Origin of the sequence: Kribbella sp. NPDC048915, from assembly GCF_040649595.1 — a bacterium.
Lineage (GTDB): Bacteria > Actinomycetota > Actinomycetes > Propionibacteriales > Kribbellaceae > Kribbella.
In genome coordinates, this window is sequence record NZ_JBEZFT010000016.1 from 1 (window position 1) to 103,991 (window position 103,991).

Here is a 103,991-nt window from a genome sequence, read left to right on the forward strand (position 1 = left end):
CGATTCGAACATGTGTTCTAGTGTAGGTCACGGGATGGTCACGCGCAAATCGGTTTCGGGGTTGATTTGCCTTGTATAGAAGGGGTTTCACGCTTTCGGGAGGTGCGGCTGCGGGTCGAGGGTGGTGGGTGCGCTCGGGGTGGGCACGGTGGACGATCGTCGGGCCAGGGCCAGGGCCAGGCCAGGGCCAGGGCCAGGGCCAGGGCCAGGGCCAGGGGGTATCCCTAAGGGTTTCGTCAAGCGGTGGCTGGTGTGGGGTGTTGGTAGAGGGGTGCCGGTGCGGAGCATGGCGTGGAGGACGTCGACTCGGCGGCGGGCGAGGCAGATGGGGGCGGCGTTGTGTTCCTTGCCTTGGGCTCGTTTGCGGTCGTAGTAGGCCCTGGAGGTTGGGTCGGACAGGGCGGCGAACGCGGCGGGGAAGAACGCTCGTTTAAGTTGTTTGTTGCCGCTGCGGCTGGGGTGTTCGCCGCGGATGGAGGTGCCGGAGCGTCGGGTGACGGGAGCGACGCCTGCGTAGGCGGCGAGGTGTCCGGGGGGAGGCGGTGCCGTCGCCGACTTCGAGCAGGATACGGGCTCCGGTCCTGACGCCGATGCCGGGGATCGAGGTCAGGACCTTGGCAAGAGGGTGTGCATCGAGCATCTCCTCGATCTGCCGTGCGGCGTCGGCTCGCTGGGTCAGCAGGCCGCTCAGTGTCGTTGCCAGCTGAGGCAAGACGAGTTCGGCTGCACGGGTGCCGGGCACTGTGACGGTCTGCTCGGTCAGGGCCTGCTGGATGGCCTCGACGAGCTTGTCGTAGGAGCGTGGGGCGCGGGTCTTGGTGGCGGTGACGAGCTGGCGCCGGGTTGCGCCGGCCAGTCCCTGGGGTCCACCGAACCGGGCGAGGAGCTCGAGGACGGCGGGGTGCTGGATCTTGGGGCCCAGGACACGCTCCAGGGCCGGGTGGACTTGGGTGAGCAGGCCCTGTGGATGGCGGCGATGCGGTTGCTGCCCCGGGTGACCTCACCGGCCAGATCGTCGTCGAATCCGACAATGACGTGCAGATCGGCCAGCGCCTCGTCGCCGGTGTCGACCCGGCGTAGCGTGTGCGGCATCGACCGCGCGGCCTCCGCGATCACGTAGGCGTCGCGCGCGTCGGTCTTGGCGTTGCCCGGGTGCAGGTCCGCAATGCGCCGCATCGCCAGCCCGGGCAGATAAGCCACATCGATGTCCAGGTCGCGCGCGACGGTGACCGCGAGTGCGCCGATCGAAGCCAGCTGGTCGACCACCACCAACACACGGCCGTGCGCCGTCAGCCGTTGCAGGAGGTCGCGGATCCTGGCCTCTGCCTGCGGGAGCGGCTTGTCACGCAGCCGCATCCCGTCAGGTGCGAGACCGCACGCGTGGTGCTCTTCCTTGCCGACTCCAGACCGAGGAACACGCCGTACTCCGGGCGACTCACATCCATCCCTTCCCCTCACCGCGACTGGCCGACAAGTCAGGCGAAGGATGCCGGCACCCACGTTACGAAGAGACCTGCCCGACCGGGCGGCCCTGTCCCTATCAGCGGTCAACCAACGCCACCAGACCCCGGCGACAACACCCCCGGATCATGCACACGACAGGGGCAGTCAGTCATACCGAGTCCGGCGACCAGGAGCCATGCTTCAAGGCCCACGAAAGAAGGTAACGGGGAAGGGCCAGTGCCAGGCGGTCAGGGAGCGCGGCCAGGGCCAGGGCGAGGCGCGGATGCGGTTCGGAGATGGCGCGAGTTCGGTGGCACCCCGGTCGTAGGACGGCGCCGCTGCGCGGCGGACGCCGCGGTGCGAGTTGAGTGGTGGGAGTTGAGTGGTGCGAGTTGAGGAGTGCGAGCGTGCCAGCTCGGCCGGTCAGGCCGGTGGCTCACCGCAGGTGCTCCCCGCCCTACAACCATCTCGCCCAGCCGCCGAAACCGTGGCTAGCTAGCCGCGGGCGTCGTACAGGACGGGGTTGAGCGGGGACTGCGGGACCTCGCCGGGTTGGGTGCCGGGCATCCAGCCGGCCAGGTCGGCCTGCTGGGGCTTGTTGACGGGTTCGGCCGCGCGGATGTCGGCGTCGAGGTAGATGATCGTCATCACGCGACGGGGTTCGGCTGCGTGGTTCGGACCCGCGTGGTGGAAGGTCCAACCGCGGTGGAACGACGCGTCGCCGAGCGCGAACGGTTCGACGACTTCTTCGAAGTTCTGCCGCGCCACGGCCTTCTTCAGTTCCTCCTCGGACTCGTCGGAGATCGGGAGGTCGCGACCGAAGGCGAAGTTGTGGCTGCCGCGGGCGAAGGCGAGCGGGCCCATCTCCCGCGGGGTCTCCTGCAACGGCAGCCAGACCGTCACGCAGCGATCCGAGGACAGCGGCCAGTAGTACTGGTCTGCGTGCCACGGGGTGATGCCGCCACCGGGCTCCTTGTAGAGCGCCTGGTCGTGATAGAGCCGTACGGCGTGTACGCCGAGCAGCTGCGCCGCGATACCGGCCAGGCGGCGCGAGAACACGAGCTCCTTCACCAGGTCGTTCTGCTGCCACAGGTTGGTGACCTGGAGGAACGCCTTGCCGTACGTGTCGCGCTTCTCGAGCGGGAGGTGCTGGGTGTTCAGCCGGATCACTTCGGAGGTGATGGTCGGCTCGTACTTCGCGATGGTCTCGGGGCTGAGTACGCCGGACAGGTGCGCAAACCCGTCGCGGTTGAAATCGGCGGTGGCGGTCGGCGGCAGGCCGTCGTACGGCTGATCCAGCTCGGCGGGCGTGAGGTCGGTCGTCGTCATGCGTTCACGATTCCAACTCTGCGAGGCCGCGTGCTACGCCAGTGATGTCCAGTTCTGGTACTCAGTTGTCTGTTACAACGTCCGCTTAGGATGGCCGGATGAAGCCGCGCTACGAACGGCCCGGTGTCCCGGGTGGGACGACGTTCACCTGTTTCACGCGGCGGGACAAGGCGTTCGGCTTCGCGTGGCATTTCCATCAGGAGTACGAGCTGACACTGATCACCGTTGGCTCCGGGACGAGGTACGTGGGTACCAGTGTGGAGGGGTACCTGCCGGGAGATCTCGTGCTGCTCGGACCTGAGTTGCCGCATACGTACGCTTCTGGCGAGCGGTCCGAGGCCGCGGTGACGCAGTTCCGGCACGACTTTCTCGGTGCGGGATTCTTCGATCTGCCGCAGTTCGCCGCGATCCGGAGCATGCTGAACGAGTCGGCGCGCGGGCTTTACTTCGGCGGTGCCCGGCAGGAACTGCGCGCGGAGATCGCGTCACTACCTCGCCTCGCGCCCGCTGTGCAGACCGTGCGGTTGCTCGGCGTACTGCAATGTCTCGCCGCCGACGGTGTGGCGTCCCCGATCACCGGTGCCGGGTACGCCGCCGCGCCGAGCAGCGCCGTACGCGATCGGGTCGACGTAGTGTGCCGGTACCTCCAGGAGGCGCACACCGAACCTGTTGTGCTCGACGAGGTCGCGGCGCTCGTGCACATGGCGCCGACGTCGTTCAGCCGGTTCTTCCGCCGGGCCATCGGCTGCACCCTCACCGACTACGTGAACCAGTTGCGCGTCGAGACCGCGTGCCGGCTGCTGACCACCACCGCGCTCCCGGTGACCGAGGTCGCGGCGCGTAGCGGCTACCGCAACCTGGCCAACTTCAACCGCCGGTTCCGCGAACTGAAGGCGATGCAGCCCAGTCAGTACCGCGCCGCCCACCAGGTCCAGCCGGTGAAGCCGGCGGGCCTGCGCTGAAAGCGTTTCGGCGTCTTCGGCGTGTACCCGAAACTCTTTGGCGTGGCCTCAGCGCATCTTGGCCGTGCTACCCGTCGACGACGACTTCACCGCGTCGTACTGTGCTCCTCCGGTACTGCCTCGGACCGGAAGGGGTACGGCGTGCGTCGGGTACTGGGTGTGGTCGCGGTGCTGTTGTTCGTCGGCACCGCGGTGCTGTTGTTCAGAGGTCCTCGGTTCGGCATCGAGGACGACGGTGAGGGCGCTGTCCGGGTTCGCTGCGGCTCGGCGATCGCGATCGGATGGCCGAGCGATCGGGCGTACCTGGACGACGAGTAGTACTCCTCGGGGTGGAGCGACGACGTGACCACCGATCGGGCCCTCGACGTCGAAGCGCGCCGCGGAATCGCGGCCGAATGCGCGGAGCGGCGCGATACCTACCTCGCCCTGGCCATCGGCGCCGCGACCGCCGCCAACCTGGCAGCCGTCGCGGCCGTCACCCGGCGCCGCCCGGACCGCACCAGTCGCCCGAGCGGCCCAATCAGCACCCCGGCCTAGGTACACCGGCCCTGTAGGCGGATGGCGCACTCGGCGGCGACGGCGATGGCGAGGGTTTCCGCGGTGTCGGTGTCGAGTTCGGGGACCAGGTGGTGGATGGTGCCCCCGGCGTGCAGGTCGGGGGCGGTGATGCGCTGCGCCGTGGCGAGTTGTGGTGCGTGCTCGGTGTCGCGGTACACGATCGCGCTGGCGCCTTCCGGTGGCAGCGGCGCCAGCCAGGCGTGTTCGGCCGCGATCACGGTCGTTGCCGGGAGCAACGCCAGCGCGCCGCCACCGGTGCCCTGACCGAGCAGGACCGACAGCGTCGGCACGGTCAGCGTCGTCATCGTCGAGATGCACAACGCGATCTCCCCGGCCAGGCCGCCTTCCTCGGCCGCGACGGAGAGTTCGGCGCCCGGCGTGTCGATGACGGTGACCAGCGGAAGCCCGATGCTCTGCGCGAGATTCATCCCGCGGCGCGCTTGGCGCAGCGCGGCAGGTCCGAGTGGCTTGGTCTGCGAGCGGTCCTGGCCGACCAGCACACACGGCTGCCCGTCCAGCCGGGTGAGCGCGACGAGCACGGCGGCATCGGGCTCGGTGAGCCGGACGGTTCCGGTGGCGCCGTAGCGCAGCAGGTCGCGCACGCCGGCGCGCTCCGGTCGGCGGGTACGCAGCACTGACGTCCAGGCGTCGGTCGGACCGGCAGCGCCCGTACGACGAGGCAGTGTTGCGGGCACCGGCGGATCGACGAGCACACCGAGCGCGCGGTCGAGGAGGAACGGGAGATCGCCTGTCTCGACGACGCCGTCGATCACCCCGTGCGCCGCAAGATTCTCGGCGGTTTGTACGCCGGTCGGGAACGGCTCGCCGTACAACGCCTCGTACACCTTCGGCCCGAGGAATCCGACCAGCGCACCGGGCTCGGCGACCGTGACATGGCCGAGCGAACCCCACGACGCGAACACACCGCCGGTGGTCGGATGCCGCAGATGCACCAGGTAGGGGAGTCCGGCCGCGCGGTGGTCCATCAGCGCCTTCGAGATCGTGATCATCTCGACGAACGCCGGCGCACCTTCCTGCATCCGGGTACCGCCGGACGCGGTCGAGGCGACGATCGGCAGTCGCTCGGCCGTGGCCCGGCGTACTGCCGACGTGATGCGTTGCGCGGCGACCCGCCCGATCGACCCGGCCAGAAAGGCGAACTCGCTGACCAGTACGGCGACCTGCCGTCCGCGAACCGTACCGCGGCCGGTGATCACCGACTCGTCCGTGCCCGCACGCTCCGCGGCCCGGCGCAACTGCTCCTGATAGCTGCCGTCCGCAGACTGCGTACCCGGCAGGTCCCACGACTCGAAGGACCCGTTGTCGAGGACGGCGTCGATCAGTCCGTGCGCGCTCATGCGTTCAGCCAGGCCCGGATCGCGGCGCCGTGCTCGTCGAGCGTCGGCGGCGGGCGATGGTCACCGCGCGTCGTTTCGCGGCTCCCGTCGAAGAACCGCAGCGGCGGCCCGGGCAGCCGCAGCGGTCCGAGCGTGGAGTGGTCGACGTCGATCAGCAGGCCCTGACTCGCGGTCTGGTCCCAGGTGTAGACCTCGTCGAGACTCCGCACCCGCCCGGCCGGAATCCCGGCGCCGTCGAGTTTCGCGAGCAGGTCCGCACTGGTCAGATCGGCGAACGCGGTCTCGATCACCTCGATCAGCCGCTGCCGATGCGCCACCCGATCCGCGTTCGTCGTCAGGCCGTCGGTGTCGATCCCGAAGGCCGCCGTGAACCGCTCCCAGAGCCCTTGGCTGCCAACCGCGATCTGCACCGCACCGTCGGCACAGTGGAACAGCCCGTACGGCGCGATCGACGGATGATGGTTGCCCTGGGCCACTCCGACCTCACCGGCCACCGTGTACCGCGTGCCCTGGAACGCATGCACGCCGACGATGGCCGCGAGCAACGACGTACGGACGATGGACCCGGCGCCCGTCCTGGACCGTTCGTGCAGGGCCGCCACGACGCCGTACGCGCCGTACATCCCGGCCAGTAGGTCGCCGATCGGTACGCCGACCCGCTGCGGATCGTCGGGTCCGGACCCGGTCAGTGACATCAGTCCTGCCTCGCCCTGGGCGATCTGGTCGTAGCCGGCCCGGCCGCCTTCCGGACCGTCGTGGCCGAACCCGGTGATCGACAGCACGACCAGGCGGGGATTGCGTTCCCGCAACAACTCGAGGCCGAGACCGAGCCGGTCGAGCACACCGGTACGGAAGTTCTCCACCAGCACGTCGGCGCGGTCGATCAGCCGCAGCACCACGTCCCGGTCGGCGTCGTCCTTCAGGTCGAGCGTGATCGATTCCTTGTTCCGGTTGGCGGACAGGAAGTACGTCGACTCGTCGCCGGCAAACGGCGGGCCCCAGCCACGGGTGTCGTCGCCCCGGCCGGGAGCCTCCACCTTGATCACGCGCGCCCCGAGGTCGCCGAGCATCATCGTCGCGTGCGGCCCGGCGAGAGCCCTCGACAGGTCGACGACGAGCACGCCGTCCAGCGGTCCGGTCATCGGGTCACCATCCCGGCAGGACCAGCGCGGCCCACACCAGCAGCGGTCCGACGACCACCACGACCACGCTGTAGGTGAGGATCTGCTGGTAGTACACGGGTTCGGTGATGGTGTCCGGCCGGTTCGCCAGCATCAGCGCGCCGTTCGTGGAGAACGGGCTGACGTCGACGATGGTCGACGCGACCGCGAGCGCCGCGACGAACAGGCCGGCACTGATCCCGCCGTTGGCGATCAGCGGTACGGCGATCGGGATGATCACCGGCAGCAATGCGGTGGACGACGCGAACGCGGACACCACACCACCGACGTAGCACAGCACCAGGGCACCGATCACCGCCGCGCCCAGGCCGGCGGCCCAGTTCCCGACGAACGTCGGCGCACCCGACTCGGTCAGGATCGCGGCGTACGTGCTCACCCCGGCGACCAGCAGGACGGTCGGCCAGGCCACCTGCTTGACCGCGTCCTTGTGCTCGCTCGGCGACAGCATCGCGAGGATGACGGCGGCGGTGATCGCGACGAACCCGATGTTCTTGTCGAACACCAGCGCCACCACGGCTACGCCGACGAAGGCGACCAGCGTGAGCATCTGGTCCCGGCGGACGCCGCGGGCCAACGTGCCGGTCGGCGCCGACGCACCGGTGCCGCGGGCCGTGACGGTCGCGCCGCCGTGGTGCAACTCCTCGGACAGGGAGCCGCCGGAGTCGAGGTCGTCGGCGCGCCGGCTGATCAACTTCCGGCCGCCGAACAGCACGAACAGGATCGTCGCCATCACCAGGTTGACGACGAGGCTGGACAGGAACACGGTCATCTCGCTGGAGGGCAGGTTCGCGTCCTCCATCACCGAGTTGGTGATCGTGCCGTAGATGCTGATCGGGGAGAACCCGCCGCCCTGGGCGCCGTGCACGACGAACATGCCCATCATCAGCGGGTTGATCTTGTACCGCGCGGCGAAGCCGAGCGCGATCGGGCCGATGATCGCGCAGGCGGCCGGGCTGGCGGCGCCGATCGCGGTCAGCAGCGCGGTGACCGCGAACATCACCCACGGGATCAGCGCGACCCGGCCGCCGACGGCCCGGACCGCGCTCTGGACTATCAGGTCCACGGTGCCGTTGTTCTTGGCGATCGCGAACAGATAGGTGACGCCGATGAGCGTGAGGATGAGATCGCCGCTGACGCCGGCCAGGATCTCCTTCTCGCTCAGGTCCAACGCGTACATGCCGACCAGCCACGCCGCGACGTACGCGAGCGCACCCATGTTGATCGGCAGGACCGTACCGATGACGAACAGCGCGACGAGCGCCAGGATCGCGACCCATTCTGGTCCCATGACGACCTGCTTCCGGGCGGGGGAACGGAGAAGACCACCGGGGCCGGTGGCTCAGTGGCCTAGCCAATAGCCCAATGGGCCAGTTGTCAATAAGCTGGGCCCCATGGAGTCGCCGCCAGCTCGTCCCACGCCACCCCGACCGGTCCTGCGCTCCCGCCTCTACGAGCAGGTCGCCGACCAGATCAGCACCTGGATCGCCGAGAACGGGCTCGCTCCCGGTGATCGGCTGCCGCCCGAGCGCGAGCTCGCGCAGCGGCTGGGGGTCAGCCGCGCGACGCTGAGCCAGGCGCTGGTCGCGCTCGAGGTGATCGGCGCGGTCGTGGTCCGGCACGGGGACGGCACCGTGCTCACCGAGCGCGCCCGGACCGCCCCGGTGATCGAGGCGATCCGCGCGCACGCCGATCGGCTGCCCGAGATCATCGAGGCCCGCGACGCGCTCGAGACGAAGCTGGCCGCGCTGGCCGCGTCCCGCCGTACCGAGGAGGACGTGGCCGCGATCCGATCGGCGCTCGACGCGATGGAGCGCGACATCGAGGCCGGCGGCCGCGGTGTCGAGGGTGACGAGGCGTTCCACGGCGCGGTCACCGCGGCGGCCCGATCGGAGCTGCTGGCGCAGATGATGACCGCCATCCACGACCTGATCCGGGAGACCCGGCTGGAGTCACTGTCCCAGCCCGGCCGGCCGCGGGAGTCGCTCGCTGGGCACCGGAAGGTCGCCGACGCGATCGCCGACGGTGATCCGGAAGGCGCCGCCCAGGCCATGCACGAACACGTGATGCTGGTTTCGGACGTCGCGCTGCTGCGAGACAGGACGTGACCGGAGCGGAGCACCTGGCGATCATCGCGGCGGGACTCGGTGCCGGTGTGCTCACCTCCACCGTCGGGGTCGCGTCGCTGGTGAGCTTTCCGGCGCTGATCGCGCTCGGGATCCCGCCGGTGGTGGCGAACGCGTCGAACACGATCGGTCTGCTGCCCGGCGCGCTGAGCGGCTCGTTCGGGTACCGGCGCGAGCTGCGCGAGGTGTCCCGGCCGACGACGATCGCGGTGGTGCTGACGTGTGCGATCGGCGCGATCGGTGGCGCCGCACTGCTGCTCGCGTTGCCGCCCGGGGTGTTCGCGGCCGCCGCGCCGTGGCTGATCCTGTTCACCTGCCTGATCGTCGGCGTCCAGCCGTGGATCTCCCGCTGGCTGCGGTCCCGGCAGACCACACCGCAGGGGCTACGGACGACGATGACCCCGACGACGACGTTCTTCGCGGCGCTCACCGGCGTGTACGGCGGGTACTTCGGCGCTGGTGCCGGCGTGATGATGATGGCGGTGCTCGGCCTCGGCCTGGACCTCGAGCTGCGGGTCGTGAACGCGCTCAAGACCCTGTCGCTGCTGGCCGCGAACCTCGTCGCGAGCGTCATCTTCGTCTTCATCGCCGACCTGAACCCGACCGCGATCGTGCTGCTCGCGATCGGCTCGGTGGCCGGCGGGTACGTCGGGTCGCACATCGGCCGCCGGCTCCCGAGCACCCTGCTCCGCATCTTCATCGTGATCGCCGGTGTGACGGCCGCGGTCCTGATGATGCGCTAGCGCGACCCTGGTACGAATGGTCGTCATGGTCCAGGGGAGCGAGTGTGGGTGACGTGCTGGTGGCTCTTCGCGGTCGGCTGGTGGTTTCGTGCCAGGCGTACGCGGGCGAGCCGATGAACTCACCGGAGACCTTGCGAGCGGTGGCGGAGGCGGTTGCCGCGGGCGGCGCCGCAGGGCTCCGTGCACAGGGGATCCGCGAGCTCGCCGCCATCCGTACGGCGGTCGCGCTGCCGCTGATCGGTTTGTGGAAGGACGGCCACGACGACGTGTTCATCACGCCGACACTCGATCATGCGCTCGCGGTCGCCGAGGCCGGCGCGGACATCGTCGCGATCGACGGTACGCGCCGCCCGCGCCCGGACCGCCGTACTCTCGCCGCCACGATCGCGGCGATCCACGATCGCACCGGGAAACTCGTGATGGCCGACTGCTCCACCTTCGCCGAAGGTGTCGCGGCCGCGGAGGCAGGCGCCGACCTGATCGGTACGACGCTCGCGGGCTACACGCCGTACACGACGAAAGGCGACGGTCCCGACCTCGACCTGGTCGCGCGCCTGGCTGCCGCCGTGGACACCCCGATCGCGGCCGAAGGCCGGATCCACACACCCGCGCAAGCAGCCGAAGCCCTCCAGGCCGGCGCCTGGACCGTCGTGGTCGGCACCGCGATCACCCACCCGACAACGATCACCAGCTGGTTCGTCAACGCCTTGAAATAAGGGGTTTCGTCAGCGCGTGACCCGATCGACGCGATGGCCGGTCTGGTCGAAGATGTGGATGCGGGACGTGTCGACGGCGAGGTGGACACGGGAGCCGCGGGCGAGTTCGGTGTCGACCGGGAGTTCGACGACGAGATCAGCGCGGCGGTGCGACGCGACCAGTGGCTCGAGCGGGGGAGTGGCCGAGGCGCGGCCGAGGCGGCGGCGGATCCGCGCGACGAGTCTGCGGTCGCCCGCGTAGTTGACCGGCGTCGCGACCGGGCGGCCGATCCGGTCCGGGTCGACGACCTCGATACCGCATTGGATGAACGCGATCGACTGCTGCCCGTGGAACTCGAACGCGTGGATCGTGCCGGCCACCTGATTGGGCGCGTCCTCGGTGGTGATCAGCCGGAAAGCGTTCGACCGGGCGCCGACGACCACCCGCACTCCGTCGTGGTGCCGCAGGATGAGCGAGCGGCGGTCGGTCGGATCGAGTCCGATCGCCTGCCCGCCGAAGTCGAGACAGACCCGATGATGGGCGCTGACCCGCACCGTGGCGGCGAGCAGATTGATCCGCGGCGTCCCGAGGAAGCCGGCCACGAACGCGGTCGCCGGATCGTTGTAGACCTGCGTCGGCGTGCCGACGTCCTCGATCCGGCCGTCCCGCATCACCGCGATCCGGTCGGCGAGCGTCAGCGCCTCGACCTGATCGTGGGTCACGTAGAGCGTGGTGACGTTCAGGTCGCGGGTCATCGCGCCGATCTCCTGCCGGAGTTCGGTGCGCATCGTCGCGTCGAGGTTCGACAGCGGCTCGTCGAGCAGGAAGACCTCCGGCTGACGGACCAGCGCGCGGCCGATCGCGACCCGTTGGCGCTGACCGCCCGACAACGTCCGCGGCATCCGGTCCAGGACGGATTCGATACTCAGCACCCGGGCAAGGCCGACCGCAGTCGATCCGGCCCGTACGTCGTCCTCACCGGCAACCTGGAGCGGGAACATGATGTTGCCCTGCACCGTCCGGTTCGGATACAAGGCCCCGGTCTGGAAGACCATCGCGACGCCGCGTTCGCGCGGCGCGAGGTTGGTGCCGTCGGTGCGGCCGAACCACACCGTTCCCGAGGTCACCGGCTCCAGGCCCGCAATCATCCGCAGCAGCGTGGTTTTCCCGCACCCCGACGGGCCGAGCAGGACCATGAACTCTCCGTCGGCGATCTCCAGTGAGAGGTCGTCGACGGCGAGGTGCTCACCGTCGTACACCTTCGACACCGCGTCGAGCCGGATCGCCGTCATGTACGCCTTATACGGGACCTACCGGCCCACCGGCAAGAACTGGACGCCGGGCAAAGTGATTGCACGCGGCAAGATCCAATACTTGACTGTTGCGTTAAGCAACCAGTTTGCCGTTGACGACGACGGCGACGGGCTCGCCGAGGCCGCCGGCGGTGTCGCGGCGCAGCTGCAGGAGGTCGGCGCGGGCACCGATTTCCAGACGGCCGCGGTCGGTCAGTCCGAGCAGCTTCGCGGGCGTGCTGGTCGCCATCGCGACGGCCGTTTCGAGCGGCAGGCCGCCGGGGCCGGTCGCCCACCGTAGGCAGTCGAGGAGCGAGGCGCCGCTGCCCGCCAGGTACGGCGTTCCCTGCAGGCGCAGGCTTCCGTCGGTACCCACGGTCACCGCGCCGCCGACCGCCGTCCGGTAGTCGCCGGGCGCGCAACCGGCCAGTGCCGCGGCATCGCTGGTGAGCACGCAGCGCTCCGGTCCCTTGGCGCGAACGAGGGCGCCGAACGTGTCCGGGGGCAGGTGCTGACCGTCCGCGATCAGGCACGCGGTCAGGTTGTCCTCGGTCAACTGCGGCCAGATCGGGTTGTGGTGTCGGTCGATCTGCGCCGGCAGACCGTTGCCGAGGTGAGTGCACAGCCGACCGCCCGCCGCGGCGAACGCGTGCACGTCGGCCGCGGTCGCCAGCGAATGCCCGACCGAGGGAATGACCCCGTGGGCCGCGAGACGGCGGGTGAACTCGGTCGCCCCGGTGCGTTCCGGTGCGAGTGTCATGATCTTGATCAGGCCGTCCGCCGCGGTCTGCCAACGGTCGAACTCGTCGGCGTCCGAATCCCGAATCACCGCCGGGTCGTGCGCGCCACGAGCACCTTCCGCGGACGAGATGTACGGACCTTCCAGATGCAGACCCGGTACGCCGTACGCCACCACCGGATCGGCCGCGCGCGCACCCGCGGCCCGCTGCACCAGGGTGGTCGTGGTCGCGTCGTCCGCGGAGATGATCGTTGGGCAGACCGTCGTCACGCCCTGCCGCCACAGCAACCGCACCAGGTCGGACAGCACGTCCGGCGCCGCGGCCGGGTCGTTCACGTCCAACCCGCCGTACCCGTTCAGCTGAATGTCCACCAGCCCTGGGATCAGCAGCACGTCCGGCGCCGACGGATGATCGACAACCTCCTCGATCCCCGCCGCCGAGAACCGCACCCGAACCCCACGCCCGTCCGCGGTCCGCCCTTCCAGGACCTCACTCATGACGTCAGCCTCTCAGGCCTCGAGCAGGTTGAGCGCCTGCGTGATCGAGGTGGCCACCGGCGCGCCCGTCGTCTGCAAGGAGTCTGGGGTCATGGCGCCGGTGGTGACGAGAACGCAGTGGGTGCCGGCGGAGCGAGCAGCCTCCGCGTCGTCGACGACGTCGCCGATCAGGACGACGTCAGCCGGGTCGAGTTGCTGGGCGTCCAGATGGCGGATCAAGCTGTCGGCCTTCGAACCGCCGCCGACCTCGCCGGGCAGGCCGTCGATCCGGGTGAAGTACGACGTCAGACCGTACTGCTCGACGGTCGGCGTCAGGCGGGCGTGGAACCACATCGACAGCAGCGACTGGGTCCGTCCGGACGCGGCGCAGGCCCGGAGCGCGTCGAGGGCGTCCGCGGCGAGCTCACACGTGTGCAGGATCTCGTCGTACCGGTCGTGGTAGAGCTTGTCGACCTGCGCCCACTCCGTGTCGTCGAGCCGCCGCCCGAGGATCTGCTCGTACGACAGCCGCATCGGGCGCGCGTACGCCGCCTGCCACTCGGCCCAGGTCAGCTCGCCCCGGCCGAATCCGGCACAAACTCCGTTGACGGCGGCCAGGACGGCGTGATTGTCATTGAGCAGCGTCCCGTTCCAGTCCCACACCACATGCTTCACCGGGCCACTGTAAACACAATCGTCCGACCGAAAGGCCACCAGTGCAGGAATTCCGCCATGCGGCCGACGTCGCCGAAAGTTTCCACGCCGACGTGGTCGCGCCCCTGCTCGGCGACATCGGCTACGCGGCCGGACTGCTCGGCTGGGGCTCCGACGTACTCGGGTACGACACCGCGCGGTCGATGGACCACGGCTGGGGTCCGCGTCTCGTCGTCCTGGTGGACGCCGATCAGGTGGAGCGAGTACGCAAGGCTGTCGACGACGGCTTGCCGGACGAGTACGCCGGCTACCCGGTGCGCTTCGGCTGGGACGCATACGCGCCGCGGCACCACGTCACGGTCGCGACATTGGGGGAGTGGCTGCGCGACCACCTCGGCTTCGACGCGTCGCAGGGCATCACCACCGCCGACTGGCTGGTCACCCCGCAGCAGCTGATCCTCGGCGTCGTCGCCGGCCGGGTGTACGCCGACGACGGCCGCCTGGCACCGGTCCGCGACGCCTTCGCCTGGTACCCGGACCAGCTCTGGCGCTGGATGCTGGCCTGCCAGTGGTCGCGCATCGCGCAGGAGGAGCCGTTCGTGCAGCGCACCCACGAGGTGGGCGACGAGCTCGGCTCACGGATCCTGACCGCTCGGCTGGTCCGCGACGTGATGCGGCTGGCGCTGCTCCAGGCGCGGACCTACGCGCCGTACAGCAAGTGGCTCGGTACCGCGTTCGCGCGGCTCGGTCATCCGGACGGGCTCGACGTCGCACTCGCCGACGCGATCGCCGCCGACACCTACGCCGAACGAGAGCGCGCACTCGTCACGGCGTACGAACTGATTGCCCGGCGCCACAATGCGCTCGGCATCACTCCCGAGGTGGAACCGACGCCGCGAGAGTTCCACGAGCGGCCCGCGCAGGTGCTCGGCGCGGAGCGATTCGCCGAGGCCTGCTTGGCCACGGTGACCGATGAAGGCCTGACGAAACTGAGTCTGATCGGCGCGATTGACCAGTCCGTGGACAATACCGACGTGCTGAGCAGTACGGCGGCGTTCCGGCGGCTGATTTCTGTCTATGGTTGAGCGATGACCCTCGCCAGGCATGTCATCAGCTCTGTCACCACCCAACAGATCCGCTACGACTACCTGCGGACGATCGGCCGGAACTCGTTCCTCGGCAGCCACGGCAACGGCGGCATCGACACGGTGTACGTCGTTGAGACCGACCGCGGCGCGCGCGGTTGGGGCCTCGCGCTGTCCGACGGAAATCCCGGTCAACTCGTCGGCCGCAAGGTCGAGGAACTGATCGACCCCGAGCGCGGCATCATCGACCCGGCTACCGAGTTCCTCGACTACCCGCTGCACGATCTGGCGGCGCGGATCCTCGACGTCCCGGTGTACGCGATGCTCGGCGGTGCCGGCTCGCCGAAGGTGCGCGCCTACAGCGGCGCGATCTACTTCGATGACGTCGACGGCGGCCTGGACGCGATCCGCGCGAACCTGGCCCAGGACCACGCGTTCGGGTTCCGCGACTTCAAGCTGAAGATCGGCCGCGGCCACCGCTGGATGGGCGCGCAGGAGGGCCTGCGGCGCGACATCGAGGTCACCCGGCTGACCCGCGAGCTGTACCCGGACGCGGGGATCCTTGTCGACGGCAACGACGGCTTCAGCGTGAACGGCGTGGTCGAGTACCTGGACGCCGTCGCGGACTGTGACCTGTACTGGATCGAGGAGATGTTCTCCGAGCGCCGCCCGGACCTGGAGGCGCTCCGCGACCACCTGGAAACCCTGGCGAACCGCCCGAAGGTGGCCGACGGTGAGTACGACCCGAACGTCGGCCACGTGCTCCAACTCGCCCGCGACGGCCTGATCGACGTGGCCCTGATGGACGTCATCGGCCACGGCCTCACCGCCTGGCGCCGGACCATGCCCGAACTGGCCGCCGAGGCCTCACCGCACGCGTGGGGCCAGCCGCTCAAGACCTTGTACGCCGCGCACCTCGCGGCCGGCCTGGGTAAAACCCCGATCGTCGAAGGCGTGCCCGGCCCCGGCTACTACCCGCTCGAGGACGGCCACATCATCCTGTCCGATCGCCCCGGCTTCGGCCTCGAACTCGAGGACCTGCCGCGCGCCTGACTCAGGCGTCGTCGCGGGTCAGGCGTTTCGTGTACTCCGCGACCTGCCGCAACGACTCCTCGTCGGCCCACGACCACTGCGGTGCCGGGGTCGACGGGCCGTCGTACGGCAGGTCCGCGTAGTGCGCCTGCAGCTCGGCCAGCTGCGCGGTTAGCGCCGCGCGGGTCTCGGCGTACGCCGGGTCGTCGGCCACGTTGACGAGCTCCTCGGGATCCTTGCGCAGGTCGTACAGCTCCCACTCGGACTCGAACAGCCGGTCCGACGACCCCGGTACGCCGAGGCCGGCGCCGTAGTAATGGATGAGCTTGTAGTCCTTGGTGCGGATGCCGTAGTGCGCCGGAGCGTGGTGGATCGGGTCGTCGTGCTCCCAGTACCGGTAGTAGATCGCCGTCGGCCAGTCCGGCACGTCCTCACCACGCAGGACCGGCAGGAAGCTGCGGCCCTGGGACGTCGGCAGCACCGTCGACGCGTCCAGCCCGGCCATGTCCAGGAAGGTCGCGGCGAAGTCCACGTTGGTCACCATCGCGTCGCAGGTGCCGCCGGCCGGGATCACCGACGGCCAGCGGATCAGCATCGGCATCTGCAGCGACTCGTCGAACATCAGCCGCTTGTCGAACCAGCCGTGGTCGCCGAGGAAGAAGCCCTGGTCGGAGGTGTAGACGACGATCGTGTCGTCGCCGATCCCTTCCTCGTCGATGGCGTCGAGCAGCCGCCCGACGTTGTCGTCGATCGACTGCACGGTCTGCAGATAGTCCCGTAGGTACCGCTGGTACTTCCAGCGCATCCGCTCCACGCGGTTCTGCGGACCGCGGAGCTCCTCCGGAAGCTCCTCGCCGAGCTCGTCGGCGCCCAGGTCGTCCGCGACGGACATCCGGACGCCGCGGACCGCCTGGCTCCGGGTGCTGTGGTCGTCGAACAGCGTGCTGGGCTCCGGGATCGAACCGACCGGGTAGAGGTGTTTGTGCTTCTCGTCCGGCACCCACGGGCGGTGCGGCGCCTTGTGATGCACCAGCAGCAGGAACGGCCGGTCCCCGTCGCGCTGCCGGATCCAGTCGATGCTCTGGTCGGTGACGATGTCGGTCGCGTACCCGGACACCCGCTCCGGGCCGTCCGGGCCGAGCATCAGCGGGTCGACGTACTCGCCCTGGCCGGGGAAGACCCGCCAGGCGTCGAAGTGCCGCGGCGCCGACTCCGGCCGCTCACCGAGGTGCCACTTGCCGAACAGCGCGGTCTGGTAGCCGGCGTCCTTCAGCACCTCCGCGAACGTCGGCACCCGGTAGTCGATCTCGGTGAAGATCGAGGCGACGCCGTTCACGTGGCTGTACGTGCCGGTGAGGATCGAGGCGCGCGACGGCGAGCAGATCGAGTTCGTGCAGTACGTCGCGTCCATCCGGACCCCGTCGCGCGCCAGCCGGTCCAGGTGCGGCGTGCTGTTCAACCGGTGGCCGCTGCGGTCGCTGTACGCCGAGATGGCGTGTGCGGCGTGGTCGTCGGACATCACGAAAACGATGTTCGGGGTCGGCATTCCTCCACCCTAGTCACCCGGCGTCCGAATCTGGACAACGGTTACCACCCGCTGGTCCGTGGGCGTAGGTTCTGCGGTTATGGCAATGTTCGACCTTTCCCTCGACAAGCTCCGCGAGTACCGGCCCGAGGTGGCCGCGCCCGCCGACCTGGTCGACTTCTGGCGCCGCTCGATCGAGAAGGCGCGCACCGACGAGTTGTCCGCCACGTTCACCGAGATCGACAACAAGCTCGCGGTGATCGACACCTACGACGTGACGTACGCCGGGTTCGGCGGCAGCCCGGTCAAGGGCTGGCTGCATGTCCCGGCCGGCGCCGACGGTCCGTTGCCGACGGTCGTCCAGTACCACGGCTACAGCGGCGGCCGCGGGCTGCCGCACGCGAACACGCTCTGGGCGCAGGCCGGGTACGCGCAGTTCGTGATGGACACCCGCGGCCAGGGCTACAGCGCGGGCGGTTTCGAGAGCACGGCGGACGACACGCCGTACGCCGGTCTCAACCACACGCCGGGGTTCATGACGCTGGGAATCACCGACCCCGAGACCTACTACTACCGCCGCGTCTACATCGACGCCGTGCGGGCTCTCGAGGCGGCGCGGGTCTCGCCGTTCGTTGATCCGGGCAAGCTGATCGTCACCGGCGGCAGCCAGGGCGGCGGCATCTCGATCGCCGCGGCCGGTCTCGCGCCGCTGGCCGGTATCGACCTGCTGGGCTGCGCTCCCGACGTACCGTTCCTGTGCCATTTCCAGCGGGCGCTGCAGATCACCGACAAAGAGCCGTACCAGGAGATCACCCGGTACCTGAAGGGTTTCCGCCAGGACGTCGACGCCGCGCTCAGCACGCTGAGCTACTTCGACGGCGTGAACCTGGGCCGGCTCGCCACGGTTCCGGCGCTGTTCTCGGTGGCGTTGATGGACGCGACCTGCCCGCCGTCGACGGTGTTCGCGGCGTACAACCACTGGGGCAGCGACGAGAAGGAGATCGAGGTCTACCAGTACAACGAGCACGAGGGCGGTCAGACGTACCAGCAGCTCGCGCAGCTGGAGTGGTTCGCGAAGGTGTTCGAGGCCGCGGGCAAGTAGTCGCCCGGTAATCGTCTCCTCCGCGGAGTGTGTGTCGCGGGCGGCTACTGTGGTGAGCATGCTGGGACTACGCGCGGGCATCCGGGCCTGCCTGTTCGATCTGGATGGCGTGCTCACCGACACCGCCGCGGTGCACGCGGCCGCGTGGAAGGAGATGTTCGACGAGTTCCTGCGCGACTATGCGGCGCAGCACGGGATCCCGTTCGTACCCTTCGACGCGCGGGCGGAGTACGACGCGTACGTCGACGGCAAGCCGCGGCCCGACGGCGTCCGGGACTTCCTCGCCGCGCGCGGCATCACGCTTCCGGACGGGACGCCCGAGGATCCGCCGTCCGCGCTGACGGTGAACGGCCTCGGCAACCGCAAGAACGAGGCGGTCCAGCGCCGGATCCGGACCGACGGCGTGGAGGTGTTCGAGGGCTCCCGGCAGTACCTGAAGGCCGCCGAGGCGGCCGGTCTGCGGCGGGCCGTGGTGTCGTCGAGCGCGAACACCCGGGAGGTGCTCGACGTCACGGGTCTGGCGCAGTATGTCGAGCTGATCGTCGACGGGGTGACGATCCGGACCGAGGGCCTGAAGGGGAAGCCGGCACCGGACACGTTCCTGGCCGCGGCCAAGGGCTTCGGTGTCGACCCGTCCGAGGCCGCCGTCTTCGAAGACGCGCTGGCAGGTGTGGCGGCCGGCCGTTCGGGGCACTTCGGGCAGGTGATCGGTGTGGACCGCGTCGGTCAGGCGGCCGAACTGAAGGCGCACGGCGCCGATGTCGTCGTGCAGGATCTGGCCGAGCTGCTGTCGGCGGAGGTGACGGGCGAATGATCGATCGAGGTCACCACCCGATCGAGCCGTGGCGGCTCCGGGAGACGCGGCTGGCGCTCGACAAGCTCGGCCAGGCGGAGTCGCTGTTCGCGCTGTCGAACGGACACATCGGCCTGCGCGGCAACCTCGACGAAGGCGAGCCGTACGCGATCCCCGGTACGTACCTGAACTCGTTCTACGAGCAGCGTCCGCTGCCGTACGCCGAGGCCGGCTACGGCTACCCGGAGTCCGGGCAGACGCTCGTCGACGTCACCAACGGCAAGCTGATCCGGCTGCTGGTCGACGACTCGCCGTTCGACATCCGCTACGGCTACCTGACCAAGCACGAGCGCTCGCTGGACTTCCGGACCGGCATCCTCGAGCGGGACGTGGACTGGACGTCACCGGGCGGCAAGCGGATCAGGGTCCGCAGCCGGCGGCTGGTGTCGCTGACCCAGCGGGCGGTGGCGGCGATCGAGTATGTCGTCGAGGCCGTCGACCAGCCGGCCCGCTTCGTCGTGCAGTCCGAGCTCGTCGCGAACGAGGCCCAGCCGAAGCTCTCCGAGGACCCGCGCGTCGCGGCCGTCCTGGAGAACCCATTGCGGGCGGTCAGCCACGACGGCGGCGAACACGGGACGGTCCTGCTGCACCGCACGACGCGGAGCCAGTTGCTGATGGCCGCCGCGATGTCGCACGAGGTGGAGACCTCGGTCCGGTACGCGATGGACCAGGACGTCCGCGACGACTGGGCGCGGACCACGGTGATCTGCCAGCTGCAGCCGGGGGAGAGCCTGCGGGTGGTGAAGTATCTGGCCTACGGGTGGTCGAGTCTGCGCTCGGAGACCGCGATCCGCGACCAGGTTGCGGCCGCGCTCGCGAGCGCCCGGTTCTCCGGGTGGGACGGGCTGACCAAGCAGCAGGCCGAGTTCCTCGACGACTTCTGGGACGGCGCCGACGTCGAGGTGCACGGTCATCCGGAGCTGCAGCAGGCGGTCCGGTTCGCGTTGTTCCACATCCTGCAGGCGGGTGCCCGCGCCGAGCGCCGCGCGATCCCGTCGAAGGGCCTGACCGGCGCCGGGTACGACGGGCACACGTTCTGGGACACCGAGGGCTTCGTGCTGCCGGTGCTGACATACACGATGCCGGGCGCTGCCGCGGACGCGTTGCGCTGGCGGCATTCGACGCTCGAGCTGGCCAAGCAACGCGCTGCGGAGCTCGGCTTCCGCGGCGCGGCCTTCCCCTGGCGGACCATCCGTGGTCAGGAGTGTTCCGGGTACTGGCCGGCTGGTACGGCGGCGTTCCACATCAACGCGGACATCGCCGAGGCCGTGATGCGCTACTACCGCGCGACCGCCGACGACGACTTCCTCGACGAGGTCGGTCTCGAGCTGCTGGTCGAAACCGCGCGGCTGTGGATGTCACTCGGCCACCACGACCGGCAGGGCCGCTGGCATCTGCCCGGCGTCACCGGCCCGGACGAGTACAGCGCCGTTGCCGACGACAACGTTTTCACCAACCTGATGGCGGCCCGCAACCTGAAGTACGCCGCCGAGGTCGCCGCGCAGCTTCCGGTCCGAGCACGCGAGCTGGGCGTCGGCAGCGAGGAAGAGGCGAGCTGGCGGGACGCGGCCGCTGCCGTGTACATCCCGTACGACGAGGAGCTCGGCGTCCACCCGCAGGCCGAGGGCTTCACCGGGTACGCCGTCTGGGACTTCGAGGCGTACCGCGACAGGTACCCGCTGATGCTGCATGCGCCGTACTTCCAGCTGTATCGCACGCAGGTGGTGAAGCAGGCCGATCTGATGCTGGCGACGTATTGGTGCGGTGCTGCGTTCACGGGCGAAGAGAAGGCGCGGAACTTCGATTACTACGAGCGGCTGACGGTGCGGGACTCGTCGCTGTCGGCGTGCGTGCAGGCCGTGATGGCGGCCGAGGTCGGGCACCTGGACCTGGCCTACGACTATGCCTACGAGGCCGCCCTGATCGACATGCGCAACCTGCACCACAACACCCGGGACGGCCTGCACATGGCGTCGCTCGGCGGTGCCTGGAGCGCCTTCGTGGCCGGCTTCGGCGGGTTGCGGGAGACGGACGGCTGCTTGTCGTTCGATCCGGCGTTGCCGGCCGGGCTGGCCGGACTGACCTTCTCGGTGCGTTGGCGCAACGTCCGGCTCCGGGTCGAGATCGACCCGCAGTCGGTGAAGTACTCGGTGCACGACGGGCCGGACGCCGCGATCACCTTGCGGCACGCGGGCGAGAACATCACGGTCCGCGCGGACCGGCCCGTGGTCCGCACCCTGGAGAAGCGCCGTCCCCTGCTGCCGCGGCCACCGCAGCCGCCGGGCCGCGAACCACGCCCGGCGATGGCCATCAACCTCGAGAGCTGAGCACCGGACCCGGATCCGATCCTGGATCAGGGGAGGGTGGTGATGGTGTAGAGCCGGCTGTTCGGTGCCAGGCGGGGGGCGCGGTCGAGTTCGCGGAGGACTGTGGCGCCGAGTCGCTCGGCCGCCTGGGCGTCGCCACGGAGCAGTTGCCGGTAGCCGTTGCGGCACGGGGTCCCGACGCGCAGCGCCCCGGCGTACAGCTCGATGTCCGGCAGTCCGGCGTTGGCCTTGAGCACGTCCAGCATGCCCTTCGCACAGCGGATCAGCGTGGGCTGGGTGCGGGCGACGCTGTTGGTCTGGAGCAGCTGGTCGGCGAGCGCCTTGGTGACGAGGTACTCCGCGCTCGACTGCCGATCCTGCAGATAGCGGACGGTCGCGATCTCGTCGGCGCTGTCGGTGAGCGCGCAGAGCGCCCACTGCGGCGGCAGCGCGACCACCTGCGACCCGGGAACGTACGGCGGGAGGTCCTCGATCTTCGTGCCGCTGTTGTTCAGCGCGATCAGCGCGGCCCGCGACGCCGCGTCCTTCGGGTTCGCGTGCGGCGCGGCGATCAGGCGGGTCGTGAAGCGCGCGTCCGGGAGGACCACGACCGTCAGGCTGCCGGTGTTCTTCAGCAGCAACGAGCTCCGGCTCGGATCGGTGCTGAGGGTCAGCTGCACGCCGTCGGCCTCGGCCTCGGGCGGCAGTTCCACCGTCGATTTCGCACAGTCGGTCGCGGCCTTCAGCGCCGGCTGCGGTGTCAGGATCGGCGTCGGCACCCCGGTGGACGGTGGGTCCACGGCCTCGGGTTCCGAGCATCCGGTGACGACCGAAAAGGTCAGTAACATCACCAATAATGCTGCACAGGGCCTGAGTGCCCGACCACGTACTGCCATGATTCTCCCCCTGAATCCCCCGAGCTCCAGGTCCCCACCCGCTCGGTCACTCACCGAATCTGCTTCCACCATACTGTCCGTGCGGGAGCATAGATTCGGATCGTGACCGTTCTTGAACTTTCCCAGCGGGACGCCCGCCGGCTCGCGGTGCGTGCTCAGCTGCTGACGAAGGAGCGTCCGGCCGACCTGTTCGAGGTCGTCCGCGGGCTGACCGCGGTCCAGCTCGACCAGACCGCGTACGTCGCGCCGAATGCGGATCTGGTCGCCTGGAGCCGGCTCGGCTCGGCGTACGACCCGGCCGAGCTGGCCGACGCGCTCGCGTCGCTGGAGCTGCTGGACTTCCGCGGGTTCGCGCGGTTGCCGGAGACGCTCAAACTGTTCCGCGCGGAGATGGCGGCCTGGCCGAGTGACGGTGAGCCGCTCGACTACCAGCAGTACCGTGCCGACTGGGTGCGGGCGAACGAGGGCTGCCGCGTCGACATCCTGGAGCGGCTGCGGCAGGACGGCCCGCTCCGGATGCGCGACCTGCCGGACACCTGTGTGCGGCCGTGGAAGTCGAGCGGCTGGACGAACAATCGCAACGTGTCGCAGCTGCTGGAGTTCATGGTGCAGCGCGGCGAGGTGGCGATCGCGGGCCGCGACGGCCGGGACCGGCTGTTCGATCTCGCCTCCCGGGTGTATCCGGACGATCCGCCGGTGCCGCTCGACGAAGCGAAACGGCTGCGGGACGCGCAGCGGCTGCGCTCGATGGGCGTGCTGCGCTCGAAAGGCCCGGCCTGCCCGGGGGAGCCGCTCGATGCCGGCGAGGCGGGGGAGCGGGCAGTGATCGAGGGGGTCCGCGGCGAGTGGCGCGTCGACCCGGAGCTGCTCGACCAGCCGTTCAGCGGCCGGACGGCGATCCTGTCACCGCTGGACCGGCTGGTGTACGACCGGAAACGGCTGCTGGAGATCTTCGACTTCGACTACCAGCTGGAGATGTACAAGCCGGCCGCGAAACGGCGCTGGGGGTACTTCGCGCTGCCGATCCTGCACAACGACCGCCTGGTCGGGAAGCTCGACGCGATGTCCGACCGCAAGGCCGGCGTCTTCCGGGTCACCGCGATCCACGAGGACGAGCCGTTCGCCAAGACGCTCGCGGCGGCGGTGCAGCGGGAGATCCGCGATCTCGCGCGCTGGCTGCGCCTGGAGCTGGTCCTCCCGTCGTAACACCGCCGCCGCGGTTCGAGGCCGGCCCGGCTACTTGGTCTGCTCGACGTGCACGATGTGCGCGTCGGGGCCGGGGAAGAACAGCGTCTCGGAGTCGGTGTCGCTCCAGTGCACGCGGTACGGCGGTGCGCCGCTGGGATCATGCACCTCGACGATCCGCCCCTCGCGCCGGTGCGCCATCAGGTGGCTGCTCTCCACCACGACCTGGTCGCCTGCTGCAGCTCTCATCGCATCCACCTCCTTCAACGGGTACAGCTCCAGTGTGCCGTGCCGATACGTCCAGCTTGAGCCAGCGCGCGGCGGTTGTCGATGGCCGATGCGGACGGTCCGACACGGGATCAACTTGACGCTGTGAAGTCGCCCTCCCTAGGTTTGTCGAAGCGCTTCGACAATTCGCTCAGAGAGGCTGTCCACGATGAAGTTCACCGACGGGTACTGGCAGCTTCGCGCGGGTCTCAGCCGGCTGCGACCGGCCGAGGTCGAGAGCGTGCAGGCGGGCGAGCGCGAGCTGACCGTGTTCGCGCCGGCCCAGCGGATCGAGCGGCGCGGCGACACCCTCAACCAGCCGCTGTTCACCGTGACGTTCAGCTCGCCGGCGCGCGGTGTGATCGGCGTGCGGATCGGTCACCACCTCGGCGGCCTGCCCGCGCGGCCGGCGTACCGGCTGACCACCGACGACGCGCATCCGGTGAAGATCGAGGTCGGCGCCGCCGAGGCCCGGCTGACGTCGGGCGAGCTGACCGTGGTGATCGCGCTCGAGGGACCGTGGAACGTGCGGTTCGAGCAGGACGGCCGGGAGTTGACGAACTCGGGCCCGCGCAGCGTCGGGCTGATCACCGACGCCGACGGCACGTCGTACGTGCACGAGCAACTGGCGCTCGGGGTCGGCGAGACGATCTACGGACTCGGGGAGCGGTTCGGGGCGTTCGTGAAGAACGGACAGGTCGTCGACAGCTGGAACGCCGACGGCGGGACGTCGAGCGAGCAGGCGTACAAGAACGTCCCGTTCTACCTGAGCAGCAAGGGGTACGGCGTGTTCGTCGACAACCCGGCGCACGTGTCGTTCGAGGTCGGCTCGGAGGTCACGTCCCGCAACCAGTTCAGCGTCGAAGGGCAGGAGCTGGCGTACTACGTCTTCGGCGGTCCGGCACCCAAGGACGTACTGCGTCGCTACACCGCGCTGACCGGACGGCCGGCGCGCGTACCGGCGTGGTCGATGGGACTGTGGCTGTCCACGTCGTTCACCACCGACTACACCGAGGAGACGACGAGCGCGTTCGTCGACGGGATGGCCGAACGGGAACTGCCGCTCAGCGTCTTCCACTTCGACTGCTTCTGGATGCGGCAGTTCCACTGGTGCGACTTCGTCTGGGACCCGGTGGCGTTCCCGGACCCGGCCGGCATGGTGCGCCGGCTGAAGGAGCGCGGGCTGCGCGTCAGCCTGTGGATCAACCCGTACATCGCGCAGCGTTCGGTGCTGTTCGAGGAGGGCCGGCGGCTCGGGCACCTGCTGAAGCGCCCGGACGGATCGGTCTGGCAGTGGGACCTGTGGCAGGCCGGGATGGCGATCGTGGACTTCACCAACCCGGACGCGACCGCCTGGTTCCGCTCGAAGCTACAGGCGCTGCTCGACATCGGCGTCGACTGCTTCAAGACCGACTTCGGCGAACGCATCCCGACCGATGTGGTCTGGTCGGACGGGTCCGACCCGCAGCGGATGCACAACTACTACGCGCAGCTCTACAACGCCGCCGTGTTCGATCTGCTCGAGGAGAACCGAGGGACCGGCGAGGCCGTGCTGTTCGCGCGCTCCGCGACAGCCGGCGGCCAGCAGTTCCCGGTGCACTGGGGCGGCGACTGCGAGTCGACGTTCGAGGCGATGGCGGAATCGCTGCGCGGCGGGCTGTCCTTGGCCTCGTCCGGCTTCGGTTACTGGAGTCACGACATCGGTGGCTTCGAAGGCACGCCGGATCCGGCGATCTTCAAGCGCTGGGTCGCGTTCGGGCTGCTCTCGTCGCACTCGCGGCTGCACGGCTCGTCGTCGTACCGGGTGCCGTGGGCCTTCGACGAGGAAGCGGTCGACGTACTGCGGAAGTTCACCAAGCTGAAGCTGTCGCTGATGCCGTACCTGATGGCGGCCGCCGACGAGGCGCATCGCGCCGGGGTGCCGATGATGCGGCCGATGCTGCTGGAGTTCCCGGACGATCCCGCGGTGGCGTATCTGGACCGCCAGTACCTGCTCGGCCCGGATCTGCTCGTCGCGCCGGTGCTGAGCCTCGACGGCGCGGTCTCGTTCTACCTCCCGCGCGGACGGTGGACGTCGCTGTTGACCGGTGAGGTGCTGAGCGGCCCGGCGTGGGTGCAGCAGACGCACGGATTCGACAGTGTGCCGCTGTTCGTGCGCGAGGGGGCGGTGCTCCCGATCGGCGCGGTCGGCGACCGGCCGGAGTACGACTGGGCGGACGGCGTCGAGCTGCGCTGGTACGAGCCATCGGACGGGCAGGTGGCGAGAGTGACCGTGCCGTCCCCGAACGGCGAGGTCGTCTTCGAGTTGGCGTACCGCGGTGGAGAGGTCGAGTCGCGCGTTCTCGAAGGCACCTGCGAGCGCTACACCGTCAAGCTTTCCAGCACGACGCCGGCCGCGGAGAACACCGCGTAGAGCGTGTGAACGCCGGCCTGCGCGGCGAGCTCACCCTTGACCGGGACGAGCTCGCCGCCCGGTGACACCGGGATGCTGCTCACCAGGTCGCCGTGCAGCGGGTCGTCCAGACGGAGCTCAATGGTGGCCGGGCTGTCACCACGGTTCGCGACCCACGCTGTGTACGACGTTCGCTCGATCGCCGTGTCGTCAAAGGCCAGCCATGCCTGAGGTTCGAGCGCGATCACCCCGTCGCCACGCTCGCGGGTTGCCGTCGTCAACGTGGTGGCGCACTGATCGTCGAAGCTCGTCGCGGCAAGCCGGGTCAGGGAACGCGGCGGAATCTGCTCACCGTGCACGTCGAGCGTCGCGGTCAGGCGCAGGTCCGTGCAGGAGCGGCCGACCATGACGCCGTGCCGGGCGGTCTCGACGCACCGCCGGTCCCGCGTCACGTCCCAGAAGCCGAAGTCGGACGCGGCGATCGTCAGTTCGACCTCGGTGCTCTCGCCCGGCGCGAGTGTCACGCGCCGGAAGCCGCGCAGTTGCCGCAACGGCTGCTTGACCCGCGACCGCAATTGACGCGTGTACAGCTGAACAACCTCGGTCCCGGTCCGGTCGCCGGTGTTCGTCAGCGTGAACGTGACCCGTACGTCGTCGGTGGCCGAGACCGAGGCGGTGTCCAGCCGCAGGTCGCCGTACGAGAAGGTTGTGTAGCTGAGGCCGTGGCCGAACGGGTAGAGCGGAGTGCCGCGGAAGTACAGGTACGTCGCGTCCGTCCCGATGATGTCGTAGTCGAACAGTTCGGGGAGGTCCGCGGCCGACTGGTACCAGGTCTGGGTGAGCCTTCCGACCGGGTCGTGGTCGCCGAAGAGGATGTCGGCGAGCGCGCGCCCGTACTCCTGCCCGCCGTGCGCGGACCACAGGATCGCGGGCAGGTGCTGCTGGGCCCAACCGATCGCATACGGGTAGCTGCTGCTCAGGACGAGCACCGTCCGCGGGTTCGCCGCGTGCACCTCGCGGATCAGCCGATCCTGCGCCGGCGGTAGCGCCAGTGTCTCCCGGTCCTCGGTCTCGCGGCCGTTCACCAGCGGATGGTTGCCTGCGACAACGACAACGGCGTCGGCCCGGGCGGCGAGCTCCGCGGCCGCTGCCGCGCCGTCGACCACGACGTCGAGCTCGAACGCCGTGCCCTGATCGCCCAGGCTCACTTCGCCCGTCGGAGCAACCTGGAGATGCCGGCCGCTGTGCAGATGCTGGATCAGGACCCCGTCCGCGGACGCGACCAGGCGGAACGTCTGCTTGACCTCCCAGCCGTTCGGTCCCGGCTGGTCGGCCACCAGTTCACCGTCGTCGGTGGCGGTCAGATGCTGACCGTTCCGCACCGAGCGCAGGGCCCACGCGTCGCCGCCCCAGTCGAACAGGTCGAACTCACCGGGGTCCGTGCTGGTCCGCAGTACGGCGTCGCCACCGACCGCGAGGTACGACGCCGTACCGGCGACTCGCAGTGTGATGCGATCGACGCCCTCGCAGTACTCGACCCGGTCGTTGCCCAGTCGTTCGGCGAGGCCGTCGCGCGCGGTGACCTGGTATGGCAGCGTGCCGGCGTACCAGTCCTCCGACAGCGTGCCCGCCAGCGGGCCGACCACGGCGACGCGCACACCCGGGTCGAGCGGCAGGAGCTGGTCCTCGTGTTTGAGCAGCACGATCGCCTGGCGGGCCGCGTCGTGGGCGAGCTCGCGGTGTGCCGGGCAGTTGACCAGCTCGGGTTCGAGCGCGCGGTACGGGTCGAGCTCGGGCGGGTCGAATTCGCCCAGCCGCAAGCGGATCGCCAGCACCCGCCGTACCGCCGTGTCGATGTCCGCCGGCGTGAGGAGACCGCGGTCGAGCGCCGCGCGCAACCGCTCGACGCTCGGCTCGGCGTTCGCACCGTCCTGGGTGAAACTGTCGACACCGGCCTTGAGGGCGGCGGCGTATGCGGACGGCTCGTCGGGCAGGAACTGCTGCAGACCGGACAGATTGGCCGGTGCGTACGCGTCGCTGACCACCAGGAGGTCGTCGGTCGTCCAGGTCCTGAGCGTGTCGTTGATGAGCGGGGTGAGGTGCGCGGGCCGTCCGTTCACCAGGTTGTACGACGGCATCACGGCGACCGCGGCGCCCGCCTCGATCGGTGCGCGGAAGGCCGGGAGCTCGTAGTCGTGCAGGACCCGCGGCGGCAGGTTGCTGGACGTCGTGCAGCGGTCGGTCTCGTTGTTGTAGGCAAGGAAGTGCTTCAGGGTCGGAGCGGTCTTCAGGTACGTCGGGTGGTCGCCGGCCAGACCACCGCCGTACGCGCCCGCGATCACGCCGGTCAGCCACGGATCCTCGGCGTACCCCTCCTCGTTGCGGCCCCACCGCGGGTCGCGCAGCGGGTTGACCACCGGCGCCCAGACGTTGAGGCCGACGCCCGCCGGGTCCTTGCGGTGGAACACCCGCACCTCGTCGCCGACGGCCGAGCCGACCGCGCGGACCAGCTCGGGGTGCCAGCTGGTGGCCAGGCCGATCGCCTGCGGGAACACGGTCGCGGGGCCGTGCCACGCCACGCCGTGCAGCGCTTCGGTGCCGGTCCGGAACGCCGCCACATCGAGCCGTGCGACCGGCGGCTGGTACTGGTGCAGGAACGCGAGCTTCTCGTCCGGGGTCATTCGGGCGAGCAGGTCGCCGATACGCTCACCGGCCGGCCGGGCGGGATCGCGGAACGCGGGGGAGGTCATCGGTGATCGACTCCAGGGGCTGGTGTCGAAGCGCTTCGACAGTAGGGCGTGAACAGAGGGTTGCATCCCGCACGCCCAGGGTCAAGACCTCGGGCGCGCGGGACAGGAAGCGTTTGCCGTCAGCGAGCCGGCAGCCGACCGCTGGTCAGCGGGGTGAGGGCGTGCGCGGCGGCGCCCAGGGGAGTGGCGGTGTGCGGGAAAGTGCCGGCTGCGACGCTGCAGCCGCCCGCATCCGGGGCGATGGTGGCATCGCGGAGCGCCCGCTCGACCGCGGGCAGCAGATGCTCGGCCAGCAGCGCGTAGGCGCCGCCGAGCAGGACGATCTCCGGGTTGAGGATGTTGACCAGCGCCGCGATGCCGTGGCCGAGATGTGTCCCGGCCTCGCCGAGCACCTTCGTCACCGCGGCGTCGTGGGCGGCGGCGCGCCGGATCAGTGTGTCGAGCTGGTGCTGCGGATCGTCCTCGACCGCGCCGTCGACGCGTTCCAGAATCGCCGGCAGGCTGGCGAGCGCTTCGAGGCAGCCGCGCCGTCCGCAACCGCACGCGGGACCGTCCGGCACCAGGCGCAGGTGGCCGATCTCGCCGACGTACCCGAGATGTCCCATGAGGCGGCGCCCGTCCACGACGACACCTGCGCCGACGCCGGTGTCACCGGAGATCTGGATCAGGTTGGGCGTCGCGGCGTACGGGCCGTAGAGCTGCTCGGCGACCACGCCCAGCGACGCGTCGTTGTCGACCGTGACCGGGATGCCCGGCCGCCCGACGGCCTTCTCGAGGTCGGCCCGCAGCGGTACGTCGCTCCAGCCGAGGCCGGCCGCGCGGACGACGGTGCCGTCGCGATCGACCAGCCCGGGGACCCCGACCGCGATGCCGAGCACCTGCCGTCCGGACGACTCGACGGTGGAGATCGCGCGGCGGGCGAGCGCGGCCAGTGCGGCGGTCGTCTTCGCGGGGCCCGCATCGATCCCTGGGCCGGCCCGGTGCCAGCGCAGCACCTGCTCGCCGGCCGTGTCGCAGGCCAGTGCGGTCAGGCCGCGGGCACTCACCTCGAGCCCGATCGTCGCGTACGCCGAGCCGTCGAGGACGAGCAGTGTCGCCGGCCGGCCGACGTGGTTCTGGGTCTGTTGCGTCTCGCGGACCAGGCGGCGCTCGAGCAACTCGCCGACGATGCTCGTGACGGTGGCCTTGTTCAGCCCGGTGCCGGTCGCGATCGCGGCCCGCGAGCACGGGGCCGCGCGGCGCAGGTGACCCAGCACCGCCGCCAGGTTGGTGGCGCGGATGTCGGTGTGGTCCGCGGTCTGTCTGCTCAAGGTCGTCCCCGTCGGAAGAAGCTGCTGGGTCAGTTCTACACCTTGCCGGGCTGTCGGCACCTGCGTTAATTTGTTTGGATACTAGCCCAACTAAGTCTAGGGGATGCGACGTGATCGGACCAGCGATCGGCGGGCCCAGCCGCCGGACCTTCATCTCCCTGCTCGGCGCCGGGGCGGCCGCGGCAGCGGGCGGGGTGACCCTGACCGGCTGCTCGAACGGCGGTTCGGGGTCGGCCACCACCGGCCGCGCCGAGACCGAGGACAAACTGGCCGGCCTGCTGCCGAAGTACATCCCGTACGAGTCGGTGCAGCCGGATCTGCCGGGGGAGAACGGCGCCTCGCCGGGCTTCTCGCGCTACCCGAGCGAACTGCAGCGCGCGGTGCCGGAGAAGATGGTGCCGAGCGGCAAGGAAGTCTCCGCGATGACGCCGTTGTGGAGCCCGTTGCCGCCCGGACTGGGCAACAACAGCTACTTCGACGCGAACAACGAACGGATCGGCGCGCCGATCCGGTTCAACATCCTGAACGGCAACGACTACGGCGACAAACTCGGCCCGATCCTGGCCGCCGGCAACGTGCCCGAGCTGCTCTGCATCCCGGGCTGGAACATCTCCGGCCTGACCCGGTTCGGCCAGGCCGTGGACAAGCTGTTCGAGGACCTCACGCCGTACCTGGCCGGCGACAAGGCGTCGGCGTACCCGATGCTGGCCAACCTGCCGACCCGCGCCTGGGCGTACGGCGTCTGGAACTCGCAGCTGAAGGCCGTCCCGTTCCCGTCCGAGGGCTTCCCGTGGGCGCTGTTCTACCGCAAGGACCTGTTCGACGAGCTGGGCGCGGAGGCGCCGAAGAACGCCGACGATCTGCTGGCCCTGGGCAAGCAACTGACCGACGCGAAGGCCGGCCGGTGGGCGTTCGGTTCCGTGTCGGACGAGGTGATTCGCGCGTTCGGGGCGCCGGGGAGCTGGCGCAAGGACCCCGACGGCAAGCTGATCAACAAGATCGAGACGCCGGAGTTCGAGGAGGCGGTGGCCTTCGTCCGGAAGCTGTTCCAAGCCGGGTACGTGCACCCTGAGGTGGTCGCGAACGCCGGAGCCGACCAGAACGCGTTGTTCGAGGGCGGAAAGATCCTGATCCGGCAGAACGGCCTGGGCGGGTGGCAGGAGTCGTTGCAGCGGCAGTTGGCGGTGAACCCGAAGTTCAACCCGCAGGCCGTACTGCCGTTCGCGCACGACGGCGGTACGCCGATCGTGTGGAGCGGGGAGCCGGCCGGCATCTTCACGTTCGTGAAGAAGGGCGTCGGTGCGGAGCGGGTGAAGGAGCTGCTCGGCGTCCTCAACTACACGTCGGCGCCGTTCGGCACCGAGGAGTACCAGATGTACATGTACGGCCAGGAGGGCAAGCACTACGTCAAGCAGCCGTCCGGGGCACCGAAGCTGACCGCGCTCGGGCAGAAGGAGGTCTCGCAGACCTACGTCTTCCTCGGCGGGCGGCCGACCGCGATCACCCAGAGCGAGTACCCGGGGTACGTCGAGGCGATGAGCGCCTGGCAGAACGCGGCCGCGAAGATGCGGGAGAAGAACCTGTTCGACGGGATCCGGGTCGAGCAGCCCGCGAAGATGGCGGGGCTCGCGCAGCCGTTCGACGACGCGCTGCAGGACATCTTCCGCGGCCGGCGGCCGGTCAGCGAGCTGAAGACCGCCGTCAAGCAGTGGCAGGACAACGGCGGCAACGAAGGCCGCGACTTCTACGCCAAGGTCCTCAGTGACAACGGTCGGTAAGGCGCCGGAGCCGACGCTCGAGGAGCGGGCCGGGGCGGCAGGTCAGTGCCCGGCCCGGGCCCGCCCCACCGCCGGGCGCCGGGCTCGGAGCGGGGGAATGGCGTTCCGGCATCGGCTGCGGCGGGACTGGCCGTTGCTGCTGATGGTCTTGCCGGTCGTGGTGCTGCTGGGGGTGTTCCACTACTTCCCGACGCTCGGGAACGTGATCGCGTTTCAGGACTACTCGCCGTACGCCGGGATTCGCGGCAGCGAGTTCATCGGGTTCGCGAACTTTCAGCGGATGTTCTCCGAACCGGCCTTCTGGCAGGCGGTCGCGAACACGCTCTCGATCACCGCGGTCCAGCTGATCTTCTTCTTCCCGATCCCGATCGCGCTGGCGCTGCTGCTCAACAGCGTGCTCTCGGCAAAGCTGCGCAACCTGATCCAGAGCGTCGTCTACCTCCCGCACTTCTTCTCCTGGGTCCTGGTCGTCTCGCTGTTCCAGCAGATGATCGGCGGCGCCGGCCTGCTTGCCCAGACATTGCGCGACAACGGCCAGCAGGCAGTCGACCTGATGACCAAACCCGACACGTTCATCCTGCTCGTCACCGCACAAGCCGTTTGGAAAGACGCCGGCTGGGGCATGATCGTGTTCCTCGCCGCGCTGTCCACCATCAACCCGGCGCTGTACGAAGCCGCGGCCGCCGACGGCGCGAATCGGTGGCGCCGGCTCTGGCACATCACGCTGCCCGGTCTGCGTCCGGTGATCGTCCTGCTGCTGATCCTCCGCCTGGGTGACGCGCTGACGGTCGGCTTCGAGCAGTTCATCCTGCAACGCAGCGCGGTCGGCGGCGGCGCCGCGGAGGTACTCGACACGTACGTCTACTACCAGGGCCTGCTGGTCGGCGACTTCGGCTACGGCGCGGCAGCCGGGCTGTTCAAGGGCGTCGTCGGTCTCGTCCTCGTCCTGGTGGCCAATCGCTTCGCGCACATGGTGGGCGAGCAGGGGGTGTATTCGCGCTCATGAGTGAACGAGCTGTCTGGGAAGAAGAACCCACCCTGATCGGCCGGTTCGGCAAACCGCTGGTCCTGGCTGCGATCGCGCTGGTGGTCGCGTTCCCGCTGTACGTCGTCGTGGTGACGAGCCTGTCCTCAACGGAGGCGGTCACCCGCGCGGGCGGTCTGGTCGTCGTACCCCGAGAGCTGACGATCGCGGCGTACGTGCAGCTGCTGTCCGGCGGTGTGGTGACCCGGGCGCTGCTGATCAGCGTCGTGATCACGCTGATCGGTACGGCGTTCAGCCTCGGGATCACCGTGCTGGCGGCGTACGGGCTGTCCCGCCCGGGGTCGCTGTTCCATCGGCCGTTGCTGTTCGTCGTGCTGCTGACGTTCCTGTTCGGACCGGGCATCATCCCGAGCTATCTGGTGGTGAACGCGCTCGGCCTGATCGACCACTACGCGTCGTTGATCCTGCCCGCCGCGGTGTCGGCGTTCAACCTGATCGTGATGCGGTCGTTCTTCATGGGCATCCCGGGTGAGCTGATCGACAGCGCCCGGATCGACGGCGCGGGGGAGTTCGCCATCCTCCGCCGGGTCGTGCTGCCACTGTCGAAGGCCGTGGTCGCGGTCGTCGGACTGTTCTACGCGGTCGGTTACTGGAACGCGTTCTTCAACGCGCTGCTCTACATCAACGACAACACCAAGTGGCCGTTGCAGATGGTGCTGCGGACGTACATCGTGCAGCAGCAGCCGCTGCCGACCGGAGCCGGCGGCGTGGCGACCGGTGTCGGCCTGGGGCTGCAGCCGGCGCCCGGGCTGGCGATCAAGATGGCGATCGTGGTGATCGCGATCGTGCCGGTGCTGCTGGTCTACCCGTTCATCCAGCGGCACTTCCAGAAGGGCGTGATCATCGGCGCAGTGAAAGGCTAGGGGCATGGATCTGTGGTACGGCGGCGACTACAACCCCGAGCAGTGGGATCCGGCGGTCTGGAAGGAGGACGTCGACCTGATGCGCCGGGCCGGCGTCAACCTCGTGACCGTCGGCGTCTTCTCGTGGTCGAGCCTCGAGCCCGCACCGGGCGAGTACACGTTCTCCTGGCTCGACCAGGTGCTGGAGCTGCTGCACGACGGCGGCGTCCGCGTGGACCTGGCGACGCCGACCGCGTCACCGCCACCGTGGTTCAGCCGGTTGCACCCGGAGGCGCTGCCGGTCACGCCCGACGGCGTGCGGCTGACGCACGGCAGTCGCGATACGTACTGCGCGTGCGCACCGGCGTACCGCGACGCGGCTCGGGGCATCACGGGCGCGCTGGCAGAGCGGTACGCCGACCACCCGGCACTCGCGATGTGGCACGTGCACAACGAGTACGGGACCACCTGCTACTGCTCGTTCGCGGCGGAGCGGTTCCGCGCGTGGCTGCGGTCGCGGTACGGATCGCTGGATCGGCTGAACGAGGCCTGGACGACCGCGTTCTGGAGCCAGGGGTACGCCGACTGGGCGGACATCGAACCGCCGCGCACGACCCAATATCTGGTGAATCCGACGCAGTACCTGGACTATCGCCGCTTCTGGTCGGACGAGTTGCTGGCCGCCTACCTCGAGCAGAAGGCAGAGATCCGGGCCCGCTCGGCGGCGCCGATCACGACGAACTTCGTGTTCGGCGGCTGGGTGCCGGTGAACCACGCGCGGTGGGCGGCCGCGGTCGATGTGGTTGCCATCGACCACTATCCGGACCGGGCCGACACCGGCGCCGAGGAACAGACTGCGTTCGGCGCAGACCTGGCCCGCGCGTGGGCCGGCGGGAAGCCGTGGCTGTTGATGGAGCAGGCCGCCGGCGGCCTGAACGACGGCCGGCGGTGGCACACCAAGGAGCCCGGCCGGATGGCGCGGCACAGCTTGTCGCACGTCGCCCGTGGCTCGAAGGGAGCGTTGTTCTTCCAGTGGCGCGCGTCGCGCGGCGGCGCGGAGATGTACCACTCGGCGATGGTTCCGCACGCGGGGCCGGACAGTGCGCGGTTCCGGGAGGTCGTGCAGCTCGGGTCCGAGCTGTCGCGTTTGACTGAGGTTGCCGAGAGCAACGTTGTTGCGGATGTCGCGATCCTGTGGGACGCGGAGTGCTGGTGGGCCATGCAGGGAACGCACCTGCCGTCGTCGGAGCTCGACTATCTCGCCGCCGTCCGGGCCGCACACCGGCATTTCTGGCGGGCGGACGTGACGGTGGATTTCGCGGCACCCGACGCGGACCTGTCGGCGTATCGCGTGGTCGTCGTGCCGTCGCTGTACCTGGTCTCCGACGAAGCGGCGGCCAACCTCGCGGGCTTTGTCGAGCGCGGCGGACAGCTCGTGGTCGGATACTTCAGCGGGATCGTGGATCCCGACGCCCGGGTCCGCCTGGGTGGGTACCCCGGTGCGTTCGCGGAGCTGCTCGGCGTCCGCGTCGAGGAGTTCTACCCGCTCGCCGATGGGGTCGCGCTGGCGTCGGGTGGGCGTGGGCGGCTGTGGAGCGAGGACGTCCAGGCCGTGTCGTGCGAGGTCGTCGACCGGTACGCCGGGGGAGTCCTGGACGGAAAGCCCGCGATCACGCGACGCCGAGTTGGTGCGGGTACGGCGTGGTACGTGTCGACCGAGTTGGACGATGCGACCGCCGCGAACCTCGTCGCTCAGCTGATCCAGTCTTCGGCAGCTGGCGAGGCCGTCGAGACAGTACGGCGGCGGGCGGGCGACACGACATGGACCTTTTACATCAACCACGGTGACGCCGAGGTCGTCGTACCGGCGGCGGGTGCCGAGTTGGTCACCGGAGCCACGGTGGCCGGTGAGCTCGCGATTCCCGGCGGTGGTTACGCGGTGGTGCGGGAGTCCTGAGGGCCGCTGCTGCCGCGGGCTGTCAGTGCCGGCGGCAGCAGGGTCAGGTCAGGTGCGGCCTCGGCGGCGGGCGCGGCGGCGAGCTTGGCGATCAGTGCTTCGACCGCCTGCTCGCCGATGCGTTCGGCCGGGATCGTCACCGAGGACAGCTGCGGGACCTGGCGCTCGGCGACGTCGTCCGCGCAGATCGCCACCAGTGACATGTCCTCGGGCACCCGGCGGCCGAGCCGGCGCAGGACGTCGAGGAGGGGGCCGATGATCGGCTCGTTCTGGACGACCAGTCCGGTGATGTCCGGGTGCTCGGCGAGCAACTGCTCGACCGTGTGCAGGACCGCGTCGAACGTGTGCTCGCAGGGCGTCTCCACGCCGAGGACACCGCGCCGCGCGGCCGCTTCGGTGAAGCCGGTGAGGGTGCGCTGCGCGAACCCGGTCTGCCGCTCGTACACGGCCGACGGCGTCCCGAGCAGCGCCAAGGATCGATGCCCCAGATCGGCCAGATGATCGACGCACGCCGCACCCGCACCGACGAAGTCGAGGTCGATGCAGGTCAGTCCGTCGGAGTCCTCCGGGTACCCGATCAGGACCGACGGCAGCGGCAGCTCGCGCAGAATCGGCACCCGCTCGTCGTGCAGTTCGACGTCCATCACCACCAGCGCGTCGACCAGCGAGCTCTGCGCGACCCGCTCCAGCCCGGCCGGTCCTTCGTCCGCGGTCAGCAGCAGGACGTCGTGGTCGAACCGGCGGGCCGTGGTGACGACCGCGCTGGCGAACTGCATCATCACCGGCACGTGCATGCCGGTCCGCAGCGGCATCACCAGCGCAAGGACGTTCGACCGCTGGCTGGCCAGGGCGCGGGCACTCGCGTTCGGCCGGTAGCCGAGCGCGCGGACGCTGCGCTGCACCCGCTCCCGGGTGTCAGGTGAGATCGTCCGCTTGCCGCTGAGCACATAGGACACCGTGCTGGTCGCCACCCCGGCGTGCCGGGCGACGTCCGCGATCGTGACCATCGTGCTTCTCCTCTTCCGTCGGCACCCCAGTTCTACCCCAGCCGAGGCGTTTGGCCCCAGCGACATTGCGGAGCTGACCGAGCCCGATGCCGAAGAAGACCAGCGCGAGCCCGAGCAGTTGCCGCCCGGTCAGCACGTCACCGGACCACAGCACGCCGAGCAGGACGCCGGTGACCGGGTTCAGCAGCCCGATCAGCCCGACGGTCGCGGCGGGCAGCCGACGCAGGCCCGCGAACCAGGCTGTGAATGCCAGTGCGGTCGCGACGAGTCCGACGTACCCGAAGCCGGCGACGGCCGGGCCGTCGAGCCGCGGCGGACTGCCTTCGACGGCGATCGCGAACGGGATCAGGACGACGCCGCCCGCGATCAGTTGCCACGAGATGGTCGCGAGCGGTCCCGCGCCCGCACGACCCCACTTCTTCGCCAGCACGTAGCCGCAGGACGACATCGTCAGCGCGGCGGCCGAGGCGGCCACCCCGCGGGGGTCGATCGCCGTCGCGCCCGCGCCCAGCAGCAGGACGACGCCCGCGATGCCGGCGGTGGCGCCGATCAGGATCGGTGCGGCCGGCCGCTCCGAGAGCAGACCCCAGGCGAAGAGGGCCATCGTGAACGGCGCCGCGGACATGATCGTCGACGCCAGGCTGACCGGGAGCAGTTGGGACGCGACGTAGATCAATGCGAAGAACGCGCCCATGTTGCAGATTCCGAGCACCAGCGACCGCCACCACCACACGCCGCGGGGGAGGCGGCGAGCCAGCGCGAGCAACAGCAGTCCCGCGGGCAGTGCGCGGAGCACGGCGCCGTACAGCGGGTGGCCGGCCGGGAGGTACTCGTGGGTGACGAAGTAGTTGGTGCCCCAGGCGATCGGAGCGATGGCGGTGACGGCGGTCCAGCGGAAGGTATCTTCCATGGAAAATATTATATCTTCCCAGGAAGATAGAGTGGATTTCGTGGACCACGTAGCGAGAATCCAGGCCGAATGGCGGGCCGAGCGTCCCGATCTCGACACCTCGCCGCAAGGGGTGATCGGCCGGCTGCACCGGATCGCGAACCAGCTGACCAACGAGCTGACGCTGCTCTACGCGCGGTACGGGCTGAGCGAGGGGGAGTTCGACGTTCTCGCGGCGCTGCGGCGGGCGGGAGCGCCGTACGAGCGGGCGCCGGGGGAACTGGCGCTGCACACGATGGTGACCACCGGCGCGATCAGCAAGCGGCTCGACCGGCTCGAGGCGGCCGGGCTCGTGGAGCGCCGGCGCAGCGACGCGGACGGCCGTGGTCGGGTGGTGCGATTGACTCCGGCCGGGCGGCGGCTGATCGACGAAGCGTTCACCGCGCACATGGCGAACGAGAGGCGGCTGCTGGAGGCGCTGAGCCCGGACGAGACCGCGCAACTGGAGCGATTGCTGACCACGTGGCTCGCGTACCTGGAGCCGCCGGGCGCGACACGTGCACCGGAGGTACGCCGCTGAGTGGTGTGGACGTATATTGCCTGCTCAAGGCCTGTCGTACCCCCGGCGCGCCACAGAATTTCACAGGAGTGTGAGTGGGCGGACCACATGTCGTCATGCTCGTCGCGAACGACATCACGAACGACACCCGGGTCCTGAAGGAAGCCGTGGCGCTGGGGACCGCCGGCTACCGGGTGACCTTGCTCGGCGTGACGACCGCCGGGCAACCCTTGGTCGACACCATCGACGGCGGCGTGGTGACGATCCGGCTGCCAGGCCGCTTCGTCCTGCGCGACGAACGGAACCGGCGGCGCGTCGTCCGCCGGGGCCGGCGGCTGCTCGACGTCCAGGCCGATCCGGCCCGGAGCGCGCGGATAGCGGCGCGGGTGGCGGACCTGCATGCTGAGTCGGGCCGGGCGCTGGCGGCGCGGCGCGCCGGGTCGATCGGCCGAGTGAGCTTCCAGACCGGCCGGGTCGCCCGCGCGGTCCGGCGCCGCCGCTGGCAGCTGTCCCAGGCCGCCTTGTCGACGGGCGCGTGGCTGAGCGACTTCGAGAGCCGCAAAGCAGCCGGCGTCTGGCAGTGGTGGGACAACTGGCTGCCCGCGCGCAAAGGCCTGGTCAACTGGCGCTCGGTGATCCCCGAGGCCGACGACTACGAGGCGATCTTCGCCGACATCTTGGACGCTCTGCGGCCGGATGTGCTGCACGCCCATGACATGCACGTGATCGGTGTCGCGTCCCGCGCCGCGGGCCGGGCGGCGTTGCGCCGGCGCACCGTCAAGGTTGTGTACGACGCGCACGAGTACGTACCCGGTCTGTCGCAGTACGGCGGTCGTACGCCGCGGATGATCGCGGCGTGGGCGCAGCACGAGCGCGAGTACATCAAGACCGTCGACCGGGTGGTGACGGTCAGCCCGGAGATCGCCCGGACACTTCACCGGCGGTACCGGCTCGACCGGGAACCGACCGTCGTCATCAACAGCCCGCAACTGTGGGTCGACAGCGGCGACATCACCGACATCCGGACGATGACCGGGCTGGCCGCGGACGTACCGCTGCTCGTGTACAGCGGCGGCGTGACTCGCGCGCGGGGCGTGGAGACCGCGATCGCGGCGCTGCCGTCGCTGCCCGGCGTCCATTTGGCCGTTGTCTGCGTGCCGCACGCCCGCACCCGCCCGGTCGGCGAGCTGCGCGACCAGGCCGCGGAGTTGGCGGTCACGGATCGCGTGCACTTCCTGGATCCGGTGCCGACCAGCGACGTGGTGCCGTTCCTGCGCACCGCCGACGTCGGGCTGATCCCGATCCTGCGGTACCCGAGCCACGAGATGGCCCTGCCGAACAAGGTCTTCGAATACACCTTCGCCGGGTTGCCGGTGGTGACCAGTGACATGCCCACGCTGGAGGAGTTCGTCGGCAAGACCGGGATCGGCGAGGTGTTCACCGCGGAGGATCCCGACGATCTCGCGGCCGCCGTCCGGCGGATCCTGCGCGACCCGGCGCCGTACCGGGAACGGACCGCGGACCCGGGGCTGCGCAACGAGATGTCCTGGGAGACCCAGGCCGGTCACCTACGGGAGCTGTACGCCGAACTGGCCGGCCCGCCCGGCCCCGAGGACGAGCCGAAGCTGGTGATCGGGCCGGTTGGCGCGGCCGCCGCGAAGCAATGGGCCCAGGAGCTCGGCGGTGTCGCGGCCGTCCGGACGAAGCTGTCGTTGCCGGACCTGGACGGGATCTCGCACCTGCTGATCGAGGACTGGCTGTCGCCGCTCGGCAGCGAAGACCTTGCGGACGACGTGCCGATGCTCGCCGCGTCGCGGGTCAAACACGCCGTGGTGGTCTACGGTCGGGTGGATCGTGAGGAAGTCCGCCGCAAGGCCCGCAGGTACGGCGGTACGGTTTTCGTCACCGACCGGGTCGTCGCGGACGCCGTCGCCGGCACCCGGTGGTTGCCGGCGGGTCCGGCGGGGACCGAGGTCCTGCGGAGCTTCCTGGCGGAGTGAGGAACTCGCCGGTGCCGTGTAGTCGCTCTGTCGCTGCGCTGCCGATCACCGGCGGGCCGACCCGGCCTGTTTCCAGGTGAGCCGATAGGAGATGATGCCCACCGTGACCGGACCAGAGCGCGAGACCGTGCGGAAGCCCTCGGAGGCTGACCCGGCCCTCGCCGGCCTGACCGTCGGGCTCGGCGGACCGGCCGGGCGGTTCGCCCGGTTCGGCTCCTCGTGGTGGACGCCACTGCGGATCGCGCTCGCGGTCTGCACGCTCACGTTCGGCCTCGGTGTACTGCAGAAAGCGCCGTGCATGGAGGCCGGCTGGGACCGGCAGAGCTGGCGGCCGTTCAAGGCGCTGTGCTACTCCGACATCGGCTTCCTGTACCAGGAGCGCGGGTTCGCCGAGGGAAACCGGCCGTTCCTCGACACCGGCAACTACCCGGTGCTGGAGTATCCGGTGCTGACCGGCGGCTTCATGGAGGTCGCGGCCCAGATCACCTGGCTGATCACCGGCGACCCGAAGCAGGACGTCACCGTCGAGCAGAAGCGCGAAACGGCCGGTGTGTTCTTCCTGGTGAACACCGTGCTGCTGTTCCTCTGCGCGTTGCTGATCGTCGGTCTGACGGTCGCGACCGCCCGCGGTGTCGCGAGCAGACCGGGCGCCGCCCGTGGGCAGCCGCTGGACGCGCTGTACGTCGCCGCCGCACCGGCGCTCGCCCTGACCGCGACGATCAACTGGGACCTGTTCGCGGTCGCGCTGACCGCCGGGGCGATGTTCGCCTGGTCGCGCGGAAGACCGGTGTGGTTCGGCATCCTGCTCGGGCTCGGGACGGCGGCGAAGTTCTACCCGTTCCTGCTGCTCGGACCGTTGCTGATCGTCTGTCTGCGCGGCCGGAAGCTCGGGTCGTGGTTCCAGGCGACGATCGCGGCCGCGGCCTCCTGGGCGGTGGTGAACGCGCCGATCTACCTGCTGGCGAAGAACGAATGGCTGTCGTTCTGGCAGTTCAACGACGAGCGGGAGAGCGACTACGGCTCGATCTGGTACGTGCTCAAGCTGGCCAAGCACGAGGTCGCCAACGTCAACCAGTTGAACATCGTGATCTTCGCCGGGCTCTGCCTGTCGATCGCGATCCTCGGCCTGATGGCACCGCGGCCGCCGCGGTTCGCGCAACTGGCGTTCCTGGTGGTGGCGGCGTTCCTGCTGGTCAACAAGGTCTACTCACCGCAGTACGTGCTGTGGCTGCTGCCGCTGGTGGCGCTGGCCCGGCCGCGGCTGCGGGACTGGCTGATCTGGCAGGCGTGCGAATGCTTCTACTGGATGCTGGTGTGGCTGCATCTGGCCCAGTTCCTGGCGCCCGGCGACCCGCAGGTCCCGGACCGCATCTACTGGTTGTCGGTGATCCTGCGGATGGCCGGCACGCTGTGGCTGATGCTCGTGGTCGCCCGCGACATCCTGCTGCCGGAGAACGATCCGGTCCGGCGGGGCGACCTGGTGGACGACCCGTCGGACGGCGTGCCGTCGCGCGCCGAGGCTCGATTGGCGACGGCGTAGGCCTTTCGGCCGGGTTCAGGACAGCTGGTTCGCCACGGCGGCGGCGAGCTTGTGGGCCGCTGCCGGGGCCTGCGGCAGGAACAGGTACGGCTCGATGAGCTCGATTTCCATCAGCAGGAAGCGGCCGTTGACGACGACGCCGTCGACCCGTGCATACGTCGGCATCGGTCCCGCTGCGGCTTCCAGCGCGGCCCGGGCGCCCTCGAGGACCTCGGCGGGCGGATCGGCCGGTGTCGTCTGTCCGCCGTGCGACTCCTGGACCCGGTAGTCGCCAGTCGCGGGCCGCTTCACCACCGCGTGGCTGAACTCGCCGTCGAAGAACAGCAACGACCACTCGCCGTCGGTCTGGATCTCCGGTACGAACGGCTGCACGAGGTACACCAGGTCCGGCAGCTCGTCGAGCGCCCGATCCAGCTCGGGTGAGCCGGCGACGCCGCGGATGGTGTGCAGGGCGTTCCCGCTGACCGTCGGCTTGACGACGACGTCCTGCCCGGCCAGCCCGGCCAGTACCTCGCGCAGGCACGCGCCCGCCGCGACCTGCGACGGAACGATCGCCACCCCGCGCTCACGCAGATCGAGCAGGTACTTCTTGTCGCCGTTCCAGCGCACCTGGTCGGTCGCGTTCAGGACCGGTACGCCGGCCTTGTCGAGCTGGGCGAGCCACTCGGTGAACACGTCGTACAGCCGGTAGTAGTCCCAGACCGTGCGCAGCAGGACCGCGTCGTAGGCGGACCAGTCGACGGACGGGTCGGTCCAGACCTCGACCACCGGGTCGAGGCCGGCGGCGCGGAGCGCGTCGAGCAAGGGGCGCTCCTCGGGGAGGAGCTCAGCGAGTTCGGCCGAGGTTGCGAGGGCGAGGCGTTTCGTCACGCCCGCCAGTGTTGGCATGGAGGACCCCTGCGGTCAAACCTGTATCCGCAAGTGTTCGGGTACGGAGGGTGATCGAGCTGACAACGATGGCAGCGGCGGTCAGGTAGATCAGGCCCTGGCGGGTGTCGTGGCCGAAGCTGCCGTAGGCCAGGTACGCCGCGATCGGTACGGCGATCCACTCCGGGCGGGCGGCCAGCGCGGCGAGCGCGATCAGCGGGAGGCCGTACCACGGGTACGTCGGCGTGGCGATCAGCAGCGCGGCGCCGTACAACCAGCAGCAGGTGAGTGCGATCGGGTCGCGTGGTGCCCGGTGGAAGGCGAGTGCGGCGAGGCCGAGTGCGAGCGCCGCGGCAACGAGCTGACGAGCCTCAGGAGGCAGCAAAAGCGCGAGAATCGCCGATCGGGAGCTGCCGTCCTCGAACCCTTCCTGACTGAGGTAGCCGGGCAGGAAACCGAGGACCAGCGTGCCGACGGCCAGGAGGTGCGGCAGGTACGTGACCACAAAGGAGCCCAGGGCAACGAAGGGCCGGCGGCCCCGGAACGCGGGCAGCAGCAGGAGCGGAAGGAGCTTCACGCTGCCGGCCGCGCCGAGCAGGATCGCGGCCAGCTTCGGCCGGCGAGCAGTGGTGACGACGGCGGCCGTGATCAGCAGCGCCGCGAGGACGTCGACATGCGCGGCGTTGCTCGCCTCCAGGGCGACGATCGGTGACCAACCCCACAAGGCGGCCCAGCGCCGGTTCTGTACCGCGAGTAGCCAGGTGAGTGCGATGGCGATCAGCGCGGCCGCGATCTGCAGGCCGAGCGTCCCGGCGGACCACGGGGTGACCAGCGCGACCACCGTGAAGTACGCCTCGGCCACCGGCGGATAGATGGTCGGCACGCCGGGACGGTTGATGCGCGTCCGGTCGTCGTCCACCGGGAGGCGCGCCGGATCCTTGGGGATGGCCGTCACGCCGGTACGTTCGGCGGGCGACAGGCCGGGGAACAGCACCGGGTCGCGCAGCCGTGCCAGCAGATCGTCCAGGGGCACATATCCGTACGGCGAGTGGCCGGACAACTGCACGCGCCCGTCCCAGACGTACCGGTAGGCGTCCGTGCTGGTGATCGGGGCGTGCAGCACACCTGGCACCTGGCACAGCGCCGCGACCGCCACGACGGCGCCGATCGACAGCGCGCGGCCGAACCGCCAGACCAGCAGACCGGTGCCTACTGTGGCGACTGCGAGGGTGAGATTCGGGTGCCAGTGCTCGGCGGCGGACCAGATCACGGCTACCGCAGCGGCGATCGCGGCGAGACCGGCCAGCAGGTGGACGCGGGTCGGGAGGTGGGCGCGCATCAGGCGGTCCGGCGGAGGGTGAGGAACGCGCGATGCGGGGTGCGCCAGTCCTCGGTCGGATGCAGGTTTGTGGCGCGCGCGTGCCGGATCAGCGCGCGCGCACCGACTCTTGCCCAGGGCAACGGAACGGAACGGCGGCCGCCGGCGGTGCGCAGGACGATCGGACTGCTGTCATCGAGATCGTCGTCCGGATCGACCTCGACGAGTACGAGGCCCTGAGGGCGGACGAGTTCGGCGCAGCGGCGGAGCATCTCGGTCGGGTCGCCACCGATCCCGATGTTGCCGTCCATCAGCACCACGCTGCCCCAGCGTCCTTCACCGGGCAGGCGGTCCTGCACGGGCCGGTGCAGCGCGGCCGCACCACGCGAGGTGGTGAGCGAGACTGCCCGTGGGGACACATCGACCCCCAGCGCCGGGATCCCGCGTTCGGCGAGCGCGGTGACGATTCGGCCCGGTCCGCAGCCGATGTCGAGCACCGGCCCCTCACAGCGGCTCAGGGCGAGTCGGTCCACGTCGTCCGCGGGCGCGGACCACCGGTCCACGTCGGACAGCGACGGTACGGTCCGGCCGTCCGAGGCGGTGGCGACAACGCGTGTCGAGCCGCCGAGCGCCTGGTCGAACAGCAGTCCGGGATGCGCCGCATGCTCCAGCCGGCGGTACAACCGGGACACCCGCAGCTTGGGAAACTCGGCTGCGAGGTATGCCGCGTCCTGCGGGGTGTCCATGTCCCGCAGCGTCGGCAGCATCCGCACCCGCAACCCCAGCGACAACAGGCGATGCAGCTGGTCCCGCCCGGTGTGGTCGGTGGACATCGGTACGCCGACCAGCGCACGGGCGTCCGGTGCGCGGAGCCCGATGCACCAATACCCGCCGTCCTTGGTCAGCCCGAGCACCGCGTCGTACCCGGACCAGTCGAACCTGAGCAGCTCCGGCCGCAGTTGCGGTGTGTCCATGCCGACGAGCAGCATCGGTGTGCCGTCGTACGTGTCATCGAAGGCCGCGGCCAACCGTTCGTCCAGACCACCGCCGCGCTGTGCCACCACCTCGAACCCGGACGGCAGCCACGGGCCGGGCTCGCCGTCGAGCGCGATGACGCGACGCGACGCCGGCGCGGCCTGAATCGCGCCGAGCGTGTCGACGAGCGAGGCACGGGCCAGCGCAGCGGCCTCGCGCGGCGTGAACTCGGACTGCAGCCGCGTCTTCACCCGCCCCGGGACCGGAGCCTTCGCGATCACTATCAGGGTGTTCAGCACGGCGACGCGCGGTGCGGGCTGCTGCTGGGCCTTCTGCAGGGTCTCCATCAGCGCAGCACCTTCGACATGTCCAGGACCGCGCGGGCGGCGCCCAGCGGGGTACCGGTGACCTTCGAGCGGCCGGAGCGCGGCAGGTAGTCGACGTCGACCTCGGCGATCCGCCAGCCCGCGTCGGCGGCGCGGACGACCGTTTCCAGCGGGTATCCGGAGCGCCGGTCGGTCAGCGCCAGCCCGAGCAGCGCCGTACGGCGAAAGGCGCGCATCGGGCCGAGGTCGTGCAGCGCGACGCCGGTACGGCGCCTGATCCGCCGGGACAGCTCCGCGTTGGCCAGCCGGAGGTGCCACGGCCAGACCTGGCGGGAGACCGGGCGGCGGCGGCCGACGACCAGGTCGGCGCGGTCGGCAACGACCGGCGCGACCACCCGGACCAGCTGCCGCGGATCGAGCGAGGCGTCCGCATCCATCACCGCGACCACATCCGCCTCGGCTGCCTCCAGACCGGCGTGGCACGCGGCGCCGTACCCCTTGAGCTCGCAGCGCACCACGGTCGCGCCGAGCTCGGCGGCGATGCCGGGCGAGCCGTCGGTGGAGCCGTTGTCGACGACGATCGGACGGATGTCGTGCGGGAGCCGTTCGAGGATCCAGGGGAGGGCGGCCGCTTCGTTCAGGCACGGCAGGACGAGATCGACGGGCATGCTTCGACGGTAGGGACGAAACCGCCCCGGGAACGCCCGAACCCGGCTACGGATCGCTTACGGCGTACCTCGGACCGAGGCTGGTGCGGCGGTCGACCGGGGGGAGGATCTACCCTCGTGCCGTGGCTACTCGAGTGCTTGTGGTGGACGACGACCCGACCGTGTCGAACGTCGTATCGGCGTATCTGACCAAGGCCGGGTACGACGCCCGCGTGGTCGCGGACGGGGCGTCCGCGGTCGAGGTCTGGCAGCAGTGGAAGCCGTCGGTGGTGGTCCTGGACGTGATGCTTCCCGTCCTGTCCGGGCTCGAGGTGCTGCGCCGGATGCGGACCGCCGACGACACCGCGGCGGTGATCATGCTGTCCGCCCGCGGCCAGGAGGAGGATCGCGTGGTCGGGCTGGAGGTCGGCGCCGACGACTACATGGTCAAGCCGTTCAGCCCACGCGAGCTGACCCTGCGGGTGCACGCGCTGGTGCGGCGGGAGGAGCGGCTGGCGGGTCTCGACCTGACGCCGACGAAGCTGAGCGCGGGACCGGTCGTGGTCGACACCGCGGCCCGGCGCGCCTTCCTGGACGGCGCGGAGCTGTCGCTGACGCACCGCGAGTTCGACCTGCTGGCGTACCTGGTCTCGCACGCCGGCAAGGCGTACACGAAGATCGAGCTGCTCCGCCGCGTCTGGGGCTGGGACTTCGGTGACTCGTCCACCGTGATCGTGCACGTCCGCCGGTTGCGGGAGAAGATCGAGGCCGACCCGTCCGACCCGAAGCTGGTGCTCACGGTGCCGCGCACCGGGTACATGTTCGCCGGGGACGCGCCGTGAACAAGGACATGGCGACCATCTTGGCGCTCACCACGTTGTGGACGCTGGTGGTGGCCGCGATCGGTGCTGCCGCGCTGTGGCAGTTCCGGCGCCGCTCGCTGCGGATCACGATCATCGTGGCCGCGCTCGCCCCGATGGCCGGTGCACTGGCCGCCATTCTGCAGAGCGTCCGGGCGATGTTCATCTCCGAGCACGACTCGTGGGTGGTGCTGTGGACGCTCGCGTTCGCGGCGCTGCTCGGGCTGGCGATGTCGGTCCTGCTCGGGCACTGGATCAGTGTGGGGTCCCGGGACGTCGGGCGGCGCCTGCGCCACCTCGGGACGTCGTACGAGCCCACGGAGACCAACGGCGGCGCGGTGCCGGCCGAGCTGGCGGCGCTGACCGACGAGCTCGAGCTGACCCGGCAGAAGCTGGCCGCGTCGCATCAGCGCGAACGTGCGCTGGAGGCCAGTCGGCGGGAGCTGGTGGCGTTCATGTCGCACGATCTGCGGACGCCGCTGGCCGGGGTGCGGGCAGTGTCGGAGGGCCTCGAGGACGGCGTGATCGACGACGTACCGGGGGCGCTGCGGCAGATGCGCGCGACCGTCGACCGGATGACCGGGCTGGTGGACGACCTGTTCGAGCTGTCCCGGCTGTCGGCCGCTCCGCCGCCGCGGCGCCGATCGGCTGTCAGCCTGCGTGAGTTGGTCGAGGACGTCGCGGGGGAGAACAACGAGCACGCGCGGGCCTCGGGCGTCCGGCTGGCGGTCTCGACGCCGCCGGACGACGACCGGCTCGCCGTCCAGGGGGACCCGGACGAGCTGACCCGCGCGGTGACGAACCTGGTCGGCAACGCGATCCGGCACACCGGCCCCGGTGGGACCGTGACGTTGGCGGTCGACCGCGAGGCCGACGGGCAGGTGCGGCTTGCGGTGACCGATGGCTGCGGCGGAATCCCGGTCGACGACCTGGAGCGGGTCTTCGACGTCGGCTGGCGCGGTGACGAGCAGCGCACACCCGAGACTATCGACAGCCGGTCCGCCGACGGCCGGTCCGTCGAGGGCCGGCCGGCCGGGGGTGGCGGGCTCGGGCTGGCGATCGCGCGCGGGGTGGTCGAGTCGCATGACGGGAAGATTGCCGTCAGCAACGTCGACGGCGGGTGCGCGTTCGAGATCGACCTGCCGCCGGTGGCGGCGCTAACCAGCCGATCGGAGTAGGTCCTCGAGGCCGGTCCGCAGGTCGTACGCCGGCTTCCAGCCGAGCTCGTCCTTCAGCCGATCGGACGAGGCGGTGATGTGCCGTACGTCGCCGAGCCGGTACTGACCGGTGACGATGGGCTGCGGACCGCCGTACGCGGCGGCGAGCTCCGTGGCGACCTCGCCGATCGTGGTGACGGTGCCGGTACCCACGTTGTACGCACGAAACGGCGGTTGCTGGGGAAGCGCCGACGCCGCCAGCGTCACCGCGGCGGCGACGTCCCGGACGTGCACGAAGTCGCGACGCTGCCCGCCGTCCTCGAAGACCCGGGGCGTCTCGCCGCGTTCGAGCGCGGAGCGGAAGATGGCCGCGACACCGGCGTACGGCGTATTGCGCGGCATGCCAGGGCCGTACACGTTGTGGAACCTCAGCGCGGTGACCCGTCCGCCGGTCTCGCGCGCCCACGTGGCGGCCAGGTGCTCACCGTTGAGCTTGCCGGCGGCGTACGCGTTGCGCGGATCCGGCACGGCGTCCTCCGTGACGAGCCCGGGCTTCAATGGTGCTTGGCAGTGCGGGCACGGAGGTTCGAAGCGGCCTCGGTCGAGGTCCTCGGTACGGCGTGGGCCCGGGGCGACCTGTCCGTGCGTTTCGCAGTCGTAGCGCCCCTCGCCGTACACGACCATCGAGCTGGCGAAGACCAGGTTGCGGACGGACGTCATGCACTTCAGGAGGACCGCGGTGCCGAGGCTGTTCGACGAGACGTAGTCGTCGATGTCGTCCAGGTTGACGCCGAGGCCGACCTTCGCCGCGAGATGGATGACGGTGTCTGCACCGTCCAGGGCCTTCGTCACCGCGTCCGCGTCGCGGATGTCGCCGATGACGAGACCTGGACGCGGCGCAGGGCGCCCGCCGTGCACGTCCGGGCGGAACGAATCGAGCACCGTGACCTCGTGGCCCTCGGCAAGGAGTTGGTCGTGGACGTGGGTACCGATGAAGCCGGCGCCGCCGGTGAGCAGGACCTTCATGACGCGGCCCCTCGGCAGGTGCAGTCGTCAGTCGTCGGGAGTTGGCGGATGACATGTCGGAGCAGCGCTTGGAGGCGTTCGATGCTGTGCTTGAAGGCCTCGAACACCTCCTCCTGGGTGACGCCGTCGCCGGTCTCGACGCCCGCGTCATGGTCTGTCACCACGGCGATCGACGTGTAGCAGAGGCCGAGTTCGCGCGCGATCGACGCCTCCGGCGCCCCGGTCATCCCGACCACGGACCACCCCTGCGCGGCATGCCACTGCGACTCGGCGCGGGTCGAGAACCGCGGTCCGTTGATCACCACCATCGTTCCCTCAGGTACGACGTTGCCGGCCGCAATCACCGTCGCGCGGCCGGTCGGGCAGTACGGATCCGCCATCGACGTGTGCATCACCGGCGCCTCGTCGTACACCGTGTGCGCCCGGCCCCACGTCCGGTCGACGAACTGGTCCGGTACGACGAACGTCCCCGGCGTCAGCTCCGCCTTCAACGACCCGACCGCACACGGCCCCAGTACCTGGCGCACCCCGAGCTCGCGCAGCGCCCACAGATTCGCCCGGTAGTTCACCCGATGCGGCGGAAACCGATGATCGACGCCGTGCCGCGGAACGAACGCCACCTCCCGGTCCCCGACCACCCCCACCACCGGCATCTCACTGGGCGCCCCGAACGGCGTCTGCACCTCGACCCGCTCGGCCTCCTCGAGGAACTCGTAAAACCCCGACCCACCAATCACGCCCACATCAACCATGCCGCCGACGTTAAGCCCCCGCCCCCCCACCACCCCGCCCCAAACCCCAATCCGTCAACACCCCGTAATCCCATCCCGCCCCAACCTGCACCACCCCGACCGCCGTACCCCGACCGCCGTACCCGTACCCCCACCGCCGTACCCCGACTACCGCGCCCCGACTACCGCGCCCCGACTACCGCGCCCCGACTACCGCGCCCCGCCTACCGCGCCCCGCGCTGCCGCGCCCCGCGCCGCCGCGGCACGGCATACGAGCGGATAACCGCACGTGTTGGGGGTTCTTCGTCGGCATGAGAGCAGAGAACCCCGGCGGGGTTATCCGGCTCTTGTGACCGATCCGTGGGTGGCCCGGTGACCGAGTCGCCGCCCGCGCTGTGTCGCGCTGTGCCGCGCTGTGCCGCGCTGGACCTCGCCCGACCGCGCTGGACCACTCCCGCCCCCCGCTGGACGACCGCGCCCGTCCGTTCCCGCGGGGTGGGTTTACCCACGGTGTTGTGGGTTCCTGACCCGTGTGAAGGGTGCGGAACCCACAACACGATGGGTGAACCCACCGTGCGGCGGAAATCCGGAAGCCCCTACGACCACACCGCACCCCCACGCCGCTACGCCACGCCGCCGCGACGCCGCCCACGCCCCCACGCCGCGGCCACGCCGCACCATCCCCCTCGCCGCGCGCGAAAACTCTCCTAGATGATTGATGCGCGGCCCGAAGGTGTGCACGCTCGACAGTTAGTGTGGTGCGGGCGGGTGTGTTCGGCGCGTGGTTCACGCTCAGCTGTGGCCCCTGGCACGGGACACGTCCTGTCGACCTGACACACGCCACACACGCCACACGCCACCCAGGCCACATGCCCGAGCGTCCCCCGGCTCCATCACCACGACCACCGAATCCAGACCAGGCCGTGCATCAATCATCTAGGAGAGTTTTCCGCACGACACTGGAGGCTTTTGACCGCCATACGCGGGAAAACCCTCCACAGATGCGGCTCCAACACCCCCACGCCGCGAGCACCCGCGCGCCCCCGATCACCCCCACGCCCCGATCACCCCCACGCCGCGATCACCCCCGCGCCGCGATCACCCCCACGCCGCGATCACCCCCGCGCCGCGATCACCCCCACGCCGCGATCACCCCCACCTCGATCACCCGCGGGCAAACACCATCGCCCCAGCCATCCCTCACCCGTCGGCCCGCGACCATCTCCCCTCGTGCAGAAGCCAACCCACACATCTGTCGGAAGACCCGGTTGGTTGTGGTGTGCGGCGAGTGCCGGGAGCGGGGGTTGGGATTGGCGGCGGGGGTGCGGTTGGGTGGGGGTGTGGATGTGTTGTGGGTGCTGTTGGTCGTGGGGGTGGTGTTGCTGGCGCTCGGGGCCTACGCGAGTTGGACGGCGGGGCGGCTGGACCGGCTGCACCGGCGGGTGGAGTTGGCGCGCGCCTCCCTGGAGACCGAACTGGCGCGCCGGTCCGCCCTGGTCGCGGAGCTGGCCGGTAGCGATGTCCTCGACCCGGCTTCCGCGCTGCTGCTTCTGGACGCAGCTCACCGCGCCCGCGCCGCCTCGCTGGAACCGATGGAGGTCCGCGAACAGGCCGAATCCGCCCTCACCCGTGCCATCCACGCGACCGGCACCGAGGTCGAACCCTGGGCCGGCGAACTGGCGCTGGCGATGCGCCGCGTCCAACTCGCCCGCCGTTTCCACAATGACGTCGTCGTCTCCGCCAGGACCCTCCGCGACCGCCGCCTGGTCACCTGGCTCCACCTCGCCGGCCGAGCCCCCTTACCCACCACCATCGAACTCGAGGACTGACGTCCGGCCCAGGCTTCACTTCGCGTCGGCGTAGGTCTGGACCGTGGCGGTGGTGAAGGCGAAGTTGGTGGGGGTGGCGCCGAACGTCAGGGTGCCGGCGAGGTCGCTGGCCTGCTGGATGGCGTGGGTGACCTGCTCGGCCTCCTCCGCGGGGCAGTGGACGATGACCTCGTCGTGTTGGAAGAAGACGAGCTCGGCCTTCAGCGGCGCCAGTGACTGCCGCAGTGCGGCGAGGAGGAGCAGCGCCCAATCGGCCGCGCTGCCCTGTACAACGAAGTTGCGCGTGAACCGCCCGCGCGCCCGGGCATGCCGGGGATCGGTGGTGGGGAGGTCGGCGGGCGGACCTTCGAGCATGGCGTCGTCCAGCGGGTGGCCGCTCGGCGGGCAGGTGCGGCCGAGGTACGTGCGGACCAGTCGCCCTTCCTCACCGGCCCGCGCCGCGTCGTCGACGTACGCGACCGCCTGCGGGAATCGTTTGCGGAGCATCGCGAGGTTCTTCAGCCCGTCGCCCGACGTCTGCCCGTAGATCGCACCCAGTACGGCGACCTTCGCCTGCGCGCGGTCGCCGGAGAACGCCTGGTCCGAGACTGCCTTGTACAGGTCGCCCGGATCGGCCGCCACCGCCATCAGCGCCGGGTCGCGGGAGATCGCCGCGAGCACCCGCGGCTCGAGCTGCGACGCGTCCGCGACCACCAGCCGCCACCCGGGGTCGGCGACCACCGCGCGGCGGATCACCTTCGGGATCTGCAGCCCGCCGCCACCGTTGGTGACCCACCGCCCGGACACCGTGCCGCCGGGCAGGAAGCCAGGCCGGAAGCGCCCGTCGTGCACCCAGTCGTTGAGCCAGCTCCAGCCGTTCGCGGTGTAGATCCGGTAGAGCTTCTTGTACTCGAGCAGCGGCGCGACGGCCGGATGGTCGAGATGCTCGAGCTCCCACCTGCGGGTCGACTTCACCTGGAACCCGGCCTGCTTGAACGCCTTCAGTACGTCGGCCGGCAGCTCGGGCCGCACGCGGTGCCCGAACGCCGCGGAGATCTCGTCCGCGAGCTCGGTCAGCCGTCGCGGTTCGCCCGTACCGCCGAACCGGTCGCCGAGCAGCTCGGTCAGCAGTCGGCGATGCGCGTCCCCGCTCCACGGCAGCCCGGCGAGGTCCATCTCCGCCGCGACCAGCATCGCGGACGATTCCGATGCCGTGAGCAACCGGATGCGGTCCGGGTACTCGGCCAGGTCATGCCGCCGGAGTTGATCGGCGTACACCTGGAGCAAGGCCTCGAACGGCACCGGCTCGGCCGCGATCTCGAACAGCGACGACTGCTCGCCCGGTACGGCGGCGCGCAACGGCGGATCGGCCGGTACCGGGCGACCGGCCAAGCGGGCCCACGCGGCGGCAGCGGACCGTGGCTCGCCGAGCCGCCCTTCGTGGCCGAGCAGGAGACCTTCGGTGTTCTCGATGTCGTAGCAGCGCTCCACCCGGACGCCGGCGGCCAGCAACCGCGGGTAGATCTCCGATGACGAACGCCACACCCACCGCGTCACCTGCGGGCGCGACGCCACCGACGCGACCAGATCGGGCTCATGCAGTACGTCGCCCGCGGGCCGCCCGTCCGGTCGCAGCGGCGCAAGCGACGCCCCGCCGCCCTCCTCCGGAGCAATCAGCCACCGCACGTCCACACCCCGAATCCTCACACCCGCCACCGACACCCGGCCTCCCGGACGCCACTCTGTGCACCAGATCCGTACTTTCCGGACGCGAAAATACGGATCTGGTGCACAAAGTCGGCCTTTCCCGGGAGCGGGGGTACGGCGGGGCGTGGTGGGCGTGATGGGCGGGGCGAGGGGGCGTGAGGCCAGTTGTGGGAGACTGGACTTATGTGGCGGTCGGGGGATCTGGACGGGGCGGACGGGACCAAGACCGAGCAGGTCGAGGGGCTGGTGCTGCGGCGGATCGAGCGGGGTGATCTGTCGATCGGGTCGCGACTGCCGTCCGAGCGGGTACTGGCGGAGCGCCTGGGCGTGAGCCGCGTGACAGTGGTCCGCGCCCTGGAGAACCTGCGCCGCGACGGCGTACTGGAGACCAGGCGTGGCTCCGGCACCGTAGTGCGACCGCTGGACCGTCTGCTCGACCCTGTCGCTCCTGCGTCCACAGTCACACCCGGCGACCGGCCTGTACTGGACCTGCGCTTCGCCACCACAGCTGCCCCGCACGACGTAGCCGAGGCAGCTGCCCAGATCGTCCAGGACGGTCTGCCGCAGGCAATGGGTGGCGACGGTCCGCCACCCGGCGGTTCGCACGAGTTGCGGGCCGCCCTGGCCGAGCGTCTCACCGCAGAGGGTGTGCCGACCGAGCCGGACCAGCTGACCCTCACCGTCGGCGCAGCGGCCGGTCTGAACGCCGCACTGGCCGGACTGGATCTCGGGCCGGGCGTAGCGATCACCGAAACCCCGACGTACCCGGCAGCCTTCGATCTGCTCCGCAAACATCGTCTGGACGTCGCCGGCTGGCCCGCAGGCGTCTGGGACACCGACCAGCTCGCTCACCTGTGCAGGAGGCACCGACCGAAAGTCATCTACCTGCAGGCCGACAACCACAACCCGACCGGGTTGAGCCTGCCCGCTGACCGGCGCCAGGCCGTGGTCGAGATCGCACGGCGGTACGACGCGGCGCTGATCAGCGACGAGACCATGCGGCCGCTGTGGCTGGCGAGTGGAAAGCAGGCCGAGCCGCTGAGCCGCTACCCGCGCACGGTGAGCGTCGGGTCGCTGTCCAAGACGGTGTGGGGAGGTCTGCGGGTCGGCTGGGTACGGACCGGCAAGCAGCTGCGGCGGCGCATCAACACGGCCGCACAGCTCAGCGTGGCGTCGCCGAGCGCACTGGACGACCTGCTGGCTCAGGCCATCATTCCGAAGCTCGACAAGGTGATCGGACGCCGCAGGACCCGCCTGCGCGCCAACCTGAACGCCCTGGAGGCCGGACTGCGCACACTCGACGGCGTGGCGTGGCCGACGCCGACGGGTGGTATGACGCTGTGGCTCGAGCTGACCGAGACTCGCGCGCGCCGGGTCCTGGACGCTGCACGTGAACAGGGTCTGCTGCTGGGCGCCGGTGACTTGTTCACGCCGGACGCCACCGATCGACGGCACATCCGGATCCCGTTCACCGCGCCGCCCGCCACACTCCGGCTGGTAGTGTCCCGGCTCGGCGAGGTGCTTCAGTCCACTTGATCATCAGTGGACTGATGGTGCACGCGTCGGACCTCCTAATCTGGTCGGTGAGCCCCCAGCCTCAGGAGGAAGCAGTGACCCAGGAAGTGACCCCGAACGAGACCCCGCAGACCGGTACCGCGAAGGTGAAGCGCGGCATGGCCGAGATGCTCAAGGGCGGCGTGATCATGGACGTCGTCACGCCGGAGCAGGCCAAGATCGCCGAAGACGCCGGCGCGGTCGCGGTGATGGCGCTGGAGCGTGTCCCGGCCGACATCCGCGCCCAGGGCGGCGTCTCCCGGATGAGCGACCCGGACATGATCGACGGCATCATCGAGGCGGTCTCGATCCCGGTGATGGCCAAGGCCCGGATCGGTCACTTCGTCGAGGCGCAGGTCCTGCAGGCTCTCGGGGTCGACTACATCGACGAGTCCGAGGTGCTCACCCCGGCCGACTACGCCAACCACATCGACAAGTGGCAGTTCACGGTGCCGTTCGTGTGCGGCGCGACCAACCTGGGCGAGGCGCTGCGCCGGATCACCGAGGGGGCGGCGATGATCCGCTCCAAGGGTGAGGCCGGCACCGGTGACGTCTCGAACGCGACCACGCACATGCGTCAGATCCGCCAGGAGATCCGCCGGCTGCAGAACCTCCCGGACGACGAGCTGTACGTCGCCGCGAAGGAGCTGCAGGCGCCGTACGAGCTGGTCAAGGAGGTCGCCACGCTCGGCAAGCTGCCGGTCGTCCTGTTCACCGCCGGCGGGATCGCCACCCCGGCCGACGCCGCGATGATGATGCAGCTCGGCGCCGAGGGCGTGTTCGTCGGCTCCGGCATCTTCAAGTCCGGCAACCCGGCTCAGCGCGCCGAGGCGATCGTCAAGGCGACCACCTTCTACGACGACCCCGACGTGATCGCCAAGGTCTCCCGTGGCCTCGGTGAGGCCATGGTCGGCATCAACGTCGACGAGATCCCGCAGCCGCACCGCCTCGCCGAGCGCGGTTGGTGACTGCAGGCGTGAGCGAAGGACTGCAGGCGGTCGACGAGCGCACCGCCCGGGAGCTGCGCGGCCTGGCGCGGGTGCTGGTGCGGTCCGGGTACGCCGACCACGCCACGATCACCGCCGCGCTGACCGAGGCCGTATCGGAGGACGCGCCGGCCATGGACCCGGCCGCGCTGGTCCCGCTGCTGATCGGCGAGGCAGTGGTCGATCTGAACAAGGACGCGGCCACCTGGCCGGAGGTCACGGACCCGGACCGCTTGGACGCCGTACTCGCGGAGCTCGAGCGGCGCGGGCTGGTCGTGGTCAGGTACACGTCGGACCATCACGCTGCCCGGGAGGTGCTGGAGGTCGCCGAGCAGCCGACCGGTCTGGTGTTCTTCACCGACACCGACGTGTGGCACGCGGTCGACTTCGGGATGCTCGAGCTGAAGCTCTGGCATCCCGACACCGCCAACGTCGCGCCGGGGGAGCCGCTGCTGGAGGACGTTCTCGCCCTGCTGCGAGCCAACGGCCTGCCCGCGACCTTCGACGAAGGCCGAATTGAAGTCATCCTGAGCTGGCAACGGAGAGTCCACCTGTGAGCACGATTGGTGTCTTCGCCCTGCAGGGCAACGTGCGGGAGCACGTCGCGATGCTGCAGCAGGTCGGTGTCGAGGCGGTGCCGGTACGGCGGCCCGAGGAGCTGGCCCGGGTCGACGCGATGGTGCTGCCGGGCGGCGAGTCGACCACGATGGACAAGCTGGCCCGCGCGTTCGAGCTGTTCGAGCCGCTGCAGAAGCGGATCGCGGAGGGGATGCCGGTGTTCGGCACCTGCGCCGGGATGATCATGCTGGCGAACGAGATCACCGGCGGGATCGAGGGCCAGGAGACGCTCGGCGGCCTCGACGTGACCGTCCGGCGGAACGCCTTCGGGCGGCAGGTGGACTCGTTCGAGGCGGACCTGGATTTCCCGACGCTCGGCCCCGATTTCGACACGCCGTACCACGCGGTGTTCATCCGCGCACCGTGGGTGGAACGCGTCGGACAGGGGGTGGAGGTACTCTCGACAGTGAGGACGGGCCCGGCCGCGGGTAGGATCGTCGCGGTTCGCCACGACCGGCTGCTGGCCACGTCGTTCCATCCGGAGATGACCGGGGACGCCAGGCTGCACGGCTACTTCGCCGAGCTGGTCCGCAGCCTCTGAGTCAGTTGCAGCGGTAGAAGGGTTGGGTTTGCCATGTCAGGCCACTCCAAGTGGGCCACCACGAAGCACAAGAAGGCCGTCATCGACGCGAAGCGCGGCAAGCTCTTCGCGAAGCTGATCAAGAACATCGAGGTGGCCGCCCGGATGGGCGGTGGCGACCCGGCCGGGAACCCGACCCTGTACGACGCCATCCAGAAGGCGAAGAAGTCCTCGGTCCCGAACGACAACATCGACCGCGCGGTCAAGCGTGGCTCGGGTGCCGAGGCCGGCGGCGCGGAGTACCAGACGATCATGTACGAGGGCTACGGCCCGAACGGCGTGGCGATGCTGGTCGAGTGCCTCACCGACAACCGGAACCGGGCGGCCGCGGACGTCCGGACCGCGATGTCGCGCAACGGCGGCTCGCTCGCCGACCCGAACTCGGTCGCGTACCTGTTCAACCGCAAGGGCGTGATCGTGGTCGCGAAGGACCAGGAAGGCCGCACGCTGTCCGAGGACGACGTGATGGAGGCTGTGCTCGAGGCGGGTGCCGAGGAGGTCAACGACCTCGGTGAGTCCTGGGAGGTCATCACCGAGGCGACCGACCTGGTCCCGGCCCGGACCGCGCTCCAGGACGCCGGCATCGACTACGAGTCGGCCGAGGTGCAGTTCGTCCCGTCCATGACGGTGGAGCTGGACGCCGACGGTGCCGGCAAGATCTTCCGGCTGATCGACGCCCTCGAGGACAGCGACGACGTCCAGAACGTCTACGCGAACTTCGACGTCTCCGACGAGATCATGGAAGCCGCGAACGCCTGAGCCGCGCCGCATGAGCAGCACCTGCCCGGGCCTCGCGGCCCGGGCAGCGCCGCATCACATGCCCAATGTCTTGCCGTCGATCACCTGGGCGGCCGGCGGGGCCTTCGGCGGGCTCACCTTGTTGTACTGGCTGAAGGTCAGCGCGTCCTTGCCCGACTCCAGCCGGAGCGGGAGCGCCGTTGCAGCGTCGACCCACAGCGTGCCGTCGGGCTCGGTGAGACCCACGGCGTTCACGCCGCCGACAGTGCGCGGCGCGGTCTTCTTCGGCGTGCCGCTCGGCTCGAACAGCGTGTCGAAGAACTGTGGCTTGCTCGCGAAAGCCGCGAGATCGCCGAGGTCCTTGTCGTCCAGTGAGGTCTTGATCCACCGCCCGCCGACCGCGGCGATCGCGGCATCCGCCTCGGACTTCTTCGGGATCTGCGCGCGCCAGAACTTCTCGCTGATCTTCAGATAGGCCGTCCGGCCCAGCACGATCACCGAGAATCCGGCCCCGTTGATGCTCATCGTGCCCTGGCCGCCGCTCCGGGTGAGCTGGACGTCCAGCACCATCCGGTCGCCCTCGTCCGTCAGGGCGCCCTTCATCCGGACGCTGGCCGCGGTCTTCGCCGCGGTTTGGGTCTTGGTGAGGATCGCCGCGGCGGGCAACCCGGCGATACCGCTCGGCTGCGACGTCGCAGGGCTCGTCGCGGGTGTGCTCGGCGGCGTGCTGGACGCTGCGGCAGGCGAGCTGGGCGCCGGCGTGCTGCCGAGCGCGGCGTCACCGGCTGCCGGGTCCGAAGAACCCTGGCAACCGGTGACGAGGACAACCAGCACACCCGCCATCGCCCCGGCGGCCGTACGACGTTTCAGCATCTTTCCCCCTCTTTGGGCACTCTGCAGTGCACTTGAAGACATAGATGCCTGGGAACGCCGAAAGGTTGCGATCAGCGCCTCACGGATTGGTGATCCGGTCGCCGGCCAGTGCGAGCGTCTGGATCGCGGAGAGTCCGTAGAGCGCCGTGGTGTTGGTCGAGACCCACTTCGCGGCCTTGGTCGGGTTGAGGGTGCTGTCGACGTCCTCGGCCGTCCATGGCAGGTTCGGGCCGTAGCCGTCACCGGTGTAGAACTCCTGCCAGGCGCGGGTCGCCAGGTCGTCGCGGTCCAGCCGGACAGCGGCGTACGCCGTGAGGCGCGCATGGCCCTGACGCAGGATCAGGTTGCCGAAGTGGGCACCGCACTCCGCCGTCTGCTCGGCGCGGCTGGCGTTGTACAGGCGGCAGTACTGCAGCCACGCCGCCTCGAACGCGGGCATGTCCACCAGGTCGATGAGCTCGGCGCAGACCTCCACCTGGCCGAACATGGCGCTCAGGTGCGACACGCTGACCAACTTCTCGGTCACCGGTGCGAAACGGCCGGTGTCCAGGTCGTACAGCCCGCTGCCGGTAACGAAGCCGTTCGGCATCGCACCGATCGTCTCCATCGTCCCGAGCAGCTTGGCCTTCGCCACGTCCGCCTTCGGCCCCCGCCGCTCCCACTCGGTCAGCCAGGCGGCCGCCAGACCGCTCCAGTCCGTCCCGAGCCCGATGGACAGCGCATGCGGGTCGGGCTCGTACGGCTCGGTGCGGATCTTCCGCAGCGGATCCAGCACGAGGAACGTCTGGTCGGAGTCGACCAGCTCGGACAGCAGGTCGCCCGTCCGCTCGTCGGCAGTCAGGTAGTAGTAGAACCGCCGGTACGCCGCCGTACTGATCCGCTGCTGTTTCGCGCTGTCCGCCCAGTGCTGTACGCCGTGCCGCGTGCCCAGACCGGCCCACTGCCCGAGATGGTAGACGTCGACCTCGCCGGTGTGCCGTGTCATCGCCTCGGCGAACCGGAAGATGTCGGACCGCCCGGAGCGCAGGAACGCGTACCAGAGCCACAGGTCCGGTGACAGCTCCGAGTTGTCCCACGCGTAGCCGCCGACGTCGTACCGCCACACCTGCCGGTCCTCGTCGAAGGTGTGCATGATGTCGCCGTAGTCCCAGAACCCGTACCAGTGCCGCGACTCGACCTGTCCGCGGTAGTAGTCGAACAGGAAGTCCAGGTGGTCCTCGATCGCGTTCTTGGCGGGTACGGACCGGTCCACCGGGCTGAACAGGGCGCCGAACACCCGGGTGCTCACCAGATGGTCAACCGGGTTGATCAGCTGCGGTGGTGTCCGTACCTGGTCGGCCAGGTCGCCCAGCCGCTCGGCCGACGGTGTCGCATCCAGCGCCCAGAAGGTCAGCTCGGACGTCCGGGCGATGCCGTACGGCGTCCCGAAGCCGGGCTCGTAGTCCTCGTACGTGATCTCGAGGGCGTCCAGTTGCTCCGGGTAGGTGTCCTGGCCCATGCCGTCGTGGTAGAACCGCGTGTCCATCGCACCGGCCTCCGGTGACCACAGCCAGACCGTCACCTCGGCCTCGTCGGTGGCAGCGTTCCGGATGTCGAGCTGCGTGGGATGCCGCTGCCAGAAGTCCCGCAGTCCGAAGGCGAAGCCGCCGCTGACACCGCCGACGTACCCGAGACCGGACGCACGCTTGCCCTGGTCGACGGCGACCCAGCCGCGGCCCTTCTTGGTCCGCTTGCGCACCGTGAACCCGTCCGCGGTCAGCTGGCTGAGCGAGTAGTCGCCCCACTCCGGAATCCACTGCAGCCGTGTCGTCACGCGCTGGTCCCACGTCGACGGATCCGGCAGCTTGGTCCCGGCCACCTGGGCCGCCCGGACGGCGGCGCCCGGATCGCGGCGCAGACCGGTGATGCCCTTGACCGCCTCGGTCAGCATCCCGTGGTCCGCACCGACGAAGCGGACATGCCGGTCGTACGTCGCGTCGCGCATCGGCACCGCGAACCGCACGCCGAGCCCCGCGATGTAGTCCTTCTGCCCGTCGCGGTCGTAGACGAACGTGTGCACCATCCGCACGTTCTCCGCACCGGCCACGAAGTACAGCCGGATCGAGAACGGCAACCAGGTGCGGCCCTTGCGGGACTTGTGCCGACCGTCCACCTTCACCACCGCACGCACCGGACCGGCCTGCTCGACGGTGATCTTCTGGATGTCGCTGACGTACCGCTCGCGGACCGCGCCGCCTTCCTCGTCGTCGGCGATCTTGTCTTGCTTCAGGTTGACCAGCACACCCTTGTGCGCGATCAGCACGTCACCGCGCCAGATCTGGCTGACGACCTCCGGCCCGCTCTTGCGGATCCGGGCGCGGATCACTCCGGTGTCCACGTCGACGTACATCTTCTCGTTCTTGACCGTGACCGGCCGCGGCGGCGCGGTCGCCGTACCGGGCCCGAGCGTGTACGACTCGGCCGGCGCGTCCACCGCGATCGCGTGCGCGCTCCACTTGAGCGAACCGTCCGGCCAGTAGGCGGTCGGCCAGCTCTGCAGCGGTACGTCGGCGCCGTCCGCGGCCTTGAGCGCGAACGACTGGTTCGCCGGTACGGTGCCTTTCGGCCACGGCGTGCCCCACGTTGTGACGGCTGCGGTGGTGGGCTTGCCTTCGAGCCAGGTCAGCTTCACCTCAGGGGGTTCGGCGGCCGCGGCTGCCGGGGCGTTCTCAATGCTGTCGAGCAGGGACACCGCAGGTACGGCGGCCATACCTGCGAGGACAGTACGTCGGGAGACCTCCATGCTGCTCCACCTCTGTCATTTCCGCTGTTACGTACGAATGTCAGGACGGTGTTCGGGGATCAATGCGAGGTTCTGAATCGCTGCCAGCGCGTACTGCGACGCGCCGTTGGTACTGATGAACGCGGCCTCGTCGACGGGCATCAGTGCACCGTCGACCGCGGTGGTGCGCCACTCGGCCGCGCGCTGCATCGCGTTGCGGTTCAGCTGGTCGCCTTCGTCGACGAAGAACTTCCGCCACGCCAGCCGGGCCAGTTCGGAGTCGCCGGTCCGCGCGGCGGCGTACGCGGCCAGTCGGCTGTGCGCCTGGACCAGTGAGATGCCCTGCAGCGGCTGACCGACCGCAGCGGTCTGCTCCTCGGGCGACAGCAGGTACAGCCGGCAGTAGTCGAGCCATGCCTTCTCGAACCCCGGTACGTCGAGGTCCAGGTCGATCAGCTCGGAGCAGATCTCCGGCAGCCCGAACAGCGACGAGAGATGCGAGACCGCGATCTGCCGGCGGCTCGTGTCGAACCGCCCCGTGGTCAGGTCGAGACGTGCGTTGCCGGTCAGGAAGCCGTAGTGCAGCGCGGCGATGTCGGACATGGTGCCGACCAGGCGCGAACGGGCACGCTCGTCGCCGTGGCGCTCCCAGCGCGTCAGCCACGCCGCAGCCAAGGCACCCCAGTCCACGCCGAGCTCGATGGACAGCGCATGGGGGTCCGGCGTGTAGACGTCCGGGCGCACCTTGCGCTGTGGGTCCACAGCGAGGAACGCGTCCTCGATGGACGCCAACTCGTCCATCAGGTCACCTGTGCGCTCGTCAGCGGTCAGGTAGTAGTAGAAGCGCCGGTAGATCGCACTGGAGATCCGTACCTGCTTGCAGCTGCAGCCCCAGTGCTGCACGTTGTGCCGTGATCCCAGACCCTTCCAGCGCCCCAGGTGATGTACGTCGACCTCGCCGGTGTGCCTGGTCATCGACTCGGCGAAGCGGAACACATCGGCCCGCCCGGTCCGCAGGTATTGGTACCAGAGCCACAGGTCGGGGGAGAGCTCCGAGTTGTCCCAGGCGTACCCGCCCACGTCGTACCGCCACGTGTGCCGGTCGCCGTCGTAGGTGTGCATGACGTCGCCGTAGTCCCAGAACCCGTACCAGCGCCGCTGCTCGCGTTGCCCGACGTAGTACTGGAACAGGAAGTTCAGCCGCGCCTCGACGTCCTGATGGTCCGCAGTGGGCAGACTCCAGGTGCCGAACACCCCCGCCTCCAGCAAACGCGCTGGCGCCACCGTGAGCAGACCGGGGGAATTCAGCAAGGCTACGTGCTCCGACAGCTCGTCTGACGATGGCGTGCTGTCGTAGACGCGCAGCGTCAGCTCATGAGTCCGGGCGATGCCGTGCGCGTTGCCGAATCCGGGCTCGTAGTCCTCGTAGGTGATCTCGAGTCCTTCGAGCTGTTCGGCGTACGTGTCCTGATCCATGCCGTCGTGCCAGTAGCGGACGTCCATAGCCGGCGCACTGGGTGACCACATCCACACCGTGGCGGTCGCGAGGTCGGTGGCCGCGTTGCGGATGTCCAGACGCGTCGGGTGGAGTTTCCAGAAGTCACGCAGTCCGAAGCCCAGCCCGCCGCTCACACCGCCGACGTACCCGTAGCCAGGCGCTCTGGTGCCGGACGGGATCGTGATCCACCCCTGACCCTGGCCGGTGCGCTTCCGCAGGGTGAAGCCGTCCGCGCTGGTCTGGTCGAGCGTGTAGTCGTTCCACTGCGGGATCAGGTGCAGGCGGTCGGCCACCTCGTGATTCGGGATCTCCTCGACCACGCCGCCGGCCACCTGCGTACGCCGTACCTCCGCACCCGGATTGCGCCGTAGACCGGTCAGGCCGCGGACTGCCTCGGTGAGGAAGCCGGACGGACCGGCCAGCCGGATGTGGCGGTTGTGGGACTCGTCGCGCATCACCACGTCCGCGCTGAGTCCCAGGCCGGCGAGGAAGTCCCGGTCCGGGTCGCCGTCCCAGACAAAGCTGTGAACGACCCGCACATCCGTCGCGCCGGCGTAGAAGTAGAGGCGTACCGAGAACGGCAGCCAGTCGCCGTGTCTGCCCTCCAGCTTCACAACCGCCCGCACCGGGCCGTCCTGTTCAACGGTGATGCGTTCGACCTCAGCGGTCGTCTGCTCTCGCCGTACGCCGAGGTCGTCGTCGGGAGCGTTCTGGCGCAGACTCACCAGGCGGACGTCCCGTACCACCTCCTGACCGTCGTACGAGATCTCGGCGACCAGTCTGGGCGCGCGGAGCACCCACGTGACCGGTCCGGTCGACACTCGCACCACACCGGCGGCCTGCTCGACCAGCACCGGTTGCTCCGGCGTGGCAGGCTCACCGACCACGAGCTCGTACGACGATTCGGGCTGCCCGGACGGCCCGATGGCGTGCGCAGACCACTTGACCGAACCGTCCGGCCATGTCGCGGTCGTCCAGCTCTGCACCGGCGTACCGTCGGCCAGCGCGAACCGGGTGCCCTCGGCAACCGTGCCACGCGGCCACGGAACACCCCAGGTGACGCCTTGCGCACAAGGAGTTTCCAGCCACTGCAGTGTCGTCATTCCTTCACCGACCCGATCAGGACACCCTTGGCGAAGTGCTTCTGCAGGAACGGGTAGAAGAGCAGGATCGGCAGCGTCGCCACCACCACGACCGCGAACTTCAGGCCCTGCTCGGGAAACGTGACCGTCTCCAGTTGCTGCAGCACGTTCGCCGAGTCCGCGTTCGCGGCGGTCAGCTGCCGGACGATCATCTGCAGCGTCCACTTCTTGCTGTCGTCGATGTAGAGCAGCGGCGACATGTAGTCGTTCCATATCCCGACCGCGTAGAACAGCGAGAACGTGGCGATGATCGGCTTCGACAACGGCAGCACGATCCGCAGGAACACGTTCAGCTCGTTGCAACCGTCGATCCGGGCCGCCTCCTCGAGCGCCTCGGGCAGCTCCTGGAAGAAGCTCTTCACCACGATCAGGTAGAACGGGTTGATCGCCAGCGGCAGGATCAATGCCCAGTAGCTGTCCAGCAGTCCGAGGTCACGGACGACGAGGTACGTCGGGATCATGCCGCCGCTGAACACCAGCGTGAAGATCACCAGGTTCAGCACCAGCGCCCGCCCCGGAAGGAACCGCTTCGCCAGCGGATACGCCATGGTCAAGGTCAGCACCAGCTGGACCAGGGTGCCGACCGCGGTCACCGCGACCGTGGTCAGCAACGCGCGGACGAACGTATCGGTCGAGAAGATGTAGTGGTAGGTGTCGGTGACGAACTTCTCCGGCCACAGGAAGAACGGCCGCGAACTGATCTCGGACTCGGTCGCGAACGATCCGGCTAGCACGTAGAGCAGCGGCAGCACCGTGATCAGCGCCAGCGCGGTCAGCAGCACGACGTTGAGCACGTCGAAGACGCGGCTGCCGACCGAGTCGTAGTACTTGACGCGTTGTTTCATGAGCAGTCCTTTCCCCGCGACTCAGAAGAGCCCGCGCTGGCCGAGCCGCTTGGCCAGGAAATTCGAGCCGAAGATCAGCAGCACGCCGACGATCCCCTTGAACAGGCCGACCGCGGTCGCGTAGCTGAACGACCCCTGGGTGATGCCGATGTAGTAGACGAACGTGTCGAACACGTCGGCGACGTCCCGGTTGAGCGAGGTGGTCATCAGCCAGATCTGCTCGAACCCGGAGTCCAGCAGGTTGCCCGACGTCAGGATCGCCATCACCACGATCGTCGGCCGGATCGCCGGCAGCGTGATGTGCCAGAACTGCCGCCACCGCCCGGCGCCGTCCACCCGGGCCGCCTCGTACAGCTGCGAGTCGACACCCGCCAGCGCCGCCAGGTAGATGATCGTGCCCCACCCGGTCTGTTTCCACAGCAGCTGCAGCACGATCAGCGGCCGGAACCAGTCCGCCTGCGCGACGTAGTCGGTCTTCTGCCCGCCGACGATCCCGTGGATCCAGTTCGCGATCACGCCGAAGTCCACCGAGAACAGCAGGTAGGTGAGCGAGGCAACGATCGTCCAGGACAGGAAATGCGGGATGTAGACCAGGGACTGCACGGACCGTTTCAGCACGTTGATCCGTAGCTCGTTCAGCATCAGCGCCACCACGATCGGTGCCGGGAACACGAACAGGATCGTGAGCAGCGCGAGCAGCAGCGTGTTGAACAGCAGCCGGCCGAAGTCCGGGCCGGTGAACAGCTCCTGGAAGTGCTTCAGTCCGACCCACTCGCTGCCCGAGTAGCCGAGGAACGGCACGTAGTCCTTGAACGCGATCGTCAGCCCGTACATCGGCAGGTACTTGAACAGCGCGAAGTACGCCAGACCGGGCACGAGCATCAGGTACAACCAGCGGTACCGCCACAGGTTGTGGGTACGGCGGGTGCGCTTGCGGGTGGCCGCCGGCCGCGGGGACTCCGCGGCCGGCGGTACCACCTCGGGCACCAGGTCGGTGGCCATCGACGTCCCGGCCCCGTCAGCCGCCGGCCTTGGCGGCCAGGTCGTTGACCTCCTTGACGATGTCCGCACCGCCACTGTCGTACCAGCGCTTGATCTGCGCCTTCAGCTGCTCCTGCGTGATCGCTCCGGACAGGTACTTGATCCGCGCGTCCGGAATGATCGTGTCCAGCGTCTGGCCCTTCGCCACCGCGGTCGGCGCGATGATGCTGAGCGCCGGGTTGAACACCGCGGTCTTCAGGTCCTCGTTCATCAGCACATCGAACTTCTCCCGCATCGTCCGGCTGGCCTCGTCGTTCGGCCGCAGCGCGTACGCGCCGAGCCCGACCGACGCCCGGGTGCCGAGCTGGATGAAGGCCTTGTCGACGTCGTTCTGGATCGCCTTCACCTTCGGGTCGTCCTGGTTGATCGGCACCGCGTACTCGCCGTCGACCGTGAAGTTGCGGCCCTCGATCCCGTTCGTCAGCAGGATCGAGCCCTCCTTCGACTGCAGCTTGTCCAGCGTCTTCAGCACGTCGTCGAGCTGCTCCTCGGTGCGCACGTGCTGCTTGGAGATCGCCATCACCATGTTGTAGCCGGTGAACGGATACGAGTGCTTCTCGCCGTCCGGGCCCTTCAGGTTGCCGACCAGCGTGACCTTGTCGAAGTCCTTCGGGTTCTTCTCCTTGAACAGGTCCAGCAGCTGGGTGGCCCGCACGTTCACGTCGATGATCATGCCGCCCTTGCCCTGCACGAACGGGTCGTTCCAGTTCGCGCTGTCGAGGGTCGCGAAGTCCGGGTTCACCAGGCCTTCCTGCACCCAGTTCCGCAACCACTCGTTCGCCCGCAGGAACTCCGGCGTGTCGAAGCCCGGCACCAGCTTGCCGTCGCGCTCACCCCATCCGTTCGGCGCGCCGAACCAGGTCTCGACGACGTCGTACGGGCTCGCGCTGGCGTAACCGCCCGGCCACTTCGGGATGATCAGCCCGTAGGTGTCCTTCTTGCCGTTGCCGTCCGGGTCCTGCTCGGTGAACGCCTTCGCGATCGCGTACAGATCCTCGACGCTCTGCGGCTCCTTCAGCCCGAGCTTGGCCAGCCAGTCCTTGCGGATCACGATGCCGGAGCGCAGCAGCGGCCGGACCCGGTAGATCCCGTACGTCTTGCCGTTGGTCTGGCTGTTCTTCGCGGTCTGCTCGTTCGACGGCTTGAGGTTCGGGTACTTGTCGAGCTTGCCGGTCAGATCCCAGAACGCGCCGGCCTCGGCCGCCTTCACGAACGACGGGCCCTTCTCGTTCACCACCATCACGTCCGGGATCTTGTCCGAGGCGAGCGTGACGTTGGACTTGTCGCCGTACTCCGCGTTCGGCACCCAGGTGACCTTCAGCTTCTTGCCGATCAGTTTCTCGACCGCCTGCTGCAGTTCCCCGTTCGGGTCCGGCGCGGTGCCGAACAGCGGTGCCATCACCGTCAGCTCCGTGGCGGCCGCCTCGCCGCCGGAGTCGTCACCACCTCCGGAGCAGGCGGAGACGGCGAGCAGTGCCGCCGACAGTGCGGCGGCGACGGCAAGGCGCCGTCGGGACAGGTTCTTCATCGGTTCCCTTTCAGTGACCACTCGGGTGCAGACGCGCGTCGTTCTCGGCGAAGAAGCGCAGGCACAGCCAGGTGTCGAGGTGGATCCAGGCGCCGGCGGCCAGTACGAACCCGAACACCGGGAACTTGACCGACACGAAGGCGATGGTCACCGCGACGAACAGCAGGACCAGCGACGACGCCGGCCGCGCGAGCGCGACCAACGATGCCTTGGGCAACAACATCCGGATCCCGAGGTCGTAGTGCACGGCCATCGGGAACGCGTAGGCGGCGATCAGCCCGAGCGCGACGAGCGCCACCAGGCTGGCCAGCCGGGGGAGTGCCGCTCCGAGCGCGGCGAAGTACAGGTAGTTGCCGATCAGAACGATCGCGGCGGCGAGCAGGGGCAAAACCAGCAGCGTGCCGCGGCGGAACTCGCGACGGAACGCCGCCTGGAAGGCGGGAAAGGCGTGAAACGATTCATCGGATGACCTGCGTCTGGCCAACGAATACGCTGCGAGCGTCGCCGGGCCGATACCCAGAGCGACACCGCCGAGCAGCGTGAAGAGGATCCACAACGCGTTCAGCTTGATCACCCAAAGGACCTCGTCCGCGAAGCTGTACAGCTTGACGGCCCAGCCTGTGTCCATGCCGGTTCCTGCCTGTGTGCGGGGCGAAAAGTGTTGTGACCGTATGGTTGAATCGTCTCAATGTCAAGACCTCGGAAAGCGTTTGTCGCTTCCTGGTCACGGGGCTGCGGAAGGGAACGGTTCGGTGCAGTTCAGGGCTGCGACACGCGCAGATTCGCGTACTCGCCGATCAACGGCGCCATCTGGCGGAAGCCGAGTTTGCCGCCGGGCAGCGGGTTCTCGTCGGACCAGGAGAAACTGACCAGGTCGTTGATCGCGAACGTGATCTCGCCGCGGTGCACCGTCAGCCGCAGGTGGTACGGCGGATCGGCGTCGGCGACGTCCGGGATCGGGTCGGCGCCCTGCGCAACCAGGTGGAACCCGTAGCTCTTGCGCAGGTTGCAGGTGTGGAAGGCCCGCTCGGCCGGCCAGCGCCTGCGGAAGTACGAGACGTGGTAGGTGTCGAGGTCCCCGTGGTGATACTGCTCGTACGGACCGGTGCGCGGCGGCAAGTCGAACAGATCCTCGCCGTTGCGGCCTTTCGCGTGGAAGAACAGGATGCACAGACCGGGCTCCCGGAGCGGCCAGAAGTCCCACTCGACCGTGACGTCCGCGGGGAAGTCCTCGGGACACCACAACACGACGTTCGCGTCCTGTCCGTCCTCGGCGGGTCTCAGGCTCTCCAGCCGCAGCCGGTTCAGCGGGAACGACGTCGCCCCGTCGCCCTCGAGCCGGAATTCGTCGAGGTCGGCGGGGGAGGCGAGCGGGTTCGCGTAGAGCACGCTCATCGGCGGCGTTGGTGGTCGCTGGAGTCGCGGACGATCAGGTCCGGCTGGAAGATCACCTGGCGATGCCGGTGCCGCTCCGCGGACTCCACTTCCTCCTGCAGCAGCTCCATCGCGGTCCGCCCGAGCAGCTCGGCCGGCTGCCGCACGGACGACAGTGGTACGGCCGCAGCGCCCGCGAAGTCGATGTCGTCGTACCCGACGATCGCCATGTCCCGCGGCACCCGGAGCCCGGCCGCCGCCATCGCCTGCAGGAATCCCAGTGCGAGCAGGTCGTTGGCCAGGAACGCCGCGGTCGGCCGCGAGCGCGCCGGCAGCGCGGCGATCCGCTCGCCGACCGCGCGACCCTGCACCGCGCCCATCACGTCGACCTCGTAGAACCGCAGGTCGACCTCGCCGGATTCCTCGACGACCGCGGTGATGCCTTCCTTGCGGTCGGCAACCTGTTGCATCGTGAACGGCCCACCGATGAAGGCGATCCGGCGATGCCCGGCCTCGATCAGGTGGTTCCCGGCGAGACGTCCGCCGAGCTGGTCGTCGACCGACACCGAGCACAGTCCGCGGTCCGCCGTACGGTCCACGAGCACGACCGGCGTACCGCGGTCGACCAGCGCGGTGAGTCGCGGGTCGCGGCTGTCGAACGGGGTGATCAGGATGCCCATCACGCGCTGCTGCTCGAGCTGGTCGAGGTGATGCCCCTCGCGCACCGGGTCGGTCTTGCTGTTGCACAACATCACGACGGTGTCATGGGCGTAGGCGAGCGCCTCGGCGCCTTCGGCGAGGTCGGTGAAGAACGGGTTCGTCACGTCGAGGACGACCAGCCCGACCGTCCGGCTCTTGCCGGCGCGGAGGTGGCGGGCCGCCTCGTTGCGCACGAAGCCGAGCGCGTCGATGCTCTCCTGCACCCGCTTGCGGGTCGCCGGCGCGACGATGGACGGCCGGTTCAAGAAGTTGCTCACGGTCCCCACCGACACCCCGGCCTGCCGCGCAACCTCTTTGATGCTGGGCGTCGCCATCGTCCCCCATCCCAGCCGGTCTGTCCTTCGCCCCGGGGCTTCCTGGAGCGTCTGGCTGAGTCTATCCAGGTCGATTTGAATCGTCTAAATCACCGGGGCGCGGACGTCCAGGTATGCAGAACCCGCCGTTGAGCGGCTCAACGGCGGGCTGTCGCGGGGTTGTGCATACCTGGCCGTTCAGCCGGCTTCGCGTTCGTGGACCGCGTAGGTCAGATAGGTGACGCGGCCGGTGAACTCGGTGTCCCGGGGCTCCAAGGCGATGCGGTCGGCGTTCACCTCGTCGAAGAGGCGGGTGCCGGTGCCGAAGAGCACGGGGGAGACGGTGATCGTGAACTCGTCGATCAAGCCGGCGTTGAGGTACTCGAGGATGGTGGTGGCGCCGCCGGCGATCCGGACGTCGCGCTCACCGGCTGCCTCGCGGGCCTGCTTGAGGGCGGATTCGATGCCGTCGTTGACGAAGTGGAAGGTCGTACCGCCGGGGCGCTCCCACGGTTCGCGTTCGGTGTGGGTGACGACGAAGACCGGGGTGTGGAACGGCGCCTCCTCCGGCCACGCCAACTCGCCGCCGTCGAACATCCGCTTGCCCATGACGCTCGCACCGGTTCGTTCGAACGTCGCCTGGGAGATCTCGTTGTCCCGGTTCTCCGCACCGCCCTCGCCGAGCTTCAGGTTCTCCCGGAAGAATCGCTGCGGGAAGGTCGTCTGATGCAGTTCGCCCCACTGCGCCATCCACCGCCGGACGGCCGGATCGTCGGGCTTTCTCTCAGGGCCGAACATGTCCTCGACCGGCACCTCCGCGGGCGCGATGAACCCGTCCAGCGACATCGTCACGTGGAAGAACACCGTGCCTGCCATCAGTCCTCAGCCCCCAACGAGGTCACGTACGTCGCCAGCTTGGCCAGCGTCTGCCGCCCGCCCTCGACGGCGTGGTACTGCTCGACCGCCTGATCGCGCAGTTCGCGGGTCGGGAACACGGTCCGCAGTTCGACCCGCGTCGCCGTACCCTCCGGCTCGAACGTCAGGACCGACTCGAAAGCGTTCGGGTCGTCGGCCGACTCACCGTGCAGCAATTCGATCCGTTCCGGCGGCGTGATGGCTGTCCAGCGGATCCACTCGGAGTAGTCCGTCCCGTCGGGCCCGTGCATCGTGAAGTCCCACACCCCGCCGACCCCGAACTCGAACGATCGCGTCGTGGTGCTGAACCCCTCCGGACCCCACCACTGCGACAGGTGGCGGACGTCGGTGAACACCTCGAACACCAGTTCCCGCGGGGCGTCCACGATCCTGGAGACGGCCACCTCCCGATCGGCTGTCACTCCTACTTCGCTCACCGCTGTTCCTCCCTGGTCTGTTTGAGCTCCTGTACGTAGGCATCCAGTCGCTCGAAGCTCTCGTTCCAGAACTGCTCGAATCCGCCGGTCCACTCGTGCACCGGCCGCAGCCCACGGGCATCCAGGCCGTACAGCCGCTGCTTCCCGGCTTTGCGGTCCCGCACCAGGCCCACCTCCCGGAGCACCCGGAGATGCTTCGACGTGCCCGGCTGCGTCATCCCGAGCTCCTCGGCGAGCTCGGTCACCGGACGCTCACCCGACCGCAACAGCACCAGGATCTGCCGGCGCTGCGGCTCGGCGATCGCGTTGAACACATCCGACGTCGTCGCTGCCCGGGCCATGCGTAGATCATATGCCCATATGGGAATACGTCAAGCGCAGCGCTCGGCTCGTGCGCTCTTCCCGGTGATGTGACTCGCAAGTAACATGGCGGGATGAGTCAGGTGCTGGGGTTGTGGGAGCGGTTGCGGCGGGTGCCGGGTGGGGGCTGGGTGTTCTCCCAGGGGTTCGCGTGGAAGGCGCCGTACTTTCGGTCGGTGCGGCCGCGGTTCGTGCAGGTGAGTCCGAACTTCGCGGCGTTGACCGTGCCGAAGCGACGGGCGGTGCTGAATCACATCGGGACCGTGCATGCGATTGCCGTGTGCAACGGTCTGGAGGCGGCGATGGGCGCGCTCGCGGAGGCGACCGTACCGGCGGGCAAGCGCTGGCTGCCGAAGGGGATGGAGGTCGCGTACCTCGCCAAGTCGACGTCCGACCTGACTTGTACCGCCGAGACCGACCCGGCCGCCTGGACCGCAGGCCCCGACGTACCCGTGCGGGTCCGGGCGACCCGCGACGACGGCACGGTCGTCGTCGCGGGCACGATCCACCTGTGGGTGACGGACAGGAAGTAGCCGGCAGGCGACGAAAGTACCCAGCGAGACGGCGGCTCGGCGACGTAAGGTCTGCGGGTGACCGAGCTGCGGGTGGTGGATGTTGCCGAGGATCAGTTGGACGACGTGTTCGAGGTACGGACGCGGTCGTTCGGCCCGGGCGGTGACAAGGAGGAATGGAAAGAGTCGGCGCGGACCTTCATCGCCGACGGGCGCTACCTCGGCGTCCAGGACGGTGACACGGTGGTCGCGGCGGCGCGGATCTGGCCGTTCGAGCAGTGGTGGAGCGGACGCCGCGTGGGCAACGGCGGTGTGGCCGGCGTCGTCGTCGCGCCGGAGTACCGCGGCCGCGGGGTCGGGAGCCTGTTGATGCGCGCGGTGTTGCAGCGGTGTGTCGACAAGGGCTGTCCGTTGACGTCGCTGTATCCCGCGACGACAGTCCTCTACCGGCACCTTGGGTACGAGTTCGCCGGCAGCAAGCACGAGTACACCTTCCAGGCCGCGGATCTGCGCACCCTGGGCGGCGGCGGTACGGCGGTCCGCAAAGCCGGACCGGGCGACGCGGACTTGTTCATCGAGCTCGCCTCGAAGGTCAACGAGCAGCGGCGTACGAACGGCCCGCTGATCTGGCCGCGCCGGGAGGTCGAATCCTGGCTGAAGGACGACAACAACTTCGCGTACGTCGCCGAGGACGGATTCGTCGTCTACCGGTGGTCCGACGGCAACCTGGCCGTCGAGGAACTCGTCGCGGGCTCGGAGGAGACCACCCGCGCGCTCTGGGCGACCGTGGGCTCGGGGTCGTCGATCGCGAAGACGGTCAGCGCGTGCGTCCCGCCGTTCGACCCGATCCACTTCCTGGCCGAGCACGAGGCCACCAGGCAGGCCCACCAGACCCGGTGGATGCTGCGCCTCGTCGACGCCCCGGCCGCGCTCGCGGCCCGCGGGTTCGCGAACAGCGCCGTACTCGAGGCGGATTTGCGCATCGACGACCCCGACGTCCCGGCGAACACCGGCGATTGGCACCTGTCGGTCCATGACGGATCCGCCGAACTCACGCCGAGCGAGCCCGTCGACGGAGCCGTCCGGCTCGGCCCGCGGGGCCTGGCCGCGCTGTACGCCGGTACGCCGTTCGCAACGCTCCGTGGCACCGGACTGGCGTCCGGGGGTGTGCCCGAGCTCGATGCGGCGCTGGACGCTGCGTTCGGTGGACAGCCGGCGTACATGCTCGACGACTTCTGAGTTCGGCGCGTCGGTTGCGGTCCGCGGGACGCCTCCGCTTAGGGTTGTCGAACAAACGTTCGGAGGTGGTCCATGCGGGTGCTCGGCGTCGACCCTGGTCTGACCCGGTGCGGCCTCGGCGTGGTCGAGGGGACCCCGGGGAAACCGCCGGCGCTGGTCGCCGTCGGGGTGATCCGGACGCCGGCCGACCTTGATGTGTCGAAGCGCCTGGTGCGGATCGAGGAGGAGCTCGACGAGTGGATCGCCCGGCACCAGCCGGACGCGGTCGCGGTCGAGCGGGTGTTCGCTCAGCACAACGTCCGGACCGTGATGGGGACGGCGCAGGCGTCCGGGGTCGCGATGGTGGTCGCGGCCCGGCGCGGGCTGCCGGTCGCACTGCACACCCCGAGCGAGGTGAAGGCCGCGGTCACCGGGTCGGGGCGCGCGGACAAGGAGCAGGTGACCACGATGGTGACCCGGATCCTCAAGCTGAGCGAGCGGCCGACCCCCGCGGACGCCGCCGATGCCTTGGCGCTGGCGATCTGCCAGGTCTGGCGCGGCGGGGTGGCGAGCAAGCTGCAGCAGGCGGCCACCACCCGGTCGCACCTGGAGGCCGCCGCGCAGGCGCAGTCGCGGCTGCAGCTGGCGAGACTGCGGGCCGCGGTCGCGGCTCAACAAGGCAAGCAGTGAGCACGAAGATGAACGGGCTTGGAGGTTGGCGATGATCGCCTTTGTGCGTGGGCCGGTGGCGGCCATCGGTGTGGACAGCGCCGTCGTCGAGGTCGGGGGAGTGGGCCTGCAGGTGTACTGCGACCCGGGCACGCTGGCCGGCCTCCGGCCGGGGCAGGAGGCCCGGATCTCGACGTCGATGGTGGTCCGCGAGGATTCGCTGACGTTGTACGGGTTCGCCGACGACGACGCGAAGAACCTGTTCGAGCTGCTGCAGACCGCGTCCGGCGTCGGGCCGAAGCTCGCCCAGGCCGCGCTCGCGGTGCTCAACCCGGATCAACTGCGGCAGGCGGTCGCGACCGAGGATCTCGCCGTACTCGTGAAGGTGCCGGGCATCGGCAAGAAGGGTGCGCAGCGCATCGTGCTGGAGCTCAAGGACAAGATCGGTGCACCGTCGAAGACCGTGACCGGGCGGCCGCTGCAGACGCAGGAGGCTTGGCGCGAGCAGGTGCACGCCGGCCTGGTCGGCCTGGGCTGGTCGGCGCGCGATGCCGAGGACGCGGTCACCGCCGTGTCGCCGCTGGCCGCCGACAACCCGAACCCGTCCGTCCCCGACCTGCTGCGTGCCGCGCTGCGCGTGCTCTCCAAGGCGTAAGAGATGGAAGACAACGTTCGCCCGCTGGTCTCCGCGGATGCGGTCGACCTGGAGGAGCGCAAGATCGAGTCCGCGCTCCGGCCGCGCACGCTGGCCGAGTTCGGCGGTCAGCGGCGGGTCAGCGAGCAGCTCGAGCTGGTGCTGCACGCCGCCCGCGGCCGCAACCGCGCCCCGGACCACGTGCTGCTCTCCGGCCCGCCCGGCCTGGGCAAGACCACGCTCGCGATGATCATCGCCAGCGAACTGTCGGCACCGCTGCGGGTGACCAGCGGTCCGGCGATCCAGCACGCCGGCGACCTGGCCGCGATCCTGTCCGGGCTCAGCGAGGGCGAGGTGCTGTTCCTGGACGAGATCCACCGGATGTCGCGGCCGGCCGAAGAGCTGCTCTACATGGCGATGGAGGACTTCCGGGTCGACGTGATCGTCGGCAAGGGTCCCGGCGCCACCGCAATTCCGCTCGAGATCCCGCCGTTCACGCTGGTCGGTGCGACCACCCGGGCCGGTCTGCTGCCGGGGCCGCTGCGGGACCGGTTCGGCTTCACCGGTCACCTGGAGTTCTACGACGCCGCCGAGCTGGAGAAGATCGTGAACCGGTCGGCCACCCTGCTCGAGGTCGACATCACGCCGGAAGGTGCGAGCGAGATCGCGTCCCGGTCCCGCGGTACGCCGCGGATCGCGAACCGGCTGCTCCGCCGGGTGCGCGACTACGCCGAGGTTCGCGCGGACGGCATCATCACGCTCGCGCTGTCCAAGGCCGCCCTCGATCTGTACGAGGTCGACAGGATGGGTCTGGACCGGCTCGACCGGGCCGTTCTGGACGCGTTGTGTCGCCGGTTCGGCGGCGGACCGGTCGGTCTGTCGACGCTGGCGGTTGCGGTCGGCGAGGAACGTGAGACCGTGGAGGAAGTAGCGGAACCTTTCCTGGTCCGATCGGGTTACCTGGCGCGGACGCCGCGTGGCCGGGTGGCCACGCCCGCGGCCTGGCGGCACATCGGCCTGAAGGTACCGAAGGGCGCGACGTTCGCGGACACGCTCTTCGACACCGACGAGGACTGACCGGCCGGGGAGACGTCCGTACCCAACTGAAGACAAGCGCACCGTCCGGGAACGTCCACGGGCGCTGAAGCGTAGACACTGCGAGATGGTGCAGTGCAGCGACAGCGCAGCAACAGTGCAGCAACAGTGCGTGGTGAGTAACTCAAACGTGACCCGGTGTCATGAGGCAGTTGTTGACACTCAGGGTTAGACTCCCCGGTGGCCTGACCTCCAGGTCGTCCGCTGCGACCTGCGCGTTCGTGCAGGGCCCGCTTACCACCGACCGACGAAGGATTCTGAGACCCGATGCAACTCCTCGCCGTACCGATGGCCTCCTCCGGGGGTGGCGGTGGCATCACGCTGCTGCTTCCGCTGATCCTGATCGTCGGAATGATCTGGTTCATGAGCCGCACGCAGAAGAAGCAGCGCCAGCGGCAGGCCGAGACCGTCGCCGCGCTGCAGCCGGGCACCAAGGTGATCACCACCAGCGGCCTGGTCGGCATCGTCGAGGAGACCGACGACGAGTACGTGACGCTGGAGATCTCCGACGGTGTCCTCGTGCAGGTGGTCAAGGCCGCGATCGGCCGGGTCATCCCTGACGACGACACCGACAACAGCATCGACGAAGCCGCCGACGAGGCGGTCACCACCGACGACACCACCGACGACACCACCGACACCTCTGACGCTGCGAAGGTCGATGTTCCGGACGCCAAGTCCGGTGAGCAGGCCGCGGGCAAGGTGCAGGACTCGCCGAAGCTGCCGCCGACGCACACCGAGAACTGATTTCGTCCTGACCCAACGGCCTGCGGCGCGGACCCCGGCGTCCTTCGGACGCTGCGGCGTGCCCAGAAGTACAAAGGTTGACAACTGACGTGGCAACGAGTTCGACATCCCGCCCCGGGCGGAGCCTGATCGGCCTACTGGTCGTCGTGGTGCTGCTGCTCGGGGTGATGGCGCTGACCAAGACCTGGACGCCCAAGCTCGGGCTGGACCTCCGGGGCGGCACCACCATCACGCTGACCGCGAGCACCATCGACGGCAGCGGCAAGGTCACCGCCGAGCAGCTGAACGAAGCGAAGAACATCATCAGCCAGCGGGTCAACGGTGCGGGTGTCGCCGAGGCCGACATCACCACCTCCGGGGCCAACCACATCAATGTGGCCGTCCCCGGCGCCACGAAGGAATCCCTGGTGTCGCAGGTCGGCCAGACCGCCCTGCTGTACTTCCGGGTCGTGTACGACGCGCAGGCTGCCGCGCCGCCGCCGCAGCCCTCCGCCACACCGAAGCCGGGTACGACGCCGAGTACGACACCGGGTACGAAACCCAGTACCACGCCGAAGCCGGGTACGACGATCAAGCCGAGCGCGCCCCCGACCAGTACGCCGAAGGGCCGTGCCTGGTCGAGCGCGCTGGGCGAGGCCACGCCGACACCGACGCCCAAGCCGAGTACGACGCCGTCGGCCACGCCCTCCGCCACTCCGTCAGCCACGCCGTCGACGCCGGCCGCCAACGGCAGCGACCCGTTGAACTACACGCCGGACGCCGCGACCCAGGCCGCGTTCGCGGCGTTCAAGTGCGGTGACAAGCAGGTCGACGACCCGAACAAGGCGATATTCTCCTGCGACCGCGACGGTACGTACAAGTACCTGCTCGGGCCGGCGATCCTGAAGGGCACCGACCTGTCGGACGCCTCCGCCGGCATCCCGCAGAACGGCCTGCAGTGGCAGGTCGACCTGAAGTTCACCGGCGAGGGCGGCGAGAAGTTCCTCAAGGCCACCGAGGCGATCTCGAAGCGCGGCCAGGGCCAGAACCTGTTCGCGATCGTGCTGGACGGCGAGACGATCTCGACGCCGAGCGTCAACAACCCGATCCCGGGTGGTCAGGCCCAGATCACCGGTACGTTCACCGAGGCCGAGGCCCGCGACCTGGCCAACGTGCTGAAATACGGTGCGCTGCCGGTGAAGTTCGACATCTCCTCGGTCGAGACGGTGTCGCCGCAGCTCGGTGGTGACCAGCTCTCGGCCGGTATCTGGGCGGGTGTGATCGGCCTGGCGCTGGTCGTCCTGTTCTGCTTCCTGTACTACCGCGGCCTCGGCATCGTCGTGGTCCTGTCGCTGCTCGCGGCCGCTGTGCTGACCGGATCGCTGGTGATCCTGCTCGGCAAGGCGATCGGGTTCACGCTGACCCTGGCCGGTATCGCCGGTCTGATCGTCGCGGTCGGTATCACCGCGGACTCGTTCATCATCTACTTCGAACGGCTGCGGGACGAGGTCCGTGAGGGCCGCAGCCTGCGGTCGTCGGTCGAGACCGGGTGGGCCCGCGCCAAGCACACGATCATCGCGGCCGACTCGATCTCGCTGCTGGCCGCGATCGTGCTGTACGTGCTCGCGATCGGCAGCGTCCGCGGCTTCGCGTTCACGCTCGGCCTGACCACGCTGATCGACCTGGTCGTGGTGTTCCTGTTCACCAAGCCGCTGGTCTCGCTGCTGGCCCGGACCGACTTCTTCGGCCACGGGCACAAGCTGTCCGGTCTGGATCCCGAGCATCTCGGGGTCGAACGCCTGCCCGGGCAGATGAAGCCGGAAGCCCGGCCGGGCCGCTCGCGCCGGACGCCGTCCACGCACAAGCCGGTCGGAGGGGAGGTCTGATGTCGAAGCTCGGACAGCTCGGTGCCAAGCTGCACCGCGGCGAGGTCTCCTACGACTTCGTCGGCCACCGCAAGTTCTGGTTCAGCCTCTCGGCGATCCTGGTGCTGATCTCGCTGGGCGGCCTGTTCGCCCGCGGCTTGGCGCTCGGGATCGAGTTCCGCGGCGGCGTCGAGTACGAGGCGAAGGTCGCGGTCACCAGCAACACCGTGCAGGACTTCACCGAGGCGGTGAAGGCGACCAACGCCGAGAACCTCGGTGACCCGGTGGTCACCACGATCAACAACGAGAAGGTCCGGATCCAGACCAAGCCGCTGGACCAGGCCGACATCGGCAAGGTCCGCGAGGCGATCGCGCAGGAGGCCGGCGTCCCGGCCGATCAGGTCACGTCCCAGCAGATCGGTGCCTCCTGGGGCAAGCAGATCGCCGACAAGGCGATCATGGCGCTGGTCGTGTTCCTGGTCCTGGTGTTCGCGGTGATCTGGCTGTACTTCCGCGAGGCCAAGGCCTCGATGGCCGCGATCATCGCGCTGATCCACGACGTCACGATCACGGTCGGTATCTACGCGCTGATCGGCTTCGACGTCACGCCGGCCACCGTGATCGGCGTCCTGACGATCCTCGGGTACTCGCTGTACGACACGGTCGTCGTGTTCGACAAGGTCCGCGAGAACACCCGCGGCATCACCGGATCCAACCGTTTCACCTACTCGGACGCGACGAATCTGGCGGTCAACCAGACCGTCGTCCGGTCGATCAACACCACGGTCACGGCGCTGCTGCCGGTCGGCGCGATCCTGGTCGTCGGCACGGTCGTGCTCGGTACCGGTCCGCTCAAGGACCTGTCGCTGGCGCTGTTCGTCGGTATCGCTGTCGGTGCGTACTCGTCGATCTTCATCGCGCCGTCGCTGCTCGCGGTCTTCAAGGAGCGCGAGCCGGGCATGCAGGCGCTGAGCAAGCGGGTGGCGGCGAAGCGGGCGCAGGTCGCCGCTTCGGGTGGTCTCGCGACGGCCGGTGCGTCGGTCGGCGGTGCTGCGCGGTCCGCCGTACCGGCTGCGCCGCGGACGCCGGACCGGTCGAAGGGCGCGGCTCCGACCGCGTCGGCGCGGCCGATGAAGTCCACGGCGGCCGGCCGCCCGCAGCCGACCCGCAAGCCCCGGTCGAAGCGCGGTAAGTGATGCGGTCGCTCGAGCAGGTCCTGTCGGACGGCATCCGCGACATTCCGGACTACCCGCAGACGGGGGTGGTGTTCAAGGACATCACCCCGCTGCTGGCCGACCACACCGGGTTCACCCAGGTGGTCGAGGCGCTGGCCGCGGCGGGCAAGGACGACGACGGCAACCCGGTCGTCGACAAGGTGGTCGGGATCGAGGCCCGCGGCTTCATCCTGGCCGCCCCGGTCGCGCTCGCGCTCGGTGCCGGGTTCGTCCCGGTGCGCAAGAAGGGCAAGCTGCCGGCCGCGACGTACGAGGAGTCGTACGCGCTGGAGTACGGCGAGGCGACGATCGAGGTGCACCAGGACGCGTTCGCGTCCGGGGACCGCGTGCTCGTGATCGACGACGTGCTGGCGACCGGAGGTACTGTGGAAGCGTGCCTGCGGCTGATCCGGCGTTGTGGCGCCGACGTGGTCGGTACGGCGGTGCTGCTGGAGCTCTCGTTCCTCCCGGGACGTCAGCGGCTGAGCGGTGAGCACGTCAGTGCTCTGGTGACCGTCTGACCCGACGTCGAGGTCCGCTTTCGGGCAAACTGTGTGTGTCCGGAAGTTGACTCGGCGTGTTGTCCACAGCCGGTTCTGCCTCGTTGGCGCGAGACCTCTAGACTGGTGGCCTGTCGGCGGAGGGACACAACGTGGGCGAAGACCCGGCGATGACATCTGCGGTATCCAACGCAGTACCGCAGGAGCCTGAGCGCGCGCCGGCACCGGCGCGTCCGGCTCCCGTGTCCAAGCCGGCGCCCCAGCCCCCAGCGACCCAGCAACCGCGGATGGCACCGGCCCGGGTCCGGGCCCGGCTGGCCCGTCTCGGCGGGACCCGGCATCCGAATCGGGCGCCGATGCTCGAGCCGCTGTTCCGGGTGGTCCGCGCGACGCATCCGAAGGCGGATCTCGCGCTGATCGAGCGGGCGTACCGGACCGCGGAGAAGTACCACGCCGGCCAGATGCGCAAGAGCGGCGATGCGTACATCACGCATCCGCTCGCGGTCGCGACGATCCTCGCCGAGCTCGGTATGACCACCACCACGCTGTGCGCCGCGCTGCTCCACGACACCGTCGAGGACACGCCGTACACGGTCGAGGAGCTGACCCGTGACTTCGGCGAAGAGATCGCCATGCTGGTCGACGGCGTCACCAAACTCGACAAGGTGCGGTACGGCGAGTCCGCGCAGGCCGAGACCATCCGCAAGATGGTCGTGGCGATGTCGAAGGACATCCGGGTGCTGGTGATCAAGCTCGCCGACCGGCTGCACAACATGCGCACGCTCGGCTTCCTGCGGCAGGAGAAGCAGGAGAAGAAGGCGCGCGAGACGCTGGAGATCTACGCCCCGCTGGCGCACCGGCTGGGTATGAACACGATCAAGTGGGAGCTCGAGGATCTCGCGTTCTCCACGCTGCACCCGAAGGTGTACGACGAGATCGTCCGGCTGGTCGCCGAGCGCGCACCGTCCCGCGACGAGTACCTGGCGAAGGTGATCGACCAGGTCCACGAGGACCTGCGTGCCGCCAAGGTGAAGGCGACCGTCACCGGCCGGCCGAAGCACTACTACTCGATCTACCAGAAGATGATCGTCCGCGGCCGCGAGTTCTCCGACATCTACGACCTGGTCGGCATCCGGGTCCTGGTCGAGTCGGTCCGCGACTGTTACGCCGCCCTCGGCATCCTGCACGCGCGGTGGAATCCGGTCCCCGGCCGGTTCAAGGACTACATCGCGATGCCGAAGTTCAACATGTACCAGTCGCTGCACACCACGGTGATCGGTCCGCAGGGCAAGCCGGTCGAGCTGCAGATCCGCTCGTTCTCGATGCACCGCCGCGCGGAGTACGGCATCGCGGCGCACTGGAAGTACAAGGAGGACCCGACCTCCGCGGCCCCGGCGATGCCGAGCGCGGACAGCGGCGGGCCGAACGAGATGCCCTGGGTGCGGCAGCTCGTCGACTGGCAGCGCGAGACCTCCGACCCGTCGGAGTTCCTCGACTCGCTGCGGTTCGAGATCAACAACTCCGAGGTGTACGTCTTCACGCCGCGCGGTGACGTGATGTCGCTGCCGGCCGGCTCGTCCCCGGTGGACTTCGCGTACGCGATCCACACCGAGGTCGGCCACCGCTGCATCGGCGCCCGGGTGAACGGCCGCCTGGTCCCGCTGGAGAGCACCCTGGAGAACGGCGACGTCGTCGAGGTGTTCACCTCGAAGGCGCAGGGCGCCGGGCCGTCGCGCGACTGGCTGACGTTCGTCAAGAGCCCCCGCGCACGGAACAAGATCAAGCACTGGTTCTCCAAGGAGCGCCGCGACGAGGCGATCGAGCACGGCAAGGACGCGATCGCCAAGCAGCTCCGCAAGGAAGGCCTGCCGCTGCAGCGCCTGCTGTCGCACGAGACCCTCACCGCGGTCGCGAACTCGCTGCGCTACCCCGACGTCACCGGCCTGTACGCCGCGGTCGGCGAGCAGCACGTCAGCGCGCAAGCCGTCGTACGCCGCCTGATCGAGACCTACGGTGGCGAGGAAGGCGCGGCCGAGGACCTCGCCGAGGGCCTGCGGCTGCCGCAGTCCCGCGAGCGGCGGAAGCGGACCGCGCGCGGCGACGCCGGCGTCATCGTCAAGGGCGCCACCGACGTGCTCTCCAAGCTCGCCCGGTGCTGTACACCGGTGCCGGGTGACGAGATCATCGGCTGGATCACCCGCGGCGCGGGCGTCTCGGTGCACCGCTCCGACTGCGCCAACGTCGAGAACCTGAAGACCCAGCCCGAGCGCATCGTCGAGGTCGAGTGGGCGCCGACGGCGCAGTCGCTCTTCCTGGTCGCCATCCAGGTCGAGGCGCTGGACCGGGCGCGGCTGCTCTCCGACATCACCCGAGTGCTGTCGGACTACCACGTCAACATCCTGTCCGCGGCCCTGACAACTACCCGCGACCGGATCGCGAAATCCCGCTTCACCTTCGAAATGGGCGACCCGACCCACCTGGGCCACGTGCTCAAGGCGGTTCGCTCGGTTGAGGGCGTCTTCGACGTGTACCGCGTGACCCAGTAGCCCGGGGTCGTACAGCTGGGGCACAGTGCGGGTATGAGCGGTGGTGTTCTGGGACGGCGCGGGATGCTGCTCGCCGGCGTCGGCGTACTGGCGGGGTGCAGCGGGTCGTCGTCGGGTGCCGCGGATGGGCGGGGGACATCGGTTCCTACGCCGACCGTGTCTGGTGCCAGCCGGAGCTCACCGGCCGCCGGGTCGCCGTCGCCTAACTCGCCTGGATCGCCTGGGTCGGCCGCACCGACGGTCGCGCTGCCGTCGGTGCGGTCCTGGGCGCCGGGTCCGGGCGAGATCGAGCCCGCCGCCAAACGCGTGGCGGTGGCGGCTGCCGTGCAGTTGCTGCGACCGCGAGGTACGCGCGGGGTGGTCGAGGTCATCGACGCGCAGTACGGCGGGATCCTGACCGACACCGCCAGCGTGCTGGTGCCGTGCCGCGTCTACACGATCGTCAGCGGCCGGGTGGTCACCGGCGGCGCGACGGTCGACGTACGGCTGACCAAGAATCAGGGAAGCTGGCGGGTGACCGCAACCCACCCGTCCCGTCCCGGTCCCGCAGCGCCGCGCCTGTCGGCCGCCGCACGCCAGGTGCTCGCCAACGAGCGCATCCTGCTCCCACCGGCATCCGCCGCGGACATCCGCTCCGGTCAGGTCCACGACACGGTCCTGAGGGCGATGCTCGAGCTTGCCACGACGTACCAGATCGGCGTCAGCGTGATCCGCTCCGGCCATCCCCGCAACGTCTTCGGCACGAACCGCCGCAGCGACCACCCCCAAGGCCGAGCCTTCGACACCTGGCAGATCAACGGCCGCGCCGTCGTCGCGCCGTCCACACCCCGCTCCCTGATCACTTCCTACCTGCGAGCCTCAGCAGCCGCAGGGTCCTACAACGTAGGCGGTCCCTACCAACTCGCCGGCGCCACCTACTTCTCCGACCGAACCCACCAAGACCACACCCACGCCGGCTTCCGCCCCTGACGGACCCGCCCGCCTCGACCCCGACCGTGTCAGCTGAAGTCGGAGAGGGCGTTCTGGGCCTGGGTGAGCCATTCGCGGCGGGCCGCGATGGCTTCGCGGGCCTCGGTCGCTTTGCGGGTGTTGCCCTGGGACTCGTACTTGGCGGCTTGCTTCTCGAGGTCGGCGATCAGCGACTGGAGTTGCTTGACGGTGGCTTCGGCGCGGGCGCGGGCCTCCGGGTTGCTGCGGTTCCAGACCTCGTCCTCGGCGGCCTTGACGGCCTGTTCGACGGCGCGCAGGCGGGCGTCGATGGCGCGCATCGAGTCGCGCGGGACCTTGCCGATCTGGTCCCAGCGGTCCAGGTACTCGCGGAGCTGCTCGCGCGCGGCGCGCGCGTCCTGGACCGGAAGGATGCTCTCGATCTCGACCAGCAGAGCTTCTTTGGCTTTGAGGTTCTCTACCTGCTCGGCGTTCTCCTCGGCCTGGGCCGCGTCGCGGGCGCCGAAGAACTGGTCCTGCGCCGCCCGGAACCGGGCCCACAGCTTGTCGTCGACCTCGCGCGGCGCCGGGCCGGCGGCCTTCCACTGCCGCATCAGATCGCGGAACCGGCCGGACGTCGGGCCCCACTCGGTGGACGACGCCAGCGACTCCGCCTCGGCCGCGAGGCGTTCCTTCACCAGGGCGGCCTCCTCGCGCTTGGATGAGAGTTCGGCGAAGTGCTGCTTACGATGCCGGGTGTACGTCGTCCGTGCGGACGAGAAGCGGTGCCACAGCTCGTCGTCGGAGGACTTGTCGAGCCGGGGGAGGGCCTTCCACTCCTCGAGCAGCTCCCGCAGCCGGGTGACGCCGTGCCGCCAGTCGGTGCCGGCCGCGATGGTCTCGGCTTCGGTGGCGATCTTGGTCTTCGCGGCGCGGGCCTCCTCGATCCGGGCCGCGCGTTCGGCCTTGCGGCGTTCCCGCTGCTGGGCGACGAGCGGGGTGAGGGCCTCGAGGCGGGCGAGCAGCCCGTCCAGGTCGCCGACCGCCTGCGCATCGTGGATCGTGCCGGCCACCTTCTTGACCGCGGCCCGGGCGTCGTCGGGCGAGACGGTGCCCGCCTGGACGCGCTGTTCGAGCAGTTCGACCTCGAACGCCAATGCCTCGTACCGGCGGGTGTAGAACGCGAGCGCCTCTTCGGGGTTCGCGTCCGGCCACTGGCCGACCGCCCGTTCACCGTCCTTCGTCCGTACGAAGACCGTTCCGTCCTCGGCTACCCGGCCCCAGCTCTGTCCGGCCACAACTCGCCCCTTCCGGCGGTATGCACTGCGCTCGTGCCCATTCTGGTCAGTTACCGGTCCAACCCTGGTGAACGAACCAGCCCGGGCGCGTCGAGCTGCCTTTCTCGACGCTTATCCCTGAACAATCACAAACTCCCCGCTCGGGCGCAACGGTGTTCCATCACAATCCGGTGCGAAGTCCACTCCGATCGACCGGTAGCCTTGGTAGGTCCCGAACCCAGTTCCAGGAAGGTCAGTCGTGCTCATCGCCGGGTTCCCCGCGGGTGCGTGGGGTACGAACTGCTACGTCGTCGCCACCGGCCAGGGCGCGGAATGCATCGTTGTCGACCCTGGGATGGATGCCACGCCCGGCGTCGAGCAGGTGGTCCGGGAGAACAAGCTCAAACCGGTCGCGGTGCTGCTCACGCACGGTCACATCGACCACATGTTCTCGGTCGTCCCGGTGTGCGGGACGTACGACGCGACCGCCTGGATCCACCCGGACGACCGGCACCTGCTCGCCGACCCGATGGCCGGAATCAGCCCGGAGACGGCCCGGATGCTGCTCGGCGGCGACCACAAGTTCGCCGAGCCGGACGACGTCGCGGAGCTGGCCGACGGGCAGTCGCTGGAGCTCGCGGGGCTGACCTTCACCGTCGACCACACCCCTGGTCACACCCGCGGGTCGGTCACCTTCACCACGCCGTACACCGGGCCGGAAGACGTGCCGGCGGTGCTGTTCTCCGGTGACGTGTTGTTCGCCGGGTCGATCGGCCGGACGGATCTGCCCGGCGGCGACCATCCGACGATGCTGCATACGTTGGCCACCAAGATCCTGCCGATGCGCGACGAAATCGTCGTCCTGCCGGGTCATGGTGGCCAGACCACGATCGGCCGGGAGAAGGCGACCAACCCCTACTTGCAGGACCTGGAGATTCCACAACCATGACCGAGCGCAGCGAGGGCATCATTCAACACAGAGCAACTTGTACCTCATCGGCGCCCGCAGCGAAGCGAGGACGCCGATGAGCCGGGTGACCCCGCTGAGTGGGTTCCCCGAATTTCTGCCCAGCGACCGGATTGTCGAGTTGCAGTTCCTCGACACGATCCGGGAGACGTTCGAGCTGCACGGCTTCGCGTCGATCGAGACCCGCGCGGTCGAGCCGGTGGAGCGGCTCTCGAACCAGGGCGAGGACGCGGACAAGGAGATCTACGGCGTACGGCGGCTCGCGGCCGGCGCCGACGAGGACGCGGCCCTGGGACTGCACTTCGACCTGACCGTGCCGTTCGCGCGGTACGTGCTGGAGCACAGCGGCAAGCTGGTGTTCCCGTTCCGGCGCTACCAGATCCAGAAGGTGTGGCGCGGCGAGCGCCCGCAGGAGGGCCGGTACCGCGAGTTCACCCAGGCCGACATCGACATCGTGGACAGCGGCGAACTGCCGTTCCACTACGAGGTCGAGTTGCCGCTGGTGATCGCGGACGCGCTGCGCAAACTGCCGGTGCCCGAGTTCGTGATCAAGGTGAACAACCGCAAGATCCCCGAGGGGTTCTACCGCGGGCTCGGCCTGGACGACGTGACCACGGTGCTGCGGATCGTCGACAAGATCGACAAGATCGGGCCGGAGAAGGTCGTCGAGCGGCTGATCGAGGCGGGTGCGACGGACAAGCAGGCGCGGCTCGCGGTGCAGCTCGCGGACATCTCCAGCACGGACGCGTCGTTCGCCGACCAGGTCCGGGCGCTCGGTGTCGAGCACCCGATCCTCGAGGAGGGGCTCGAGCAGCTCAGCCAGGTGATGGCCGCGGCCGCCGAGCACGCTCCCGGCCTGTTGATGGCCGATCTGCGCATCGCGCGCGGCCTGGACTACTACACCGGCGCGGTTTACGAGATCTACCTGGTCGGCCAGGAGTCGTTCGGGTCGGTCGGTGGCGGTGGCCGGTACGACGCCCTCGCCTCCGACGGCAAGACGACGTACCCGGGGGTCGGGATCTCGATCGGCGTGTCCCGCCTGGTGCACCGGCTGGTCTCCCAGGGGCTGCTGACCGCGTCCCGCCGTACGCCGACCGCGGTGCTGATCGCGCTGAACGCCGAGGAGGACCGGGCCGAGGCGATGCGGACGGCGGCCCAGTTGCGTGGCCGTGGCATCCCTGTGGAGGTCGCGCCGGCGGCGGCGAAGTTCGGCAAGCAGATCAAGTTCGCGGACCGGCGCGGCATCCCGTTCGTCTGGTTCAGCACCGAGAACGGGCCCGAGGTGAAGGACATCCGCAGCGGCGAGCAGGTGCCCGCCGATCCGGCCACCTGGACACCTCCCGCCGAAGACCTTCGGCCGACGGTTCTGTCAAGCATCGAGAAGCACAAGGAGAACTCGTGATCCGTACCCATTCCGCAGGCTCGTTGCGTGCCGAGCACGCCGGGCAGACGGTCACTCTGGCGGGCTGGGTGGCGCGGCGACGCGATCACGGCGGCGTGGCGTTCATCGACCTGCGCGACGCGTCCGGCACGGTGCAGGTGGTGATCCGCGACGAGGCGGCCGCGCACGGACTGCGGTCGGAGTACTGTCTGAAGATCGTCGGCGAGGTGTCGCTGCGACCCGAGGGCAACGCGAACCCGAACCTGCCGACCGGTGAGATCGAGGTCATCGCGCAAGACGGCACCGGGGTCGAGGTGCTGAGCGAGGCGGCGCCGCTGCCGTTCCCGGTCGAGGAGCACCACGCCACGCCGGTGAACGAGGAGGTCCGCCTCAAGTACCGCTACCTCGACCTGCGCCGCCAGGGCCCCGGTGCGGCGATCCGGCTGCGCAGCGAGGTCAACAAAGCCGCCCGTGAGGTGCTGGCCAAGCACGACTTCGTCGAGATCGAGACGCCGACACTGACCCGCTCGACGCCGGAAGGCGCCCGTGACTTCCTGGTCCCGGCGCGACTGCAGCCGGGCAGCTGGTACGCGCTGCCGCAGTCGCCGCAGCTGTTCAAGCAGCTGCTGATGGTGGCCGGGATGGAGCGGTACTACCAGATCGCGCGCTGCTACCGCGACGAGGACTTCCGCGCCGACCGGCAGCCGGAGTTCACTCAGCTCGACATCGAGATGAGCTTCGTCGACCAGGACGATGTGATCGCGCTGTCCGAAGAGATCCTGACCGCGCTGTGGAAGCTCGCCGGGTACGACGTGCAGACGCCGATCCCGCGGATGACGTACCACGAGGCGATGGCGCGGTTCGGCACCGACAAGCCGGATCTGCGGATGGGCCTCGAGCTGGTCGAGTGCACGGAGTACTTCAAGAACACGCCGTTCCGGGTGTTCCAGGCGCCGTACGTCGGTGCCGTGGTGATGCCGGGTGGCGCCGACCAGCCCCGCAAGCAGCTCGACGCGTGGCAGGAGTGGGCGAAGCAGCGTGGCGCCAAGGGGCTGGCGTACGTCCTGGTCGGACAGGACGGCGAGCTCGGCGGACCGGTCGCGAAGAACCTGTCCGAGGACGAGCGCGCGGGTCTCGCGGACCACGTCGGCGCGAAGCCGGGCGACTGCATCTTCTTCGCCGCGGGGCCGGTGAAGTCGTCGCGGGCGCTGCTCGGTGCCGCACGGCTGGAGATCGGCCGCCGTGGCGGGCTGATCGACGAGTCGGCCTGGTCGTTCGTGTGGGTCGTCGACGCGCCGCTGTTCGAGCCGGCCGACGATGCCACCGCGGCTGGTGACGTCGCGGTCGGATCCGGTGCCTGGACCGCCGTCCACCACGCGTTCACGTCGCCGAAGCCGGAGTCGCTGGAGACGTTCGACACCGACCCGGGCTCGGCACTGGCGTACGCGTACGACATCGTCTGCAACGGCAACGAGATCGGCGGCGGCTCGATCCGTATCCACCGCGAGGACGTGCAGAAGCGGGTCTTCAAGGTGATGGGCCTGAGCGACGAGGAGGCGGCGGAGAAGTTCGGCTTCCTGCTCGAGGCGTTCAAGTTCGGCGCGCCGCCGCACGGCGGCATCGCGTTCGGCTGGGACCGGATCACCGCGCTGCTGTCCGGCTCGGAGTCGATCCGGGACGTGATCGCGTTCCCGAAGTCCGGCGGCGGTTTCGACCCGCTGACCTCGGCACCGGCGCCGATCACGCCCGAGCAGCGCAAGGAAGCCGGCGTCGACGCCAAGCCGGAAGACAAGAAGCAGGCCGAGAAGGCCTAGCCGGGAAGCCCGGCACGCAGTACCCGACGCCGGGCCCTTCCGGAGCGGTTGACCATTACCGCTCGGGAAGGGCCCGGCGTTTCGTATACGATGAACAGGGTGACCACGGAACCGGTTCTCGTCGGCGACAACCACCGCCCGTTGCGCGACGTGGTCGCCGCGGAGCTGCGGCGGCTCATCCTGGACGGCTCGCTCAAGCCTGGCGACCGGCTGGTGGAGGACCGGCTGGCCCAGCAGCTGGGCGTCTCCCGGAACCCGGTCCGCGAGGCGATGCGGGTGCTCGAGGCCGAAGGCTTCCTGAACGTCACCTCGCGCCGGGGTGCCTTCGTCGCGAGGCTGTCCGCGCGCCAGGCCGAGGACCTCTTCCACGTCCGCCTGGCCCTGGAGCCGCTTGGCGCCCGGCTCGCCGCCGCCGCGGAGGAGCCGCGGCAGGACCTGATCGCCCGCTGCCGGGAGATTCTGGAGCTGGTGCGGGAGTCCGGTCCCGAGCAGGATCTCGACACGCTCTCCACGCTGCACACCGAGTTGCACTCGCTGATCTTCGAGATGACCGGGAACGACTACCTGATCGCGCTCGCGATCCCGATGGTCAAGCGCGGCCAGTGGCTGCTGCGGCAGAGCGCACCGCTGCAGACCCCGTCCGCGTGGGAGCAGCACGAAGGCCTGATCGCCGCGATCGCGGCCGGCGACCCGGACCTGGCCGAGGCCGCCGCCCGGCACCACGTGCTCAGCGTGCGCAACGGTCTGCGGCCGAACCTGCACGAGGCCTGAGTCAAACTTTTCGTATACGAAGCGACCTTCTGTATACGAAGCGGTCGCACCTCATCGCCGGAACCCTCCGGACGAAACCACTTGGTGCCAGTCACGAAACACGCTCGTAGCACAAACCGTATACAACATACGGAAGAGCTTTCGTGCCTGCCCAAGGAGCACGTCCCATGGACCTCACCCCTCTCACACCCCGTTCGACCATCTCCCGCCGTCGGCTGCTCGGCTGGGGTGGTGGCATCGCGGCCGGTCTCGGACTCGGCTCGACGCTGGCCGCGTGCAGCAACGAGCCCGCTCCGACGTCGCTGACCGGCTCCGGCGGCGGCACCCTGACGATGGGTATCAACGCCACGCCGGACACTCTTGATCCCGGCGCCACCGGTCTCGCCCTGACGCTGCTGATCTCGTTCGCGCTGTTCGACCCGCTGGTGTACTGGCTGCCCGACGGCAAGGGCGGCAGCGCGTTCCACCCCGGTCTGGCCGAGTCGTGGACGATCTCGCCGGACGCATCGGTCTACACGTTCAAGCTGCGCAAGGGCGTGACGTTCCACGACGGGACGCCGTTCGACGCCAAGGCGGTCAAGGCGACGTACGACCACGTCGTCGACCCGCGGACCAAGAGCAAGAGCGGTCTCGGCGCGCTCGGTCCGTACCAGGAGACCAAGATCCTCGACGACTACACCGTCCAGATCGTCTTCACCGCGCCGAATGCGTCGTTCCTGCACCAGCAGGCGGCCGGGAACTTCGGCATCTCGTCGCCGACCGCGCTGGAGAAGTACGGGCCGACCGGGTTCGGCAACAACCCGGTCGGGACCGGGCCGTTCAGCTTCGAGAGCTACCAGGCCGGCAGCCGACTGAGCCTGGTGAAGAACCCGAAGTACACCTGGGGCCCGAAGGCGCTCGGCGAAGGCCCGGCGAAGCTGGACAAGCTGGTCTTCCGGATCGTCACCGACGACAGTGGCCGCTACAACGCGCTGCAGAGCGGTCAGTTGCAGATCGCGATGAACCTGCCGCCGAACAACATCTCCGCCGCCGCGAAGTCGGGCAAGTACGAGCAGTTGCTGGTGCCCTCGATCGGTACGCCGCTCGGAATGCCGATCAACGTCACCAAGCCGCCGACCGACGACCCGCTGGTGCGGCAGGCGATCATGTACGCCGTCGACCAGGACGCGCTGGTGAAGAACGTGCTGTACGACGTGTACAAGCCGTCGCACAACGTGCTGACCCCGATCACGCCAGGCTACAGCGACGCCGCGAGCAAGACGTACAGCTACGACCCGGACAAGGCCGGGCAGTTGCTCGACCAGGCCGGCTGGAAGGCCGGTGACGGCGGCGCGCGGACCAAGAACGGCCAGCCGCTGAACCTGGAGATCATCCTGTTCAGCGGCGGCGGTCTCGAGTTGCCGACCCAGTTCGTGGTGTCCCAGCTGCAGAAGGTCGGTTTCAGCGCCAGCACCAGCGTACAGCCGTTCGCGACCGCGCAGGCCAGCTTCAACTCCGGTGTCCACAACCTCGGTTCGTTCGGGTACTACGGCGCCGATCCGTATCTGCTCAACATCTGGGTCAACTCGAACGCGATCAAGTCCGGCTTCAACTGGTCGCACTACGCGAACCCGGCGATCGACCAGCTGATCGCGAAGGCGAACGCGACCGCGGCCGACCCGGCGCGCAACGCGCTCTACCAGCAGGCCGGCGACACCTTGATGCGCGACTCGATGTACCTGCCGCTGTGGGACGTCGCCGGCGCGTTCACGCTCTCGCCGAAGGTGAAGAACCTGCATCAGACCCTCAACGGCTACCTGGCGTTCCACAGCGCCACCGTCGGGTGATGACGGTTTTCATCCTCCGCCGCCTCGGCGCCGCCGTACCGGTCGTCATCGGGATCACCCTGATCGCGTTCGTGCTCGTGCACGTCGTCCCGGGTGATCCCGTCCAGGTCATCCTGTACGGCGCGAATGCCTCGCCGGAGCAGATCGCCACGCTGCGGCAGCAACTCGGGCTCGACGATCCGTTGTGGCGGCAGTACGCCGACTTCGCGGTGAACCTGCTGCACGGGAACCTCGGTACGTCGTTCCTCACCCAGAACACGGTCGCGTACGAGTTGCTGTCGCGCGCCCCGAGCACGTTGATCCTGACTGCGTCGTCGATGCTCGTGGCTGTGCTGGTCGGCGTACCGCTGGGGCTGGTGTCGGGCCTGCGTCCCGGATCCGTCATTGACACGGTGGCCCGTGCGGTGTCGTTCGCCGGCGTCGCGGTGCCGTATTTCTTCCTGGCCCTGCTGCTCGTGCTGCTGTTCAGCGTCAAATTCCAGCTGCTGTCCGCGATCGACGACGGAACGGCGAAGAGCCTGATCCTGCCGGCGGTATCGCTCGGCTGGGGGTACGCCGCGATCCTCACCCGGCTGGTCCGCGGCCGGGTGATCGAGGAACTGCGCAGCGATTACGTGAAGTCCGCGCGGGCGCGGGGGAGCGGTGAGTGGCGGGTCCTGCTACGGCATGTACTGCGGAACTCGTCGGTGCCCGCGGTGACGACGATCGGCCTGCAGTTCGGCAACATCCTGACCGGCGCGGCGATCACCGAGGTGATCTTCGGCCGCGCCGGGCTGGGCAGCTTCCTGGCCACCTCGATCACCAGCAAGAACATCCCGGTAGTGCAGGGCGCAGTGGTCGTGATCGGCCTGGCCTACGTGCTGATCAACCTGGCGGTGGATCTGATCGTCGGCGCCATCGACCCGCGCACCCGTCAGGAGGCCGCCGCATGAGCCGGCTCAAATGGGTTCCCTTCGGCGTCGGTCTGCTGATCCTGTTCCTGCTGCTCGTCGCGCCGGGTCTGCTGACCCACGTCGACCCGGTCGCCACCGGCGACGCGCACCTGGAAGCGCCCAGCGGCAGCCACTGGTTCGGCACCGACCTGCTCGGTCGCGACGTCTACAGCCGGACCGTGCACGGCGCCCGGCCGGTGCTGCTCGCCAGCCTCCTCGGCGTACTGCTCGCGACCGCGGCCGGTGTCGCGATCGGTGTCCTCGGCGGCGTGGCGCCGCGTTGGCTGAACGCGGTGATCATGCGCCTGGTGGACGTCTTCCTCGCGCTGCCCGTCCTGCTGATCGCGCTGATCTTGATCGCCACCGCGGGTTCGGGCGTGCGGAGCATCGTGCTGGCGATCGGTATCGCGTTCACGCCCGGTTTCGCGCGGGTCGTCGAGGCGTCGGTCCGTCGGCTGCGCACAGCGGAGTACGTCGAAGCGGCGAAGGTGTTCGGCTCCACCGCGTTGCGGACGTCCTGGCGGCACCTGCTGCCGAACCTGCTGACCGAAGTCGTCGTCCTCGGCAGCAGCGCGATCGGCTGGGGCGTGCTGACCGCGACCACGCTCAGCTTTCTCGGTCTCGGCGTGCGGCTGCCCGGCGCCGGACTGGGGCAGCGATCTGGCCGCCGGGGCGACCAACCTGGCTGACGCGTGGTGGCTGTCGACGTTCCCCGGCCTGGCCATCATGGCGACCATCCTGCTGGCGAACTTCTCCGGCGATCACCTGATGCGGCTGCTCGACCCGCGCACCGGCATCCGGCTGGGCCGCAGCTTCCGCCGCCTCGCCACCCAGCTCTCCCGTCCAGGAGGTGACCCTGCCCATGAGTCTGCACACGAGTCTGCTTGAGGTGACCGGGCTGCGGACCACGATCGACACGCCGCGCGGCCGGATCCATCCGGTCGACGGGGTCAGCTTCGCCGTCGAGGCGGGCCAGACCCTGGGCGTGGTCGGCGAGTCCGGCTCCGGTAAGACGATGACCGGGATGTCGATCATGCGGCTGCTGCCGCCCGGCGGTGCGATCACCGGCGGCTCGATCCGGCTGGACGGCGAGGAGCTGACCGGGCTCGACGATCCCGCCATGCGCCGGTTGCGCGGCAGCAAGATCGCGATGATCTTCCAGGACCCGCTGACGTCGCTGAACCCGGTTCGCACGATCGGCAGCCAGCTGCGCGAGGCGTACCGCATCCACGTCGGGGGCAGCCGCGCGGCGGCCACGGCCCGTGCCACCGAGGTGCTCGGCCTGGTCGGGATGCCACGGCCGCGGGAGCGCCTCGACGACTACCCGCACCAGCTGTCCGGCGGGATGCGGCAGCGGGTGATGATCGCGCTCGGCCTGATGTGTGATCCGAAGCTGCTGATCGCCGACGAACCGACCACTGCGCTCGACGTCTCGATCCAGGCCCAGATCCTGACGCTGATCGACGACCTGAAGGCGCAACTGTCGATGGGTGTCCTGCTGATCACCCACGACATGGGCGTGATCGCCGAGTACGCCGACCGCGTGGCCGTGATGTACGGCGGACAGGTCGTCGAGCAGGCCGACGTACAAAAGTTGTTCGCGGCGCCGCGGCACCGGTACACGCAGGCGCTGCTGGCTGCGATGCCGACGCTCGAACTGGACCGGGACGCGGACCTCGCCACGATCCCCGGTGCACCACCGGCGCTGCTGGACCTCGCGCCGGGATGCCGGTTCGCTCCGCGGTGCGCGTTCGCCCAGGACGACTGCGTGCGGACCGATCCCGAGCTGACCGGCGGCGAGCACGTGCACGCCTGCTTCCACCCCGCCGAGGGCGTGTCGATCGCCGGCGGTACGACGCAGCGCAGCACGCGGGCGCCGCGGGGTGCGGACACCTTGGTGCAACTGTCCGACGTCCGCAAGACGTTCCGGGCGCGGGCGAACCGCTCGGTGCAGGCGGTCGCCGGGGTCTCGCTGAGCATTGCCGCCGGTGAGACGCTGGGCATCGTGGGTGAGTCCGGCTGCGGCAAGACCACACTCGGCCGGATGCTCGTCGGACTCGAGCAGCCCAGTGCCGGGTCGGTGACCTTCGACGGTAGGGACCTGTCCGGCCAGACCCGGGCCGGGTTCCGTAAGCGGCGGCGCGACCTGCAGATGATGTTCCAGGATTCCGCGGCCGCGCTGGATCCGCGGATGACGGTCGCCGCCTCGATCGAGGAACCGCTGGTCGCACAAGGCGTCGGCACCCGCCGCGAACGTCGCCGTACCGTGCGCGAGTTGCTCGACGCGGTCGGCCTGCCGCCCGAGGCCGGCGAGCGCTACCCGCACGAGTTCTCCGGCGGTCAGCGGCAACGGGTCGCGATGGCCCGGGCGCTCGCGCTGCGGCCGAAGGTGATTGTCGCGGACGAGCCGGTCTCGGCGCTGGACGTGTCGGTCCAGGCCCAGATCCTGAACCTGATGCGGTCGCTGCAACGGCGCTACGGCCTCACGTACGTGGTGATCTCGCACGACCTGTCGTTGCTGAAGTACCTGGCCGACCGGATCGGCGTGATGTACCTCGGCCGGCTGGTCGAACTCGGGCCGGGCGAGGACGTCTACAGCGCGCCGCGGCATCCGTACACGGCCGGGCTGATCGACGCCATCCCGGTACCGACGGTCGTCCGCGACGCGAAGGCCCGATCGACCGGGCTCGGCGGCGAACTGCCGTCGGCGATCGACCCGCCGAGCGGCTGCCACTTCCGCACCCGCTGCCCGCTCGCGACCGAACGCTGCGCGACGGACGTTCCCGTCCTGCGGACCGACGACGGTCCGCACGCGGTGGCCTGTCACCATCCATTGACCACCCCCGTCCTGACACCGGCGAGGTAACCGCAAGGAACACAAGCTCGAGGCAACACCCGAGACCACCGTGGACGTGTTCAGCGCCGAACACGCGCCGGTGCTGACGATCGACCCCGGCGACACGCTGACCGTGTACTCGCTCGACGCGTCCGGCTACCTGACGCCGCAGACGACACCGGGCGACCAGCCGCCGAAGATGATCGCGGAGGCTCGTGGGCACTGCCTGACCGGGCCGATCGCGGTGCGTGGCGCGCAGCCCGGCGACGTACTCGCAGTACACCTGCGGTCGCTGACGCCGGACCCATGGGGATGGACGGTCGCCGGAGCGTTGAAGTCGCCGGTCACCGAACGGCTGGGCGTCACCGATCAGCCGTCGTGGCTGCTCTGGGACCTGGACACCGATGCCGGAACTGGCGTCTGCAACGGAGGTTTCACCCGCGAACTGGCGCCGTTCCTCGGCGTGATCGGCGTGGCGCCCGAAGCCACCGGTGAGCACTCGACGATCCCGCCGCGGGCCGTTGGCGGCGGCAACATCGACTGCAAGAGCCTGGTCGCCGGGTCGACCCTGTACCTGCCGGTGGCGGTCCCCGACGCGATGCTCAGCCTCGGCGACGGGCACGCGGCACAGGGTGACGGCGAGGTCGGCGGTACGGCGATCGAGTGCCCGATGACGACGACACTGACGGTTGAATTGGCGTCCGATCGCCCGCTGGACTCGATCCACGCGGAGACACCGGCCGGCCGGATCACCTTCGGCTTCGACGCGGACCTCAACGTCGCGACCGGCGACGCGCTCGACGCGATGGTGCGCTGGATGCAGGCCCTCTTCGAGCTGGACAAGAGCACCGCCCTGGCCCTTGCCAGTACGGCGGTGGACCTGCGCGTCACGCAGATCGCCAACCAGACCTGGGGCGTCCACGCCCTGCTGCCGACGGGAGCGCTCGGATGACGCCGACCGAGACCGGGATCTTCGAGCTCGGCGACCTTCCGGTCGAGCGTGGTGGCGTGATCCGCGACGCGAAGCTGAGCTGGGCGACGTACGGCACGTTGTCGCCGCAGCGGGACAACGTGATCGTGTACCCGTGCAGCTACGGCGCGACGCACGAGTCCCACGACTGGCTGATCGACGAGGTGCTGGATCCGGAGCGCTGGTTCGTGGTGATCCCGGACATGTTCAGCAACGGGTTGTCGTCGAGTGCCTCGACCGATCCGGAGTACCCGTCGCTGGTGACGATGGCCGACAACGTCCGCGCGCAGTACCGGTTGCTCACCGAGCACTTCGACGTACCGCGGGTCGCGGCGGCGTACGGCTTCTCGATGGGCGCCGGGCAGGCGTACCACTGGGCCGCGCTCTACCCGGACTACGTCGAGCGGGCGATCGTCGTGTGCGGCAGCGCGCGGACCTCGCTGCACAACCAGGTGTTCCTGTCCGGGCTGCTACGGATCCTCGAAGCGGCGCCGGAACATCTCGGCGACGGGCGGTTCAGTGCGGAGCCGGTAGCGGCCAAGCGGGCGTTCGCGCATGTGTACGCCGGCTGGGGGCTGAGCCAGGACTTCTACCGGGCCAGGTTGTTCGAGTCCGCACTGGGCGCGCCGGATCTGGAGACGTTCCTGCAGACCGACTGGGTGGACCGGTTCGCCGAGAGCAGCGGGGCGGATCAGTACGCCCAGGCGATGACATGGCTCGCCGCGGACATCAGTACGCCGTACGGCGGCGACCTGGAGGCTGCGCTCGGGGCGATCACGGCCCGCGTGCTGCTGATGCCGTCGGCCACCGACCTGTACTTCCGGACCGCGGACAACGAGCTGGAGCTGGCCTCGCTGCGGAAGGCCGAACTGGTCGAGATCCCCAGCATCTGGGGGCATCGGGCCGGCTCGCCGCGGGACGTTCCCGCCGACCTGGAATTCCTGCGCCGCCACGTGCGCGACTGGCTGGACAACTGAGGAGATGAAGTCGATGACGTACGAGATCCTGCCCGCCGCGCGTGCGGGACGGGTGCCCTTCGCCGACGGTGAAACCTGGTACCGGGTCACCGGCGACCTCGAATCCGGTGTCACGCCGCTGGTCGTGGCACACGGCGGCCCGGGCGCGACGCACCAGTACCTGTTGTCGCTGACCGCGTTCGCCGACCTCGACGGTCCGGCGCGGCCGGTGATCCACTACGACCAGCTCGGCTGCGGCAACTCGACGCATCTGCCCGACGCGGATCCGTCGTACTGGACCGTCGAGCTGTTCCTCGACGAGCTCGACAACCTGCTGTACCACCTCGGCATCGCGGACAACTACCACCTGCTCGGGCAGTCGTGGGGCGGCATGCTTGCCGCAGAGCACGCCGTGCGTCGCCCGGGCGGGCTGAAGCGCCTGGTCATCTCGAACTCGCCGGCCTCGATGCCGCTGTGGTCCGAGGCCGCGTCGCTGCTGCGCGCCGAGCTGCCGCCCGAGGTCGACGACACGCTGCGCACCCACGAGGAAGCGGGGACCACGGATTCGCCCGAGTACGCCGCGGCGATGAAGGTGTTCTACGACCGGCACGTCTGCCGCATCGTCTCGAACCCGCCGGCGGTGGCGTCCGCGTTCGCCGCGCTCGACGCGAATCCGACCGTCTACCACACGATGAACGGTCCGAGTGAGTTCCACGTGGTCGGCAGCCTCAAGGAGTGGAGCGTCGTCGACCGGCTGCCGGAGATCGACGTACCCGTGCTGGTGATCTCCGGCGCGTACGACGAAGCGCAGCCGGTGTGCGTGGTGCCGTACGCGAAGCTGATCCCGGACGCGCGCTGGGAGGTCTTCGAGGACTCCAGCCACCTTCCGAACGTCGAGGAGCCCGCGCGGTACGTCGCCGTGGTGGAGTCCTTCCTGCGCGGCGGCAGCTGACTGCAGGGGTTACGCTCGCGGTGTGTCCACTGCTGTTCCGGTCGAGCTGCTGCCACACCTGCGGCGGGCGCGAGACGTTGCCGACCGCAACTTCGCGGAGCCGCTCGATCTGAACGCGCTGGCGGCCGCCGCGGGCGTCTCGAAGTACCACTTCCTGCGCTGCTTCGCGGCGACGTACGGCGAGACGCCGATGCAGTACGTGACGCGCCGACGGATCGAGCGCGCCGCGGACCTGCTGCGGGCGACGAACCTGACCGTGACGGAGGTGTGCACGATGGTCGGGTACAGCAGCCTGGGATCGTTCTCGCAGCGGTTCACCGAGCTCGTCGGGATGACGCCGACGCGGTACCAGCGGACGCAGGAAGGGCCGCGGATCCCGGGGTGCTTCGTGTTCATGCTCGGGCTGCACTCCGCAATTCCGGAGAAGCCGGGCGGCGGGTCCGGGGCCTACCGTCGTACCGACGGCGACCCCGGATCCGAGGAGGAGCAGCAGTGATCACCAACATCAGCCTGATGAGCGTGTTCGTGAACGACATCGACGAGGCGCTGGAGTTCTACACCGAGAAGCTCGGGTTCGTACCGAAGACCGACGTGAAGCTGGCCAACTTCCGGTGGACCACGGTGCACCACCCTGACCATCCGGAGCTCGAGTTGCAGCTCGCGCTGCCCGGGCCGCCGCTCGACGAGGAGGACACCTCCGCGGTCCGCCGGATGATGCAGAAGGGGACGATGCACGCGTTCGGGATCGCGACCGACGACTGCCGCAAGACGTTCGCCGAGCTGACCGCCCGTGGGGTCGAGTACCTCCAGGAGCCGTCGGAGCGGCCGTACGGCGTGGAAGCGGTACTGCGGGACAGCTCGGGCAACTGGCTGGTGCTGGTGGAGCAGCGCCCGTACACAGGCGAGGACTTCTCCTGAGATGCTGACCGGATGGACATCACAGTCGATCCGGTCGCGCTGACGCCGCCGTACGCGCAGGTCCGCTCGCAGATCGAGGCCATGATCCGCGCCGGCGAGCTGGCCCGGGGGACCCGGCTGCCGACGGTCCGGCAGCTGTCGCTGGACCTCGGGCTCGCGGTGAACACGGTGGCGCGGGCGTACAAGGAACTCGAGGCCGACGAGCTGGTGGAGACGCGGGGGCGGAACGGCACGTTCGTGCTGGCGCATCGGAGTCGCATCGACGACGCCGCTACACACTCCGCGGCGGCCGCGTTGGCTGCCGCGGCACACGCGGCCGGGTTGTCGCTGGCCGAGACGACGGAGATCCTTCAGCGGGCCTGGTGATGTTGCGCGCGGTGAGGTTGAGCGACGACGTTGCCGCCCGCTTGGTGGGTGATTGTGAGTCCGTGGCTTTCGAGCTCGGCGCGGAGGGCCTCGGGGCGTAGGTGGCGGCGGTGTGGGAGGTACCACGCGTCGTCGATTCTGATGGCGTCCGGGCCTGGCGAACCGCTCGGCGAGGCTGATCGCGTCAGGTATCAGGTCGATCGCGTCGACACGAAAGCCGCGCTCGGCGAGGAAGCAGGCCGCGATGCCGGTGCCGCAGCCGTACTCGAGCACTGTGCCGCCCGGTGGCAACTCACGGACGACATGCTCGAGGAAGGGCCGGTTGGGGAAGTCCTCGAGGCTGTTGATGCGGTCCCCGTCGAAGAGGTCGTTCCACTGGGTCAAGCCCTGCTGCTCGATGCGGCGGTAAGCCTCTTGGTGTTCCCGGTGGTAGTAGCGCATGGGTCAGGTGGGGGACTGGGTGCGGAGTTGTTCGAGGATGACGGGGTCGAGTTTGCCGGGGACGAGACGTTCTTCGAAGTTCTCGGTGCCGGCCCAGGTTTCGAGAGCTTCGGTCAGGTCGTCGGTCTCGTAGCCGAGAGCCTTCAACCGGGTCAAGACCTCGGTGGCGAGCTCGCCTTCCAAGGGGAGCAGCGCGTCCGGGTCGGGCTCGCCGAAGTACAGCTCGTGGAGGTCGAGCAGCCGGCCGAGTTCCTCGACCGGTGCTTGGTGGTCGTCGACGCGCAGGTCGATCGCGATGTCGAGCACTCCGCCGTACGACGCACCCGCTCGCCAGACCCGCAACGCCGCACCCTGACGTCCGCGGCGATCTCCGCCTGCATGGTCACCTGCGGTCAGCCCGGCGTACAGACGGCGCTCCAACGGCTGACTCGCTGACGCCGTCCACGCCTCGGCCATAGCTTCCACCACGTGCGGCCCGGCCAGGATGTTGCCCTGGACAGCGAACCCGTCACCGGCAAGCCCACCGGCCCAGTCCAGACAGGACTCACCGGTGAACGTCGCCGCTCGCCCCTGAGCGTCAACGACGCCGACCTGCCGATTGGCCCGCCCGTCGTCGGCGCCGGTCAGCTGCGCGACCACCTCGTCCGCCGACAGCCCTTGAGCCAGCAGTTCGAGCCCGTCCGGTCCGTACGCCAGGTTGGCCGACGCCTGCGTAGCGATCGCTCCTGCGCCGGCTCGTCCCCACGGCACCACGGCCCCCACAGCCAGGAACTTCGAAGCCACCGCGACACCCCAGGACCCTGACGCCGCGTCGAACCCCACCACCGAGAACGTCATCCCACTCCTCACCGCGGCCGACCGCCCGAATACCTCGGAGTCTAGGTGTTCCGGCCGCGACGTTGGTGGCCGTATCGCGCCCGTCACAACGCGGGTACGACGTAGTGCGTTGACCGCTCGGCCGTTTCGGGCCGGGTGGTCGCGGGCGCATAGCGCGGCGGACACTGCTCGAGGTCGGGCACCAGCTGCCGGGTTGAGTCCGCGTGCTCGGTGGAGGCTGGTTCGCTGAGCAGCGGTATCGGGCGGTTGGGGCCGAGTTTGGGGTGTGAAGCAGATCGAGTTTGGGGTGTGAAGCAGGTCGAGTCCGGGTTCTGGGGGCGGGCGTTATCGGTGGGTGTGAACAGGGTCTGGTGGGTGTGGAGTGGTTATTTGCTGTTCAAGGTCACCGGCGCGCGGGCGCGGCTCCGGTTTGTGGGTTTGTGGGGCGGTGGGTCCGGGGTGAGGCGGTCGGTTGGGGGTGGGGTCGGTTCGCGGCCGGCAGCGCCGTCTTCGCTCTCGGCGCGCCGGTGCTGGCTGTGCTTGGGCCGGGTCCGGGGGCTTGGTGGAGGTCGTGACGCCGGGCTGTGATGCCAGGAGGCGGGGTACGAGGTCGGGATCGGCATCGGGGTCGGGGTGGGGGTCGGGGTCGGGGTGGGTCTGCTGCCGGCGGGGCCGTTCCTGGACCTCGGCTCCGTGGCGGTGGCTGTGCTCGGGGCGGGTTCGCGTGCTTGGTGGAGGTGGTGACGGCGGGCGGTGGTGCCGGGTGGCGGCGGTCGGGCTCGGGTTCGGTCGGTAGGGCAGATCCGTTCCGTGGCGGTGGCTGTGCTCGGGGCGGGTTCGCGTGCTTGGTGGAGGTGGTGACGCCGGGTGGCGGTGCCGGGTGGCGGTGCCGGGTGGCGGCGGCCGGGCTCGGGTTCGGTCGGTAGGGCAGATCCGTTCCGTGGCGGTGGCTGTGCTCGGGGCGGGTTCGCGTGCTTGGTGGAGGTCGTGACGGCGGGCGGTGGTGCCGGGCGGCGGCGGCCGGGCTCGGGTTCGGTCGGCAGGGCAGATCCGTTCCGCGCGCTCGGGTCGCCGGCGCGCCGACCGCTCGCCGGTGCGCCGACCGCTCGCCGGTGCGCCGACCGCTCGCCGGTGCGCCGACTGTTCGTTGCCGCGCTGGCCGTTGGTTGCTGGTCGTGTGGGATGCGCCAGGGGTTCCTGCACCACGTCCGTGACCCGGCGGCCTTTTGGACGGGGACGTGCCTGATCGCCCGGCGGCGACCTTGGTTGGTTGGTCGGTCGTCCGGGCGATGTGGTGGGCACTACTCCTAGGGACCGCGGGTTCGGTTGCGTGGGAGTTGGTGTGTGCCGGTGTGGTCGACGACGAACCGGAACCCGTGCGGGCTGACCCAGGCGACGGCTCCGCTGGGCAGGCGTCGGTTGTGCCAGCCGCCGAAGGTTTTGGCGCGGTGGTGGAGTCGGCCTTGGGGGATCAGGTTGTCGACACTCGTCTGGCCGGGCTGGGTCCCTTGCCCACCCCGGTCACCCCGGTCACCCCGGTCACCCCGGTCAGCCTGGTCAGCCTGGTCAGCCTGGTCAGCCTGGTCAGCCTGGTCATTCTGGTCGGCTTGGTTGCCTGGTGGTTCTGGATCGGCGCCGTGGTCGCGGGTGCGGGTGTGGTCGTAGGGGGTGATGTGGTCTTGGTCCATGCGTACGGTGGCTTCGGCGCCGCTGTAGGGGAACATGTCGACCGGGTGGCGTAGCCGGACCCGTTCCCGGATCCGGTCGGGGATCTCGTAGCTGTGGACGCTGACTTGGTCGTGCAGGTCGATGACCGGTTTGACCACGAAATGGTCGTGCCCGAGGAGTTCCTTCAACTGGGTGGCCAGTTGCGGACCGAGTTCCTCGACCCGCAGCACCCCGGTGCCGGTGGCCAGCGTCAGGTCGGTCAGATGCACATACAGCGTGTGCCGGGCCCGTGAACGTGTGCCGGCGCCGAGGCCGCTGCGGTGCGCGTCGCGTTTGATCGCGGCCAGCCGGGCCGTCAGGGTGGCGGCCAGGCCGCGGCGGGTGAACGTGTCCTCGTCCACCGGTGCACCCGCATCAGCGGCCCCGCCCGCGCCGACGGGGCCGACTTCCGCGTCCGCGTCCGCGTCCTGGTCGGCGTCCCAGTCAATGCCCCAGTCGGTGTCGCGGGCGGTGTCGCAGTCGGTGTCGCGGTCACCGGCGTGGCTGGGCTTTTGGGGTGGGGCGGGCTGGGTTGTGGCGAAGGTGTCGTCGAGCGGGGGCTGCCAGGCAGCGTCGGTGGACGTGGGTTCCCAGCCGAGGGACTCCATCAGATACGCCTCTTCCAGCCGGGCGTGCTCCTCATCGAACGGCTCGGCGATGCTGCCTGTACCGGACGGGCCGCGTGCATTGGTCGCGCTGGACGCGCCGCCTGCGCTAGTCGCGCTCGGTGACGCGGCTGCTGAGCCCAGGTCAGCGCCCGGGTCGGCTCCGGTGTCGGTTCCGGTGTCTACGTGCGTGCGGGTGTTGCTTGCGGCGGGTTTCGTCGCGGTGGCCGGGGTGTGCTCCGCACCGTCCGTGTCTGGTGTGTCCGTCGGGGCTGAGGCGTCCGCCTTGTCTGGGGTGCCGGTAGCGGTGGTGGCGAGGTGACGGGCGACCTCGATCAACTGGTGGGCAGCGGCCGGGTCGGCGATCCAGTCGATGGCTTTCGCGCGCCGCTGATTCAGCGAGTCGGTGTCACCCAAAGCCTTCAACGCCCGGGCCAGATCATCGATGGTGGCGTCGAACCGGATCACCGCACCCGCCGCGGCCCGCACCCAGATCCGCTTCGTGCCGGCCTCATCGGACTGCGACACATACACCCCGCGCGCCTTCGCCGCCGCCTCCGCATCGGCCTGAGCGCGAGCCGGGTCGGCTTGTGCGATGGCGGCAGCGACGAGTTTCTTCAACGCACCCGGCGTGATGGTGTTGATGCGGCCCGCGACGCGCCGGTCCACGATCTCGGCGGCTTCCAGGGACAGGCTGAGGCAGGCGTGGGCGATCTTGCGGGCCCGCCACGCGACCGCGTCCCCGCCCAGCACCGCCGCCCACACGCGCGGCAACCGATGCCGCAACGCCAACGCCTCACCGAGCAGATAGGACGCGGCAACACTCGACATCCCCAGCACCGCACCCAGTTCGAGCACCGCGAACTCCGCCACCCCAGGACACCCCTCACCCCCATACACCCGCAGCCGCTCGCGACCCGGCAGCGGCAACTCACCGGCCTCCTGCCAATCGAGAACCGCGTTCCGGTCGGCGAAAGCCAACGCCGCGCG

Annotated in this window: 90 protein-coding genes and 2 pseudogenes; 54 read left to right on the plus strand and 38 right to left on the minus strand. The window is 69.5% G+C overall.

Features of this window, described 5'->3' with window-relative positions; genetic code table 11:
* Positions 1-236: 236 nt before the first annotated feature.
* Positions 237-1,445: pseudogene (locus AB0B82_RS11365) on the minus strand (IS110 family transposase).
* Between the two features lie 493 nt (positions 1,446-1,938).
* Positions 1,939-2,772, minus strand: coding sequence for a phytanoyl-CoA dioxygenase family protein (locus tag AB0B82_RS11370; protein ID WP_360165238.1), 834 nt, complete (start codon positions 2,770-2,772; stop codon positions 1,939-1,941).
* A 98-nt stretch (positions 2,773-2,870) separates the two neighbouring features.
* Between AB0B82_RS11370 and AB0B82_RS11375 the strand changes: the two genes are divergently transcribed.
* The 3 genes from AB0B82_RS11375 to AB0B82_RS11385 all read left to right on the plus strand — a co-directional run bounded on the left by AB0B82_RS11375 (position 2,871) and on the right by AB0B82_RS11385 (position 4,271).
* On the plus strand, positions 2,871-3,734 hold the full coding sequence (locus AB0B82_RS11375; RefSeq protein WP_360165241.1) for an AraC family transcriptional regulator: 864 nt from the start codon (positions 2,871-2,873) through the stop codon (positions 3,732-3,734).
* A gap of 141 nt (positions 3,735-3,875) precedes the next feature.
* Positions 3,876-4,052, plus strand: coding sequence for a hypothetical protein (locus tag AB0B82_RS11380; RefSeq protein WP_360165243.1), 177 nt, complete (start codon positions 3,876-3,878; stop codon positions 4,050-4,052).
* A 24-nt stretch (positions 4,053-4,076) separates the two neighbouring features.
* Positions 4,077-4,271, plus strand: coding sequence for a hypothetical protein (locus tag AB0B82_RS11385; protein WP_360165246.1), 195 nt, complete (start codon positions 4,077-4,079; stop codon positions 4,269-4,271).
* Here AB0B82_RS11385 and AB0B82_RS11390 read toward each other — a convergent pair.
* The 3 genes from AB0B82_RS11390 to AB0B82_RS11400 are packed head-to-tail and all read right to left on the minus strand — an operon-like array spanning position 4,268 to position 8,119.
* Positions 4,268-5,650, minus strand: a complete 1,383-nt coding sequence (locus tag AB0B82_RS11390; protein WP_360165249.1) for a carboxyl transferase domain-containing protein — start codon at positions 5,648-5,650, stop codon at positions 4,268-4,270. The genes AB0B82_RS11385 and AB0B82_RS11390 overlap by 4 nt on opposite strands.
* A complete protein-coding gene (locus AB0B82_RS11395) occupies positions 5,647-6,792 on the minus strand; it encodes a CoA transferase (RefSeq protein ID WP_360165252.1) in 1,146 nt (381 codons plus the stop codon). Before AB0B82_RS11395 ends, AB0B82_RS11390 begins: the two co-directional genes overlap by 4 nt.
* Before the next feature lie 4 nt (positions 6,793-6,796).
* Complete coding sequence (locus tag AB0B82_RS11400; protein WP_360165255.1) at positions 6,797-8,119, minus strand: SLC13 family permease; 1,323 nt, start codon at positions 8,117-8,119, stop codon at positions 6,797-6,799.
* A gap of 103 nt (positions 8,120-8,222) precedes the next feature.
* Between AB0B82_RS11400 and AB0B82_RS11405 the strand changes: the two genes are divergently transcribed.
* From AB0B82_RS11405 to AB0B82_RS11415, 3 genes are read left to right on the plus strand one after another with little or no spacing between them, the layout of a single operon-like run.
* A complete protein-coding gene (locus AB0B82_RS11405) occupies positions 8,223-8,936 on the plus strand; it encodes a FadR/GntR family transcriptional regulator (protein ID WP_360165258.1) in 714 nt (237 codons plus the stop codon).
* Positions 8,933-9,697, plus strand: a complete 765-nt coding sequence (locus tag AB0B82_RS11410) for a sulfite exporter TauE/SafE family protein (RefSeq protein WP_360165261.1) — start codon at positions 8,933-8,935, stop codon at positions 9,695-9,697. The genes AB0B82_RS11405 and AB0B82_RS11410 overlap by 4 nt, the downstream gene beginning before the upstream one ends.
* Positions 9,698-9,741: 44 nt before the next feature.
* Complete coding sequence (locus AB0B82_RS11415) at positions 9,742-10,413, plus strand: putative N-acetylmannosamine-6-phosphate 2-epimerase (RefSeq protein WP_360165263.1); 672 nt, start codon at positions 9,742-9,744, stop codon at positions 10,411-10,413.
* 9 nt (positions 10,414-10,422) lie between these two features.
* On the opposite strand, the gene AB0B82_RS11420 is transcribed toward AB0B82_RS11415, so the two are convergent.
* The 3 genes from AB0B82_RS11420 to AB0B82_RS11430 all read right to left on the minus strand — a co-directional run bounded on the left by AB0B82_RS11420 (position 10,423) and on the right by AB0B82_RS11430 (position 13,576).
* Positions 10,423-11,685 carry an ABC transporter ATP-binding protein gene (locus AB0B82_RS11420; RefSeq protein ID WP_360165266.1) on the minus strand — a complete coding sequence of 421 codons (1,263 nt, stop codon included), beginning with the start codon at positions 11,683-11,685 and terminating at the stop codon, positions 10,423-10,425.
* Positions 11,686-11,779: 94 nt separating this feature from the next.
* Complete coding sequence (locus AB0B82_RS11425; protein WP_360165269.1) at positions 11,780-12,922, minus strand: amidohydrolase family protein; 1,143 nt, start codon at positions 12,920-12,922, stop codon at positions 11,780-11,782.
* A gap of 12 nt (positions 12,923-12,934) precedes the next feature.
* Entirely contained in the window at positions 12,935-13,576 is a 642-nt protein-coding gene (locus AB0B82_RS11430) for an HAD hydrolase-like protein (RefSeq protein ID WP_360165272.1), read from the minus strand.
* Positions 13,577-13,617: 41 nt separating this feature from the next.
* Between AB0B82_RS11430 and AB0B82_RS11435 the strand changes: the two genes are divergently transcribed.
* Together AB0B82_RS11435 and AB0B82_RS11440 are read left to right on the plus strand one after the other, a co-directional pair.
* Entirely contained in the window at positions 13,618-14,640 is a 1,023-nt protein-coding gene (locus AB0B82_RS11435) for a DUF4037 domain-containing protein (RefSeq protein WP_360165275.1), read from the plus strand.
* A 3-nt stretch (positions 14,641-14,643) separates the two neighbouring features.
* Complete coding sequence (locus AB0B82_RS11440) at positions 14,644-15,693, plus strand: enolase C-terminal domain-like protein (RefSeq protein WP_360165278.1); 1,050 nt, start codon at positions 14,644-14,646, stop codon at positions 15,691-15,693.
* A 1-nt stretch (position 15,694) separates the two neighbouring features.
* On the opposite strand, the gene AB0B82_RS11445 is transcribed toward AB0B82_RS11440, so the two are convergent.
* Entirely contained in the window at positions 15,695-17,218 is a 1,524-nt protein-coding gene (locus tag AB0B82_RS11445) for a sulfatase (protein WP_360165281.1), read from the minus strand.
* A gap of 85 nt (positions 17,219-17,303) precedes the next feature.
* Between AB0B82_RS11445 and AB0B82_RS11450 the strand changes: the two genes are divergently transcribed.
* The 3 genes from AB0B82_RS11450 to AB0B82_RS11460 are packed head-to-tail and all read left to right on the plus strand — an operon-like array spanning position 17,304 to position 21,479.
* On the plus strand, positions 17,304-18,299 hold the full coding sequence (locus AB0B82_RS11450) for an acetylxylan esterase (protein WP_360165283.1): 996 nt from the start codon (positions 17,304-17,306) through the stop codon (positions 18,297-18,299).
* A gap of 58 nt (positions 18,300-18,357) precedes the next feature.
* The gene (locus AB0B82_RS11455) at positions 18,358-19,113 is read left to right on the plus strand and encodes a beta-phosphoglucomutase family hydrolase (protein WP_360165286.1); all 756 of its coding nucleotides are present in this window, start codon (positions 18,358-18,360) and stop codon (positions 19,111-19,113) included.
* Entirely contained in the window at positions 19,110-21,479 is a 2,370-nt protein-coding gene (locus AB0B82_RS11460) for a glycoside hydrolase family 65 protein (RefSeq protein WP_360165289.1), read from the plus strand. The genes AB0B82_RS11455 and AB0B82_RS11460 overlap by 4 nt, the downstream gene beginning before the upstream one ends.
* A 26-nt stretch (positions 21,480-21,505) precedes the next feature.
* Here AB0B82_RS11460 and AB0B82_RS11465 read toward each other — a convergent pair whose 3' ends face one another.
* A complete protein-coding gene (locus AB0B82_RS11465; RefSeq protein ID WP_360165292.1) occupies positions 21,506-22,306 on the minus strand; it encodes a hypothetical protein in 801 nt (266 codons plus the stop codon).
* A 150-nt stretch (positions 22,307-22,456) separates the two neighbouring features.
* Here AB0B82_RS11465 and AB0B82_RS11470 point away from each other — a divergent pair, with 150 nt between their 5' ends.
* Positions 22,457-23,560 (plus strand): crosslink repair DNA glycosylase YcaQ family protein, encoded by a 1,104-nt coding sequence (locus AB0B82_RS11470; RefSeq protein WP_360165295.1) that lies wholly within the window; start codon positions 22,457-22,459, stop codon positions 23,558-23,560.
* Positions 23,561-23,590: 30 nt separating this feature from the next.
* On the opposite strand, the gene AB0B82_RS11475 is transcribed toward AB0B82_RS11470, so the two are convergent.
* Positions 23,591-23,788, minus strand: coding sequence for a DUF1918 domain-containing protein (locus AB0B82_RS11475; RefSeq protein WP_360165298.1), 198 nt, complete (start codon positions 23,786-23,788; stop codon positions 23,591-23,593).
* A 187-nt stretch (positions 23,789-23,975) separates the two neighbouring features.
* Between AB0B82_RS11475 and yicI the strand changes: the two genes are divergently transcribed.
* Positions 23,976-26,219 (plus strand): alpha-xylosidase, encoded by a 2,244-nt coding sequence (gene yicI / locus AB0B82_RS11480; protein WP_360165301.1) that lies wholly within the window; start codon positions 23,976-23,978, stop codon positions 26,217-26,219.
* Here yicI and AB0B82_RS11485 read toward each other — a convergent pair.
* The gene (locus AB0B82_RS11485) at positions 26,168-28,948 is read right to left on the minus strand and encodes a glycoside hydrolase family 3 C-terminal domain-containing protein (RefSeq protein ID WP_360165304.1); all 2,781 of its coding nucleotides are present in this window, start codon (positions 28,946-28,948) and stop codon (positions 26,168-26,170) included. The genes yicI and AB0B82_RS11485 overlap by 52 nt on opposite strands.
* A gap of 119 nt (positions 28,949-29,067) precedes the next feature.
* Complete coding sequence (locus tag AB0B82_RS11490) at positions 29,068-30,258, minus strand: ROK family transcriptional regulator (protein WP_360165307.1); 1,191 nt, start codon at positions 30,256-30,258, stop codon at positions 29,068-29,070.
* 110 nt (positions 30,259-30,368) lie between these two features.
* Here AB0B82_RS11490 and AB0B82_RS11495 point away from each other — a divergent pair, with 110 nt between their 5' ends.
* Genes AB0B82_RS11495 through AB0B82_RS11510 form a run of 4 tightly spaced genes read left to right on the plus strand, consistent with a single transcriptional unit; the run spans position 30,369 to position 35,880 of the window.
* Positions 30,369-32,036 carry an extracellular solute-binding protein gene (locus AB0B82_RS11495; RefSeq protein ID WP_360165310.1) on the plus strand — a complete coding sequence of 556 codons (1,668 nt, stop codon included), beginning with the start codon at positions 30,369-30,371 and terminating at the stop codon, positions 32,034-32,036.
* Complete coding sequence (locus AB0B82_RS11500; RefSeq protein ID WP_360165313.1) at positions 32,020-33,042, plus strand: ABC transporter permease subunit; 1,023 nt, start codon at positions 32,020-32,022, stop codon at positions 33,040-33,042. The genes AB0B82_RS11495 and AB0B82_RS11500 overlap by 17 nt, the downstream gene beginning before the upstream one ends.
* Positions 33,039-33,944, plus strand: coding sequence for a carbohydrate ABC transporter permease (locus AB0B82_RS11505; protein ID WP_360165316.1), 906 nt, complete (start codon positions 33,039-33,041; stop codon positions 33,942-33,944). The genes AB0B82_RS11500 and AB0B82_RS11505 overlap by 4 nt, the downstream gene beginning before the upstream one ends.
* A 4-nt stretch (positions 33,945-33,948) precedes the next feature.
* Positions 33,949-35,880, plus strand: a complete 1,932-nt coding sequence (locus AB0B82_RS11510; protein WP_360165319.1) for a beta-galactosidase — start codon at positions 33,949-33,951, stop codon at positions 35,878-35,880.
* On the opposite strand, the gene AB0B82_RS11515 is transcribed toward AB0B82_RS11510, so the two are convergent.
* Together AB0B82_RS11515 and AB0B82_RS11520 are read right to left on the minus strand one after the other, a co-directional pair.
* Complete coding sequence (locus AB0B82_RS11515; RefSeq protein WP_360165322.1) at positions 35,856-36,887, minus strand: LacI family DNA-binding transcriptional regulator; 1,032 nt, start codon at positions 36,885-36,887, stop codon at positions 35,856-35,858. The two genes, AB0B82_RS11510 and AB0B82_RS11515, sit on opposite strands and share 25 nt — an antisense overlap.
* On the minus strand, positions 36,796-37,797 hold the full coding sequence (locus AB0B82_RS11520; RefSeq protein ID WP_360165325.1) for an EamA family transporter: 1,002 nt from the start codon (positions 37,795-37,797) through the stop codon (positions 36,796-36,798). The genes AB0B82_RS11515 and AB0B82_RS11520 overlap by 92 nt, the downstream gene beginning before the upstream one ends.
* A 40-nt stretch (positions 37,798-37,837) precedes the next feature.
* Between AB0B82_RS11520 and AB0B82_RS11525 the strand changes: the two genes are divergently transcribed.
* The 3 genes from AB0B82_RS11525 to AB0B82_RS11535 all read left to right on the plus strand — a co-directional run bounded on the left by AB0B82_RS11525 (position 37,838) and on the right by AB0B82_RS11535 (position 41,875).
* The gene (locus AB0B82_RS11525) at positions 37,838-38,356 is read left to right on the plus strand and encodes a MarR family transcriptional regulator (RefSeq protein ID WP_360165328.1); all 519 of its coding nucleotides are present in this window, start codon (positions 37,838-37,840) and stop codon (positions 38,354-38,356) included.
* 74 nt (positions 38,357-38,430) lie between these two features.
* Positions 38,431-40,335: a glycosyltransferase family 4 protein gene (locus tag AB0B82_RS11530; protein WP_360165331.1), complete on the plus strand. Its 1,905-nt coding sequence runs from the start codon at positions 38,431-38,433 to the stop codon at positions 40,333-40,335.
* Between the two features lie 94 nt (positions 40,336-40,429).
* Positions 40,430-41,875 (plus strand): glycosyltransferase 87 family protein, encoded by a 1,446-nt coding sequence (locus AB0B82_RS11535; RefSeq protein ID WP_360165494.1) that lies wholly within the window; start codon positions 40,430-40,432, stop codon positions 41,873-41,875.
* Positions 41,876-41,890: 15 nt separating this feature from the next.
* On the opposite strand, the gene AB0B82_RS11540 is transcribed toward AB0B82_RS11535, so the two are convergent.
* From AB0B82_RS11540 to AB0B82_RS11555, 4 genes are read right to left on the minus strand one after another with little or no spacing between them, the layout of a single operon-like run.
* Positions 41,891-42,745 carry a hypothetical protein gene (locus tag AB0B82_RS11540; protein WP_360165334.1) on the minus strand — a complete coding sequence of 285 codons (855 nt, stop codon included), beginning with the start codon at positions 42,743-42,745 and terminating at the stop codon, positions 41,891-41,893.
* Positions 42,702-44,081 (minus strand): glycosyltransferase 87 family protein, encoded by a 1,380-nt coding sequence (locus tag AB0B82_RS11545; RefSeq protein WP_360165337.1) that lies wholly within the window; start codon positions 44,079-44,081, stop codon positions 42,702-42,704. The genes AB0B82_RS11540 and AB0B82_RS11545 overlap by 44 nt, the downstream gene beginning before the upstream one ends.
* Entirely contained in the window at positions 44,081-45,382 is a 1,302-nt protein-coding gene (locus tag AB0B82_RS11550) for a DUF2064 domain-containing protein (protein WP_360165340.1), read from the minus strand. The genes AB0B82_RS11545 and AB0B82_RS11550 overlap by 1 nt, the downstream gene beginning before the upstream one ends.
* Positions 45,382-46,029: a glycosyltransferase family 2 protein gene (locus AB0B82_RS11555; protein WP_360165342.1), complete on the minus strand. Its 648-nt coding sequence runs from the start codon at positions 46,027-46,029 to the stop codon at positions 45,382-45,384. Before AB0B82_RS11555 ends, AB0B82_RS11550 begins: the two co-directional genes overlap by 1 nt.
* Before the next feature lie 122 nt (positions 46,030-46,151).
* Here AB0B82_RS11555 and AB0B82_RS11560 point away from each other — a divergent pair, with 122 nt between their 5' ends.
* Together AB0B82_RS11560 and AB0B82_RS11565 are read left to right on the plus strand one after the other, a co-directional pair.
* Positions 46,152-46,850, plus strand: coding sequence for a response regulator transcription factor (locus tag AB0B82_RS11560; protein ID WP_360165345.1), 699 nt, complete (start codon positions 46,152-46,154; stop codon positions 46,848-46,850).
* A gap of 8 nt (positions 46,851-46,858) precedes the next feature.
* Positions 46,859-48,046, plus strand: a complete 1,188-nt coding sequence (locus AB0B82_RS11565; RefSeq protein WP_360165348.1) for a HAMP domain-containing sensor histidine kinase — start codon at positions 46,859-46,861, stop codon at positions 48,044-48,046.
* Here AB0B82_RS11565 and AB0B82_RS11570 read toward each other — a convergent pair.
* Together AB0B82_RS11570 and AB0B82_RS11575 are read right to left on the minus strand one after the other, a co-directional pair.
* Positions 48,026-49,051: an NAD-dependent epimerase/dehydratase family protein gene (locus AB0B82_RS11570; protein WP_360165351.1), complete on the minus strand. Its 1,026-nt coding sequence runs from the start codon at positions 49,049-49,051 to the stop codon at positions 48,026-48,028. The genes AB0B82_RS11565 and AB0B82_RS11570 overlap by 21 nt on opposite strands.
* A complete protein-coding gene (locus AB0B82_RS11575) occupies positions 49,048-49,803 on the minus strand; it encodes an S-methyl-5'-thioadenosine phosphorylase (RefSeq protein WP_360165354.1) in 756 nt (251 codons plus the stop codon). The genes AB0B82_RS11570 and AB0B82_RS11575 overlap by 4 nt, the downstream gene beginning before the upstream one ends.
* A gap of 1,334 nt (positions 49,804-51,137) precedes the next feature.
* Here AB0B82_RS11575 and AB0B82_RS11580 point away from each other — a divergent pair.
* Positions 51,138-51,611, plus strand: coding sequence for a hypothetical protein (locus AB0B82_RS11580; protein ID WP_360165357.1), 474 nt, complete (start codon positions 51,138-51,140; stop codon positions 51,609-51,611).
* 15 nt (positions 51,612-51,626) lie between these two features.
* Here the strand turns inward: AB0B82_RS11580 and AB0B82_RS11585 are convergent, their stop codons facing one another.
* The gene (locus tag AB0B82_RS11585; RefSeq protein WP_360165360.1) at positions 51,627-53,282 is read right to left on the minus strand and encodes a bifunctional 3'-5' exonuclease/DNA polymerase; all 1,656 of its coding nucleotides are present in this window, start codon (positions 53,280-53,282) and stop codon (positions 51,627-51,629) included.
* Between the two features lie 198 nt (positions 53,283-53,480).
* On the opposite strand from AB0B82_RS11585, the gene AB0B82_RS11590 reads away from it, so the two are divergent.
* From AB0B82_RS11590 to AB0B82_RS11610, 5 genes are all read left to right on the plus strand, one after another.
* Positions 53,481-54,833, plus strand: a complete 1,353-nt coding sequence (locus tag AB0B82_RS11590) for a PLP-dependent aminotransferase family protein (protein ID WP_360165363.1) — start codon at positions 53,481-53,483, stop codon at positions 54,831-54,833.
* 86 nt (positions 54,834-54,919) lie between these two features.
* Positions 54,920-55,819, plus strand: coding sequence for a pyridoxal 5'-phosphate synthase lyase subunit PdxS (gene pdxS, locus AB0B82_RS11595; RefSeq protein ID WP_360165496.1), 900 nt, complete (start codon positions 54,920-54,922; stop codon positions 55,817-55,819).
* An 8-nt stretch (positions 55,820-55,827) separates the two neighbouring features.
* Complete coding sequence (locus AB0B82_RS11600; RefSeq protein ID WP_360165366.1) at positions 55,828-56,394, plus strand: hypothetical protein; 567 nt, start codon at positions 55,828-55,830, stop codon at positions 56,392-56,394.
* Positions 56,391-56,996 carry a pyridoxal 5'-phosphate synthase glutaminase subunit PdxT gene (gene pdxT, locus AB0B82_RS11605; protein ID WP_360165369.1) on the plus strand — a complete coding sequence of 202 codons (606 nt, stop codon included), beginning with the start codon at positions 56,391-56,393 and terminating at the stop codon, positions 56,994-56,996. The genes AB0B82_RS11600 and pdxT overlap by 4 nt, the downstream gene beginning before the upstream one ends.
* A gap of 33 nt (positions 56,997-57,029) precedes the next feature.
* A complete protein-coding gene (locus tag AB0B82_RS11610; protein ID WP_360165372.1) occupies positions 57,030-57,794 on the plus strand; it encodes a YebC/PmpR family DNA-binding transcriptional regulator in 765 nt (254 codons plus the stop codon).
* A 54-nt stretch (positions 57,795-57,848) separates the two neighbouring features.
* Here AB0B82_RS11610 and AB0B82_RS11615 read toward each other — a convergent pair whose 3' ends face one another.
* From AB0B82_RS11615 to AB0B82_RS11670, 12 genes are all read right to left on the minus strand, one after another.
* Positions 57,849-58,646 carry a hypothetical protein gene (locus tag AB0B82_RS11615; protein WP_360165375.1) on the minus strand — a complete coding sequence of 266 codons (798 nt, stop codon included), beginning with the start codon at positions 58,644-58,646 and terminating at the stop codon, positions 57,849-57,851.
* 79 nt (positions 58,647-58,725) lie between these two features.
* On the minus strand, positions 58,726-61,428 hold the full coding sequence (locus AB0B82_RS11620; protein WP_360165378.1) for a Tat pathway signal sequence domain protein: 2,703 nt from the start codon (positions 61,426-61,428) through the stop codon (positions 58,726-58,728).
* A 27-nt stretch (positions 61,429-61,455) separates the two neighbouring features.
* Entirely contained in the window at positions 61,456-64,008 is a 2,553-nt protein-coding gene (locus AB0B82_RS11625; protein WP_360165381.1) for a Tat pathway signal sequence domain protein, read from the minus strand.
* Positions 64,005-64,892 carry a carbohydrate ABC transporter permease gene (locus AB0B82_RS11630; RefSeq protein ID WP_360165384.1) on the minus strand — a complete coding sequence of 296 codons (888 nt, stop codon included), beginning with the start codon at positions 64,890-64,892 and terminating at the stop codon, positions 64,005-64,007. The genes AB0B82_RS11625 and AB0B82_RS11630 overlap by 4 nt, the downstream gene beginning before the upstream one ends.
* Before the next feature lie 21 nt (positions 64,893-64,913).
* Complete coding sequence (locus AB0B82_RS11635; protein WP_360165386.1) at positions 64,914-65,894, minus strand: ABC transporter permease subunit; 981 nt, start codon at positions 65,892-65,894, stop codon at positions 64,914-64,916.
* A gap of 16 nt (positions 65,895-65,910) precedes the next feature.
* Positions 65,911-67,461 (minus strand): extracellular solute-binding protein, encoded by a 1,551-nt coding sequence (locus AB0B82_RS11640; protein WP_360165389.1) that lies wholly within the window; start codon positions 67,459-67,461, stop codon positions 65,911-65,913.
* Between the two features lie 10 nt (positions 67,462-67,471).
* Positions 67,472-68,089, minus strand: a complete 618-nt coding sequence (locus AB0B82_RS11645; protein ID WP_360165392.1) for a DUF624 domain-containing protein — start codon at positions 68,087-68,089, stop codon at positions 67,472-67,474.
* A gap of 131 nt (positions 68,090-68,220) precedes the next feature.
* A complete protein-coding gene (locus AB0B82_RS11650; RefSeq protein ID WP_360165395.1) occupies positions 68,221-68,856 on the minus strand; it encodes a DUF1961 family protein in 636 nt (211 codons plus the stop codon).
* Entirely contained in the window at positions 68,853-69,869 is a 1,017-nt protein-coding gene (locus AB0B82_RS11655) for a LacI family DNA-binding transcriptional regulator (RefSeq protein ID WP_360165398.1), read from the minus strand. The genes AB0B82_RS11650 and AB0B82_RS11655 overlap by 4 nt, the downstream gene beginning before the upstream one ends.
* A gap of 177 nt (positions 69,870-70,046) precedes the next feature.
* The gene (locus AB0B82_RS11660) at positions 70,047-70,724 is read right to left on the minus strand and encodes a dihydrofolate reductase family protein (RefSeq protein ID WP_360165401.1); all 678 of its coding nucleotides are present in this window, start codon (positions 70,722-70,724) and stop codon (positions 70,047-70,049) included.
* Positions 70,724-71,200 (minus strand): SRPBCC family protein, encoded by a 477-nt coding sequence (locus AB0B82_RS11665; RefSeq protein WP_360165404.1) that lies wholly within the window; start codon positions 71,198-71,200, stop codon positions 70,724-70,726. Before AB0B82_RS11665 ends, AB0B82_RS11660 begins: the two co-directional genes overlap by 1 nt.
* Complete coding sequence (locus tag AB0B82_RS11670) at positions 71,197-71,541, minus strand: metalloregulator ArsR/SmtB family transcription factor (protein WP_360165407.1); 345 nt, start codon at positions 71,539-71,541, stop codon at positions 71,197-71,199. Before AB0B82_RS11670 ends, AB0B82_RS11665 begins: the two co-directional genes overlap by 4 nt.
* 93 nt (positions 71,542-71,634) lie before the next feature.
* Between AB0B82_RS11670 and AB0B82_RS11675 the strand changes: the two genes are divergently transcribed.
* The 11 genes from AB0B82_RS11675 to AB0B82_RS11725 all read left to right on the plus strand — a co-directional run bounded on the left by AB0B82_RS11675 (position 71,635) and on the right by AB0B82_RS11725 (position 83,508).
* Positions 71,635-72,093 carry a hotdog fold domain-containing protein gene (locus AB0B82_RS11675; RefSeq protein ID WP_360165410.1) on the plus strand — a complete coding sequence of 153 codons (459 nt, stop codon included), beginning with the start codon at positions 71,635-71,637 and terminating at the stop codon, positions 72,091-72,093.
* 57 nt (positions 72,094-72,150) lie between these two features.
* On the plus strand, positions 72,151-73,311 hold the full coding sequence (locus AB0B82_RS11680) for a GNAT family N-acetyltransferase (RefSeq protein ID WP_360165412.1): 1,161 nt from the start codon (positions 72,151-72,153) through the stop codon (positions 73,309-73,311).
* Positions 73,312-73,383: 72 nt separating this feature from the next.
* A complete protein-coding gene (gene ruvC, locus AB0B82_RS11685) occupies positions 73,384-73,980 on the plus strand; it encodes a crossover junction endodeoxyribonuclease RuvC (RefSeq protein WP_360165414.1) in 597 nt (198 codons plus the stop codon).
* 31 nt (positions 73,981-74,011) lie between these two features.
* The gene (gene ruvA, locus AB0B82_RS11690) at positions 74,012-74,614 is read left to right on the plus strand and encodes a Holliday junction branch migration protein RuvA (protein ID WP_360165417.1); all 603 of its coding nucleotides are present in this window, start codon (positions 74,012-74,014) and stop codon (positions 74,612-74,614) included.
* 3 nt (positions 74,615-74,617) lie between these two features.
* Positions 74,618-75,670 (plus strand): Holliday junction branch migration DNA helicase RuvB, encoded by a 1,053-nt coding sequence (ruvB, locus tag AB0B82_RS11695; RefSeq protein WP_360165420.1) that lies wholly within the window; start codon positions 74,618-74,620, stop codon positions 75,668-75,670.
* Between the two features lie 285 nt (positions 75,671-75,955).
* Entirely contained in the window at positions 75,956-76,435 is a 480-nt protein-coding gene (gene yajC, locus AB0B82_RS11700) for a preprotein translocase subunit YajC (RefSeq protein WP_360165423.1), read from the plus strand.
* Between the two features lie 89 nt (positions 76,436-76,524).
* Complete coding sequence (secD, locus tag AB0B82_RS11705) at positions 76,525-78,300, plus strand: protein translocase subunit SecD (RefSeq protein ID WP_360165426.1); 1,776 nt, start codon at positions 76,525-76,527, stop codon at positions 78,298-78,300.
* Positions 78,300-79,475, plus strand: coding sequence for a protein translocase subunit SecF (secF, locus tag AB0B82_RS11710; RefSeq protein WP_360165429.1), 1,176 nt, complete (start codon positions 78,300-78,302; stop codon positions 79,473-79,475). Before secD ends, secF begins: the two co-directional genes overlap by 1 nt.
* Positions 79,475-80,014 carry an adenine phosphoribosyltransferase gene (locus tag AB0B82_RS11715; RefSeq protein WP_360165432.1) on the plus strand — a complete coding sequence of 180 codons (540 nt, stop codon included), beginning with the start codon at positions 79,475-79,477 and terminating at the stop codon, positions 80,012-80,014. Before secF ends, AB0B82_RS11715 begins: the two co-directional genes overlap by 1 nt.
* Before the next feature lie 266 nt (positions 80,015-80,280).
* Positions 80,281-82,539: a bifunctional (p)ppGpp synthetase/guanosine-3',5'-bis(diphosphate) 3'-pyrophosphohydrolase gene (locus AB0B82_RS11720; RefSeq protein WP_360165434.1), complete on the plus strand. Its 2,259-nt coding sequence runs from the start codon at positions 80,281-80,283 to the stop codon at positions 82,537-82,539.
* Between the two features lie 33 nt (positions 82,540-82,572).
* Positions 82,573-83,508: a hypothetical protein gene (locus AB0B82_RS11725; protein ID WP_360165437.1), complete on the plus strand. Its 936-nt coding sequence runs from the start codon at positions 82,573-82,575 to the stop codon at positions 83,506-83,508.
* Positions 83,509-83,537: 29 nt separating this feature from the next.
* On the opposite strand, the gene AB0B82_RS11730 is transcribed toward AB0B82_RS11725, so the two are convergent.
* Positions 83,538-84,764, minus strand: a complete 1,227-nt coding sequence (locus tag AB0B82_RS11730) for a DUF349 domain-containing protein (RefSeq protein ID WP_360165440.1) — start codon at positions 84,762-84,764, stop codon at positions 83,538-83,540.
* A gap of 238 nt (positions 84,765-85,002) precedes the next feature.
* On the opposite strand from AB0B82_RS11730, the gene AB0B82_RS11735 reads away from it, so the two are divergent.
* The 15 genes from AB0B82_RS11735 (at position 85,003) to AB0B82_RS11805 (ending at position 99,432) form a co-directional block, all read left to right on the plus strand.
* Positions 85,003-85,692 carry an MBL fold metallo-hydrolase gene (locus AB0B82_RS11735; RefSeq protein ID WP_360165443.1) on the plus strand — a complete coding sequence of 230 codons (690 nt, stop codon included), beginning with the start codon at positions 85,003-85,005 and terminating at the stop codon, positions 85,690-85,692.
* Between the two features lie 76 nt (positions 85,693-85,768).
* Positions 85,769-87,112, plus strand: a complete 1,344-nt coding sequence (gene hisS, locus AB0B82_RS11740; RefSeq protein WP_360165446.1) for a histidine--tRNA ligase — start codon at positions 85,769-85,771, stop codon at positions 87,110-87,112.
* Complete coding sequence (gene aspS / locus AB0B82_RS11745) at positions 87,109-88,905, plus strand: aspartate--tRNA ligase (RefSeq protein ID WP_360165449.1); 1,797 nt, start codon at positions 87,109-87,111, stop codon at positions 88,903-88,905. The genes hisS and aspS overlap by 4 nt, the downstream gene beginning before the upstream one ends.
* A 99-nt stretch (positions 88,906-89,004) precedes the next feature.
* On the plus strand, positions 89,005-89,676 hold the full coding sequence (locus AB0B82_RS11750; RefSeq protein ID WP_360165452.1) for a GntR family transcriptional regulator: 672 nt from the start codon (positions 89,005-89,007) through the stop codon (positions 89,674-89,676).
* Positions 89,677-89,843: 167 nt separating this feature from the next.
* Positions 89,844-91,502, plus strand: a complete 1,659-nt coding sequence (locus AB0B82_RS11755) for an ABC transporter substrate-binding protein (protein ID WP_360165455.1) — start codon at positions 89,844-89,846, stop codon at positions 91,500-91,502.
* Entirely contained in the window at positions 91,502-92,434 is a 933-nt protein-coding gene (locus tag AB0B82_RS11760; RefSeq protein ID WP_360165458.1) for an ABC transporter permease, read from the plus strand. Before AB0B82_RS11755 ends, AB0B82_RS11760 begins: the two co-directional genes overlap by 1 nt.
* Complete coding sequence (locus AB0B82_RS11765; RefSeq protein ID WP_360165461.1) at positions 92,431-93,123, plus strand: ABC transporter permease; 693 nt, start codon at positions 92,431-92,433, stop codon at positions 93,121-93,123. The genes AB0B82_RS11760 and AB0B82_RS11765 overlap by 4 nt, the downstream gene beginning before the upstream one ends.
* Positions 93,124-93,160: 37 nt before the next feature.
* A complete protein-coding gene (locus AB0B82_RS11770) occupies positions 93,161-93,322 on the plus strand; it encodes a hypothetical protein (protein ID WP_360165464.1) in 162 nt (53 codons plus the stop codon).
* Positions 93,297-95,300: an ABC transporter ATP-binding protein gene (locus tag AB0B82_RS11775; protein WP_360165467.1), complete on the plus strand. Its 2,004-nt coding sequence runs from the start codon at positions 93,297-93,299 to the stop codon at positions 95,298-95,300. Before AB0B82_RS11770 ends, AB0B82_RS11775 begins: the two co-directional genes overlap by 26 nt.
* A 40-nt stretch (positions 95,301-95,340) precedes the next feature.
* Positions 95,341-96,222 carry an acetamidase/formamidase family protein gene (locus AB0B82_RS11780; protein ID WP_360165470.1) on the plus strand — a complete coding sequence of 294 codons (882 nt, stop codon included), beginning with the start codon at positions 95,341-95,343 and terminating at the stop codon, positions 96,220-96,222.
* A complete protein-coding gene (locus AB0B82_RS11785; RefSeq protein WP_360165473.1) occupies positions 96,219-97,217 on the plus strand; it encodes an alpha/beta fold hydrolase in 999 nt (332 codons plus the stop codon). Before AB0B82_RS11780 ends, AB0B82_RS11785 begins: the two co-directional genes overlap by 4 nt.
* A 13-nt stretch (positions 97,218-97,230) precedes the next feature.
* The gene (locus tag AB0B82_RS11790; RefSeq protein WP_360165476.1) at positions 97,231-98,148 is read left to right on the plus strand and encodes a proline iminopeptidase-family hydrolase; all 918 of its coding nucleotides are present in this window, start codon (positions 97,231-97,233) and stop codon (positions 98,146-98,148) included.
* Between the two features lie 22 nt (positions 98,149-98,170).
* Positions 98,171-98,644, plus strand: coding sequence for a helix-turn-helix transcriptional regulator (locus tag AB0B82_RS11795; protein ID WP_360165479.1), 474 nt, complete (start codon positions 98,171-98,173; stop codon positions 98,642-98,644).
* Positions 98,641-99,066, plus strand: coding sequence for a VOC family protein (locus AB0B82_RS11800; RefSeq protein ID WP_360165482.1), 426 nt, complete (start codon positions 98,641-98,643; stop codon positions 99,064-99,066). Before AB0B82_RS11795 ends, AB0B82_RS11800 begins: the two co-directional genes overlap by 4 nt.
* 12 nt (positions 99,067-99,078) lie before the next feature.
* Positions 99,079-99,432 (plus strand): GntR family transcriptional regulator, encoded by a 354-nt coding sequence (locus AB0B82_RS11805; protein WP_360165485.1) that lies wholly within the window; start codon positions 99,079-99,081, stop codon positions 99,430-99,432.
* 153 nt (positions 99,433-99,585) lie between these two features.
* Here AB0B82_RS11805 and AB0B82_RS11810 read toward each other — a convergent pair.
* The 3 genes and pseudogenes from AB0B82_RS11810 to AB0B82_RS11820 all read right to left on the minus strand — a co-directional run.
* A pseudogene (locus tag AB0B82_RS11810) lies at positions 99,586-99,873 on the minus strand (methyltransferase domain-containing protein); the annotation flags it as partial.
* A 3-nt stretch (positions 99,874-99,876) separates the two neighbouring features.
* Entirely contained in the window at positions 99,877-100,710 is an 834-nt protein-coding gene (locus tag AB0B82_RS11815; RefSeq protein ID WP_360165488.1) for a DUF1028 domain-containing protein, read from the minus strand.
* A gap of 1,286 nt (positions 100,711-101,996) precedes the next feature.
* Positions 101,997-103,991: DUF222 domain-containing protein (locus AB0B82_RS11820; RefSeq protein ID WP_360165491.1), on the minus strand; the 1,995-nt coding region annotated here is incomplete at its 5' end.

Coding starts and splice junctions, on each gene's coding strand:
- AB0B82_RS11370 (WP_360165238.1), bottom strand. CDS start 2,772: ATGACGACGACCGACCTCACGCCCGCCGAGCTGGATCAGCCGTACGAC.
- AB0B82_RS11375 (WP_360165241.1), top strand. CDS start 2,871: ATGAAGCCGCGCTACGAACGGCCCGGTGTCCCGGGTGGGACGACGTTC.
- AB0B82_RS11390 (WP_360165249.1), bottom strand. CDS start 5,650: ATGAGCGCGCACGGACTGATCGACGCCGTCCTCGACAACGGGTCCTTC.
- AB0B82_RS11395 (WP_360165252.1), bottom strand. CDS start 6,792: ATGACCGGACCGCTGGACGGCGTGCTCGTCGTCGACCTGTCGAGGGCT.
- AB0B82_RS11400 (WP_360165255.1), bottom strand. CDS start 8,119: ATGGGACCAGAATGGGTCGCGATCCTGGCGCTCGTCGCGCTGTTCGTC.
- AB0B82_RS11405 (WP_360165258.1), top strand. CDS start 8,223: ATGGAGTCGCCGCCAGCTCGTCCCACGCCACCCCGACCGGTCCTGCGC.
- AB0B82_RS11420 (WP_360165266.1), bottom strand. CDS start 11,685: ATGACGGCGATCCGGCTCGACGCGGTGTCGAAGGTGTACGACGGTGAG.
- AB0B82_RS11425 (WP_360165269.1), bottom strand. CDS start 12,922: ATGAGTGAGGTCCTGGAAGGGCGGACCGCGGACGGGCGTGGGGTTCGG.
- AB0B82_RS11440 (WP_360165278.1), top strand. CDS start 14,644: ATGACCCTCGCCAGGCATGTCATCAGCTCTGTCACCACCCAACAGATC.
- AB0B82_RS11445 (WP_360165281.1), bottom strand. CDS start 17,218: ATGCCGACCCCGAACATCGTTTTCGTGATGTCCGACGACCACGCCGCA.
- AB0B82_RS11450 (WP_360165283.1), top strand. CDS start 17,304: ATGTTCGACCTTTCCCTCGACAAGCTCCGCGAGTACCGGCCCGAGGTG.
- AB0B82_RS11455 (WP_360165286.1), top strand. CDS start 18,358: ATGCTGGGACTACGCGCGGGCATCCGGGCCTGCCTGTTCGATCTGGAT.
- AB0B82_RS11460 (WP_360165289.1), top strand. CDS start 19,110: ATGATCGATCGAGGTCACCACCCGATCGAGCCGTGGCGGCTCCGGGAG.
- AB0B82_RS11465 (WP_360165292.1), bottom strand. CDS start 22,306: ATGTTACTGACCTTTTCGGTCGTCACCGGATGCTCGGAACCCGAGGCC.
- AB0B82_RS11475 (WP_360165298.1), bottom strand. CDS start 23,788: ATGAGAGCTGCAGCAGGCGACCAGGTCGTGGTGGAGAGCAGCCACCTG.
- yicI (WP_360165301.1), top strand. CDS start 23,976: ATGAAGTTCACCGACGGGTACTGGCAGCTTCGCGCGGGTCTCAGCCGG.
- AB0B82_RS11485 (WP_360165304.1), bottom strand. CDS start 28,948: ATGACCTCCCCCGCGTTCCGCGATCCCGCCCGGCCGGCCGGTGAGCGT.
- AB0B82_RS11505 (WP_360165316.1), top strand. CDS start 33,039: ATGAGTGAACGAGCTGTCTGGGAAGAAGAACCCACCCTGATCGGCCGG.
- AB0B82_RS11510 (WP_360165319.1), top strand. CDS start 33,949: ATGGATCTGTGGTACGGCGGCGACTACAACCCCGAGCAGTGGGATCCG.
- AB0B82_RS11515 (WP_360165322.1), bottom strand. CDS start 36,887: ATGGTCACGATCGCGGACGTCGCCCGGCACGCCGGGGTGGCGACCAGC.
- AB0B82_RS11520 (WP_360165325.1), bottom strand. CDS start 37,797: ATGGAAGATACCTTCCGCTGGACCGCCGTCACCGCCATCGCTCCGATC.
- AB0B82_RS11535 (WP_360165494.1), top strand. CDS start 40,430: ATGCCCACCGTGACCGGACCAGAGCGCGAGACCGTGCGGAAGCCCTCG.
- AB0B82_RS11545 (WP_360165337.1), bottom strand. CDS start 44,081: ATGCGCGCCCACCTCCCGACCCGCGTCCACCTGCTGGCCGGTCTCGCC.
- AB0B82_RS11550 (WP_360165340.1), bottom strand. CDS start 45,382: ATGGAGACCCTGCAGAAGGCCCAGCAGCAGCCCGCACCGCGCGTCGCC.
- AB0B82_RS11555 (WP_360165342.1), bottom strand. CDS start 46,029: ATGCCCGTCGATCTCGTCCTGCCGTGCCTGAACGAAGCGGCCGCCCTC.
- AB0B82_RS11565 (WP_360165348.1), top strand. CDS start 46,859: ATGGCGACCATCTTGGCGCTCACCACGTTGTGGACGCTGGTGGTGGCC.
- AB0B82_RS11570 (WP_360165351.1), bottom strand. CDS start 49,051: ATGAAGGTCCTGCTCACCGGCGGCGCCGGCTTCATCGGTACCCACGTC.
- AB0B82_RS11575 (WP_360165354.1), bottom strand. CDS start 49,803: ATGGTTGATGTGGGCGTGATTGGTGGGTCGGGGTTTTACGAGTTCCTC.
- AB0B82_RS11590 (WP_360165363.1), top strand. CDS start 53,481: ATGTGGCGGTCGGGGGATCTGGACGGGGCGGACGGGACCAAGACCGAG.
- AB0B82_RS11610 (WP_360165372.1), top strand. CDS start 57,030: ATGTCAGGCCACTCCAAGTGGGCCACCACGAAGCACAAGAAGGCCGTC.
- AB0B82_RS11615 (WP_360165375.1), bottom strand. CDS start 58,646: ATGCTGAAACGTCGTACGGCCGCCGGGGCGATGGCGGGTGTGCTGGTT.
- AB0B82_RS11620 (WP_360165378.1), bottom strand. CDS start 61,428: ATGGAGGTCTCCCGACGTACTGTCCTCGCAGGTATGGCCGCCGTACCT.
- AB0B82_RS11625 (WP_360165381.1), bottom strand. CDS start 64,008: ATGACGACACTGCAGTGGCTGGAAACTCCTTGTGCGCAAGGCGTCACC.
- AB0B82_RS11630 (WP_360165384.1), bottom strand. CDS start 64,892: ATGAAACAACGCGTCAAGTACTACGACTCGGTCGGCAGCCGCGTCTTC.
- AB0B82_RS11635 (WP_360165386.1), bottom strand. CDS start 65,894: ATGGCCACCGACCTGGTGCCCGAGGTGGTACCGCCGGCCGCGGAGTCC.
- AB0B82_RS11640 (WP_360165389.1), bottom strand. CDS start 67,461: ATGAAGAACCTGTCCCGACGGCGCCTTGCCGTCGCCGCCGCACTGTCG.
- AB0B82_RS11645 (WP_360165392.1), bottom strand. CDS start 68,089: ATGGACACAGGCTGGGCCGTCAAGCTGTACAGCTTCGCGGACGAGGTC.
- AB0B82_RS11650 (WP_360165395.1), bottom strand. CDS start 68,856: ATGAGCGTGCTCTACGCGAACCCGCTCGCCTCCCCCGCCGACCTCGAC.
- AB0B82_RS11655 (WP_360165398.1), bottom strand. CDS start 69,869: ATGGCGACGCCCAGCATCAAAGAGGTTGCGCGGCAGGCCGGGGTGTCG.
- AB0B82_RS11660 (WP_360165401.1), bottom strand. CDS start 70,724: ATGGCAGGCACGGTGTTCTTCCACGTGACGATGTCGCTGGACGGGTTC.
- AB0B82_RS11670 (WP_360165407.1), bottom strand. CDS start 71,541: ATGGCCCGGGCAGCGACGACGTCGGATGTGTTCAACGCGATCGCCGAG.
- AB0B82_RS11675 (WP_360165410.1), top strand. CDS start 71,635: ATGAGTCAGGTGCTGGGGTTGTGGGAGCGGTTGCGGCGGGTGCCGGGT.
- ruvC (WP_360165414.1), top strand. CDS start 73,384: ATGCGGGTGCTCGGCGTCGACCCTGGTCTGACCCGGTGCGGCCTCGGC.
- ruvA (WP_360165417.1), top strand. CDS start 74,012: ATGATCGCCTTTGTGCGTGGGCCGGTGGCGGCCATCGGTGTGGACAGC.
- ruvB (WP_360165420.1), top strand. CDS start 74,618: ATGGAAGACAACGTTCGCCCGCTGGTCTCCGCGGATGCGGTCGACCTG.
- yajC (WP_360165423.1), top strand. CDS start 75,956: ATGCAACTCCTCGCCGTACCGATGGCCTCCTCCGGGGGTGGCGGTGGC.
- secF (WP_360165429.1), top strand. CDS start 78,300: ATGTCGAAGCTCGGACAGCTCGGTGCCAAGCTGCACCGCGGCGAGGTC.
- AB0B82_RS11715 (WP_360165432.1), top strand. CDS start 79,475: ATGCGGTCGCTCGAGCAGGTCCTGTCGGACGGCATCCGCGACATTCCG.
- AB0B82_RS11720 (WP_360165434.1), top strand. CDS start 80,281: ATGGCACCGGCCCGGGTCCGGGCCCGGCTGGCCCGTCTCGGCGGGACC.
- AB0B82_RS11725 (WP_360165437.1), top strand. CDS start 82,573: ATGAGCGGTGGTGTTCTGGGACGGCGCGGGATGCTGCTCGCCGGCGTC.
- hisS (WP_360165446.1), top strand. CDS start 85,769: ATGAGCCGGGTGACCCCGCTGAGTGGGTTCCCCGAATTTCTGCCCAGC.
- AB0B82_RS11755 (WP_360165455.1), top strand. CDS start 89,844: ATGGACCTCACCCCTCTCACACCCCGTTCGACCATCTCCCGCCGTCGG.
- AB0B82_RS11760 (WP_360165458.1), top strand. CDS start 91,502: ATGACGGTTTTCATCCTCCGCCGCCTCGGCGCCGCCGTACCGGTCGTC.
- AB0B82_RS11765 (WP_360165461.1), top strand. CDS start 92,431: ATGAGCCGGCTCAAATGGGTTCCCTTCGGCGTCGGTCTGCTGATCCTG.
- AB0B82_RS11770 (WP_360165464.1), top strand. CDS start 93,161: ATGGCGACCATCCTGCTGGCGAACTTCTCCGGCGATCACCTGATGCGG.
- AB0B82_RS11775 (WP_360165467.1), top strand. CDS start 93,297: ATGAGTCTGCACACGAGTCTGCTTGAGGTGACCGGGCTGCGGACCACG.
- AB0B82_RS11785 (WP_360165473.1), top strand. CDS start 96,219: ATGACGCCGACCGAGACCGGGATCTTCGAGCTCGGCGACCTTCCGGTC.
- AB0B82_RS11790 (WP_360165476.1), top strand. CDS start 97,231: ATGACGTACGAGATCCTGCCCGCCGCGCGTGCGGGACGGGTGCCCTTC.
- AB0B82_RS11805 (WP_360165485.1), top strand. CDS start 99,079: ATGGACATCACAGTCGATCCGGTCGCGCTGACGCCGCCGTACGCGCAG.
- AB0B82_RS11815 (WP_360165488.1), bottom strand. CDS start 100,710: ATGACGTTCTCGGTGGTGGGGTTCGACGCGGCGTCAGGGTCCTGGGGT.